The sequence below is a fragment of the Bradyrhizobium tropiciagri genome, from assembly GCF_001189845.1.
Taxonomy (GTDB): Bacteria; Pseudomonadota; Alphaproteobacteria; order Rhizobiales; family Xanthobacteraceae; genus Bradyrhizobium; species Bradyrhizobium tropiciagri.
In genome coordinates this window covers 57,672-166,847 of the sequence record NZ_LFLZ01000011.1, presented here as the reverse complement: position 1 = coordinate 166,847, position 109,176 = coordinate 57,672, and the positions used below count along the sequence as shown (strand labels likewise).

The 109,176-nt window shown below is 61.9% G+C and carries 124 protein-coding genes, 3 tRNA genes and 9 pseudogenes (1 of these 136 cut by a window edge); 87 read left to right on the top strand and 49 right to left on the bottom strand.

Annotation, left to right across the window (positions count from 1 at the left end; genetic code table 11):
• Positions 1–97: 97 nt before the first annotated feature.
• The gene (locus tag AKN84_RS12305; protein ID WP_050420959.1) at positions 98–643 is read right to left on the bottom strand and encodes a tetratricopeptide repeat protein; all 546 of its coding nucleotides are present in this window, start codon (positions 641–643) and stop codon (positions 98–100) included.
• A 284-nt stretch (positions 644–927) separates the two neighbouring features.
• On the opposite strand from AKN84_RS12305, the gene AKN84_RS12300 reads away from it, so the two are divergent.
• The 4 genes from AKN84_RS12300 to AKN84_RS12285 all read left to right on the top strand — a co-directional run bounded on the left by AKN84_RS12300 (position 928) and on the right by AKN84_RS12285 (position 3,431).
• Entirely contained in the window at positions 928–1,263 is a 336-nt protein-coding gene (locus tag AKN84_RS12300) for a His-rich protein BRANT (protein ID WP_193399647.1), read from the top strand.
• Positions 1,264–1,517: 254 nt separating this feature from the next.
• Positions 1,518–1,955: a hypothetical protein gene (locus tag AKN84_RS12295; protein WP_244485055.1), complete on the top strand. Its 438-nt coding sequence runs from the start codon at positions 1,518–1,520 to the stop codon at positions 1,953–1,955.
• A 331-nt stretch (positions 1,956–2,286) separates the two neighbouring features.
• The gene (locus tag AKN84_RS12290; RefSeq protein WP_050420957.1) at positions 2,287–3,006 is read left to right on the top strand and encodes an outer membrane protein; all 720 of its coding nucleotides are present in this window, start codon (positions 2,287–2,289) and stop codon (positions 3,004–3,006) included.
• Positions 3,007–3,191: 185 nt separating this feature from the next.
• Positions 3,192–3,431, top strand: a complete 240-nt coding sequence (locus AKN84_RS12285) for a DUF6719 family protein (protein WP_050420956.1) — start codon at positions 3,192–3,194, stop codon at positions 3,429–3,431.
• A 64-nt stretch (positions 3,432–3,495) separates the two neighbouring features.
• Here AKN84_RS12285 and AKN84_RS12280 read toward each other — a convergent pair whose 3' ends face one another.
• On the bottom strand, positions 3,496–3,747 hold the full coding sequence (locus AKN84_RS12280) for a hypothetical protein (protein WP_050420955.1): 252 nt from the start codon (positions 3,745–3,747) through the stop codon (positions 3,496–3,498).
• Between the two features lie 503 nt (positions 3,748–4,250).
• Between AKN84_RS12280 and AKN84_RS12275 the strand changes: the two genes are divergently transcribed.
• Together AKN84_RS12275 and AKN84_RS12270 are read left to right on the top strand one after the other, a co-directional pair.
• On the top strand, positions 4,251–4,619 hold the full coding sequence (locus AKN84_RS12275; RefSeq protein WP_050420954.1) for a hypothetical protein: 369 nt from the start codon (positions 4,251–4,253) through the stop codon (positions 4,617–4,619).
• Positions 4,616–5,463: pseudogene (locus tag AKN84_RS12270) on the top strand (alpha/beta fold hydrolase). Before AKN84_RS12275 ends, AKN84_RS12270 begins: the two are co-directional and overlap by 4 nt.
• A 35-nt stretch (positions 5,464–5,498) precedes the next feature.
• Here AKN84_RS12270 and AKN84_RS12265 read toward each other — a convergent pair.
• A complete protein-coding gene (locus AKN84_RS12265; RefSeq protein ID WP_050420990.1) occupies positions 5,499–5,819 on the bottom strand; it encodes a muconolactone Delta-isomerase family protein in 321 nt (106 codons plus the stop codon).
• A 338-nt stretch (positions 5,820–6,157) separates the two neighbouring features.
• Between AKN84_RS12265 and AKN84_RS12260 the strand changes: the two genes are divergently transcribed.
• A complete protein-coding gene (locus AKN84_RS12260) occupies positions 6,158–7,315 on the top strand; it encodes a DUF2652 domain-containing protein (RefSeq protein ID WP_050420953.1) in 1,158 nt (385 codons plus the stop codon).
• 33 nt (positions 7,316–7,348) lie between these two features.
• On the opposite strand, the gene AKN84_RS12255 is transcribed toward AKN84_RS12260, so the two are convergent.
• The 13 genes from AKN84_RS12255 to AKN84_RS12195 form a co-directional block, all read right to left on the bottom strand.
• The gene (locus AKN84_RS12255; RefSeq protein WP_050420952.1) at positions 7,349–7,924 is read right to left on the bottom strand and encodes a hypothetical protein; all 576 of its coding nucleotides are present in this window, start codon (positions 7,922–7,924) and stop codon (positions 7,349–7,351) included.
• Positions 7,925–8,058: 134 nt separating this feature from the next.
• Positions 8,059–8,277, bottom strand: a complete 219-nt coding sequence (locus AKN84_RS12250; protein WP_050420951.1) for a hypothetical protein — start codon at positions 8,275–8,277, stop codon at positions 8,059–8,061.
• A gap of 115 nt (positions 8,278–8,392) precedes the next feature.
• Positions 8,393–8,590: a hypothetical protein gene (locus AKN84_RS12245; RefSeq protein ID WP_050420950.1), complete on the bottom strand. Its 198-nt coding sequence runs from the start codon at positions 8,588–8,590 to the stop codon at positions 8,393–8,395.
• A gap of 57 nt (positions 8,591–8,647) precedes the next feature.
• On the bottom strand, positions 8,648–8,830 hold the full coding sequence (locus AKN84_RS12240; protein ID WP_050420949.1) for a hypothetical protein: 183 nt from the start codon (positions 8,828–8,830) through the stop codon (positions 8,648–8,650).
• Between the two features lie 53 nt (positions 8,831–8,883).
• Positions 8,884–9,072: a hypothetical protein gene (locus AKN84_RS12235; protein ID WP_050420948.1), complete on the bottom strand. Its 189-nt coding sequence runs from the start codon at positions 9,070–9,072 to the stop codon at positions 8,884–8,886.
• Between the two features lie 175 nt (positions 9,073–9,247).
• On the bottom strand, positions 9,248–9,493 hold the full coding sequence (locus AKN84_RS12230) for a hypothetical protein (RefSeq protein ID WP_050420947.1): 246 nt from the start codon (positions 9,491–9,493) through the stop codon (positions 9,248–9,250).
• A 69-nt stretch (positions 9,494–9,562) separates the two neighbouring features.
• Positions 9,563–9,796, bottom strand: coding sequence for a hypothetical protein (locus AKN84_RS12225; protein ID WP_050420946.1), 234 nt, complete (start codon positions 9,794–9,796; stop codon positions 9,563–9,565).
• A gap of 8 nt (positions 9,797–9,804) precedes the next feature.
• Positions 9,805–10,182 carry a hypothetical protein gene (locus tag AKN84_RS12220; RefSeq protein ID WP_050420945.1) on the bottom strand — a complete coding sequence of 126 codons (378 nt, stop codon included), beginning with the start codon at positions 10,180–10,182 and terminating at the stop codon, positions 9,805–9,807.
• A gap of 142 nt (positions 10,183–10,324) precedes the next feature.
• Entirely contained in the window at positions 10,325–10,528 is a 204-nt protein-coding gene (locus AKN84_RS12215; protein WP_050420944.1) for a hypothetical protein, read from the bottom strand.
• An 808-nt stretch (positions 10,529–11,336) separates the two neighbouring features.
• Complete coding sequence (locus AKN84_RS12210; RefSeq protein ID WP_050420943.1) at positions 11,337–11,519, bottom strand: hypothetical protein; 183 nt, start codon at positions 11,517–11,519, stop codon at positions 11,337–11,339.
• Positions 11,520–11,717: 198 nt separating this feature from the next.
• Complete coding sequence (locus tag AKN84_RS12205; RefSeq protein ID WP_128970697.1) at positions 11,718–12,032, bottom strand: DUF5658 family protein; 315 nt, start codon at positions 12,030–12,032, stop codon at positions 11,718–11,720.
• A gap of 167 nt (positions 12,033–12,199) precedes the next feature.
• A tRNA-Thr gene (locus AKN84_RS12200) sits at positions 12,200–12,274 on the bottom strand.
• Between the two features lie 162 nt (positions 12,275–12,436).
• Positions 12,437–12,871 carry a hypothetical protein gene (locus AKN84_RS12195; RefSeq protein ID WP_050420942.1) on the bottom strand — a complete coding sequence of 145 codons (435 nt, stop codon included), beginning with the start codon at positions 12,869–12,871 and terminating at the stop codon, positions 12,437–12,439.
• Between the two features lie 195 nt (positions 12,872–13,066).
• Between AKN84_RS12195 and AKN84_RS12190 the strand changes: the two genes are divergently transcribed.
• The 3 genes from AKN84_RS12190 (at position 13,067) to AKN84_RS12180 (ending at position 14,934) form a co-directional block, all read left to right on the top strand.
• Positions 13,067–13,759 (top strand): HoxN/HupN/NixA family nickel/cobalt transporter, encoded by a 693-nt coding sequence (locus AKN84_RS12190; protein WP_050420941.1) that lies wholly within the window; start codon positions 13,067–13,069, stop codon positions 13,757–13,759.
• 172 nt (positions 13,760–13,931) lie between these two features.
• Positions 13,932–14,405, top strand: a complete 474-nt coding sequence (locus tag AKN84_RS12185; protein ID WP_050420988.1) for a hypothetical protein — start codon at positions 13,932–13,934, stop codon at positions 14,403–14,405.
• 91 nt (positions 14,406–14,496) lie between these two features.
• Positions 14,497–14,934, top strand: a complete 438-nt coding sequence (locus AKN84_RS12180) for a hypothetical protein (protein ID WP_193399649.1) — start codon at positions 14,497–14,499, stop codon at positions 14,932–14,934.
• A 320-nt stretch (positions 14,935–15,254) separates the two neighbouring features.
• On the opposite strand, the gene rlmB is transcribed toward AKN84_RS12180, so the two are convergent.
• Entirely contained in the window at positions 15,255–16,082 is an 828-nt protein-coding gene (gene rlmB / locus AKN84_RS12175) for a 23S rRNA (guanosine(2251)-2'-O)-methyltransferase RlmB (RefSeq protein ID WP_050420940.1), read from the bottom strand.
• A gap of 194 nt (positions 16,083–16,276) precedes the next feature.
• Here rlmB and AKN84_RS12170 point away from each other — a divergent pair.
• The 3 genes from AKN84_RS12170 to AKN84_RS12160 all read left to right on the top strand — a co-directional run bounded on the left by AKN84_RS12170 (position 16,277) and on the right by AKN84_RS12160 (position 19,050).
• Positions 16,277–16,362 (top strand) — tRNA-Tyr (locus tag AKN84_RS12170).
• 388 nt (positions 16,363–16,750) lie between these two features.
• On the top strand, positions 16,751–17,824 hold the full coding sequence (locus AKN84_RS12165) for an acyltransferase family protein (RefSeq protein ID WP_050420939.1): 1,074 nt from the start codon (positions 16,751–16,753) through the stop codon (positions 17,822–17,824).
• Positions 17,825–17,973: 149 nt separating this feature from the next.
• Complete coding sequence (locus AKN84_RS12160) at positions 17,974–19,050, top strand: acyltransferase family protein (RefSeq protein WP_050420938.1); 1,077 nt, start codon at positions 17,974–17,976, stop codon at positions 19,048–19,050.
• Between the two features lie 127 nt (positions 19,051–19,177).
• Here the strand turns inward: AKN84_RS12160 and AKN84_RS12155 are convergent, their stop codons facing one another.
• A complete protein-coding gene (locus AKN84_RS12155; RefSeq protein WP_050420937.1) occupies positions 19,178–20,053 on the bottom strand; it encodes a LysR family transcriptional regulator in 876 nt (291 codons plus the stop codon).
• Between the two features lie 103 nt (positions 20,054–20,156).
• Here AKN84_RS12155 and AKN84_RS12150 point away from each other — a divergent pair, with 103 nt between their 5' ends.
• Both AKN84_RS12150 and AKN84_RS12145 read left to right on the top strand, forming a co-directional pair.
• On the top strand, positions 20,157–20,768 hold the full coding sequence (locus tag AKN84_RS12150) for a DUF1989 domain-containing protein (RefSeq protein WP_050420936.1): 612 nt from the start codon (positions 20,157–20,159) through the stop codon (positions 20,766–20,768).
• 23 nt (positions 20,769–20,791) lie between these two features.
• Positions 20,792–21,721, top strand: coding sequence for a LysR substrate-binding domain-containing protein (locus AKN84_RS12145; protein ID WP_050420935.1), 930 nt, complete (start codon positions 20,792–20,794; stop codon positions 21,719–21,721).
• Here the strand turns inward: AKN84_RS12145 and AKN84_RS12140 are convergent.
• Positions 21,702–22,586, bottom strand: a complete 885-nt coding sequence (locus AKN84_RS12140) for a polysaccharide deacetylase family protein (RefSeq protein WP_050420986.1) — start codon at positions 22,584–22,586, stop codon at positions 21,702–21,704. The two genes, AKN84_RS12145 and AKN84_RS12140, sit on opposite strands and share 20 nt — an antisense overlap.
• 35 nt (positions 22,587–22,621) lie before the next feature.
• Complete coding sequence (locus tag AKN84_RS12135; RefSeq protein WP_050420934.1) at positions 22,622–23,293, bottom strand: FMN-dependent NADH-azoreductase; 672 nt, start codon at positions 23,291–23,293, stop codon at positions 22,622–22,624.
• Positions 23,294–23,592: 299 nt separating this feature from the next.
• On the opposite strand from AKN84_RS12135, the gene AKN84_RS12130 reads away from it, so the two are divergent.
• Positions 23,593–25,053: a purine-cytosine permease family protein gene (locus AKN84_RS12130; protein ID WP_050420933.1), complete on the top strand. Its 1,461-nt coding sequence runs from the start codon at positions 23,593–23,595 to the stop codon at positions 25,051–25,053.
• Between the two features lie 19 nt (positions 25,054–25,072).
• Here AKN84_RS12130 and AKN84_RS12125 read toward each other — a convergent pair whose 3' ends face one another.
• Positions 25,073–25,996 (bottom strand): LysR family transcriptional regulator, encoded by a 924-nt coding sequence (locus tag AKN84_RS12125; RefSeq protein ID WP_050420932.1) that lies wholly within the window; start codon positions 25,994–25,996, stop codon positions 25,073–25,075.
• A gap of 121 nt (positions 25,997–26,117) precedes the next feature.
• Between AKN84_RS12125 and AKN84_RS12120 the strand changes: the two genes are divergently transcribed.
• From AKN84_RS12120 to AKN84_RS12110, 3 genes are all read left to right on the top strand, one after another.
• Positions 26,118–27,473, top strand: a complete 1,356-nt coding sequence (locus AKN84_RS12120; RefSeq protein ID WP_050420931.1) for an MFS transporter — start codon at positions 26,118–26,120, stop codon at positions 27,471–27,473.
• Positions 27,474–27,503: 30 nt separating this feature from the next.
• Positions 27,504–28,748, top strand: a complete 1,245-nt coding sequence (locus AKN84_RS12115) for a metal-dependent hydrolase family protein (protein ID WP_050420930.1) — start codon at positions 27,504–27,506, stop codon at positions 28,746–28,748.
• A gap of 162 nt (positions 28,749–28,910) precedes the next feature.
• Positions 28,911–30,107: an adenylate/guanylate cyclase domain-containing protein gene (locus tag AKN84_RS12110; RefSeq protein WP_050420929.1), complete on the top strand. Its 1,197-nt coding sequence runs from the start codon at positions 28,911–28,913 to the stop codon at positions 30,105–30,107.
• A gap of 20 nt (positions 30,108–30,127) precedes the next feature.
• On the opposite strand, the gene AKN84_RS12105 is transcribed toward AKN84_RS12110, so the two are convergent.
• Positions 30,128–31,441 carry a chloride channel protein gene (locus AKN84_RS12105; RefSeq protein ID WP_050420928.1) on the bottom strand — a complete coding sequence of 438 codons (1,314 nt, stop codon included), beginning with the start codon at positions 31,439–31,441 and terminating at the stop codon, positions 30,128–30,130.
• Positions 31,442–31,603: 162 nt separating this feature from the next.
• Positions 31,604–31,984, bottom strand: a complete 381-nt coding sequence (locus tag AKN84_RS12100; RefSeq protein ID WP_050420927.1) for an NUDIX hydrolase — start codon at positions 31,982–31,984, stop codon at positions 31,604–31,606.
• 463 nt (positions 31,985–32,447) lie between these two features.
• Here AKN84_RS12100 and AKN84_RS12095 point away from each other — a divergent pair, with 463 nt between their 5' ends.
• The 4 genes from AKN84_RS12095 to AKN84_RS12080 all read left to right on the top strand — a co-directional run bounded on the left by AKN84_RS12095 (position 32,448) and on the right by AKN84_RS12080 (position 34,854).
• Positions 32,448–32,744 (top strand): hypothetical protein, encoded by a 297-nt coding sequence (locus AKN84_RS12095; protein ID WP_050420926.1) that lies wholly within the window; start codon positions 32,448–32,450, stop codon positions 32,742–32,744.
• 155 nt (positions 32,745–32,899) lie between these two features.
• A complete protein-coding gene (locus AKN84_RS12090; RefSeq protein ID WP_050420925.1) occupies positions 32,900–33,127 on the top strand; it encodes a hypothetical protein in 228 nt (75 codons plus the stop codon).
• Between the two features lie 472 nt (positions 33,128–33,599).
• Positions 33,600–34,349 (top strand): lytic murein transglycosylase, encoded by a 750-nt coding sequence (locus AKN84_RS12085; protein ID WP_430649905.1) that lies wholly within the window; start codon positions 33,600–33,602, stop codon positions 34,347–34,349.
• A gap of 97 nt (positions 34,350–34,446) precedes the next feature.
• Entirely contained in the window at positions 34,447–34,854 is a 408-nt protein-coding gene (locus AKN84_RS12080) for a hypothetical protein (protein ID WP_050420923.1), read from the top strand.
• Between the two features lie 8 nt (positions 34,855–34,862).
• Here AKN84_RS12080 and AKN84_RS12075 read toward each other — a convergent pair whose 3' ends face one another.
• Positions 34,863–35,249 (bottom strand): YciI family protein, encoded by a 387-nt coding sequence (locus tag AKN84_RS12075; protein WP_050420922.1) that lies wholly within the window; start codon positions 35,247–35,249, stop codon positions 34,863–34,865.
• A gap of 559 nt (positions 35,250–35,808) precedes the next feature.
• On the opposite strand from AKN84_RS12075, the gene AKN84_RS12070 reads away from it, so the two are divergent.
• Positions 35,809–35,882, top strand: a tRNA-Gly gene (locus AKN84_RS12070).
• 72 nt (positions 35,883–35,954) lie between these two features.
• Here AKN84_RS12070 and AKN84_RS50655 read toward each other — a convergent pair.
• Entirely contained in the window at positions 35,955–36,374 is a 420-nt protein-coding gene (locus AKN84_RS50655; protein ID WP_430649903.1) for a hypothetical protein, read from the bottom strand.
• Between the two features lie 266 nt (positions 36,375–36,640).
• Between AKN84_RS50655 and AKN84_RS48905 the strand changes: the two are divergent.
• The 4 genes and pseudogenes from AKN84_RS48905 (at position 36,641) to AKN84_RS12035 (ending at position 41,073) form a co-directional block, all read left to right on the top strand.
• Positions 36,641–36,925 (top strand): annotated as a pseudogene (locus AKN84_RS48905) (DUF1236 domain-containing protein).
• Between the two features lie 1,500 nt (positions 36,926–38,425).
• The gene (locus AKN84_RS12045; protein ID WP_050420917.1) at positions 38,426–39,520 is read left to right on the top strand and encodes a glycosyltransferase family 4 protein; all 1,095 of its coding nucleotides are present in this window, start codon (positions 38,426–38,428) and stop codon (positions 39,518–39,520) included.
• A gap of 324 nt (positions 39,521–39,844) precedes the next feature.
• Complete coding sequence (locus AKN84_RS12040) at positions 39,845–40,201, top strand: PRC-barrel domain-containing protein (RefSeq protein ID WP_050420916.1); 357 nt, start codon at positions 39,845–39,847, stop codon at positions 40,199–40,201.
• Between the two features lie 335 nt (positions 40,202–40,536).
• On the top strand, positions 40,537–41,073 hold the full coding sequence (locus AKN84_RS12035) for an inorganic diphosphatase (protein WP_050420915.1): 537 nt from the start codon (positions 40,537–40,539) through the stop codon (positions 41,071–41,073).
• 89 nt (positions 41,074–41,162) lie between these two features.
• Here the strand turns inward: AKN84_RS12035 and AKN84_RS12030 are convergent, their stop codons facing one another.
• The 5 genes from AKN84_RS12030 to AKN84_RS45085 all read right to left on the bottom strand — a co-directional run bounded on the left by AKN84_RS12030 (position 41,163) and on the right by AKN84_RS45085 (position 44,454).
• A complete protein-coding gene (locus AKN84_RS12030) occupies positions 41,163–42,590 on the bottom strand; it encodes a TAXI family TRAP transporter solute-binding subunit (RefSeq protein WP_128970694.1) in 1,428 nt (475 codons plus the stop codon).
• Between the two features lie 365 nt (positions 42,591–42,955).
• Positions 42,956–43,237 (bottom strand): hypothetical protein, encoded by a 282-nt coding sequence (locus tag AKN84_RS12020; RefSeq protein ID WP_347337323.1) that lies wholly within the window; start codon positions 43,235–43,237, stop codon positions 42,956–42,958.
• An 81-nt stretch (positions 43,238–43,318) separates the two neighbouring features.
• Positions 43,319–43,681 carry a hypothetical protein gene (locus AKN84_RS45090; RefSeq protein ID WP_193399646.1) on the bottom strand — a complete coding sequence of 121 codons (363 nt, stop codon included), beginning with the start codon at positions 43,679–43,681 and terminating at the stop codon, positions 43,319–43,321.
• Between the two features lie 141 nt (positions 43,682–43,822).
• Positions 43,823–43,999 (bottom strand): hypothetical protein, encoded by a 177-nt coding sequence (locus tag AKN84_RS47300; RefSeq protein WP_157863285.1) that lies wholly within the window; start codon positions 43,997–43,999, stop codon positions 43,823–43,825.
• Between the two features lie 35 nt (positions 44,000–44,034).
• Positions 44,035–44,454 carry a hypothetical protein gene (locus tag AKN84_RS45085; protein ID WP_244485051.1) on the bottom strand — a complete coding sequence of 140 codons (420 nt, stop codon included), beginning with the start codon at positions 44,452–44,454 and terminating at the stop codon, positions 44,035–44,037.
• A 579-nt stretch (positions 44,455–45,033) separates the two neighbouring features.
• Here AKN84_RS45085 and AKN84_RS12010 point away from each other — a divergent pair.
• Together AKN84_RS12010 and AKN84_RS12005 are read left to right on the top strand one after the other, a co-directional pair.
• A pseudogene (locus tag AKN84_RS12010) lies at positions 45,034–46,109 on the top strand (flavodoxin family protein).
• 67 nt (positions 46,110–46,176) lie between these two features.
• A pseudogene (locus AKN84_RS12005) lies at positions 46,177–47,138 on the top strand (cation diffusion facilitator family transporter).
• Positions 47,139–47,192: 54 nt separating this feature from the next.
• Here AKN84_RS12005 and AKN84_RS12000 read toward each other — a convergent pair.
• Together AKN84_RS12000 and AKN84_RS11995 are read right to left on the bottom strand one after the other, a co-directional pair.
• On the bottom strand, positions 47,193–47,606 hold the full coding sequence (locus AKN84_RS12000; RefSeq protein ID WP_244485050.1) for a PRC-barrel domain-containing protein: 414 nt from the start codon (positions 47,604–47,606) through the stop codon (positions 47,193–47,195).
• Between the two features lie 106 nt (positions 47,607–47,712).
• Entirely contained in the window at positions 47,713–47,946 is a 234-nt protein-coding gene (locus AKN84_RS11995; RefSeq protein WP_050420912.1) for a hypothetical protein, read from the bottom strand.
• Positions 47,947–48,597: 651 nt separating this feature from the next.
• On the opposite strand from AKN84_RS11995, the gene AKN84_RS11990 reads away from it, so the two are divergent.
• From AKN84_RS11990 to AKN84_RS11975, 4 genes are read left to right on the top strand one after another with little or no spacing between them, the layout of a single operon-like run.
• The gene (locus tag AKN84_RS11990; RefSeq protein WP_050420911.1) at positions 48,598–49,212 is read left to right on the top strand and encodes a phosphatase PAP2 family protein; all 615 of its coding nucleotides are present in this window, start codon (positions 48,598–48,600) and stop codon (positions 49,210–49,212) included.
• The gene (locus AKN84_RS11985; protein ID WP_050420910.1) at positions 49,199–49,804 is read left to right on the top strand and encodes a cupin domain-containing protein; all 606 of its coding nucleotides are present in this window, start codon (positions 49,199–49,201) and stop codon (positions 49,802–49,804) included. Before AKN84_RS11990 ends, AKN84_RS11985 begins: the two co-directional genes overlap by 14 nt.
• A complete protein-coding gene (locus AKN84_RS11980; RefSeq protein WP_050420909.1) occupies positions 49,801–50,148 on the top strand; it encodes a DUF3147 family protein in 348 nt (115 codons plus the stop codon). Before AKN84_RS11985 ends, AKN84_RS11980 begins: the two co-directional genes overlap by 4 nt.
• Positions 50,145–50,621: a DUF3147 family protein gene (locus tag AKN84_RS11975; protein ID WP_050420908.1), complete on the top strand. Its 477-nt coding sequence runs from the start codon at positions 50,145–50,147 to the stop codon at positions 50,619–50,621. Before AKN84_RS11980 ends, AKN84_RS11975 begins: the two co-directional genes overlap by 4 nt.
• A gap of 19 nt (positions 50,622–50,640) precedes the next feature.
• Here AKN84_RS11975 and AKN84_RS11970 read toward each other — a convergent pair whose 3' ends face one another.
• On the bottom strand, positions 50,641–51,150 hold the full coding sequence (locus AKN84_RS11970; protein WP_128970693.1) for a YciE/YciF ferroxidase family protein: 510 nt from the start codon (positions 51,148–51,150) through the stop codon (positions 50,641–50,643).
• Positions 51,151–51,230: 80 nt separating this feature from the next.
• On the opposite strand from AKN84_RS11970, the gene AKN84_RS11965 reads away from it, so the two are divergent.
• The 3 genes and pseudogenes from AKN84_RS11965 to AKN84_RS45080 all read left to right on the top strand — a co-directional run.
• Positions 51,231–51,419: a hypothetical protein gene (locus AKN84_RS11965; protein ID WP_050420906.1), complete on the top strand. Its 189-nt coding sequence runs from the start codon at positions 51,231–51,233 to the stop codon at positions 51,417–51,419.
• A gap of 81 nt (positions 51,420–51,500) precedes the next feature.
• Complete coding sequence (locus AKN84_RS11960; RefSeq protein WP_430649902.1) at positions 51,501–52,556, top strand: ROK family protein; 1,056 nt, start codon at positions 51,501–51,503, stop codon at positions 52,554–52,556.
• 335 nt (positions 52,557–52,891) lie between these two features.
• A pseudogene (locus AKN84_RS45080) lies at positions 52,892–53,062 on the top strand (DUF3606 domain-containing protein); the annotation flags it as partial.
• A gap of 354 nt (positions 53,063–53,416) precedes the next feature.
• Here AKN84_RS45080 and AKN84_RS45075 read toward each other — a convergent pair.
• On the bottom strand, positions 53,417–53,860 hold the full coding sequence (locus tag AKN84_RS45075; RefSeq protein ID WP_347337322.1) for an inorganic diphosphatase: 444 nt from the start codon (positions 53,858–53,860) through the stop codon (positions 53,417–53,419).
• A gap of 114 nt (positions 53,861–53,974) precedes the next feature.
• Positions 53,975–54,538 (bottom strand): annotated as a pseudogene (locus tag AKN84_RS11945) (SDR family oxidoreductase); the annotation flags it as partial.
• Here AKN84_RS11945 and AKN84_RS11940 point away from each other — a divergent pair.
• The 14 genes and pseudogenes from AKN84_RS11940 (at position 54,443) to AKN84_RS48010 (ending at position 63,460) form a co-directional block, all read left to right on the top strand.
• Positions 54,443–55,516: a hypothetical protein gene (locus tag AKN84_RS11940; protein ID WP_193399650.1), complete on the top strand. Its 1,074-nt coding sequence runs from the start codon at positions 54,443–54,445 to the stop codon at positions 55,514–55,516. The pseudogene AKN84_RS11945 and the gene AKN84_RS11940 sit on opposite strands and share 96 nt — an antisense overlap.
• 659 nt (positions 55,517–56,175) lie before the next feature.
• Positions 56,176–57,024, top strand: coding sequence for a hypothetical protein (locus tag AKN84_RS11930; protein WP_050420901.1), 849 nt, complete (start codon positions 56,176–56,178; stop codon positions 57,022–57,024).
• A gap of 33 nt (positions 57,025–57,057) precedes the next feature.
• Positions 57,058–57,279 carry a hypothetical protein gene (locus tag AKN84_RS11925; RefSeq protein WP_050420900.1) on the top strand — a complete coding sequence of 74 codons (222 nt, stop codon included), beginning with the start codon at positions 57,058–57,060 and terminating at the stop codon, positions 57,277–57,279.
• Positions 57,280–57,283: 4 nt separating this feature from the next.
• Entirely contained in the window at positions 57,284–57,727 is a 444-nt protein-coding gene (locus tag AKN84_RS11920) for a hypothetical protein (RefSeq protein ID WP_244485049.1), read from the top strand.
• A gap of 174 nt (positions 57,728–57,901) precedes the next feature.
• Positions 57,902–58,399: a hypothetical protein gene (locus tag AKN84_RS11915; RefSeq protein ID WP_244485048.1), complete on the top strand. Its 498-nt coding sequence runs from the start codon at positions 57,902–57,904 to the stop codon at positions 58,397–58,399.
• Between the two features lie 2 nt (positions 58,400–58,401).
• A pseudogene (locus AKN84_RS11910) lies at positions 58,402–59,486 on the top strand (YihY/virulence factor BrkB family protein).
• A 65-nt stretch (positions 59,487–59,551) separates the two neighbouring features.
• Positions 59,552–59,755, top strand: coding sequence for a hypothetical protein (locus AKN84_RS11905; RefSeq protein WP_050420898.1), 204 nt, complete (start codon positions 59,552–59,554; stop codon positions 59,753–59,755).
• Between the two features lie 83 nt (positions 59,756–59,838).
• Positions 59,839–60,399, top strand: coding sequence for a type 1 glutamine amidotransferase domain-containing protein (locus tag AKN84_RS11900; RefSeq protein ID WP_050420897.1), 561 nt, complete (start codon positions 59,839–59,841; stop codon positions 60,397–60,399).
• A 9-nt stretch (positions 60,400–60,408) separates the two neighbouring features.
• Positions 60,409–60,738 carry a four-helix bundle copper-binding protein gene (locus AKN84_RS11895; RefSeq protein ID WP_050420896.1) on the top strand — a complete coding sequence of 110 codons (330 nt, stop codon included), beginning with the start codon at positions 60,409–60,411 and terminating at the stop codon, positions 60,736–60,738.
• A gap of 95 nt (positions 60,739–60,833) precedes the next feature.
• Positions 60,834–61,316: pseudogene (locus tag AKN84_RS11890) on the top strand (DUF2231 domain-containing protein).
• Positions 61,317–61,356: 40 nt separating this feature from the next.
• A complete protein-coding gene (locus tag AKN84_RS11885; RefSeq protein WP_430649904.1) occupies positions 61,357–62,649 on the top strand; it encodes a PQQ-dependent sugar dehydrogenase in 1,293 nt (430 codons plus the stop codon).
• A gap of 52 nt (positions 62,650–62,701) precedes the next feature.
• The gene (locus tag AKN84_RS11880; protein WP_050420894.1) at positions 62,702–63,046 is read left to right on the top strand and encodes a cupin domain-containing protein; all 345 of its coding nucleotides are present in this window, start codon (positions 62,702–62,704) and stop codon (positions 63,044–63,046) included.
• Between the two features lie 17 nt (positions 63,047–63,063).
• Complete coding sequence (locus AKN84_RS48015) at positions 63,064–63,234, top strand: hypothetical protein (protein WP_167351845.1); 171 nt, start codon at positions 63,064–63,066, stop codon at positions 63,232–63,234.
• A gap of 58 nt (positions 63,235–63,292) precedes the next feature.
• Entirely contained in the window at positions 63,293–63,460 is a 168-nt protein-coding gene (locus AKN84_RS48010; RefSeq protein ID WP_167351844.1) for a hypothetical protein, read from the top strand.
• A 25-nt stretch (positions 63,461–63,485) separates the two neighbouring features.
• Here AKN84_RS48010 and AKN84_RS47295 read toward each other — a convergent pair whose 3' ends face one another.
• From AKN84_RS47295 to AKN84_RS11865, 3 genes are all read right to left on the bottom strand, one after another.
• A complete protein-coding gene (locus AKN84_RS47295) occupies positions 63,486–63,845 on the bottom strand; it encodes a hypothetical protein (protein ID WP_050420893.1) in 360 nt (119 codons plus the stop codon).
• A 106-nt stretch (positions 63,846–63,951) separates the two neighbouring features.
• Complete coding sequence (locus AKN84_RS11870) at positions 63,952–64,488, bottom strand: DUF4142 domain-containing protein (protein WP_050420892.1); 537 nt, start codon at positions 64,486–64,488, stop codon at positions 63,952–63,954.
• Between the two features lie 11 nt (positions 64,489–64,499).
• Entirely contained in the window at positions 64,500–64,988 is a 489-nt protein-coding gene (locus AKN84_RS11865) for a YciE/YciF ferroxidase family protein (RefSeq protein ID WP_050420891.1), read from the bottom strand.
• Positions 64,989–65,164: 176 nt separating this feature from the next.
• On the opposite strand from AKN84_RS11865, the gene AKN84_RS11860 reads away from it, so the two are divergent.
• The 3 genes from AKN84_RS11860 to AKN84_RS48900 all read left to right on the top strand — a co-directional run bounded on the left by AKN84_RS11860 (position 65,165) and on the right by AKN84_RS48900 (position 66,612).
• Positions 65,165–65,368 (top strand): CsbD family protein, encoded by a 204-nt coding sequence (locus AKN84_RS11860; protein ID WP_050420890.1) that lies wholly within the window; start codon positions 65,165–65,167, stop codon positions 65,366–65,368.
• Between the two features lie 111 nt (positions 65,369–65,479).
• Positions 65,480–66,088: a cysteine hydrolase family protein gene (locus AKN84_RS11855; RefSeq protein ID WP_050420889.1), complete on the top strand. Its 609-nt coding sequence runs from the start codon at positions 65,480–65,482 to the stop codon at positions 66,086–66,088.
• A gap of 209 nt (positions 66,089–66,297) precedes the next feature.
• Complete coding sequence (locus AKN84_RS48900) at positions 66,298–66,612, top strand: gluconate 2-dehydrogenase subunit 3 family protein (protein ID WP_283805506.1); 315 nt, start codon at positions 66,298–66,300, stop codon at positions 66,610–66,612.
• A gap of 141 nt (positions 66,613–66,753) precedes the next feature.
• Here the strand turns inward: AKN84_RS48900 and AKN84_RS11850 are convergent, their stop codons facing one another.
• Positions 66,754–68,445, bottom strand: a complete 1,692-nt coding sequence (locus tag AKN84_RS11850; protein ID WP_050420888.1) for an alpha-amylase family protein — start codon at positions 68,443–68,445, stop codon at positions 66,754–66,756.
• Between the two features lie 137 nt (positions 68,446–68,582).
• On the opposite strand from AKN84_RS11850, the gene AKN84_RS45065 reads away from it, so the two are divergent.
• From AKN84_RS45065 to AKN84_RS45060, 4 genes are all read left to right on the top strand, one after another.
• A complete protein-coding gene (locus AKN84_RS45065) occupies positions 68,583–68,834 on the top strand; it encodes an ATP dependent DNA ligase (RefSeq protein WP_283805507.1) in 252 nt (83 codons plus the stop codon).
• Positions 68,835–68,960: 126 nt separating this feature from the next.
• Positions 68,961–69,161 (top strand): hypothetical protein, encoded by a 201-nt coding sequence (locus AKN84_RS11845; RefSeq protein ID WP_050420982.1) that lies wholly within the window; start codon positions 68,961–68,963, stop codon positions 69,159–69,161.
• Between the two features lie 100 nt (positions 69,162–69,261).
• Positions 69,262–69,471, top strand: coding sequence for a hypothetical protein (locus AKN84_RS11840; protein ID WP_050420887.1), 210 nt, complete (start codon positions 69,262–69,264; stop codon positions 69,469–69,471).
• A complete protein-coding gene (locus tag AKN84_RS45060) occupies positions 69,468–69,629 on the top strand; it encodes a DUF2934 domain-containing protein (protein WP_128970692.1) in 162 nt (53 codons plus the stop codon). Before AKN84_RS11840 ends, AKN84_RS45060 begins: the two co-directional genes overlap by 4 nt.
• A gap of 285 nt (positions 69,630–69,914) precedes the next feature.
• Here AKN84_RS45060 and AKN84_RS11830 read toward each other — a convergent pair whose 3' ends face one another.
• Complete coding sequence (locus AKN84_RS11830; RefSeq protein ID WP_050420885.1) at positions 69,915–70,148, bottom strand: hypothetical protein; 234 nt, start codon at positions 70,146–70,148, stop codon at positions 69,915–69,917.
• 302 nt (positions 70,149–70,450) lie between these two features.
• Between AKN84_RS11830 and AKN84_RS11825 the strand changes: the two genes are divergently transcribed.
• On the top strand, positions 70,451–71,485 hold the full coding sequence (locus AKN84_RS11825; protein ID WP_050420981.1) for a PAS domain S-box protein: 1,035 nt from the start codon (positions 70,451–70,453) through the stop codon (positions 71,483–71,485).
• A 299-nt stretch (positions 71,486–71,784) separates the two neighbouring features.
• Here AKN84_RS11825 and AKN84_RS45055 read toward each other — a convergent pair whose 3' ends face one another.
• The 3 genes from AKN84_RS45055 to AKN84_RS11810 form a co-directional block, all read right to left on the bottom strand.
• Complete coding sequence (locus AKN84_RS45055; protein ID WP_128970691.1) at positions 71,785–72,015, bottom strand: hypothetical protein; 231 nt, start codon at positions 72,013–72,015, stop codon at positions 71,785–71,787.
• Positions 72,016–73,361: 1,346 nt separating this feature from the next.
• Positions 73,362–73,523: a hypothetical protein gene (locus AKN84_RS47290; protein ID WP_157863284.1), complete on the bottom strand. Its 162-nt coding sequence runs from the start codon at positions 73,521–73,523 to the stop codon at positions 73,362–73,364.
• A gap of 941 nt (positions 73,524–74,464) precedes the next feature.
• A complete protein-coding gene (locus tag AKN84_RS11810) occupies positions 74,465–74,704 on the bottom strand; it encodes a hypothetical protein (RefSeq protein WP_244485044.1) in 240 nt (79 codons plus the stop codon).
• Positions 74,705–75,073: 369 nt separating this feature from the next.
• Here AKN84_RS11810 and AKN84_RS11805 point away from each other — a divergent pair, with 369 nt between their 5' ends.
• The gene (locus AKN84_RS11805) at positions 75,074–75,322 is read left to right on the top strand and encodes a DUF6894 family protein (RefSeq protein ID WP_050420980.1); all 249 of its coding nucleotides are present in this window, start codon (positions 75,074–75,076) and stop codon (positions 75,320–75,322) included.
• A gap of 890 nt (positions 75,323–76,212) precedes the next feature.
• On the opposite strand, the gene AKN84_RS45050 is transcribed toward AKN84_RS11805, so the two are convergent.
• Positions 76,213–76,392: a hypothetical protein gene (locus AKN84_RS45050; protein WP_244485043.1), complete on the bottom strand. Its 180-nt coding sequence runs from the start codon at positions 76,390–76,392 to the stop codon at positions 76,213–76,215.
• 399 nt (positions 76,393–76,791) lie between these two features.
• The gene (locus AKN84_RS45045) at positions 76,792–77,823 is read right to left on the bottom strand and encodes a tyrosine-type recombinase/integrase (RefSeq protein ID WP_244485042.1); all 1,032 of its coding nucleotides are present in this window, start codon (positions 77,821–77,823) and stop codon (positions 76,792–76,794) included.
• 178 nt (positions 77,824–78,001) lie between these two features.
• On the opposite strand from AKN84_RS45045, the gene AKN84_RS47745 reads away from it, so the two are divergent.
• Positions 78,002–78,340 carry a hypothetical protein gene (locus AKN84_RS47745; RefSeq protein ID WP_162240867.1) on the top strand — a complete coding sequence of 113 codons (339 nt, stop codon included), beginning with the start codon at positions 78,002–78,004 and terminating at the stop codon, positions 78,338–78,340.
• Positions 78,341–78,440: 100 nt separating this feature from the next.
• On the opposite strand, the gene AKN84_RS11790 is transcribed toward AKN84_RS47745, so the two are convergent.
• On the bottom strand, positions 78,441–79,370 hold the full coding sequence (locus AKN84_RS11790) for a helix-turn-helix domain-containing protein (RefSeq protein ID WP_050420879.1): 930 nt from the start codon (positions 79,368–79,370) through the stop codon (positions 78,441–78,443).
• Between the two features lie 518 nt (positions 79,371–79,888).
• On the opposite strand from AKN84_RS11790, the gene AKN84_RS11785 reads away from it, so the two are divergent.
• From AKN84_RS11785 to AKN84_RS11715, 15 genes are all read left to right on the top strand, one after another.
• The gene (locus tag AKN84_RS11785; protein WP_050420878.1) at positions 79,889–80,530 is read left to right on the top strand and encodes a response regulator transcription factor; all 642 of its coding nucleotides are present in this window, start codon (positions 79,889–79,891) and stop codon (positions 80,528–80,530) included.
• A 64-nt stretch (positions 80,531–80,594) separates the two neighbouring features.
• Positions 80,595–81,032 carry a response regulator transcription factor gene (locus AKN84_RS11780; protein WP_050420877.1) on the top strand — a complete coding sequence of 146 codons (438 nt, stop codon included), beginning with the start codon at positions 80,595–80,597 and terminating at the stop codon, positions 81,030–81,032.
• Positions 81,025–83,127 (top strand): PAS domain-containing sensor histidine kinase, encoded by a 2,103-nt coding sequence (locus AKN84_RS11775; RefSeq protein ID WP_050420876.1) that lies wholly within the window; start codon positions 81,025–81,027, stop codon positions 83,125–83,127. The genes AKN84_RS11780 and AKN84_RS11775 overlap by 8 nt, the downstream gene beginning before the upstream one ends.
• Before the next feature lie 233 nt (positions 83,128–83,360).
• Positions 83,361–84,311: a helix-turn-helix transcriptional regulator gene (locus AKN84_RS11770; RefSeq protein ID WP_128970690.1), complete on the top strand. Its 951-nt coding sequence runs from the start codon at positions 83,361–83,363 to the stop codon at positions 84,309–84,311.
• A gap of 226 nt (positions 84,312–84,537) precedes the next feature.
• Positions 84,538–85,395 (top strand): alpha/beta fold hydrolase, encoded by an 858-nt coding sequence (locus AKN84_RS11765; RefSeq protein ID WP_050420978.1) that lies wholly within the window; start codon positions 84,538–84,540, stop codon positions 85,393–85,395.
• 43 nt (positions 85,396–85,438) lie between these two features.
• Complete coding sequence (locus AKN84_RS11760) at positions 85,439–86,644, top strand: NAD(P)/FAD-dependent oxidoreductase (protein WP_050420875.1); 1,206 nt, start codon at positions 85,439–85,441, stop codon at positions 86,642–86,644.
• 75 nt (positions 86,645–86,719) lie between these two features.
• Entirely contained in the window at positions 86,720–87,676 is a 957-nt protein-coding gene (locus AKN84_RS11755; RefSeq protein ID WP_050420874.1) for an MBL fold metallo-hydrolase, read from the top strand.
• 83 nt (positions 87,677–87,759) lie between these two features.
• A complete protein-coding gene (locus tag AKN84_RS11750) occupies positions 87,760–88,560 on the top strand; it encodes an acetoacetate decarboxylase (protein WP_128970689.1) in 801 nt (266 codons plus the stop codon).
• Positions 88,561–88,593: 33 nt separating this feature from the next.
• On the top strand, positions 88,594–89,769 hold the full coding sequence (locus AKN84_RS11745; protein ID WP_050420873.1) for a DUF3734 domain-containing protein: 1,176 nt from the start codon (positions 88,594–88,596) through the stop codon (positions 89,767–89,769).
• 42 nt (positions 89,770–89,811) lie between these two features.
• Positions 89,812–90,594 (top strand): 3-hydroxybutyrate dehydrogenase, encoded by a 783-nt coding sequence (locus tag AKN84_RS11740; protein WP_050420872.1) that lies wholly within the window; start codon positions 89,812–89,814, stop codon positions 90,592–90,594.
• Positions 90,595–90,615: 21 nt separating this feature from the next.
• Entirely contained in the window at positions 90,616–91,362 is a 747-nt protein-coding gene (locus AKN84_RS11735) for an SDR family NAD(P)-dependent oxidoreductase (RefSeq protein ID WP_050420871.1), read from the top strand.
• A 47-nt stretch (positions 91,363–91,409) separates the two neighbouring features.
• Positions 91,410–92,888, top strand: coding sequence for a sensor histidine kinase (locus AKN84_RS11730; protein WP_050420976.1), 1,479 nt, complete (start codon positions 91,410–91,412; stop codon positions 92,886–92,888).
• Between the two features lie 2 nt (positions 92,889–92,890).
• Entirely contained in the window at positions 92,891–93,280 is a 390-nt protein-coding gene (locus tag AKN84_RS11725) for a response regulator (protein ID WP_050420870.1), read from the top strand.
• Entirely contained in the window at positions 93,277–94,527 is a 1,251-nt protein-coding gene (locus AKN84_RS11720) for an adenylate/guanylate cyclase domain-containing protein (RefSeq protein ID WP_050420869.1), read from the top strand. The genes AKN84_RS11725 and AKN84_RS11720 overlap by 4 nt, the downstream gene beginning before the upstream one ends.
• Positions 94,528–94,628: 101 nt before the next feature.
• On the top strand, positions 94,629–95,699 hold the full coding sequence (locus AKN84_RS11715; protein WP_050420868.1) for a mechanosensitive ion channel family protein: 1,071 nt from the start codon (positions 94,629–94,631) through the stop codon (positions 95,697–95,699).
• 144 nt (positions 95,700–95,843) lie between these two features.
• On the opposite strand, the gene AKN84_RS11710 is transcribed toward AKN84_RS11715, so the two are convergent.
• On the bottom strand, positions 95,844–96,758 hold the full coding sequence (locus AKN84_RS11710) for a LysR family transcriptional regulator (protein WP_050420975.1): 915 nt from the start codon (positions 96,756–96,758) through the stop codon (positions 95,844–95,846).
• Between the two features lie 350 nt (positions 96,759–97,108).
• Here AKN84_RS11710 and AKN84_RS11705 point away from each other — a divergent pair, with 350 nt between their 5' ends.
• The 5 genes from AKN84_RS11705 to AKN84_RS11685 all read left to right on the top strand — a co-directional run bounded on the left by AKN84_RS11705 (position 97,109) and on the right by AKN84_RS11685 (position 101,951).
• Positions 97,109–97,687, top strand: coding sequence for a flavin reductase family protein (locus AKN84_RS11705; protein ID WP_050420867.1), 579 nt, complete (start codon positions 97,109–97,111; stop codon positions 97,685–97,687).
• On the top strand, positions 97,684–98,088 hold the full coding sequence (locus AKN84_RS11700; RefSeq protein WP_050420866.1) for a nuclear transport factor 2 family protein: 405 nt from the start codon (positions 97,684–97,686) through the stop codon (positions 98,086–98,088). The genes AKN84_RS11705 and AKN84_RS11700 overlap by 4 nt, the downstream gene beginning before the upstream one ends.
• Positions 98,089–98,100: 12 nt before the next feature.
• The gene (locus AKN84_RS11695) at positions 98,101–99,681 is read left to right on the top strand and encodes a 4-hydroxyphenylacetate 3-hydroxylase family protein (RefSeq protein ID WP_050420865.1); all 1,581 of its coding nucleotides are present in this window, start codon (positions 98,101–98,103) and stop codon (positions 99,679–99,681) included.
• Between the two features lie 226 nt (positions 99,682–99,907).
• Positions 99,908–100,975, top strand: a complete 1,068-nt coding sequence (locus AKN84_RS11690) for a maleylacetate reductase (RefSeq protein WP_050420864.1) — start codon at positions 99,908–99,910, stop codon at positions 100,973–100,975.
• A 52-nt stretch (positions 100,976–101,027) separates the two neighbouring features.
• Positions 101,028–101,951: an intradiol ring-cleavage dioxygenase gene (locus AKN84_RS11685; protein ID WP_050420974.1), complete on the top strand. Its 924-nt coding sequence runs from the start codon at positions 101,028–101,030 to the stop codon at positions 101,949–101,951.
• Positions 101,952–102,297: 346 nt separating this feature from the next.
• Here AKN84_RS11685 and AKN84_RS45040 read toward each other — a convergent pair whose 3' ends face one another.
• A complete protein-coding gene (locus AKN84_RS45040; RefSeq protein ID WP_157863283.1) occupies positions 102,298–102,891 on the bottom strand; it encodes a hypothetical protein in 594 nt (197 codons plus the stop codon).
• A gap of 71 nt (positions 102,892–102,962) precedes the next feature.
• Here AKN84_RS45040 and AKN84_RS11680 point away from each other — a divergent pair, with 71 nt between their 5' ends.
• The 6 genes and pseudogenes from AKN84_RS11680 (at position 102,963) to AKN84_RS48005 (ending at position 108,692) form a co-directional block, all read left to right on the top strand.
• Positions 102,963–103,511: an FUSC family protein gene (locus tag AKN84_RS11680; RefSeq protein WP_128970686.1), complete on the top strand. Its 549-nt coding sequence runs from the start codon at positions 102,963–102,965 to the stop codon at positions 103,509–103,511.
• 361 nt (positions 103,512–103,872) lie between these two features.
• Positions 103,873–105,016, top strand: a pseudogene (locus AKN84_RS45035) (sensor histidine kinase); the annotation flags it as partial.
• A complete protein-coding gene (locus AKN84_RS11670; RefSeq protein WP_050420861.1) occupies positions 105,013–105,402 on the top strand; it encodes a response regulator in 390 nt (129 codons plus the stop codon). The pseudogene AKN84_RS45035 and the gene AKN84_RS11670, both read left to right, overlap by 4 nt.
• Positions 105,399–106,649 carry an adenylate/guanylate cyclase domain-containing protein gene (locus AKN84_RS11665; protein ID WP_050420860.1) on the top strand — a complete coding sequence of 417 codons (1,251 nt, stop codon included), beginning with the start codon at positions 105,399–105,401 and terminating at the stop codon, positions 106,647–106,649. Before AKN84_RS11670 ends, AKN84_RS11665 begins: the two co-directional genes overlap by 4 nt.
• A 366-nt stretch (positions 106,650–107,015) precedes the next feature.
• A complete protein-coding gene (gene hemA / locus AKN84_RS11660) occupies positions 107,016–108,248 on the top strand; it encodes a 5-aminolevulinate synthase (protein WP_050420859.1) in 1,233 nt (410 codons plus the stop codon).
• A 294-nt stretch (positions 108,249–108,542) separates the two neighbouring features.
• Positions 108,543–108,692, top strand: coding sequence for a hypothetical protein (locus tag AKN84_RS48005; protein ID WP_167351843.1), 150 nt, complete (start codon positions 108,543–108,545; stop codon positions 108,690–108,692).
• A 372-nt stretch (positions 108,693–109,064) separates the two neighbouring features.
• Here AKN84_RS48005 and pyk read toward each other — a convergent pair whose 3' ends face one another.
• Positions 109,065–109,176: the end of a pyruvate kinase gene (gene pyk / locus AKN84_RS11655; protein ID WP_050420858.1), read on the bottom strand. It continues 1,304 nt past the right edge of the window; only the last 112 of its 1,416 coding nucleotides appear in the window; its start codon lies beyond the right edge, outside the window — the gene reads right to left on this strand; the stop codon is at positions 109,065–109,067.

Sequence of the window (109,176 nt, the reverse complement as noted above, 5' to 3'; positions counted from 1 at the left end):
TCTACCCATCCTACGAAACCACCCATCCTACAGGGCAGCAAAAAGCCGGCGCGTCACGATGACTGCGCCAGCTTAATATTCTGAACGGGTCGCTTGCTTAGTAAACCAGGCCGGTGCCCGGGGGCTTCTCCAGCGCCGCGGCGAGCGAGCGATATTCGTCGCTGTTGGTGCCGGCGAGCTGGGCGATGCGGTTCAGATGGTACTGCGCCTGGTCGCGGTTGCCCTGTTCGACCTGCCAGAGGCCGTAATACTGCCAGGTGCGCACATGGGCCGGATCAGCCTTGAGCGCGCGCTCGTACCAGATCTGCGAGACCTTGTAGTCGCCGAGTTTGCGATAGGAGTAGCCGATCAAATTGGCGACGTCGGCACGGTCGTCCTGGCCGAGCGCCTTCAGCTGCTCGATCGCGACGGTATAGTCGTGCTGGTCGTAGATCGCGGCATAGGCGGCGTGGTAGCCGGCCAGGAACTTCTGATCGTCGATCGCGGAGCTCTTGTCCTTCTTCGCCTTCTTGCCCTTGCTGCCGCTGTCGGACGCCGGCGGCGAGGGATTCTCGCCGCCCGCGGCGTAGGCCGAGATGACCGGCCCGGCGGCGAGCGTCATCGAGAGCACTGCGAGGCTTAGAAACTTCGTCGTCTTGCTCATTCCTGGTTGCTCCTGATCGTTCCTTGATCGTGCTCGGTAATCCTACACCCAAGCCTGCTGAGTTGAACACCCAAGGGTGCAGAACATTCCCGGCCGATCCCACGATTGCGTGAGGCCTGCGACCGGCAAGGGCGGGCAACATGACCAAGATGTCATTCACATGAATGAATTCCGTCCATGTCCTTCAGAACGGGTTCAGTGCGCGGCCCCTAAGGTCACGTGCATTGATCGGTGAGGCCGACCATCCGGCCGGAGACCTCTCGATCCCGAAGAGGAGGACCACCATGTTGAAGACGATTTCCGCCGCGCTGCTCGCCATGTCCGTGATTGCAGCGCCCGCGCTCGCCGCCGAAACCGGCAAGACTGCTGCGCCCGCGCCGGCGACCACCACCGCCCCGGCGACGACTGCCCCGGCAACCAAGGCCGCCCCGGTCATCAAGAGCGAGCAGGTCCCGTCGAAGGTGCGTAACGCCAACGCCAAGATGCACCACAAGCACTATGCCCATCACCGCCACCACAAGCACATGGGCATGCTGAAGGTGAAGTCGCCGAAGCACGCGACCAAGCACGTTCACGCCAAGGTCGCGACCAAGCACGTCGTGCCGGCCAAGCGTGGCTGATCGAGCACGGCTGAACTGATCTCGAATCTGATCCTGGGGGCGTAGTTCGCTCCACATTGCCCCGCTGCGCCCTCCGCGACAAAGGCAAAGCCTTTGCGCAGGGATACAGAACCGGCCCGTCCGTCCATTGCTTCCCCAATGGCGGCGGGCCGGAGTGCGTCCGGGCGCCGGCTTCTGGGCCTGGTGCGCCGGAATAACCGAGTTGCGAATTCCCTTCCGCCGCCCGGCGGTTTATGAGACGCGGCCGGGGCAACATGAAACAGCTGACTTTGCGGACTTCATCACAACTGGCGGCGATCCTGCTGCTCTCGCTGCCGCTCGCTGGCTGTCTCACCAGCGACGACGGCGGTTCGACCACGTTCACCGACGATCGCGGCGTCGCCAACCAGCCGTTTCCGGACCGCTACCGCGAACAGATCGTGGCCTTCATGCGGACCTACCTGAACAATCCGGTCGGGGTCCGCGAGGCCGGCATCGGCGAGCCGGTGCAGCGCACGGTCGGCGGCCGGCTGCGTTACGTGGTCTGCCTGCGCTACAGCGCCAAGGATACCGACGGCAATTACCGCCCGGTGCGGGAGCGCGGCGTCATGTTCGTGGACGGCCGGCTCGACCGCATCCTCGACAACGCCGCCGAGGCTTGCGCCGGTGCGTCCTACGCGGCCTTTCCGGATCTGGAAAAGATGTCGCGCTAGGCATGATCCGGAAAAGTGCGAAGCGGTTTTCCGAAAGGATCATGCCCACTTCTAAGGCGCGGCTGCTTGTCGCAGGCCTGATCGAAACGTTAGCGAACTCCGATCACTTTTCGGGGAGCGCTGAACTTCACCTTAGCCGTTTGCGACTTAGATACAGCCAAAATACGGCTGCTTAACCGGTGAAAAAACCTTCTGTGCCAAGGAACAAACGGGCGTTGTTGCGACCCCGTTACAGCTCAGAAACATCACGGGTCCGGCATTGCCCCAAAGCAACCTAATTGGCGTCACGTTGTTTGGCTTAACAGCGCAGCGTTAGTAACGGGGATCAGAAATGAAGAAGTTTTTGCTCGGCACAGTCGCGCTGGCCGCCCTTGCGGGCCCGGCATTTGCGGCTGACATGCCGGCTCGCACCTATACCAAGGCCCCGCCGCCCTATACCGCACCGGCGCTCGTCTACAACTGGACCGGTTTCTATATCGGCGGCCATGTCGGCGGCGCGTTCACCGACGGCACCAACCTGATGGGCAGCGATGCGCGCTTCATGGGTGGCGTGCAGGGCGGCTTCGACTATCAGTTCGCGCCCAACTGGGTGATGGGCGTCGAGGCGCAGTACTCCTGGCTGCCCAGCTCCTCGAACAACAATGGCGTGCTGCTCCCGGGCGGGACGCTGGTGACCGGGAACACCGACCAGCTCGGTTCAGTGACCGGCCGCCTTGGCTACACCTGGGGTCCGGCGCTGCTCTACGCAAAGGGCGGTTATGCCTGGCGCGACAACAACAACATCTCGGCGACGGTCGGCGGCGTGCCGGCGGCCTTCACCACCGATGGCGGCCACAAGGACGGCTATACCGTCGGTGCCGGCCTCGAATACATGTTCGCCCCGAATTGGTCGGCGAAGGCCGAATACCAGTACTACAATTTCGGCAAGACCAACTTCACCAGCGGCCCGGCCGACCTCGTCGGCACCAGCTTCCGGAACGACGAGCATACCGTCAAGGTCGGGGTCAACTACCGCTTCGGCTGGGGCGGTCCCGTGGGCTCCCGCTACTGAGCGCGGTTTCGCTGCAACGAGATCAAAGGCCGGCCCTCGGGTCGGCCTTTTTTGTTGCCCCACGCCTTGCCCATTCAGCCGGTGTTCACGCCTGATCGTGCAATGCAAAAAATAATTCCTGCATTGCACGGAACTTTCATCGTGTTCCGCTATTATGCGATCGCCGGGCTGGTGGACAAACAAACATGCGTAGCTTTGCGTTAGGGCTGATCCTCTCTGCGGTCTCCGTGCCGTGCCTTGCCCAGACCATCCTCAAATCCGAACCCTTGGCGCTCGCGCCTTACGAGGTCGTGTTCGTGCAGGATTCGTCCTGCTCGGCCGGCAAGGTGCTCAAGGTGACGGGCGCGATCCGGGGCCTGCATCGGCGGAAGACCTGCGTGTCGCTTGCCGCCGAACAGGCCTCGCTGGCAACCGCGACGCCGTAGGGGGCAACGCGACCATCGTACCAGCACCCGGTTCGCCCATGCGCACCGGGCGATCCGCCATCCCTTAGTTCAGCCGCGGCTCCTGCCGCGCTTCCCGATCGGCATCGGCCTTGTTCTTGACCGGGTCCTCATTCGGCTCGAGCTGGCAGGGCCGGATCTCGTAATCATTGTCCAGCACCGGGCGCGGCGAAGGCGTCTCCTCCTCGGTGATGGCATCCACCACCAGGCCCGACTTCCGGGCCAGCTTCCAGACGTCAGCCTCGGTCGGATACGCCTTGCTCAGCTTGGCGTCCTGATAGAACAGCGCGTACGGCATTTGTCGTTTCCCCAATCAGCGACAACGCCAGTGGCCGTCCCGGGTTTCGGGAAGATCGCCTCGTTCCAATCACGGAACCGTGAGCTCGGACATGCGGCAAGCATCTGAAAATATGAGTCATTTCGGTCCTTTCGCCGCAGGGGCCTTGAGTCCTTAACGGGTCGTAAACCCCGGAAAAAAGAATCCCCGGGACTCTCCGGGTAGAATCGCCGGATGCTCCGGCCCATGAGAGCGATCCACCTGTCCCCCTACGAACGCGTGCAGCTCGCGCTTGCGGTTGCGCTGCTCGCGGCCTGCGCCGCGAACGTGGCGCTGGTCTGGTCCTGGCTCTAGCTTCTCCTTTACGCGGACCGGTTGCCGGCCTTGCCGGACGGGGCAGCCAGCGAAAACGCCTCCGCCACGCCTGTAGCGATTGACGGCTCAGCCATTCCTTCCATCATTGCCGCAGAACAAGCGCCCGCTGCGGTCTGCGCGGACGGGCCGCCAAGCGGGGTGGAGCAGATATGATCGAGATGCTGAAGGAACGGGTCAACGGCGACGCCGGCCTGGTGCGGCGCGGCCGCTATCTCACCACGACATTCCTGCTCGAGATCGGCAAGGCCGCCTGGCTGATCGCGATCCATGAGGGCCGGATCCTGTCGGTGACCAAGGGGCCGTTCGTGATGCCGTCGTCCTCGTTCGCGCTGCGCACCTCGGACGAGGAGTGGGACAGGTTCTGCGAGCTGAGGCCGCCGCCCGGCTCGAACGACCTGATGGCGCTGATCAAGCGCCGCGTGCTGAAGGCCGAGGGCGAGCTGCAGATCTTCATGGCGAACCTGCGCTACTTCAAGGAAGCGCTCGGCAAGCTGCGCCGCGAGGGAGCCGCCGCATGAGCGCCAAATTCGAGCCGATCATCGGCCGCTACATGCATCTCGAACTGTCCGGCCGGGCGCACCGCGTCTATGTCGAGGAGGCGGGCGAGGGCACGCCGCTGCTCTGCCTGCACACCGCGGGCGCGACGGGCGGCAATATCGCGGCCTGATGAACGATCCGCGCGTTACGCGCAACCATCGCGTCATCGCCTTCGACATGCCCTGGCACGGCAAGTCGTCGCCGCCGCAAGGCTGGCACGACGACGAGTACCAGCTCACCTCGGCGCAATACACGGCGATGATCCTCGCCGTGATCGATGCGCTCGACCTCGACAAGCCGATCGTGATCGGTTGCTCGATTGGCGGCCGGATCGCGCTGCACCTCGCGCTCGAGCATCCCGAACGCTTCCGCGCCATCATCGGCCTGCAGGCCGGCGCGCATGTCGATCCCTATTACGACCTGAATTTCCTGCACCGGCCTGACGTGCATGGCGGCGAGGTCGCGGCCGCCATCGTCTCCGGCCTTGTCGGCCCCGACGCGCCCGACAGCGAGAGGTGGGAGACGCTGTGGCACTACATGCAAAGCGGGCCCGGCGTGTTCAAGGGCGACCTCTATTTCTACAAGATCGACGGCGACATCCGCGCCCGCGTCGCCGAGATCGACACCAGGCGCTGCCCGCTGTTCCTGCTGTCAGGCGAGTACGATTATTCCTGCACGCCGGAGGAGACGCTGGCGGTGGCCAGCAGCATTGCCGGCAGCGAGGCCACCATCATGAAAGGCCTCGGCCATTTCCCGATGAGCGAGAATCCGGGCGAGTTCTTGCAGCATCTGTTGCCGGTGCTGGAGAAGATCGGCGGGCGCTAAAGCGCGTACGACGTCCAAATCGGGCACGGCCTTCCTCAAGGTTTCGGCTGCATGCCCTGCAAGAAGCGAAGCGGATTGAGCGGGCCAATCGGGATCAGCTCGAAGCTCATCATATGGGCTTTGCCCAGCGGCAGCTTTTCGAGCATCTCGTGCGCGACGGCCGGATCGGTGACGTTGATGATGAAGGCGACGCCCGGCTTTCCCTGGAGCGAATACCACTGCTCGATCTTGCCATCGAGGTAGAGCTCGACGGTTTCGCGAACTTCCTCCGGCAGGACGGCACGCACCTGCGATTGCTCAAAACCGGGATTGATGGTCCCGATCGCGAGAATTTTTGTCGTCGGCGTCGTTTTCATGACAGCTCCTTGCGCGTTTGCGGAATTGAAGCCGACAAGGCAGCCAACAACTGCCAATGCGGCGGCAGAAGCGAATTTCATGTTGTTTCCCCTCTGTGGTGTCGCTCAGGGCGATCGGGTGAACCCGTTGGCAGCGCATCGCCCACAAGACAGCCGGATCAGCCTTGAAGCGCCGCGCCGTGATGTTGACAGGCTCGCCGGGACAGGCCCGTGCGATGCCGGAATCCAGCGCGTCCGGCATCGGAAAGCAACGATAATCGTGGCCCTGGACCGCGCGGCGGGATATGACAACTGCGCATCCACGCGTATGGCGTGAACCGGTTGCGCTGGAGGTTTTGATGCTTCCGAAAGCTGAAGCGGCATATTTCGCGATTGCCGACATTTCCGGCTACACCAACTTCCTCGCCGCGGTCGAACTCGACCATGCTCAGGATATCATCGCCGATTTCATGGACGCGGTGGTCAAGGGGCTGCGCCCGCCGTTTCGCCTCGCCAAGTTCGAGGGCGACGCTGCGTTCGTCTACACCACCGCCGAGACGATCGACGGCTCGCTGCTGCAGGATGCGATCGAGGGCGCCTATTTCAAGTTTCGCCGGCGCTTGCGCGACGTTCGCCAGGCCTCGACGTGCGAGTGCAAGGCCTGCGTCGCGATGGGCGATCTCGATTTCAAGTTCGTCATCCATCACGGCGAGATGGTGAAGCAGAAGATGGGCGGCCGGGAAGAACTCGCCGGGCGCGATGTCATCCTGGTCCACCGGCTGCTCAAGAACACGGTTGGCGAGAAGGTCGGCGGACGCGCTTACGCGCTCTACAGCGATGCGGCGATCCGCGCCATGGGCGTCGATCCGGTGGCGCAGGGTCTCGTGCCGCATCAGGAAACCATCGACATCATCGGCGATGTGACGCTGTGGGTCCGCGATCTCGAAGCCGCGTGGCAGCAGCACGATGCGCAGACGAGCACGGAGGTGACGCGCGCCGACGCCTGTGCCGTGCTGGAGTTCGACATCGCCGCGCCACGGCAGGTGGTGTGGGAGTTTCTCACCGTACCCGGGCAATGGCGCAAATGGTGGGACGCCGACGACATCGTCGAGCATTCGGGCAAGGGACGCCGCGGTGTCGGCACACGGAATCATTGCGCGCACGGCAAGCATACCAATGTCGAGGAGACGCTCGACTGGCGCCCGCACGATTACTTCACGGTCGGTATCACGCTTCCGATTCCCGGCGCGCCGCGGATCGTGATGACCCGCGCCGTTCTCGATGGTCCGGACGGAACGACGCATCTGGAGCTGCGGATCGCGAAGCCGAAGCCGAAGGACAAGGCCTTCGTCGATGGTGCTGCGGGCAAATTCGCCGAACGCATGACCCAGGCGGTGGCCGGCCTGCGTTCGATGCTGGAAGGGCAGCAGCCTGCTCTCGCAGTGGAAGAGCCGGCGCTGACGCAATCGGGCGGACGCTTCCTGACCGAGCCGCTGAAGTCGGGCGCGCAGGGCTGAGAGTCGACGAACGGTTCGGAGAAGGGGCGCCAGTTATTTACCGGAGCGCGGCAGTTCGCTGTTGTCGCGGATCGCGGCGCGGACCTTGGCCATGGTCGTGGTGCAGTATTCCTCGCGCTCTTTCAGGAAGCGCTGCTGCTGCGCGCGGAAATTGGCAACCCGTTCCCGCACCTCGGACCCGAAGTCGCCGCGGATGTCGAGCTTCGGGAAATGCGGCGGCTGCTCCGGCGGCGGGACCTCGACGACCGTCACCGCCAGGGGCGACGGAGCGGGGGGCAGGCCCTCGAGCACGGTCGGCACCGGAAGCGGGGGCGGCATGACGACCCTGGGGGCCTCGGCCGCTGCAGGCCTGAGCTCCGGCGCGACCTTTGTCTCCGAGGCCGCCTTTGTCTCCAGAGGCGCCCTTGTCTCCAGAGGGGCCTTTGTCTCCAAGACTGCTTCGAAGGCTGCCTCGGTGGCGGTCGCCGGGGCGGCAGGCTGCGGGGCGGGCGTCGCGGCGGTCCGCTGGGCAGGCGCCGGCACCTCGGCGTCGGGCAGCTTGCCCTTCACCGACTGTACGAAGGCCATTGTTTGCGCGATCAGGAGATCGCGTTCTTTCATCCACTTCATGGCGCACCTTGAGCGCGCGGATTCCAGCAAAGCAACCGCGCGGAATCAAGCGCCGGCTATCATGATGGTTGACGAAGACGGCTGTTTCACAGGTGCGGTGACATAATTGTGACATTGCCGGGGCGGGAGCACCGTCAGCGCTGGCGGGGATTGGTGTTCGGGACGAACGGGGTACCGACGATCCGGACCGGCGCCTGGCGATGTGCCGGCGCTTGATTCGCAGCGGACCGGGGCGCGGTGTTGGCCGGCGCGGGTGCCGGATCGAGCAGGGCGACGATGCCGGCAGCGGCCAGGCTGAGCAGCGTGAAGCTGCCCAGAAGCAGTAAATTGCGGTTGGCCTCGCATAGCCTCATGCGGGGAAAATCGCTTGAGGGCGCATAATGTTCCGAACAAATCCTCAAGGTGCTTTCGCAGTTTGGCCGCGGCCTTGAGGAAGTGCTTCAGGGGCCGATGCTCTGGGCGCCCCGATCAGAAAGTGAGCCAGCCGAGCGGCACCAGGATCGCGGCGGTGATGGCCCCGGCAAGCGCGAGGCGGCCGATCTTGTGAAGGGTCGATATCTGCGACGGGGCGCGATGCGGTTGCCGATCCAGCCACCGGCCAAACCGCCGGATCGGCAGGCCCAGGATCGATCCGAGCAGAAAGAGGATGCCCTCGAGTGCTTCCAACCGTGTCCCTTGCGTGTGAATTTCCTGACCGCGACCCGTGAGCGGGATGGGGCAGCCTTAGTGGGCGGTCACCGCCTCGACGGGCGCCGGTTCGGCGCTCCGGGCCTCGATCAGGTCGGCGTAGCGGCCATATTCCTCGGCCATTTCGAGCAGCTTTTCGCGCACCGCGGCGTCGGTGACTTGGCGGGCCAGCCGCCGCGCCTGATCGGACTGGAAGCGGTAATGTGCTGTGTCGGACATGGTGGGCTCCTCACACATGTGTAAGGGCCATCCGGCAAAGGTTCATCAAGGCGTCATTGGAGGGTCTGGGAACGTCCGGTCAGCGCAGACGCGGCTGCGTTCCCTGCTTTGTCCTCGCGGACCTCGACTTCGAACCAGCCCATCTCCTTCAGCTCGCGTGCCTTCTTCTCGGCCGCATCTTCGCTGTCGCGCTTCAGCACGATTTGGCTGGTGCCATCCCGGGCAAGGATCAAATAGGTCATTGGCTGAGTCCCATCCCGCATTCTGCATACCCCGTTTTGGACCGCAAGGACAGAAGCAAGACGAGGGATGGGTGAAGCTACGGGGATGATCCCACGATTCCTGCCAAGGCGCAGTGCGGCGGGTGCTGCTTGCGGCCGGCCTCGGTGTGCGGGGCCGGTTCGGGAGCTGGACGCCTCAGCGCTTCACCACCACATCGATGTGGCGGTTCCTGTCGTCCCACCGGCCGCTCTGCAAGCAGCTCTGCCGGTAGCTGTCGCAGACGGCGAGATCGCCACCATGGGTGCGATTCCAGGTCTTGCAGGTCGAGGCGATGTACGAGCAGGTGCACTTGCCCGATGCGCATTGGCGCTCGACGGCAGTTTCGGCGGATGCCGCTGAAATGGTGGCGGCGAAGGCGACAAGCAGGATCAGCGATCTCATGGTAACTCCCAGGGATGAAGAAGGCCTGATCGGCGACAGGATCGAGCCGGTCGGGGCTGGTGAAGTGGTCTAACGTTGCGTGCAGACGAAGCGGGTGCCGTTCTTGGTCGTGCCGGTGGCGCGGGTACCCTTCTTCGCAACCGGATAGTTGTTGCCGGTCGAGAAGCCGGTCAGGTGGATGTAGGCGGTATCCCCGCCATCGTACGACCCCGAGACCAGTCCGGGTGCCGAGCATGTCCACCCGGCGGCGCCTGCCGGGATGCAGCCGATGGCAAGCAAGGCGACGGCCAGTGCGATCTTCATGGCCGCCTTCAGAAGCTTGAACCATTGCGGCGTCGAACGGTGACGTTGATGCCGTTCTCCGCCATGCAGCCCTTGTAGGCCATGCCCTGGGACTCGCTGGCCTTCATCGCGTTCCACTGTGCGGCGGTGACGCCGGCCTGGGCGAGGCACTTGGCCTTCACCTTGCCGGCGTCGGCCCGGCCGCCGCTGTCACGGCAGAGCCGGTAGGGGCCGGCCTTCGAGGCCGGCACCTGATAGGCGCGCCACTGTTCGAGCGTGAAGCCGTACTTCTTCATACAGGCCAGCGCCTGCGGTGAATCGTTGCGCTCCTCGGCGAGCGCCGATCCAGCGAGAACGGCCGATCCGGCGAAAATCGTCAAGGCAAAGGCAGCCGAAAGCAATTTCATGAATATCCTCTAAGATTGAAAAAATTACAATTTACATGCTTACATTGTGCCGGCAGGTGCCGTCACCGCGAACGTCAGAAAAAGCCCGATACGTTGCTGCGATTGAGCGGGCCGCAACGGCCGCGCCTGAACACCGCTATGATCACCTGGTCTTTTTCTGCTTGCCGGTACATGCCTGCAATTCGGCGTGGCGCTGGCCATTGTCCATCCCGCCTTCCGGCTTCCGCTTGTAGGAAGCCGCGCAGCACGCGGCCGAGTAGCCGAACTGGCTGGTGCACTGGACGGGGAAGGCGAAGGCGGTCGACGAATAGGCAAGCAGAAGCGCGGCAACAAAGGTGGTTCGCAAGATCTTCTCCTGAAAATTCGGCGGCTCTCCGGGGCGGGCCCGATCAGCCCTGCGCTAGTCGTGATAGAGCCGACCGGCGCACCGGAGTACGGCACATCGCAGCACGTCTTCGGCGCAACAGATTGCGGGGAGCCTTTGCTGGAAAGGCGGTGGCGGGAAGCGGCAAAGCATAAAACAAATTTCCGGCGTGCAATTGCCGCGGATCACGGTACTGACATTGTACCCAGAGGTAGAGGCACCGGAACCGTACACTGCGGGACGGATTCCACAAGGGCTCCGTCGCGATCGCCCGCCACGACGTGATGCGCGCAAGCGTGATGATGTCTCTCGTTCAATTGAGCGTCCGGCATTGGGTGATCCAACCCGCGCCTTGGGAAGCGGCCTCTGTGCTTGATTGAACGTGCCGGTGCGGAACACCGGATGAATACGGCTCCCCCTGTACGTCGTGGGCAATCAGGCGTAGCGCTTTGAGTGAATCGGAAATACGTGCTCGGCTGGCCCTCGGGACGACGCTCGGCGTGAGCCGCAAAAAACCCGGATGGAGGACTCGATGCCCAGGCATTTCGGTTTGAAGGCAACATCCGCGGCAGGACGGTCTGCATTCACGGGATCATCGCGAGATCTGCAGCAGCGGACCGCGTCGGCAGCAGCATCGAAGAACCACACTGCAGCCAGAGCACCCGCGTCAAAGCTCTCGTCGCCGTCCGCGGAGCTGCCGTTTTCTCCCGCGAGCTGGCGGGGCTGCCGTGGCCGGCGGTCCATCTCGCTGGACTGAAGATCCACGCGACGAGGCATCGCCGCCCAGTCTTCATGGCTGGGACGGGTCGTACTTTTTCTCGCGCTTCAGGTCCATGCGCTCGATGCGTTCATCGATCAGCCGATTCAGCCTCTCGTCCTGCAGCGAATCCTTCCTGAACAGCCCGCCATGCAGGCGATAGGCGATGAGCAGCAGCACGACCGCCGCACCCACGAGATAGTACGACCAGTCCATCGTCAGAACAGCGCCTGGCAGCCTCTATCGTCGCAATGCACCAAGGGTAGGGCGAGTTCGGGCGCCTTGTCCAACGCTATCCTCGGCCGCGCCTGCCGAACATGTTTCCAAATATCAACGGGATGTGATAGCCGTAACATCGAGAGTGCCGGCAAATGAGGCCCAGGCGGCGTTACCGGCGTCGAAGCGCAGGCCGGCTCAGTTGGAGCCTGCGAGGATGATCAGATTGTTGTAGACGGGCGTTGCGATGAAGGCGACCACATAGGCCATCTGGCGTTCGCTCTTGCCGCGCCACAGCATCCACATCACGAGATAGGTCAGGCCCAGCTTGGCAATCAGCCACCATTCACCCATCCATTCCTGAGTGAAGCGCATGATCGGGTTCAGTTCGCCCATTCCGCGCTGCAATATCTCGTTGGTGGTGATGAGATCCGAGTAGCCCATCAGCAGGGCTGAGACCAACAGCATTGCCTTCAGCAAAGAAGTTCTCGCCCGCAGCTGCTTTTCCGTCATCCGGTACCTGCCCGAAATCCGCGTATGGCTGGTTGTTCCACAATTTTGCGGAATGTTTTCCGTAAGCGCAAGCCTCCGCGACCTGGTTGTCCAACGCCAAGGCGTGCAGACCGCGCTGCAAACCGCCGTTCGACGGCGCGTGCGACGGGCTAGCATGGAGGGAGGGCTGGTGCCGGCTGAGGGGATTGAACCCCCGACCTTCAGTTTACAAAACTGCTGCTCTACCGCTGAGCTAAGCCGGCGACATGGGAATGATTTGCGCGCTCGCATAGCAGACTTGGCGGGCCAGAGCCAGAACCTGGGGGCCAGAACCCGGCAGCTCCGACGGCCCTTTCACTTCCACCGGCAGGCGGCAAAAAGGCGGCCCGAAGGCCGCCTGTTGCGCCGTCAACGTTACGCCTGAGCTATTGGCAGGGGTGCTGGCGGCCATCGCTGCCGCGGAACCAGGTGCCGGGGGTGCAGACAAGGCCATTCTGCCGCACATATTCCGCGCTGCCCATCGGGGCGCGGCCATAATAGTCGGGGCCGCCGAACGGGGCGGTCGCGATCGCAGCCGCCGTGCCGACCGCGCCGCCGACCACGGCGGCCGCGACGCCGGCGGGGCCGCCGTCATACCGGTTGTAGCTGCCTTGCCAGTCGCGATCCCGCCGATAGGTGCGTTGATGATAGGTGGTGCGCGTGGTGCCCGGTGCCATGGTCTGGCATCGCGCGTTCGGGTCGGCATTCGAGCAGCGCGCGGCGGTACCGATGGTCTGTTGCGCCATCGCGGGGCCGGCCAGTACCGAGGCGAGCACGGCTGCTGCGCCCAGGAGGGCGCCACGCATCTTGAGCTGTGTCATGCAAGGTCTCCTCTCGTCGTTGTGACGGGCTAATCTCGCCGCGCCGTGCCTGTTCCGACGCGGCCTTGGCCTGCGTTCAAACCAGTGTGAAGTTCCGCAACTCTCGCGCATGATGCGTTCCGGATCATTGGGATTTGACGGGAATTGCATGTACAGCGGTGTTCGATCTGATGTCGACGCTGGCGCGGGGGATTGATGTTCGGAATCTTGAGTCTTGGCTTTCTGCTCGGCATGCAGCATGCGCTGGAGCCGGATCATATCGCGGCGGTATCGAGCATCGCGGCGCGCCGCAGCCATGTCGGTGATATCGTCAAGCATGGCCTGACCTGGGGCCTCGGTCACACGCTGACGCTGTTCATCTTTGCCGGCGTGGCGATCCTGCTCGGCCGGGCGATCCCCGAAACGGTTTCGCAGCCGATCGAGACTGCGGTCGGCGTCATGCTGGTCGGTCTCGGCGCGCATGTGTGGTGGCGGCTGTGGCGCGACCGCGTGCATTTCCACAGCCATTCGCACGGCGACACCACGCACTTCCACGCCCATAGCCACGCGGGCGAGACCGGGCCGCATGTCAGTGTCGTGCACAGCCACGCGCACGGCTTCCGCTGGCGCACGCTGCTGGTCGGCCTGATGCACGGCATGGCGGGCTCGGCGGCGCTGTTGGTGCTGACGGTGTCGCAGGCGCCGAGCCCTGCGATCGGGCTAGGCTATGTCGCGCTGTTCGGCGTCGGCTCGATGATCGGCATGGGCGTGCTGTCGAGCGTGATCGCGGTGCCGCTTGCGGCCTCGGCGCGCTGGCTGACCTGGGCCAATCGCGGCCTGCAAATGGCGGTCGGCGCGGTCACGATTGCGATCGGCATCCACTCGATCATCGAGAACGCCTTCACCTGACCCTGCGCCTCGCCCGGGCGGCCGTTAACGATTTCTGATCCCGCTCGGCCGCATTGACCGGATGCCGATGCTTACGCGTTAGGCTTACCGGCAGTTTGGCCTGCGCCCTTAACCCTTCCGCCAAGCCGTTGGATTAGGCTGCAGCTGGAACAATTCGGGGCGCTGGGTGAACATGCGCGCAAGTCTTGCGCTGGCGATATTGGCTGCGACGACCTCGACGGCACTGGCCGGCGGCGGCTTCGACATCGTCGTGCCCGTGCGCCCCGGCATGACCATCATCATCAATGGCGTCGACGCGACCTACGCCGTGGTCGAGAGCGCGATGGGGCTTGCCCGCAACGACTCGCTGGTGCCGACCGTCTATGGCGGCCGACCGATCAGTCCCGAGCCGAATGTCGGCCACTATTATCCGAGCCTCGGCCGCATGCCGGGTTATGGCCGCCTTGAGATCGAGCCTCCGGCCAACCGCCGGCTGCCTCAGCCGGCCGAGAGCTATCACCAATCGTGGGGGGCGCAATCCGCGCCGCTGCCGGCGCAGTCCAACGTGCCGGTCGATCCGCCGCCGGTGATCTATGCGCCACAGTTCAATGGGCCGCGGCCGCTGCCGGGCCCGCCGATGCGGCCACCGCGACCGAGAGGCCCCTAAATCAGGAGCCCTCGGACAGAGGGCCCTTCATAGCCACCAAGAGCTACGCGACGACAACAAGACCTACAGGCAAGATTTGCAGGAGAGAGTAATGCGTCAGATGATCAAAGGACTGATTGCGGCCGTGGCCGTCATGGTGACCGCGCCCGCAATGGCGTGCGGCTTCAACCCGTGCGGCTATTCCGCGCCCGTCGTGAACTACGGCTGCGGCGGCTGTGGTGGCTACGGCTATGGTTACGGCGGCTACGGCGCGGTCGAACGGCTGCCCGACCCGGATGCCGCCTATCCCGACACGGCGCAGCAGTACTACTACGTCAACCAGGGACCGGCCTACACCGGCCCGGGCAATTGGGCGCCGCGCCCGTACTACCGCGAAGGCTATGGCCGTCCGTATTACGGTCATCGCCACTATGGCTACCGTCACTACGGTTACCGTCACTCCTACCGGCCCTACCGTCCGCACTACGGCTATCGCTACGGCTACGCGCCGCACCGCTACGGCCATCCGGTGCTGCGCCGCTACTACTGATCCGGCGATTTGTCGAAGCCAGCAACGCCCGTTCGCATGACGCGAGCGGGCGTTCTTCGTTTGACAATTGAAGTCGGGCCGCTGCTGGAAGGCGCGCCGCATCCTCCGCAAGCGACCGCCGCAGGTGCGGGCTGCCAAAATATCGAAAACAACCCCATGCAAAGGAGCTGGCGGCGGCGGCGTTCGACCGGGCGACTTGACACGTCGGGCAAATCAGGGGTAGATTTCGAATATTCCGAAATCATGCAGGCGCCGCTTCGCAAGCGCCTTCGGCCCGCAAGTGCTCCCATCAGGCGCTGCGGCCCCATCCAGATATCAAGCTAACCCATCAGGCCGAGCCGGCTGGCGCCGATATAGAGCGCGAGCGCCGCGGCGTTCGACACGTTCAGGCTCTTGATCTCGCCGGGCATGTCGAGGCGGGCGACGACGCGGCAGGTCTCGCGCGTCAATTGCCGCAGGCCCTTGCCTTCGGCGCCGAGCACCAGCGCGAGCGGTTGTTGCAGTTGAACCTTGCCGAGATCCTCCGCGCCCTCGCTGTCGAGGCCGACGGTCTGGAAGCCGTGCTCGTTCAGCTCGTTGAGCGCGCGCGCCAGATTCTGCACCGTCACCATCGGGACCAACTCGAGCGCGCCGGAGGCGGACTTCGCCAAGACGCCGGTCGCCTCCGGGCTGTGCCGGGCGGTGGTGACGATCGCCTTCACCGCAAACGCCGCGGCCGAGCGCAGGATCGCGCCGACATTGTGCGGGTCGGTGATCTGGTCGAGCACCAGCACGATGCCCTCCTGCGCCAGCGTGTCGATGCCGGGCGAGGGCAGGGGATCGGCCTCCGCCAGCAGGCCCTGATGCACGGCATCGGGGGTGAGGCGCCGGTCGAGGTCGCCGGGCCGGACGATCTCCGGAGTGACGCGGGTCGCGATGTTTTCCTCGGCGAGCCGCCGCGCCGCGTTCTCGGTGAGGTAAAGCTTGCGGATCTGCCGGTCCGGGTTGGCGAGCGCAGCCGCCACCGTGTGCCAGCCGTACAGAATCACCGGCCCGTCGGAACCGGATTCGCGTTCCCGTCGGCCCTGCGGGCGGACGAATTTCGGCCCTTTTTGGAAGGGTTTACCGCCCTTGCCTCGGAAATTGGGTCTGCGGTCGCGATCGCTCATGTGAGGCTTGTGTCACGGCTCTCGAATATTGGCAATTTAACCCCCAAATAGGCGGCCCGCTTGGTTGACTTTGGGGACCGCCTTCCCCCATAAACGCGCCCGACCGCGCACCCGCTTCGGGTCGGCCGGTTATCAGCGTCATTTCGATGACCCGGTCCGCCGCCACTCGCGCGGCCGGTCTGATGCTGTTGGACGGGGGAGTGTCCCGAGTGGCAAAGGGAGCTGACTGTAAATCAGCCGCCTCATGGCTTCGCAGGTTCGAGTCCTGCCTCCCCCACCAGCTTCGCTCGCTTCGCGAGCTACGGCTCGGCAAGCCAGCAAAACTCCATCGTAGCGAAGTGAGCGAAGGCTGCCACGCCGAAGCCCAGAGGGCGAAGGCGGGCTGTGTCCGCAAAATCCGCTCGCTTCGCGAGCTACGGCTAGGCAGGCCAGCAAAACTCCATCGCAGCGAAGTGAGGGAAGGCTGCCACGCCGAAGCCCGGAGGGCGAAGGCGGGCCGTGTCCGACGCGCACCCGCGTCCCATCCGCGCCAACATCACCACTAGCGTCATGCGCCAATTGGTTAACTGATCATCCCGAATTCCCCGTAATCGCTCTGTCTGTCCCGATACGATCCACGGTGCTAAGCATCCATCGAACGGGGTGGAGTTCAGAAATCGGGCAGGGCAATGCGGCCGGAACTACGGGCATTGACTGGGTTGCGCGGAGTGGCGGCGATGGCCGTCGCGTTTGCTCACTTTCAGCTATTTTATCCCGGCTACGCCAACGCCCCCTTCATGTGGGGCAACGCCGTCGATCTGTTTTTCGTTCTCAGCGGCTTTACGCTGTCCTACGTCTATCGCCGCGAGGACTTCCAGTTCTCGAGCTTTTTCACGGCTCGCATCGCCAGGATCTATCCGCTCTACTTTCTAACCACGGTCATCGCCGGCGCAGCCATTGTTGTGCCGCAACAGCTCAATCCAACAACCTACCCGCTCAAGGAAGCGATATCGGACTTCGTGCTTCAGGCCTTGATGCTGAACGCCTGGCCTATCGGATCCGACGTTCATTGGAACGTGACGGCGTGGTCGATATCCTCCGAATGGTTCTGTTACCTCGTACTGTTCCCGCTGTTGCTCTACCGGAAGGTGGCAAGGTCGGCAGCAATGAGGCTGCTCTGTATCGTGGTGCTGTCGGCGACCTCATACTCCATCTTCGTGCGCTACTACGATGGCAACCTCGGCACTGCCCAGATCTACCATGCGAACAGCCAATGGAGCTATTGGGTCGCTCTTCTCCGGGGGGTCTTCGGCTTCACGGCCGGCTGGGTCGTCTTCGCGTGCTACGAACGACGCGACGGGCTCTACACCTTCTGCACGCAGGCTTCGGCGTTGATTTGGTCAATCTTGATCGTCGGCGTTGTCCTGGCATACCGCGATCTCCTCAATCCGCAGGCGCTGGTGTTCATCCATCCATTCGTCGTCCTTGCCGCGACCGACCAGGGATCGGCCACGTCGCGTCTGCTGGGATCAAGGCCGCTGCATTTTCTGGGCGTGATTTCGTACTCGATCTATATGACGCATTATATCCTCTTCGTGGGATACCTTGCTGTGTTCGGTCTGCCCAATGCTTGGTCAGCCCAGACCTACGTCCTGTTGGCCTGTACAACCCTTGCCGTCTTCGCAGGCAGTTTCTTCGAGCGGCCAGCGCGCGATGTCGTCCGGAGCCTTCAACGCTTGCGCCCGGCGCAGACCAGCGCGTGACAGGCAGAGCATTCCGTTGCGGCGGACGGCTGGTTCCACTCCACCTAAAGTTTAAGTGGACACCGCAATCGCGCTAATTGTGTGGTCGCTACCAGAGGTGGTAAGCACTCGCCCTTACGCGGGAAAACCCGCGAAGCAAGGGCGCGGGAATGCGGCAGGAGCTACGGGCGTTGACCGGGCTGCGAGGGGCGGCCGCTATGGCCGTTGCTCTCGCTCATTTCAACAATGCCTTTCCCGCCAATGCCGGCGCCGCGTTCATGTGGCACAACGCCGTCGACCTGTTCTTTTGCCTCAGCGGATTCACGCTGTCCTATGTCTACAGCCGCGAGACATTCCGCTTTTCAGACTATCTGACGGCGCGCATTGCCCGCGTCTATCCGCTTTATGTGGTCTGCCTGATCTCCGCCGGCGCGCTCTACGTGTGGCCGTACTTGGTCGATCCAGTCACCTATCCCGCTGGCCGCGCTGCCCTGGACTTCGCGTTGCAACTCACCATGCTGAATGCGTGGCCGGTGATCGGTACCGGCATGCACTGGGACGCGCCGGCCTGGTCGCTCTCGGCCGAGTGGTTTTGCTATGTCGTACTATTTCCGGTGCTGCTGTTCTGGAACGCACCGTCCACGGTTGCCACCAGGTTTCTCGGCATCGTGGTTTGCTCCGCTGTCGGCTTCTGGCTGTTCGCTCGCTACTATTTTGAGGGTAGCATCGGTCTGAGCGTTCCGGAAAGCCAGCTGAGCTACTGGGTCCCGGTGGTGCGGGCAACCTGCGGATTCGTGTCGGGCTGGCTCGCCTTCGCGAGCTTCCAGCGCCGTGACGGGCTTCATGCCGTGTGCACGCGATTTTCCGGCGCGATCTGGTGCGGCGTCGGGCTCATTGTGCTGCTGGCCTATCGCGGGCTGATCAACCCGCAGATGCCGGTGTTCCTGTGGCCGTTCGTGGTGCTCGCTGGGACCGGCGAGGATTCGCTCAGTTCACGGCTGCTTGGATCGAAGCCGATGCACTTCCTCGGCGTGATTTCCTACTCGATCTATATGACGCATTTCATCATCCTGATCACGTTCATGGCGAGGTTCGGCCCGCTCGACATCTGGTCCCCGGCGATTTTCGGCCTGCTGGCCGGAACGACTGTCGCCGTGTCGATCGGTACGCATTTCGTGCTTGAGGTGCCGGCGCGCGATGCGATCCGCGGCCTGCGGCGCTTGCGTCGGGCTCCGGCAAGCACGTGAGAAGGCTCGATCAAGCGAGGCCGCGCGGTGGCATGACATCACGCGATCGTCAGTCCGCATGAGGCTGCGGCGTCTGGCCAAGACGCTCAGGACTGGCAACGATCCACGGTTGGGTGCCATCCGATGCTCACGCCCGCAGCCCGCGCCGGAGCAATCCGGCGAAGTCCTGCGCTACCTGGGAGGGCGCTTCGTGCGTGGGGGAGAGGATGGCGATCTGGTACTGGATCCTCGGCTTGAACGGGCGAACGACAAGGCCCTCGGTGAAAGGCTTGCTCACCACCGGATCGACGATACCGACGCCACGGCCCTCAGTGACGAGCTGGCATGCGGTCGAGAAGAATTCCGTCTCCGCGACGACGTTCCAGCGTGCGCCATATTCGGAGAAGGCCGACGCCAGCTGCTGGTAGATCGGATCGCCGCGGAACAACGTCACGAACGGGACGCCGTCGAGGTCATCAGGGGTGATCTGCTTCAGCTTCGCGAGCGGATGCGCGTGCGGCAGCATGCACATGCAGTCATATGAGAACACTTCCATGTGCGAGGTCGGATAATCGAGCGGCAGCTCGGCGACCGCGAGATCGAATTGCTGCGTCGAGATCAGCTCCCGGACGGTCGCGGAATTCCGCGTGATGATCTTGATCTGCAGCTCCGGCTTATTTTTCGCGAATTGCGACAGCAGCCGCGGCAGCAGGTTGATCGAGATGCTCGGATAGGCGGCGATCGCGAGGTGACCGCGCCGGCCGGACCTGATCTCGGCGGCAACGCGCGACGCGTTCTCGGCAGCCTCGAGCGCGCGCGCCGCTTCGACATAGAACAGCTTGGCCTCCGGGGTGGGTTGCAGGCGGCCGCCGCGCCGCACGAACAGGTTAAGGCCGGTCTCGTGCTCGAGGCCTGCGATCATCGTGCTGATCCCGGGCTGCGACATGCCGAGCAGTTCGGCCGCTCTCGTCATGGTGCCGTGGAGCATCAGGGCGCGGAAGCATTCAAGCTGTCTGAGGCGCATGGGACGACTATACGAATACGTTATAATGGACACAATTAATATTATTAGAATTACATGACCGGCGATGCTCCAATGGCGCGACAGAGCCTTGAGGAGACATCACATGACCGCTGCAACCGCCGATCTGACCCGCGCCCGCCTGATCCCAGCCCGCAACGGCGTGGCGGCCCGTCTGAAAGCGGGAGAAACCGTCACCGTGGTCAACACCCATGGCAAGCAGGTGGTCGACACCTGGGCCTTCAATGCCGGCGACGCCGGCGAGTTCATGTCGATGGAGCACAGCCGTGCATCGATGCTGCGGCTCATTCCCCGCGTGGGCGATACGCTGACGACCAATAGGCGCCGCGCGATCCTCACCTTCGTTGCCGACACGACGCCGGGAATCCATGACACGCTGATCGCGGCCTGCGATATTCACCGCTATCGTCAGCTCGGCGCCGCGGGCCATCACGACAATTGTACGCAGAATCTGGCGCACGCGCTGGAGGCGGTCGGTCTGCCGGCTGCGGTGACGCCGGCTCCGCTGAACCTGTTCATGAACGTGCCCGTCACCGACAATGGAGAGTTGGACTTCAAGTCGCCGGTCAGTGAGGCCGGGCAGTATGTGGCGCTGCGTGCCGAGATGGACCTGGTCATCGTGTTCTCCGCCTGTCCGCAGGACATGGTGCCGGTGAACGACATGCGGCCGACCGACGCGCATTTTCTCATCGCCTGACGCGGCCGCGCGGAGAACCGATCATGCGCAAATTGCCGCCGCTCAATGCCGTCCGCGCGTTCGAAGCCGCGGCGCGCCACGAAAGCTTCACCGCCGCCGCCAACGAACTCTGCGTCACGGTGACGGCGATCAGCCACCAGGTCCGGCAACTCGAAGCGATCCTCGGACACAAGCTGTTCGAGCGCTCCGGCCGCGCGGTCGTGTTGACCGCGGAGGGTCATGCGCTGTTCCCGATGCTGCGCGACGGCTTCGACCGCATGGCCAGCGCCTTCGCCGCGATCCGGCCGCCGGCCGACGGCGATGCGATCACGGTGTCGACCACGCGCGCCTTCGCCGAACGCTGGCTGATGCCGCGGCTCGCGCGCTTCAACGCGGCGTTTCCTCACCTCGTGGTCCACATCGATGCGACCGAAGAGGTGCGGGCGCCGGGCACTGAGGGCGTCGATCTGGCCATTCGCTACGGACGCGCCGACCGCGCCGGCGAGTCATCGGTGCTGTTCAGCGATCGCTACATTGCGGTGGCGGCAAGCGCGATCTGTCCGCCCGGTGCCCGTCCAGCCATCGACGACGTCCGTTCGCGCTCGCTGCTGGCGTTCCGCTGGAAGAACGCCGCGCTGGATTCGCCGGCGTGGTCGGCGTGGCTTGCGGAGGCCGATCATGATCCCGGCCGGCATTTTCGCATCTCCTGGTACAGCGAGGAGCCGCTGGCGTTGCACGCCGCAGAGCGCGGGCTCGGACCTTTGTTGTGCAGCGACGCGCTAGTGGACGAGCAATTGCGCGAGGGCACGCTGCGCCGGCTCGACGGTCCCGCCCTTGCAGGCTTCGCCTATCGCCTCGTGAATGCGCCGACCGCTGCCCGGCGCAAATCGGTGACGGCGTTCATCGATTGGCTGCGCGGGGAGGCCGCCGCATTTCGCGCGGCTCCCGGACCAGTCATGACACGGGCTGCGTGAAGTAGGGCAGGGCCTCGACGCGGACCTGGTAGGTGCCTGCCTTGACCAGGCCGTCGAGATGCGCCGCGATTTCCTCGAGCGATGCGAACCAGACCTTGCGCTCGGCAACGATCCGCTCGAGCCAGCGCTCCACCACGCGCCAGCGGGCGAGCCGGCCGGTCAGGAACGGGTGCCAGATCCCCATCCAGAATCCGCCGGCCTCATAGGCGGCCTCGAACTCCTCGAAGGAGGCGGCAAGGCCCTCGCTCGGCGATTTGACCGGCATCATGTAGCCGATCTCCGCGTAATGGGCGAAAGGCGGCCAATCGTCCGAACCCCAGTGCGGCGGCATCTCGTAGAGCGAGCCGCGCGCGGTGCGCATCTGGTACGGGATGTCGTCGGCCATCAGCGACGAATCGTAGACAAAGCCATGCTCGATCAGGAGGTCGATCGTGGTCTGGTTGGCATTGTAGACCGGCGCGCGGTAGCCGCGCGGCTTGCATCCGGTCATCGCGACATGAATGGCGAGGGCGCGTTCGAAGGCCTCGCGCTGCGCCGCCGACGAAATCTCCGTCGGATCTTCATGGATGTAGCCGTGATGGCCGATCTCGTGGCCATCCCTGAGGATCGCCTCGACCGCATCCGGATAGCGCTGCATGGTCCAGGCCGGCATGAAGAACGATTGCTTGAGGCCGAGGCGGCGATAGGTTTCCAGGATGCGCGGCACGCCGACGGTCGGCCCGTATCGCCCCATGGTGATCGGATAGAGCCGGTCGAAGGAATCCTTCGGCCGCGCGATGTGAATCAGGCTGTCGGCGTCGACGTCGAACGTGATCGCGCAGGCGCAGCGCGCGCCGTTCGGCCAGGGGATGGGATTCTCTATCATCGGATCATCCTCGTGCAGCCGGCAGCCCGGGCGCATCATTCCGCCGCGACATTAACAGGCCCGTCGATTCCAAGACACTGCCGGACCAGCACCGGGATTGCGGCAAAGGCGTCGGCGAGCGACCGCCGGTAGCGTTCATCGTTGAATTCCTGATAATCGACCGCGATCAGATGGCTTTCCTGCACCCCGAGATAATGGGCGCAGGTGAAGATATGGGTTTCCAGATGGTTCATGGTCTCCCGCACCCCGCCGGGGCCGAAGCCGAATTCGCCGCGCGAGCTCAGCACCACCAGCGTCTTGCCGCGCATGATCGGATCGAGCGGAAAGTCGCCGCGTGCGAGATCGAAGCTGAAGGTCTTGTCGATCCGGATCACCTTGTCGAACCATGACTTCAGCGCCGCCGGCATGCCGTAATTGTGCATCGGCGCCCCGATCACGATCACATTGGCGCGGTCGAGCTCGTTGATCAGCTCATCGGAGAGACGAAGCTCGTCGTGCTGCTCCGCCGTGCGGTCGCCGGGCGCGGTGAAGGCCGCGGCCACCCACGCCTCCGTGATGAGGGGCGGTGGATTGCGGCCGACGTCGCGCGAGATGATCTTGGCGCCGGGCTCGTGCGTGAGCCAGTGCTCGACAAACGATCTGGAGAGTTTCCGGCTGACCGAACGGTCGCCGCGCGGACTGGCATCGATATGCAGAAGTGTCGTCATCCCTGACCTCGGTTGATTGGGGGCAATGCGTCCGCTCCACAATGACCGAGCGCCGCCTGCGGCGTGATTGACGAATCCGGCAGGCGAGTTGAGAAAATCTCAACAGTGAAGCGGCGCGCCATTGTGGCGCGGTGTGCTGGCCTGGTCGCGGCCCGATTTGTTCATATCCGTAATGCAAACTTCACTCTCGATATGGCCTCAACCCGGCTTGAGGAATTCTCATTATCGTCTCATCGCCCCCTGCTGCTCAGATGCCCCATCCCGGCCCAAACCAATGCGCCGGAACAAACGGGGGAAACATGTTGCTCAAGCAGACACAGCTTCCGGCGCAGGATGAGGCCGGCTTCGATGCCCACGGAATTGAGCCGGTGCCGGCGGCGCACCGCACGTCGTCTTCATCAGATCAGTTCTGGATCTGGACCGGCGCGAACATCGCGCCGATCAACTGGGTGCTGGGCGCGCTCGGCATCCAGCTCGGCCTCAGCCTGCTGCAAACGCTTGCCATCATCGTCGTCGGCAATCTGTTCGGCGCGGCGCTGTTTGGCGCCTTCTGCCTGATGGGACACCGCACCGGCGTGCCGCAGATGGTGCTCGGCCGCCTCGCGTTCGGCCGGCGCGGCGCCTATCTGCCGGCGCTCGCGCAGGTGCTGATGCCGATGGGATGGGTTGCGATCAACACCTGGATCGTGCTGGACCTCTGCATGGCCGCGCTCGAGCGGATGGGAATCGGCGACGGCGTCGAGCTCAAATACGCGATCGCGGTGCTGGTGATGCTGTTCCAGGTCGGCATCGCGGCTTGGGGCTTCAATGCCATCAAGGTGTTCGAGCGCTACACCATGCCGGTCATTCTGCTGATCATGGCCGTCATGACCGCGCTGGCCTTCCTGCGCGTCGATATCAAATGGCAGTCCGCTGGTGTGACCGGCATGCCGGCATTCGCCGCGGCGACGCAGCTGATGACCGCAATCGGCATCGGCTGGGGCATCTCGTGGCTCACCTATGCCTCCGACTATACGCGCTTCACAAGGCCCTCGCTCGGCGCCGCCGGAGTGTCCCGGGCGACATTCCTCGGCATGTTCCTGCCCACGGTCTGGCTCGCCTTCCTGGGCGCTGCGATCGCGTCCGCCGGCGCCGGCTCCGATCCGTCGAAGCTGATCATCGCAGCATTCGGCACCATGGCGCTGCCGGTGCTGCTGGTGCTGCTCCATGGCCCGATCGCGACCAACATCGTCGTGATCTACTCGGCGGCGCTGTCGTCGCTGGCGCTCGATCTGCGGCGGCCGCGCTGGGTGATTTCGGTGGTGTCCGGCCTGATCGCCTCCGCGATCCTCTATGGCTTCCTGCAGTCGGGAGATTTCGCCCATGCCTTCGACAATTTCATGGTCGCCCTGATCGTGTGGATCAGCCCATGGGCCGGGGTCACGCTTGCCGATTTCTACCTGGTGCGACGCGGCCGCATCGACGTCGCGTCGCTCTACGAGAAGCCGGGTCGAGGTCGTGATTTCAACTGGGCCGGGCTGATCGCCTTTGCTGCCGGCTTCGTGGCGGCATGGGCGTTCCAGATGGGCACGATCAAGGCGATGCAAGGTCCGCTGGCGCTCGCGACCGGCGGGGTCGATCTGTCGTGGCTCACGGGGATCGGCGTAGCAGCGGTGAGCTATCTGGCGCTGCATCGGCTCTTTGGACGTCCGCTGGCGCGGAGCGGCGCGTTGCCGGCTGCGAACGAGGCATCGATCGAGCCCGCGCCGACATCGACCTGACGGGGCACACCTTGCCTGTTCATTCCATCCGCGCGAACAGCTCCACCAGCGTGTCGCGCAGCCAGCGCTGCGCGGGCACGGTGTCGTTGCGCTGGTGCCAGAACAGGCTGACGATGCGCGGCGGCGCCGGCAACGGCACCGGTACCGCATGGAGATGGGGTGCCTGGCGGGACTGCGCGCTGAGATCGCGCGGCAGCACCGCGATCAGGTCGGACTGCCGCACGATCTCGTAGGCTGCATTGTAGTGATTGACGATGGCGACGAGGTTGCGCGACAGCCCGCGCGAGGCGAGGAACTGATCGTAGGTCGGCGCCGTCCGGCCCGCGAGGCTGACATCGACGTGCTTGGCGTTGAGGAAGCTGCGCACGTTCAGCCGGTTCCGGTTCGCAAGCGGGTGATCGCGCCGCATGAAGCAGGCATAGTCGACCGTCCACAGCGAACGCGAACGGATCAGTCCGGGATGCTGTGCCTCGTTGACATACACGCTCAGCACGCAATCGACTCGGTTGTCCTCGAGCTGGTCGGCGATCCCGATGATGGTGTTCGGCGCGGTGCGCAGGCGCGCGGTCGGCGCCATCTCGGCAAAGCGGTTCAACAGCGCCGGCATCACCAGCGACGCCACATAGTCCGACATCGACAGGCTGAACTCGGTCTGCGCGCTGCGTGAATCGAACACCTTCTCGTCGAGCGCGCCGCGGATGCTTTCCAAGGCGCCGCCGATCGGATCCCACAATGCCACGGCCCGCTGCGTCGGGCGGATTCCGGTGCCGGATCGCACGAACAGCGGATCGCCCAGCGCGTCGCGCAGCCTCGCGAGCGCGTTGCTGACCGCGGGCTGGGTCATCGTCAGCGCGCTGGCGGCGCGGGTGACGCTGCCCTCGGTCATCAGCGCCTCGAAGACTTTGAGCAGGTTGAGGTCGAGCGTGCGGAAGGACAGGGGCAATATTCACCGTGGTGATGTACCAGATAACAATTATAAATTATTCTCATAATGCCGATTTGTCTATCATTCCCCGGCTGACCCTGCGGCGTGTGCCGATCGCGGGGCGGAGGGGGGCTATTTCATGTCGATGATTTCGGCGCGCATCGAGCGCCTGCCGTTCGCGCGTTTCCATGTGCACCTGCTGCTGATGGGCGGCCTCGGCTATCTGTTCGACGCGATGGATGCCGCGGTGCTGGCGTTCATCCTGCCGGTGCTGCGCACCGCTTGGAACCTGACCAATGTCGAGACCGGCGTGCTCGGCAGCAGCACCTTCGTCGGTTATCTCTTCGGCGCGCTGCTCGCGGGGACGCTGGGCGATCTGATCGGCCGCCGCGCCGTGATGATGTCGGCGCTGGCACTCTACAGTGTGGCCTCGCTGGTAAGCGCTGCGGTGGACAGCTGGCCGGCGTTCTTTGCCGCGCGCGTCGTCGCCGGCATGGGCACCGGCGCGGAAAGCGCGATCATCGCGCCATATCTCGCCGAGTTCGTGGCGCGGCGTTACCGCGGCGCCTTTACCGGCGCGCTCGCCGGCTTCTTCTCGTTCGGCTTCGTCGCCGCCGCCTTGCTCGGCTATTTCATCGTGCCGGCCTACGACAACGGCTGGCGTATCGTGCTCGTCATCACTGCCGTGCCGGTCGTGATGCTGCTGTGGTGGCGGAGGTCGCTGCCGGAATCGCCGCGCTGGCTGGAAAGCCGCGGCAGGGCGAAGGAAGCCGAAGTGGTGCTCGACAAGATCGAGGCTGTCTTCGCGCGCGAAGGCCGCGTGCTGCCGGCTCCGGTCCCCGAGCCCGCGCTGCCTGCCGTATCGACGGGAACGCTGCTGAGCAATTTTGCGGCGCTGCTGGCCGGCCGCCAGGCCCGCATCACCACCATGACCTGGATCATGTGGCTGTCGATCACGTTCAGCTACTATTCCTTCTTCGTCTGGATTCCGGGCCTCCTGGTGCAGAACGGCATGAGCATCACCAAGAGCTTCGGCTATTCGCTCGCGATGTATTGCGCGCAGGTGCCGGGCTATTTCACCGCCGCCTTCTTCAATGAAAAGATAGGACGGCAGGCGACGATCGCGACCTACATGCTGCTCGGCGGCGTCAGCGCGCTCGGGCTCGCCTTTGCCAAGAGCGATGGCGAGATCATGACGGCCGGCCTGCTGCTGTCGTTCTTCATGAACGGCACCTATGCGGGCGTCTATGCCTATACGGCCGAGGTGTTCCCGACATCGATCCGCACCACAGGCGCAGGCCTCGCATCCGCGATCGGCCGCATCGGTGCGATCGCAGCGCCGATCCTGGTCGGCTATCTCTATCCGAACTTCGGCTTTGCCGGCGTGTTCGGCGTCACCACATCGGTCCTCTTGATCGGCGCGCTCACCGTCGTGCTGATGGGTGTGCCGACGCGCGGCCGATCACTGGAAGAAATTGCAAGCAAGACCGCGTGACCACAGCGGCGTCCTGACAGGAGATCCTTCATGTCCACCATCCTCTTCAAGAATGCCGCGCTGCTCGATCCGCTGCGCTCCGATCTGCTCGAAGGGCACCACGTGCTGGTCGAGGATCGCCTGATCAAGGAAGTCTCCGATCGGCCGATCGACGCCTCGGCCGACCGCGTCATCGATCTCAAGGGCAAGACCCTGATGCCCGGCCTGATCGACCTGCATGTCCATGCAGTCGCGGTCGAGCTCGATCTGTCGCAGCAGGCCCGCATGGCCAACGTGCTGGTGACGCTGCGCTCGACCATGCTGTTGCGCGGCATGCTGAAGCGTGGCTTCACCACTGTCCGCGATGCCGGCGGCGCCGGCTATGCGCTGAAGCAGGCGATCGACACCGGCCTGACCGATGGACCCCGGCTGTTCGTCTCCGGCCGCGCGCTCAGCCAGACCGGCGGGCATGGCGACGGGCGTGCCCGCTCGGACTATCTGGCCGACCCGACCTGCTCCTGCTGCGTGCGGGTCGGCGCGATCGCGCGCGTCGTCGACGGCGTCGATGCGGTGCGCAAGGCGGTGCGCGAGGAGCTGCAGATGGGCGCCGACCAGATCAAGATCATGGCCTCCGGCGGCGTCGCGTCGCCGACCGATCCGATCGGCGCCTACGGTTATTCCGAGGACGAGATCCGCGCCATCGTCGCGGAAGCGAAGGCGCGTCACACCTATGTGCTGGCCCATGCCTACACCGCAGAGGCGATCGAGCGCGCGGTGCGCTGCGGCGTGCGTACCATCGAGCACGGCAATCTGGTCGATCTTCCGACCGCGCGCCTGATGGCGGAGCAGGGCGCCTATGTCGTGCCAACGCTGGTCACCTATGAGGCGCTGGCCAATGAGGGCGCGAAATACGGCCTGCCGGCGGCGAGCGTCGCCAAGGTCGCCGACGTGCGCGACGCCGGCCTGCGCTCGCTCGCGATCTATCGCGAGGCCGGGGTGAAGATGGGATTCGGCACCGACCTGCTCGGGCCATCGCAGCGCCTGCAGAGTGACGAGTTCCGGATCCGCGCCGAATTGCTGGGTGCGCAGGCGGTGATCGCCAGTGCAACCATTGTCGGCGCCGAGGTGCTCGGCATGGAAGGCAAGCTCGGCCGGATCGCGCCGCAGGCCTTCGCCGATCTGCTGGTGGTGGAAGGCAATCCGCTGCGCGATGTGTCGTGCCTGCTCGGCCAGGGCGAGCACATCCCGCTCGTCATGAAGGCCGGCAAGGCCGAGGTCGATCGGCTGGGCGGCTAGGCGCCTGAGCACGCTCGCGGGCAGAGCGCTCGTTCTCGCGTCGTCACGCGGAAGCCGGTGGCGCCGATTTAGCCGATCACATTGCTCTTGGCGGCGTTGACGCGGCCGGGCGGAAGCACGACATATCGCGTGCCGACCCCACCCGCCGCTCCGGAGCCAGCCATGAACGCGCCCAACATCGATTCCGTTACGCCGCAGTCCGACGGCGACGTTGTGAACTGGCTGACCAACCAGACCCGCGACCAGCGATTCATCGACAACATCTTCGCCGAGCTGTGCCTCCGGCTGCAGGGCGGGGGCATCCCGCTCAAGCGGGCGACGATGAATCTCTTGATCCAGCATCCGCAGTGGCTCGGGGCCCGCATCATCTGGGCCGACGGCAAGCGCGAGGCCGAGATCACGCGGGTCGACTACGATGTCCAGCAGCGATCGGAATATATCGGCAGTCCGGTCTATGAGATCCACCAGGGCGCGGACGAGGTGCGCGAGAAGCTCGAACGTGACCCGTCACAGGGCCGCAAGCACGCGCTCTTTGACGATATGCGCGCGCAAGGCCTGACCGACTATGTGGCCTGGCCGCTGCTGCATACGCTCGGCAAGCGGCATGTCGTGACCTTCGCGACCGACCGTGCCGGCGGCTTCGATGAGGCTGATATCGCCGAGCTGCGGAAGGTGATGCCGGTGCTGGCGCTGGTCAGCGAGATCCGGATGAAGAACCGCCTGGCGCGGACGCTGCTGGAGACCTATGTCGGCTCGCATGCCGGCGAGATGATCCTGGCCGGCGCGACGCGGCGGGGCAGCGGCACCACCGTGCGTGCCGCGATCATGATCTGCGACCTCAGGGATTTCACCCGGATCTCGGACTCCTGGCCGCGCGATGATGTCATCGATCTCCTCAACGACTATTTCGACGCGATGTCGGAGCCGATCGCGCGGCACGGCGGCGAAATCCTGAAATTTATCGGCGACGGGCTGCTCGCCATTTTCCCGCTCAGCGAGCCCAAGGCCTGCGCCAACCTGTTGCACGCGGTGTCCGAGGCACGGCTGGCGATGGCCGCGCTCAGCGAAAAGAACAGCATGATGGGCCGGGCGCCGATGAACTACGGCATCGGCGTTCATGTCGGCGACGTCATGTACGGCAATATCGGGTCGCGCAGCCGGCTCGACTTCACCGTGATCGGTCCTGCCGTGAACATGGCCTCGCGCCTCGAAGCGCTGACCAAGCAGTTGAAAAGGAACGTGCTGCTGTCGCGCGCATTTGCCGATCTGGTCGAGCACGATTTCGCACTCGAACATGCCGGCGAGCATGCGGTGCGCGGCTTCAGCGAGCCGATCGAGCTGTTTGCCTATAACGGCTGAAGTCTGATCGGCCGGACATCTCAGGCCGGCGTCGTCTTGTACGCCGGCGAAGCCCGGTCGATGAATCCCTTGGCGAGGGCGTGATAGACGCCTTCCTTGCAGATCAGGCGCGAGCTCGCATGCGCGATCAGGGCCGCGGCCATCAGCGGCACCACCATTGCGTGATTGTCGGTCATCTCGGTGACGATCACGAAGGCCGTAATGGGCGCCTGAACCACGCCTGCGAAGTATGAAACCATGCCGAGCAGCATGATGGCGGGCAGCGGCGCGCCGTGAAACAGCGGGGCAATGTTGGAGCCGAGCCCGGCGCCGACCGCGAGCGAGGGCGCGAAGATGCCGCCGGGCATGCCGCTGATCGAGGCGAACGTGGTGGCGAGGAATTTCCACACGCTGAAGCTCGTCGGCAATTGTGACCCGGCTTCGAGCGCGGACTTCACCTGCTGATATCCCGTGCCGTAGATCGCGCCGTCGGACGCAATCCCGCAGATCGCCGCCGCCAGTCCGCAGATCGCGGCAAAGCCGACCGGATAGCGCTTGATCGCGCGCCCGGCCGGATTGGCAAATCCGCGTGCCGTCGCGATTAGGATGCGGCTGAACACGCCGCCCGCCAGACCGCCGGCTACGCCGCAGAGCGGGATCGCGAGCCAGTCGGCGCCGTTGCGCAAGCCCGTCGCGCTGGTGCCGAAATACGTATAGTTGCCCATCAGCGCGAGCGAGGTCAGGCCCGCGGCGATCACCGCGCCGATGATCAGGCTGGAGGTTCGTGTCTCGAAGGCGCGGCTCATCTCCTCGATGCCGAACACGATTCCCGCGAGCGGCGTGTTGAAGGCTGCCGCGACACCCGCGGCCGCACCGGCGAGGATCAGGCCGGGCTGGCGGCGGGGCGAGAAGCGGCCGAGCGCAAACATGATCGACGCGCCGATCTGCACCGTCGGTCCCTCACGCCCGACCGACGCGCCACACAGCAGGCCGAACAGGGTCAGCAGGATCTTGCCGGCCGCAACGCGCAGCGAAACCAGACTTTCGCGCGCGGTCTGGTCGGTCAGATGGCGGGCGGCGATCGCCTGCGGGATGCCGCTGCCTTGCGCGTTCTGAAAGAAGCGATTGGTCAGGAAGACCGACAGCGCGAAGCCGGCGGGCGTGAGCAGCAGCGAGGCATAGCGGAAATGCGACACCAGCGCCGAAAAGGCGATCTGCGCCAAATCGGCGAGCTGCGCGAGCGCGACAGCCGCCGCACCGACCGCAATGCCGCCCAGCAGGAAGATGGCCCGGCGTTGCCAACGCGCGGAGACGATTCTGAATAGCCGCCGCTGGCGGTTGGAGGGGAAGGTCATGCTGGCGGATTCGGGCTCATGTCGTGGTCCGATACGAAACGGATCACGTCATTCCTAGCACGCGTCAATGGAGTGCGAAGCTCAAGAAATAAGCAAGATATGCCGGCGCAATCGCCAGATCGCGGCGCCGAAATCAGCGCCCCCCGTCGATCTCCGGCGCTGCTACTTTCTCGGAAACAGCCGGTCGCGGATGTAGCGCGAGGTCGCCGTCAGGCGGATTCCGCGGGGCTTCTGCCAGGCGGCGCGGTCGATCTCCTTCTTGTCGCCGATCGCCAGCCGTCCCTTGGCATTCTTGGCGATGAAGATCGCGTCGCTCATCCTGCGGCCGGAACGCTTGTTCTTGGCCGTCACTTCCTTCCAGAGGCTGAGCCGGCCGAGCTTGAGCTTCGGCAGCTCTTCCTTGATCTCGCGCTTGATGCAATCCTTCCCGGTCTCGCGCGCGCGCCTGCGGCCGCCGGGGAACATCCACAGCCCGTCAGATCGGCGTCGAACCAGAAGAACCTTGCCGCGCTTCGCGGCAACCAGCTTGGAGGACTTGGTCATGTACTGCGCAATGATCGAAACAGAATCTGACCCTATTCTAACTTGTCTACTTAGGTAGACAAGTTTTAATGGTGCATTGTTCCACAGCCATGTGTCGGCTGTTTGTCTGCGGCAGCAGCCTGCACTCGGAGCTTTGACGACGCGCATATCCGGTGAGGAGAAGGCGGCAAAATGACAGAGACCGTCGGCTGTGACGGTCTGTCGCGCCTTCGCTGCGTCTCGGTGCTTTGCGTGCGTTCGCGTGACCCCCGGCCATGTGCGTTCGTCGGTGGCGGATCTCGCTGCATCGAACATCGTCACGTTGAGTCCGTGAACATCATGATGTCAGCGGTTCCGGCAGAAGGAACGGGCCTGATCGCGTTTCGATGACACCATCCGCGACGACGGCTCCGCCGCTTGTCATCACTTGACTCGACGTTCTTGTTTTGTTCTAATTGCCCTCCACCGTGAGTAGGAGGCCGCCATGGACAACCGTATCAGCGAAATTCGCAGGCAGATCAGGGCGCTGCGCGTCAGCATGCTCGAGGCAGAGGCGATCATGCGACAGCAGATCAACCGGGACGAGGACTGCGCCTTCGTTGCCGGGGACCTCCTGAAGATGCGCCTGGTGATGAGCCGTCTGGTCGAAGAGCGGGCCGTGCTGGGCGACCGCGACCCGATCATCGTGCATGCGAGCGTTGCTCCGCGCTGCCGGGCCGCGACACCCATCTTTCTTCGCGCGGCGAAGAAAGAACTCGTCGCCGGCGAAGCGCGTGCCTGATGACGCCGTCAGGACGCAGCGGCTGCGCGCCGAGTTGCGCGCGCTCGATTCATCCGTGAACCGGCTCAGGCGTGCCGGGCGCGACAGTGCGTCTGCGCAGCTCTTGCTGTCGCGCAAGCGCGCCGAGCTGGAAGATGTGATTTGCCGGAGGAAAGATGAGAGAGCCGCTTCGGTATTTCCACGACAGCGATGATCATGCGCCCTGGATCAAGGCACTGGCCGAGGTTCGGCACAGGGCAACGCGGGAAGGCTGGTGCTATCACCACGTGCAGGCGATCATCGTCGCGATCGACCAGTATGCGGAGGCCGCACTCGGCAACCGCGAGTTCTTCCTCAACCGCCCGCAGACCGTCGGCCCATTGAGGCGAGGCGAGGTGCCTTAGCGGGTTTTCGACCGGGCGATGACACTGCGTTGTGCGGCATCTGGAATCGAGAACCATCCTCATCGTCGTCCTGGCGAAAGCCAGGACCTATTACCCCAAATCTCAATTGTTGCACGACGCCGTGGCCACGATCCCGTTCATCATCGAATTCGGTGGTTATAGGTCCTGGCTTTCGCCAGGACGACGAACCGAGAGAGCTCAGCCCACCAGGGCAGGGACGACAGTGATAGGTGTGACGCCGTCACGCGGCATCCATGCGGTAGAGCGGCTATCGGCCGGGATGGTCAACTCGCCACAGCCGACATATCGTGACGATCCGCGGCCGAATCTGAGGCGGATCGTTCATCGCCGGGTCATCTACGTCAGGCCATCGTCAGCGCCGCGCCCGCGGGGGCGGCGGCACATTTTTCGGAGGAGGTTTCGGATGATCAGGGGCTGGCAGATCGCGACGTCGGCGCTCGCCATCGTCGTGATGGTTGCAACGCTGGGCACAGAGGCGAACGCGGCGCAGTGCGGCAACGGGCCCGGCGGGTTCGAAGCCTGGAAGGAACAGTTTGCCGGCGAGGCGCGGGCCAAGGGCGTCGGCGCCACCGCGATCGACGCGCTGATGCAGGCGCATTATGCCAGCGCGACGATTGCCGCGGATCGCGGCCAGCGCAGCTTCGGCCTGTCGCTCGAGCAGTTCATGGCCAAGCGGGGGTCGGCGACCATCGTGGCGCGCGGCCGTTCGCTGAAGCAGTCGCAAGCGGCGATGTTCGCCTCGATCCAGCAGCGCTACGGCGTGCCGCCGGGACCGCTGATCGCGATCTGGGGCATGGAGAGCGGCTTCGGCAGCCAGCGCGGCAACCAGAACATGCTGTCGTCGATCGCAACCCTTGCCTATGACTGCCGGCGTCCGGAGTTCTTCACCGAGCAGCTCTATGCCGCGCTGAAGCTGATCGATCGCGGCAGCCTGTCCGGCAGCACGCGCGGTTCGATGCATGGTGAGATCGGCCAGACCCAGTTCATGCCGAAGAACGTCCTCGCCTATGGTGTCGGCAATCTCGACGTCGCCGCCAATGCGCTGGCCTCGACGGCGAATTTCCTGCGCGCCAATGGCTGGCGCGCCGGCGCCGGCTATCAGCCCGGGGAACCCAACTTCGCCGCGATCGAGGCATGGAACGCGGCAGGGGTCTATCAGAAGGCGATCGCCATCATGGGACGGCAGATCGACGGCCAATGAGCGCAGGGTCGTGAGAAGGCCGGGTTCCTTCACCGCCTGTTAACGCAACGGTGCCCAGATCGTTTGCGGAGAAACGGAGCAGGTGGAGACAGGCTCCATGCTCAAGAACGGCACCTATGCGGCGTGGTTTCGCACGTCGCTCGCTGATGGCACCGGCACCGTGCACGTCGCCGACGGCAGGCTGTGGGGCAGCGATGCCATCATGCGCTACGACGGCACCTATGAGGTCGACGGCGAGCGCTTCTCCGTCGTCCTCACCGCTACGCGGCACTCCGAAGGTCATCAGACAGTGTTCGGCACCGACGATCTCGTGGTGCGGCTCGAGGGAGTCGCGAGCGGCGCGATCGCGACCGCCACCGGCAGGGCCGACGCCGTGCCCGATCTCGCCTTCGAGGTGACGCTGATTCCGAGCCAGGACGTGACGCCCGAGCCGCCGCCGGATCTGCTGATGCCGAAGTTCGATCCGAGCAAGCTGCCGAAATTGCCGAAGCGCTCCAGCCGCTGAACAGATTGCTAGGCGTCGCTCGGGCCTGCGGTCTCCGGAAATGCCGCGCCGGGGATAAAGAGCTTCAGCGCGCGAATCTCGTAGACGGCCGACGGATTGACGCTGCGCAAGTCGCGCGCCGCGGCGATCGCCTCCGCTTCATCGGCGCAATTGATCACGTAGAAGCCGAGCAGTTGCTCCTTGGTTTCCGCGAACGGTCCATCGATCACGACGCCGTGGCCCGGCCCGCGCAGGGTGCTGGCCTTGCGGGTCTCGCCGAGCCGTGCAGCCGGGCCGAGCCGGCCCTTCAGCCGTTGATGGACCTCGCGCAGGCCAGCCATCACGGCTGCGTCCTCATCGGCATTCCACGACTTGACCTCGGCTTCGACGTGATAGGCCAGGATGGCATAAAGCATCTAGTGAACTCCTCATTTCTGATGCGGCAGGCGCTGACGCGCGATGATGTTCGAGCACGATCTATTCCGGAAAACCGCTTCGCACTTTTCCGGATCATGCTCTAGGACGTCCCGCGCCCGCCGACGCCGACATTTCATGTGTAGCGGATCGGACCGATTTTATGCTGCGACAAGGTATCCCGCAGGTCGCATGGCGCCGGCGAATCGCGCCGCTCGAACAGCAAAAAAGGCGCGGCGGAGTTGCTTCCGCCGCGCCCCCGGTTTTGATGTCTCGCTGGTCCAGGGCTGAGAGCGCCCCGATGCCAGGCTGATTGCTCAGCGCCTAGCGGGCGATCCCAGCGAGGTGACAGCGCTTGAGACAAGACACTAGATCACCTCCTTTCTTTGTTGATGGGACCAGCAATATAGGTGGCGAATCTGCCGCTGTTAAGGCCGCGATCCGGCCCGTCCGCGCCAGGAACCGGCGGAATACGCGGGCATATTGCGATGGACCTGTGCACAAGGACGCCCGCCGAGGCGGTTGAGGCGGCCGTCGGGCCGTGTTAGGGGATCGTTCGATGCGGGTGTAGCTCAATGGTAGAGCAGCAGCCTTCCAAGCTGAATACGAGGGTTCGATTCCCTTCACCCGCTCCAATGATTTCAAGTACTTATCGGGCTTGTTAATTTCCATTCCGACAAGAGCGCGGAATCCATTCCGACAAATGTTCACTTTCTGGCCGCTTGCTTGCGCCGCTTGATGCGCTTGATCTGCGCGTCCTGCTTTGCCTCGTCGTCGTGATGGAGGTAGTGCGCCATCGCCTTGCGGTGATTCCAGTTGCACGGCATGGTGCCGATCCAGCAGTGAGCCACGCCCATCGTCCCGGCCAACCGGCCGGAACGATTCCAGAAGGCCGTTGCGAGCGGCGCTGACGCCGTAATTCTCGACCTCGAGGATGCTGTTCCCTTGGTAGACAAGGAAGCGGCAAGCGAGGCGATTTGGTCGCATTGGACAAGTCTCGTCGCGACGGGAATACCGTTGGTCGTGCGCATCAACGCTGAGGGCAGCGCTTTCTGGACCGATGACCTTAGCTTCCCGGTTTTCGGGACTTGATAGAGGACGCCGACGGGTGCATTCGCAGCGACCATTGGTCGGCTCGCACTTGAGACCGGCAGCTATAGCGCGTCGGTTACAATGCTGGGGAAGTTGGCCAAGGCACTAGGCGTCGACGTCGGTGAATTGTTGAAGCGGCAGTAGGGTCCCAGACGCCAGCGCGAGCTTTCCGGAGAGGCCAAACGCCTCGGCGCTACCTACGTCATCAGACCAAGCCAAAGCCTTCCACAACTAGTCCTGCGAAGTCGAAGGAGCCAAAAGGGCGAGAACCTTGGTCGGGAAGGGCACTCAGCGAGCCTGGGTGAAAATCTCGGATGGTACAACTGGCGCCGGGCATAATGCTGCGGTTCAGATCGAGCCGGAGTATCGCACCCGAATCCACAGTTACGTGACCGAGCACAAGATTCGTCCCGTCGAAACGCAGGAAAAAATCGTTGTCGGCTCCCCAGTACCGCGCGACGTCGAGCTTGAAGCCGTGCCGGCCGATTAGGGACCGTCGCTCACGCGGTATCGCTATGTTTACTCGGGCGAGCGGGTGATGTTGGTTGATCCCGAGACCCGGACTGTCGTCCAGGAAGTCGACTGACAAATGCTTTCCGATCGACCTCATGCTATGGGGAGGCGGCCAGTTCAGCGGTCTCTCCCCGACGCCACGGCCATTACTGCGATTAGTGTGATGAGGGTTTTCCTAAGCATCGCACTCTCCCGGCTTTTAGAATGTCGCCCGATTTGAAAACCTCCCCAAGAGGAGGTCGTCCGAGGAAGGTCTCAAGCCTCCATCGACACCCCCTGGGCCGGCCATCGGCGCCTGGCGCCGACCTCGCCGGTCCCGTCAACGAGCCAGCGCTCATGGTGCCCCCCGGTCGGCCCCGCTCCGTCGTCGGCAGCCGCGTAGGAACCAGCCCTCCAGAGGCCAGTTGCTCCGCTGCGACCATGGGAGGACTGGCATGGATATGAGGGAAGCCTCTGCGATGACCGAGGCCTCCGGCCTCGTGGACGATCTGGATACCAGGCGCGCTTCCGCGACGACGCCGGGCCGAGAGGCGGAAGTGGATGCTCTCTCGTTGCCCTCGCCTTTGCGACGTTTTTCGGAGCATCTGCGAGGGATAACACTAAAGGCTCCACTGCAGTCGCTGTTCGTCGCGTTCCTCCTAGGAGTCTGGGTAGCTCGCCGGCGCTAGAAGAGCTACGAACCGCACAAGCTTGTTGCCGGGGAAGCTAGCCGGGCTTCTTGATCTTGCCTATCTCTCCTCCCTCGATGAAGGCGGCTCTGGAGGCATCGTGCGCCGGCAGCAATCTCTGCCCTCAGGGCCGCCGACTAAACCGATGACCCCATGGCGACGCATAGCGGCAGGATCGAACAAGGCGCAGGCGGTCCTCGACGAGGCCAGACGTGAGTATCAGATGAGGGGGATGAGTCGAGTCTGGGCGCGCCGCGTTCGACGATCGCAGCGGAGGAGACCCGCAGAAGGCAACCAGAAAGGGCGCGACGCAAGGCTCGAGAGCAGATCAGTGAGGGTCGACTGAGCCCAGGTATCGCGATCTCGATCGAGGGCAATGCCGCTGGGTGGACACCGAGCCGCCGAATTCAGGTCGAACGTCATCGCGATATCGAACGTTGCCGAAACGGCGCGCGTCATCGACCTTCGGGGTACTCGGGAAGAAGTAGCAACTTTCGCCGACGGATCGAGTTGCCACCGCATGATGTTTTGCTCATCGGAGCAGAAGATGGTCGATAAGAGCCCGATACGAAAAGCAGTAGATACTGCGTGGTCTATTTACCTGGCTACCCACACCGGAGTCGATTAGTCGATTCTGCGGACGACCGCCGATGCCTGCTCGAGCGTCACCTCGATGAGAAACGGGAAGCGTGTGAAGGCGATGCTGAGGAGCTCGCATGTCTTGGATTGACTTGTCTCGAGCGGCTCCCCGACGACGTATGCTGAGACGAGTTGAAGCTCTTGTCCAGCAGGTAACGGCCAGTAGTGCAGGGCCGAACCGGACATTGCTCGCCATTTCGTATCTAATATCCGCAACGATTGTGCTTGTCCTGCGATCAATTTGCGGGGCCTAGGGATCGGCACCCATGCGCATCGCCCAGCTGGCTCCCTTGGCAGAGAGCGTCCCTCCAAAGCTTTACGGTGGCACCGAGCGTGTGGTCGCGTGGTTGGTGGACGAACTGGTCGACCTGGGACATGACGTCACGCTGTTTGCGAGCGGCGATTCCCGGACACGCGGCACCCTTCATCCCGTGTGGCCGCATGCACTGCGCCTTGGCCGGAAGGGTGCCGACCCGAGCGCCGCCTGCACCCTGCTGCTGGAAGCGATCGCGAGACGGGCGAGTGACTTCGATGTGATCCACGCTCACATCGACTGGCTGCCACTCCCGCTGCTAAGTCGGCTCGGCGTACCATTTCTGACCACCGTGCATGGCCGGCTCGACCTGCCGGGACTGCACCACGTCATCCGACATTTTCCGAATGCCAGTTTCGTGTCGATTTCCCAACATCAGCGCCTTCCGCTTGCTGACGCGAACTGGAGTGGCACCGTCCAGCACGGTCTGCCGGTGAATTTACTCCGGCCGTCGTATGAAGAAGGCTCGTACCTGGCGTTTCTCGGGCGCCTCTCAGCGGAGAAGGGTCCAGAAGATGCGATCCGCATCGCACACGCTGCCGGAAAGCCGCTGCGCATCGCGGCCAAGATACCGCGCGCCGAGACTGCATACTACAAGAAGCAACTTCAGCCCCACATCGACGGTGAGAACGTTCGGCTCGTCGGCGAGGTCGATGATGCAAAGAAGCAGCCATTCCTTGCCGGCGCCGCAGCCCTGTTATTTCCGATTGACTGGCCTGAGCCCTTCGGTCTCGTGATGATTGAGGCAATGGCTTGCGGCACGCCCGTCATCGCCTATCGGTCCGGATCAGTGCCGGAGGTTATCGATGATGGCATCACCGGGTTCATCGTCGACAGCGAGGAGCAGGCTATCAGCGCGGTGAACCAACTGGGGCGGCTGGACAGACGAAAGGTGCGCGCCCGATTTGAGGAACGCTTCTCGGCGCGCCGGATGGGGCGCGATTATGAGGGACAGTACCGCAAGCTGATCGCCGCTGCCCGGGCCGGCAAAGCTGCACTGCAACCGTCGCCAACGCGAGAACAGGACCTCGGCCAGAACGCGACCTAGCCTAGGTCGTCCCGTTGCCAGCGCGCACGATGAAATTGATTCTGCGACGACCTGCTTTCCTCGCGACTGCCGCTGCTCGGGCAATAAAGGCGCCAAAGCAATCGGCCCCAGTGCCTTGCTTTCAGCTGACGTTGGGCCATGCCTCGTTTGCTTGCTTTCAGGCTTCCGGAACGCCATCCAGTCGAGCCAGCCGACCGGATCACTGCGGATCACCGATGCATGGATGATCGTCGAGATCTTTGTTGGGTGATACAGGCCTTCTAGACATTAGGAACATTCGGCCGACCGTCCCTGTTGGCTTTGGTCTAACTACTGGAGGACGACATGGCAACACAACAACGAGAGACCGGCGCCCTGATCGGCAGCGACAAGGTTGAGGGCACCGCCGTTTACGGCGCCGACAACCAGAAGATTGGTTCGATTGAACGGGTGATGATTGACAAGGTAAGCGGCAAGGTTCCTTACGCGGTGCTCGGCTTCGGCGGCTTTCTCGGCATCGGCGACGATCATTATCCTCTGCCGTGGCGAACTCTGAAGTACGATGTCAATTTGGAAGGCTATCGCACCAACGTGACCGAGCAACAGCTCAAGGGCGCGCCGAAGTACGCGAATGAGACCAGTTGGAATTGGGGGGATGCGGCCCGCACCAAGACAGTGAACGACTACTACGCCGGATACTGACCAGCCGGCTTGACGACCAAAGTGCGGCTCGGGGAGACAAGCCCGGTGTACACCGCGGATCGTCTGCCTTGGCTAGATGGGCGGACGAGCCGGCTTCGGATGGGCGTGCCACCGTTGGTCGCCCGAGCGGTCCATGGCGAATCCAAAGGTGCGGCGACGCCGAGAGCGGGGCGACCAGAACGCACAACCGGCCTAAACGCTACCGGCTGAATGTTCGCCCGAGCGCGACGCAACGCAAGCGCGCTCGGGTTTGGTTCGCTAAAAATGCTTGGAGAATTCTTGGAGCTCGCAAGTCACCTTTTTCGGTACTCTGCTTATTAAAAGAGAAGGACGCCATGCCGAATTTCTTCAACCTGCCACCCTTTACGGAAGACGGGGACGTCCATGTGGTTGTAGAAACACCTCGCGGCAGCCGCGCGAAATTCGCCTATGACCCCAAGCTTGAAAGCTTCGCGCTCAGCAAATCGTTGCTGACGGGGCTGACCTATCCCCATGACTGGGGCTTTGTGCCCTCTACCAAAGCAGACGACGGCGACCCGCTCGACATCATGGTGATTCATGACGCCGCGACCTTTCCGGGGCTTGTCGTTACGTGTCGCGCTATTGGCGTCCTCCAGATCGAACAGAAGAGCAAAAAGAAATCCGAGCGCAACGACCGTCTCTTTGCTGTGCCGTTGAACTCACACTCGGAGCGGGCTTTGCACGACATTGATGATCTAACAAAGCCAATCCGGGAGGAGCTGGAGAAGTTCTTCGTGGCGACTGACGAATTGGAGGATAAGAAGCTCAAGATCATCGGGTGGAAGGGGCCGAAGATTGCGGTGCAGACCATCAAGGATGCCGCGAAATCCTTCGCGAAGGACGGTAAATAAATTCGGTCGGCTTCGGCGCGCTGGCTTTGTGCTTTTGATGTCGCACATTCTCTGCCTGACCGATCGGTATCGGTGATCATCCTAGCCGGTCATGCTCGCGGCGTGAGGCTGTGGCGTATCGTCCCGCCGCGAGCCGGCTCCGGGGTGCCGCCCTGCAACTCGGCTCGTCTCTCCACGATGGCATGTCTCAACAATTCGAGTACCAGGCCAAAGGCCGTCAGTTCTTCCTCCTCAATCGCGCCGTCGTCATAACACTCGAGAGTTTCACTGATGATGGCATCGGCGTCTCGCTGTAGAGCCAGCAATTCCTGATTTGATTCCGCGGCCCGTGCCCTGGAGACCATGGCCAGGATTGAATGGCGATGGCTGGTGTTGTCCTCCCTATCGTCCCGATTCAAATAGCGGCGCAACCAAGCACCGGCCGAACCGATCGCGGAGAGAAGCAGAAGCGCAAACCAGAAATAATCGCCGTACCTGTCGAGGAAGGTGCGTTCGTTGCCGTCGATGACGGCCGCCGCTCCGCGATGTACCGGCAGTTCGGCATCCTTCTCGGTATCGGGCTTGGTGATGTGTGCAGCGCCAGGCACTTGCCTTGCAATTGCCTGACGGACGGCGAATAGCTGTCGGAAAAAAGCTGCCACGGTCGCTTCAGACAAAGTCTTTCGCGCCATAATCAGGTGGTTGACGCTGATTGTCTCAACCTTGTCGTCCGGCCAAGCCGGATCCGCATTGAAGACGCTGGGCGGAATTTCCTCTGATTCATAGCGAGGGTGCTTCAAGGCGATGGCTTCCGAAGCGTCGATCGGGAGAAACTTGGGCTCACCTCGGGCCCGGGCTGTCGCAGCGATGGCATCCGAGGTGATTTTACTGTCGAGCGGACCGACCGCCATGAACGCATCGATGGTCAGGTCGCGCGCCAACTCATCGATGTGGTCGGTGCTAAAGTGCGAGATCGCGACCTTGCCCGGCTCAACGCCGGAAGCGCTCAGAATGACCCGCAGCAAAGCGGCGTTCGCCGGTGTACGGCCGATCACGCCGACACGGTGCCCTGCGAGGTCGGCGATCTCCTTGATTTTCGGTGGGTGCCTTCTCTTGGGACTCTGGCCCGCAGGTCCGGAAGGCGACCAGAGCACAACGAAGTTCTTGCGCACTGTGGCAACGGTCTGCGCGTCGGCCGGCATCTCCAGGTCGCCTCGGCCGACCGCAAGGTCGACCTCGCCGGCGCCAAGCAGAGCGAGGGCGTCAGCTGCCCCATCCGTTGCGAGCGGAGATAACCTGATAGTTCTGCTTTCGCTGGCGAAGGCATCTTCCATCGCCTGAATTACTCTGTGATCGTCGCTTCCCCGCGGTCCGACCGCAATCCGGAGAACTTCCGGCTTCAGTGCATAATAGAGCGCGCCCGCTGCGGCGACAAAAACAAGAAATCCAACGGCCAAGACCAGCAGTAGCGAGTTGCTCCTTCTCCGCCATCTGCGGGCCGCGTCACTGGCTTTACTGGTATCGTTGGACGAGGACATTGCCGCCGCCAGTCAGGGATCCAAAGCACCTCATTCTTCCCAGATAAGTCGTCTTTTCGAGAATAACGTCTTAGCGGACGACTTGGTTCATGTTCGTCTCGCGTCTGAGAATTCGACTTGGCGGTCTTGTCATCTTAGTCTTGTAGCCGCGGCTTTAGGATCGGTTCTGCCGAGACTTGCCCGGCTGCGAGTGGCACTCCTGCGGCAGGAAGGGGTGCATCGGCTTGTGCCGAAAAGAGTCGGCCGAGGGAATTCGAAGGGCACGGGACGAGAACCGCTTTGCTGATTTGGAATTACGCCTCGGCATCGCTTATTTCTTCGCCCTTCAGACCGATCTCAGCGAGCAGGCAGCCGGGTTCGGTTAGTCATCCCTCAATAATGAGGCGAGCCAGGAACGCATTGCAGGCCCGTTCGGCTTCAGCGAACGTGCTGAAGGGCGATCCGGACACTTGAGCCGCCGGCATATTCAAAAAGTCAGGGCGATATGACGCAACAAAGCCCGGCTCTCCGTGCAGCCCAGGTCCACTTCGGCTCTCGTTGCAAATGACGAATGAATAGTCGTCGCTACTTGCAATCCATATCTCCAGATCGCCAGTCTCAGCGCGGCTGAAGTGCAGGGCCATTTCACCCTCCACATCGGTAGTCATGACCACCCCCTAGATCAGCGGGAGGCGCGCTCCGCCGCTAGGATCGTCGTGTTCATCTTAGCGGGGCCGTCCGCTTCGCTGCTAATAGCAAGCATACGCATTCTGGCTGGCTGTTGCGACGCAGTAGCCATAACTCGCTCGGTACGGGTAGCCGTAGCCATAGGGGTAACCATAGTCGTAACCGTATCCGTACACGGGGTAGCCATATCCGTAAGGGTAAGCATAGGCACCGGCCAAGCCGAGCCCTATCCCAAGTCCAAGAGCGGCGGCGCCAAATCCGCCTCCGCGCCAACCGCCACCACGCCAGCCGCCGCCACCAAATCCGCCGTGGAAGCCGCCGCCATGAAAGCCACCGCCGCCGAAGCCACCACGCGCAGAAGCAGCGGTCGGCGCAAACGCCGCGGTCATAACCGCGATGAGTATGATTAGGATTTTCCTAGGCATCGGACCCTCCAAGCTTTAGAAAGTCGCCCAATCTGCAAAACGCCTCACGTCCGTTTTGGTTGCTGACTACGGCCTCCGATCTCGACCAACCGCGTGACGGGGCCAACGAAATTTCGCGATATTCCAACCAGCGGATCGCCGCTAATAGGTCAGCGCCAGCAGCCGTTGCACGATCGCGCCGAGACACACTAGCACTACCAGAAGCTTCAGGAGCTGTGCTAGGCGACCGTCAGGCGCGAACCTGTCTATCACCCAAAAGCAGATCGCTCCCACAACCACGATGATCAAAACACCGATGAGAAGTGAAATAGCAGCCATTTGTCATCCCTCGATCTCTGATGGCTTCGCTCAGCTCATTTCCGGCGGTCGCGCCGCACCTTCTGGAATTCCTCTGGTCCCTTGACCAGTTGGCGTTTGCGGTCGGCTTGCTCGTCCGCGCTAACGGCGCTGTCCGCCAACTTATCGATAGCTTCGCTGGCCATATCGCGAGCTCGTTGGCGTCGGCTTTCACTTTTGGGGCCCGGCGAGATTGGCAAGGCCAGCGCGATCTCAACCAACCTGCGGACGGCTGTAGCAAGCTTAGGGTTGTCCGGCTGATGCTGTGCCCAAGTTCGGATTCCGACTTGCAATGATTCCGGCATTCGAACGCCGACAAGTGGCGCTGTGCCGGTGGCTGGCCTGCCGCGTGATATTTTACGATTATCTTTTGTTGGCTTTGCCATGAATAAAAGATTATCATAAAAGCAAGCCGAGGGGAAGATTGCAGTTTCCACCAACCCAGGCCACGAAGAAGTAGCATCCAAATGACCCCGGCTGATCGCGTGCTTAGCCACGAACAAACGCGTCCGCAATTCTGGAGGGGCATTCGGCGCTCATGGCGCCGTTAGATTGTCCCCGGTGTCTCGGCTGGCGCACACATGGCCTGTTTGCGTTCGGTCCAAGCGCGCTGATCACGCCCGGTCTGAAAGTCTGTCTCGGTTCGTGTTGGCAGCTGCCATGCCCATGGGCCTTCAAACGCTGCTCCGGCCTTCTCGAACGTGTCGGCCGAGCGGCTGAAGGACTGTTCGGGATCGCAGCCGGATAGAACCGCATTTCGAGCCCACCGATCGACGTGGTTCGGCACGCCAGTGCGCATCCCGATCGAGCCGACACAGACATCGTCATATAGATATCCCATCTCTCGCGGGCTGCGTCTCGGTTGCGGCGGCGGGTGACGCTTCAGTCCGGTGCGAGTTCCTATCATGGTGTCGATTGACGTTGCGGGTCCCACGAAGCGCCATCGCCCCACCGCCCAGGAACTGGAGACGAGAACATCGGTTGGTCAAACTACGCCGATGTATCAAGGAGACAGCATGACGGAACCTAATGTCCGCAAGGGGATGCCGCCCGTCAAGCTGCCGCGTGAAGAGTTCGAGCGCCGCTACAGGAGCCAATTCGTCGATCCGGCTTTCGCGCAGCTTCAGCACCAGCTCGATGCCATCGTCGGCGCCGCCTGGGATGCCTATAGCCACTCGCGCAAATCGCCGGCGACGCGGAAGGCGGGCGCGGGCTTTGCCGATCCCGATTACGATCTCGCTGTCGACTGGCTCGCCGCCCGCGCCGCCGTCATCGAAGCGCGGCGGCGCCATGACGATGCTGGTGCGGTGCCGCGCATCCTCATCATCAACGGCTCGGCCCGCAGCGAGCACACCTGTCCCGGCGAGATGTCCAAGAGCTGGCGCATGGTCAAGCTCGCCGAACCTGTTTTCGTCGAGATGGGACTTGCCGTGGACATTCTCGATCTGTCCCGGCTCGCCTCGGAGTTCGGCAAGAACATCCGTCCCTGCAAGTCCTGCGTCGCCACTGCCATGCCGCTGTGCCACTGGCCCTGTAGCTGCTATCCGAACTACTCGCTTGGCCAGACCGACGACTGGATGAACGAGATCTATCCACTCTGGCTCGCCGCCCATGGCATCCTAATCGTAACACCGGTGAACTGGTATCACGTGCCGGGCGGCCTCAAGGCGATGATGGATCGCCTGGTCTGCGCCGACGGCGGCAATCCGGATCCGACCTCGACTCACGGCAAGAAAGCCGATGAAGCCAAGGCCCTCGAACTAAAGGGCTGGTCGTATCCGCGCCATCTCGCCGGCCGGCATTTCGGCCTGATCGTTCACGGCGACAGTGTCGGCGCCGAGGGCGTGCGCCGAACCCTGTCCGATTGGTTGACCGACATGCACTTGATTTCGGCGGCCGCTTCGGCGAGCTGGATGGGTATGTCGGCTACATGGAGGAATATGCCATGTCGCATCGCGAGCTGGATAAAGACCGCGAATTTCAGCAGGAGGTGCTGAACACGGCGCGCGCGTTGGGCCGCGCCGTGAAGCTTGCCCGACAGGGGCGGCTTGAGGATCCCGGGGCGGGGATATCTGATCCGGTTCAGAAATGAGGGCTTCCGGGACGATCGATTTGCGACAGCCGCGGATTGGTCCGACGATGCGAACATTCGGGTGAACATGGCGACGGAAGGATCATCGAAGACCATCGTCTATGCCGCGCTTGCCGGCAACATTCTCGTTGCGGCTACCAAGATCGGAGCCGCAGCCTGGACAGGAAGCTCGGCGATGATGAGCGAGGCCGTGCATTCTGTGGTCGATAGCACCAATGAGGTGCTGCTACTCTATGGCTACCATCGCGCGAGTCGTCCGCCGGATGAATCCCACCCGCTCGGCTATGGGCGCGAGCTGTATTTCTGGAGCTTCATCGTCGCGCTGCTGATTTTCTCGCTCGGCGCCGGCGTCTCGCTTTATCAGGGCGTCATCCATGTTACCGCGCCCGAGCCAATCGAGGATCCCGTTGTCAGCTTCGTCGTGCTCGGACTGTTGTTCCTTTTCGAAGCCGCCTCGTGGCTTTTTGCTCTGCGCCGCTTCCGGTCGGAGCATGCGCGGTTCGGCTGGTACGAGGCCTTCGTCCGCAGCAAGGACCCTCCCGCCTTCATGGTGCTGCTGGAAGACAGCGCCGCGTTGATAGGCATCGTGATTGCGGCTGCCACGACTGCGGCGGCGGTGCTGGTGGCACAGCCGGTCTGGGACGCGTCGGCTCGATCCTGATCGGGATTTTGCTCGGCGTCGCGTCCATCGGGCTCGCCAGGGAGAGCAAGAGCCTCCTGATTGGTGAGCCCGCCCATTCCGAGTTGTCACGCTCCATCCTCGACATCGCGCGACAGTCGCCCGGCGTGCTTCGGGTCAACGGGCTCCTGACCACGCAATTATCGCCGGCCGAGGTTGTCGCGGCGCTGAGCGTCGAGTTCGCGAACGACAAGCGTGCCGACGATATCGAGCACTGCGTCGTTTCGATCGAAAATGAGATCCGCAGACAACATCCGAGCGTCGCGGCTTTGTTCATTAAGCCCCAGACCAGCGCGAGGTATCATGCCGTTCGAGCGAGGCGGCGGAAGCGGCGCACGGCGAGGGCCTAAATTTCTTCTCGGGAGGGGTGGACGCGGAAGCTCCTGCCGACGCCCGTCTCCTCGTCAGCGAGGAGACGGGATTTCAGTACTACTTACTTTCGGGCTTCCAGGTGGTGCTCGCCCGATCGTATTTGAAACCTGGCGCAGCTTTAGGCTGTCCTTGGTTTCGTCGAGCGTGAGCCACCATTTGTCGTCCTTCTTTTGGGATTTGACGGCCGTGTACGGCACGATCACGTCCTTCTCACCGGCGCCAAGAAAGCCGCCGACGCCGATGACCAAGCCGGTCACTTTGCCGGACTTGTCGACAAGCACGTCGTCGATCGTCCCGATCTTGGATTCCTTCGGGTCATAGACGTTCTGCTTGTAATAGTTGCCTATAGTCCAGCTCTCCGTCGGAGCGGAGGGCATAGTGTTGGCGGCATGCGCGGCGGAGGCAATCGCCGCAGCCATAATGCAGCCGATAGCAAACTTCTTCATGAAAGAACTCCTCGTCTTTAGTCCAGATGACCGATCAGCTAGATGCCACCGCTCATGGCAATTACTGGCACGGCCCAGAGAATGATGGATGGCATGCCAGCACTCTTCAGTCGGAAGTGCAGACCTTCACGCTCTTCATGCCGGTCTCGGCCTCGGAGCGCGTCTTGTAGACGGTGCCTGACGGACTGACGACGGTGGTCGTCGTGTCGGTCGGCTTCTTGTCGACGATCGTGCATTTCTTCGTCTTCACGTCCTGCACGACGTAGAATTCGTCAGCTGCAAGTACCGGCGTGACGAAAGCGGCAAGCAACGATGCCGCGACAATCGCTTTAACGTTCATATTTTCTCCTCCAATAGCCGTACCAATCGGCGGAGGTGGAACGAAAGAAAATGGCAACGGTTCCTAACTATGAACCGGCACGCGACGCAGACCGTGCCAAAAGCGGGCGCGCCCGGGCGCTGCGGGCCTGACCGCTCAGCGGCATACGTTAGTCAGTTGCGCGATCTTCGCGGCGCCAGCCGCTAGCTACGAGCTGTCGCACTTTACGGTCACCCGGCACCAGGCAGCGAGCGTCAGCCCGAACGTCATCGCTTATCAAACGTTGCCGAGCAGCGGAGGGTCCTATTCGACCTTCGATGCCAAGACAGTCGGAGTATGAACGCGCCCAACGGCCGTTCCATGCAAACCGCGAGCGCCTGAAGGCGGAGCGGCTAGCTCGCGAAGCTACGTCGAACCGCGAAGCCGGACGGAAGCGGAGGACGTGAGAGAGGGTTCGTATTCGCAAGGCCGGGCTCACTTTCGGGCAGATGTCGCCGATCGAATCCACACAGGCGGCCGCAATCGGCTTTCGTCCTCGGGTAGCTGACGATCAACGAGGCGGCATGCGACCGAAGACATTGATGGGTAGCGAATCCAGCCTGTCGGAAGGCATCATAGATGAACCGATGCCGCCGTGACGCGTTGGAAGGTATCTAATTTGGTTCCTAGACGATGCGAACCGTAGCCAGAAGTCGAAGCAGCCGCTTCCCGATCACCGTCAGACCGACCGGGACAGATATCGCGGTCGCAGACGTCATTGCCCGTAATACCAAACCAGTTCCTGAAATGATCGCCCGGGGCCTGACTTGGGGCGCCGACGAAAAAGTGCTTCTGTTTCTGGTCGCGGCCGGATGGCTCGTCTCCCGCCGCGGCAGCGCCGCCCAGCGTCGGGCGGGAGATCATGCGCTGCTCGTCACGGTCGCTGCTTCCCTTTTACCGCACCTCATGAAGTCGCTGTTCGACCAAAGGCGCCCCGATCGGGTCATGGTGCTCAGCCACCTGCGTGGAGTTCGGTTTTCCGGCAAGCGCGACGACGCCTTTCCGTCCGGCCACGCGCTGCACATGGGCGCGCTGGCGTCGGCGGCAGGCAACTTGCCCACACGATCACGAAGAGCGATCCGAGCATTCGCGATCGGACTTTCGCTGACGCGCATAGTCGTCTTGGCCCATTGGGCGAGCGACGTCCTCGCAGGATTCGCGTTGGGAGCAATTCTGGAGCGGTTCATGCGTCTATGGACCGGCTATCCGGCCGAAGCTTCGAACGAGGACAAGCATGCCGATTCTTGAAGACCTGAAGGGATACGCGGAGCGCGCCACCGGCCTGAGACGACCAGGCAAGCGCAATGCCGCAAACCTTGCAAGGAATCGAATGCCCCATACTGTTCGATTCAAGGACGATGGTCTCGTCCCCAATCACCCCCGATGGCCGCTGATCATTTATCGAGGCGCTGTCGATCTCGACGAACGCCACGATCCGGCGGCCGTGATCGAGGACCTGTTCGAAGCCAACCGGTGGGGCGACAGCTGGCGCAACGGCATTTACGACTACGTGCATTACCACTCCAGGATCCATGAGGTGCTCGGGATCGCGCGCGGAAAAGGACGCGTCCGCTTTGGCGGCATCAAGGGCCGGATCTTCACGATGAAGGCCGGCGACGTCGCTGTCCTGCCGGCCGGCACGGGCCACCAATGCCTGTCGGCAGATGATGACTTCCTTGTCGTCGGCGCGTACCCGCCGGCCGGAGTGTACGATGAATGCAGAACCGTCGAAGATTACCCGCGAGCCGTGAAGACCATTCCGAAGGTGCCGCGACCGCGCAAGGATCCGATCTACGGGTCGGGGGGACCTCTGGCGAAACTCTGGAAGCGACCAAAATGACCGAATACGTGGTGCGATTCATCGTCGGCGGCGCCGTTGTATCGGCCTTTGCGATGCTTGGAGACATGCTGCGACCGAAGAGCTTCGCCGGGCTGTTCGGCGCCGCGCCATCCGTCGCGCTTGCGACGCTCGGAATCGCGATCTATCAGCATGGCGCCGCCTATGCCGGCTCGCAAAGTCTCTCGATGATGGCGGGCGCGATTGCGCTGGCGGTCTACAGCGTCGTGGTCTGTCACCTTCTCGTCCGCGCGCGCATGCAGGCGCTGCCCGCCACAGCTCTGTCGCTCGTCGTCTGGCTGACCGCGGCCTTCGGCCTGTGGAGCCTCGCCGGAGCACAGACGTGACGACGCCGATCCGCTTATCGACCTCGTCGCTGAAGCAGGGCCGTTGGTCCGAATATCTGATCCGCTTCGTGCTCGGCGGCGCCGCGACGGTGTTCACCGGTTTCATCAGCAGCCGTTACGGTGCCCCTATGGGCGGCCTCTTTCTCGCGCTTCCCGCCATTTTTTGCGCCAGCGCCACGCTAATTGAGAAGCACGAAGTCCGCCACAAGCGGGAGGCAGGCCTTGACGGCGAGCGGCGCGGGCAAGGCGCGGCTGCGCTGGATGCGGCGGGCGCCGCCCTCGGCGCGCTCGGCATGCTGACGTTCGCGGCCGTGTTCTGGGTGGTGGTCGAAAGGAACGTGGCTGGCGCGTTCATCGGGGCGTCGCTGGCGTGGCTGCTGGTCTCGGTCGCGGCATGGTTCGTGCGGCGCAAGATGCGCTTCGTGCGTCGAGCCGGACGAACCGCCGGCCCCGCGATTCCGCGAAGCCGCTAGGACGGCTCGGGTGACCGCCTCAAGCCGATGCCTTGGCATTGACTCCCTTGCGCAGCGCCACCGTGTTCAGCTTGGTGTTTGCGGCCTTCTCCTCGTTCAGGTTGGTCGTGAGGAAGCGCACGATCTCTTCGTGGCCGAGCTGCTCGGCCCATGCGATCAGCGTCCCGTACCGGCATATTTCATAGTGCTCCACGGCGTGCGCGGCCGCAACAAGCGCGGCATCCAGCACGGCCTTGTCTTCGATCTCGCTGGCGGTTTCGTCCGCCTCTTCGATGATGCCGTCGATTGCCGGGCACTTCGCGCCGCTTGGCTGCTTGCCGAGTTTGGCGAAAACCTTGTCGAGCCGCTCGACCTGGTTTTTGGTCTCTTCGAGATGGTTCTTCAGGCCCGTTGCGAGATCCCGGTTCGTGGCCTTGTTGATCATTTTTGGCAACGATTTGAGGATCTGTTGCTCCGCGTAGTAGACGTCCTCCAGACCGTGGATGAGCAGATCCTCCATCGATTTGATGTCTTTGGTGAAGATATCAATTCGCCTTTGGCAATCGATGGCATTGGAACGCCGCCGTCTGACCGTCGTTCCTCTCTATTCGCCGGACAGGAAACGCCGAAATGACGAATGACCACTTCGCCAAGCTGCTTGGAAAGGCCGCGATGGACGTGTGGGGCAGTATGCCGCGCGACATCCAGGAGGCCATTTTCGAGCTGGCCAAGAAGGGGCGTACGACGGAGCGCGAGGACCTTGCGCGCCTGCTGCACGATCGTCACCCGCGCACATTGCACCCGGCGAAACCCGGCTGAGGAATTGAGGATTTGGCGGCGCCTGTTAACCGGACGGGCGCAAGTGACTTATTCGAGGTTTTCAGGATGACAGAGGAAACGATGGGCACCACCGGCATCGCTGGCCACGGAGCCTCGCACCTGCCTTTGGTGGAGATCGACAGCTTCAACATCGAGCTAAAGGATGAGGACGGATTTCTTGGAGACCGCGCCAGCCAGAGCACCTTCCGGGAGATCTTGGACAAGTGGCGGAAGCCGCTGCGCAAGACCGGTGAGGACCCGTTCGGGAAGGAGCCTTCCGAGAGCATCAGCAAGAAGGTGCTCGACTCCATACTAGTCGGCGACGACACCGAAGCGTCTGCGGTCGTGCATAGCGTTGTTGAGGATTTCGCCCACGAACTCGCGCACGTGACCCGACGGTTCCTCAAATCGAAGGCGTGGGAGAAGACCGAACGGATCGTCCTGGGTGGTGGCTTCCGCGACAGCCGGCTCGGTGAGCTCGCGATCGCCCGTACCGAAATCATCCTCAAGTCGGAGGACTTCAAAATCGAAATGATCCCGATTCGCCATCATCCGGATGAGGCCGGGCTGATCGGAGCGCTGCACCTTGCTCCGTCCTGGATATTCGACGGCCACGACTCGATTCTGGCCGTCGACATCGGTGGAAAGAACATCCGCTGCGGTGTCGCGGAAACGCGCCGGAGGAAGTCCCCGGACTTCTCCAAGGCCGCTGTTTGGAAATCCGCGTTCTGGCGTCATGCCGATGACGAGCCGAGCCGCGAGGGGGCAGTCAAACGCCTGATCAAGATGCTCAAGGACCTGGTTAGCGAGGCGGAGGACGAAGGGCTCAAACTCGCGCCGTTCATCGGCATCGCCTGTCCCGGCGTCATCAAGAGCGACGGCTCGATCGAGAAAGGTGCGCAGAACTTGCCAGGCAACTGGGAGAGCAGCAAGTTCAACCTGCCTGCCAGCCTGGTTGAGGCCATCCCGCAAATCCGCGACCACGATACTACCATCGTCATGCACAATGACGGCGTCGTGCAGGGATTGTCCGAGGTGCCCTTCATGCAGGACGTGAAGCGTTGGGCCGTTCTGACGGTCGGCACCGGTCTCGGCAATGCCCGCTTCACCAACCGCAATGGCAAAGTTGGGCGGTAAGTCATTCCCAGCTTCCATCAGCACCGCACGCCGTTGAGATCTTGAGGCGGAATAACCGAAGTTCGCTGGTCAGATCACCCACCACGCCAGCACCACGGTTCACTCAACCAGCGTGGACAGGGAATCGCGCGAACGCGACCCGTGTCGCAGCCGGGCGGGGCGTCAGGAAGGCCGACGAGCATTCCAGTTTGCTTGCCTGCTTCGAAGCGGGTGATTTTGTCACGACTACGTCGTCGGCTTGTTGGGCGGCGCTTGCCAGCATCCTGGGGCCGCCCATGCGATGACAGGGAACATCGCGAGTTTGCGGGCGTTTCTTCCCGCGAGGAGAAGCTGTCGTGGGCAATCTGACCAAGAAAGAGCAACCCGACCGTTCGCATATTAATATGCATCGAGCCATTGAAGTTAAATACTGGACCCACGCCCTTGGCGTGTCGGAGGAAGAACTTCGACAGGCCGTTGATAAGGTCGGCAATTCGGCGGCCGTCGTACGCAAAGAGCTCGGAATCGAGTGGAGCGATGAGATGTCTCGCGAGACTGAGGAGCTGGCAAGTAAAGCCGCGGAATGCGCGAGAGAAGCGCGCCATCAAGCCGCGCTTTTGCCGGATGGTCCAGTTCGCGATGCACTACTGGAAAAAGCCAAGCAGTACGAAGCCCAGATTCCCGCCGACGCTACGTATACGACCGTTATCAGCGACCAGCGCGATTAGCGAGGAACACGGATGCGGTCCCTGGCGTTGCCCGTTTTTCATGAGGAGAAACGAAACTGGGACGAGGAGTTTTGCTTTGGCTTTTGGGCGTGCCGATTCCGGTGATCATCTTGCTATGGTTGGTCTTCGGCCATTGATTTGCCGGCATTTCTGCTAGTGCAGCGCCCCGAAAGGCGTTCCGGCCCCGACGACCTCTTCCGAGTAGCTAGCAGCCGGGCGTGGAGGGAGGCTGCCAACGCGCGCGAAGCCGTGGGCACACCATGCAGATCGTACCGATAGTCGTTTGATCGCTCTAACGGCCCCGCCAGGCCCGCGCCATCCCAGAAACTTCAGCTCGCCCGAAAGAACTGCTCGAGCTCCTCCACGGCGCGGCAGATGCCTTATATCCTTGAGGTTCGTCTCGAGTGGCGAACGATCCGGCGCGGCAAAGGCGCGATCGATCCGTTCCTTTCTGCCCTTGCGCGTTTGAAGGATTTCGAGAATTCCGATCGGCCGGCACGGGAGCACGACGCCGGGATATGTCTGCGAATCGTGGATGATGAGGACATCCAGTGGATCGCCGTTGTCGGCCTTTTTGTCGAGGGAACGAAACCCCAATCATAGGGATAGGTGAGCCCAGCCATGAGCGGCTTCGCAAGCGTGAACGCCTTCAGATCCGTATCGAACTCCAATTTGCAGGTGCTTCCGCGGGGGGCCGCTATGTTCAACGTCCTAGATGAACGGCTTTCCGCCGGTAACTGCGACCGTTGTCCCTGACGTATAGCTCGAGCGGGGATCGGCCAGCATGACATAGGCCGTCGCAAGCTCGGCGGGCTGGCCGGCCCGCTTCAGCGGAACCTGCTTGCCAAAATGCCTCACTGACTCGCCCGGCAATGTCGATGGGATCAGTGGGGTCCAGATCGGCCCCGGAGCGACGGCATTCACGCGAATGCCCTTCTCGGCCAGCATCTGCGCAAGTCCTCCGGTAAAATTCTGGATCGCGCCCTTGGTCGTGGCATAGGCGAGCAGAATCGGATTCGGCATGTCCGAATTGATCGACGCCGTGTTGATGATCACGCTGCCTGACCGCATATGCGGCACGGCTGCCTTTACTAAGTAGAACATCGCGTGGATATTGACGTCGAAGGTCAGCCGCCATTCCTCGTCGGAGATATCAACAATATCCTGGAAACTGGCCTGGTGAGCGGCGTTGTTCACGAGGATGTCCAATCCCCCGAAATTCTCGACTGCGCGTTCGATCACGGCACGGCATTGCTCGGGGCTGCGAAGATCCCCCGCGGATGCGAAACCATCTACACCTCTTCGGGCATGGCCTCCATCTCGGCGCTGCTCTTGGCATCCTCTCATGTGTTCGATCGAGCGGTTATCGTGGTTCTGCCTGGGACACACGGTGAAACTTTGGAGTTCATCAAGGCATACGCCCCCCACTTAAGGATCATCACGGCCGAGGGAGCATTGGATGAGCCCGTCTCTCGCTTGCGAGCACCCCGACTCCTGCTTCTCGATTCCTGCGCGACCGCGAAGAATTTCGAAGCCTGCCTGCGATCATGTTGGGAAGAGTTCCACCTTCTGATATTCGCCACCACTTGCTTTTCTGGCGGATCTGGCCGGATCAGGCGGGTCTTACGACGGGAACGGAAATCCGAGGTGCCAACGGCCATGATCCGAAGCCATACCAAGCTTGATTCGCTCGGGGCGGAATATGGACGGTTGGGGTCCACGGCCTTCATGCATCTAAAGAACGATTCAAGGGGCCGCTCGCAGCTTGGGAAGCTGCCGGACGAGATGCGGAATGCGGTCAGGCTCCTCGGAGGCGCCGCGTTACCGGCTCACTTCCCGCCCTTTGTTGGAAGCTCGGATTATCGGTCGCTGACCAGCAGGCGACTGGCTGCCATCCTTCGCAATGGACGCCGCACTGCTCGTTTTTTTCGAGACGCGCTCGGCGGGCTCACCGGCGAACTGAACTTCGCCCATGGACTTTATGTCACGCTGAAGTGCAGCCATCGGCTGGATGAAGAAGCGGCGAGGAAAGCGGCCTCAGAGATGAGCGCAGATCTCGGTCAAGCCGGCTTTCCGATACGTCACGCCGGAAGCTTTGGCTTCGACTTCGCCGCGGCAGAATGGTTTCACGACGCAGCGACCGGCGAGTTCAGCGTCCGCATATCGGTCCCGGATCTACCTACGGCGCTTTGGGACGAACAAACTTGCGCGATAGCTCGATGGTGGGCCGATTACAACAGCCCTCGGTCCTGATAATGGGCTGGCCAGTCGCTCTTGGGAGCCAAGGTCTGAGGAATGGTCTGAGGGGACCACCGCCAGCTCGATATCCTGGAGCCCATCGACATCGCGGTGGCAATCGGCTTCGATCCCTTACAGCCGATTAGCGCCCTCCGGTCCGAATAGCGGACCAATGTGCAGCGCTCCGGCAAGCCGGCGTCACAGCAAGAATCGCGAAAGCAATTGCCGAACTCCGCGGCAAAATACGGCTGTCGCACCGCAACGCCGCCAAGCGATGCGTCACGCTAAAGCCTTGCAGCGCGGGCGGATCGCCGCCGGTCAGGACGAGCGCAAACCGTGGAGCTGAGCAGACATTGCGGGCGCTGGACGTTCGTCGCGATAGCCGCGGAGGGCGTCGCTTCGGTGGAGCCCTTCTTTGTTGACCGAACGCTCTATCGCAGTTGGTCAAAGCGAATTGAACTTCTTGTTCTGACCGCATGAAGCGGCGATGCCGATGGCTGATTCTCATCTCCGCACGGCGTCCGCTCGTCCGCATAGGAACTTTACCGTCGCGGCCAGATTGTCAGAACGAAGTCGAGCGGAGGAGGCTTGCATGAACCAGCTGATTTATCTGGTGGGGCTGATCGTAGTCATTCTCGCCATACTGTCGTTCTTCGGACTGCGGTAGGCGCGCCATGGAAAACGAGCGAGGGCTTGCCGTGTCCGCCGACCGCAGGACCGGCCTTCGGATGCAATGGAGCCCGGTGTTTGCCGGCGCGCTGGTCGCAACGGCACTATCGGCGATCCTTATCGGCTTTGGCGCGGCAGTCGGATTGGGCGTGAGTTCGAGCTCGCCGTCATGGCGTGACGCATCGGCTGCGCTCGCGCTGCTGTCCGGGCTGTATCTGGTCCTGCAGGCGCTGGTCAGCTTCGGCGTCGGCGGCTATATCGCCGGCCGCGCGCATCGCATCATCGGTGCGACACCGTCCGACATGATCGAGGGCAGCGATGGACTGCATGGCCTGACGGCCTGGGCGATCGCAGTCATTCTGGGGGCGGCAATCGTGGCGCTGGTCGGCCTGTCGGCCGCGCGCCCGGTGGTCCAGAACCGCCCGTCCGCGACAGCCGCCGAGCCGCTGTTGAGCAGCGAGCTCGACCACCTGTACCGGTCGGCACGGCGTCCCGCCAATATCGACGTCAGCTATGAGCGCGCGGAAGCAGGCCGCATTCTGTTGACCAGCTCCAGCCACAGCGGCGTCAGCGCAGAGGATCACAGCTATCTGATCCAGCAGGTCGCCGCCGCGACCGGGCTGGCTGCTGGCGAGGCCGAGAAGCGCGTCGACAGCGTCATCGGCGATGCCCGAACCGCCATCCAGCGGTCGCGACGCAGCGCGGTGATCCTGGCGTTCTCGGTTGCGGCGGCGCTGCTGTTCGGCGCGGTCGCCGCCTGGGCCGCGGCCTGCGCAGGCGGCCGGCACCGCGACGGCGCGACGCTGCCAGAGTGGATGGGCGGCAGGCCAACCACGGCCGTGCCGGTGGTCTGACGCAGTTGTGGATGTCCTTCTAGGGAGACAATCATGGCGACAATCCTGGTCATGGATCACACTGGTGACACGAGGCAGCATTTCGATCCCACCGACAGCGAGCAACTGGCCTGGGCCAACGCGCGTTTCAATGAGCTGGTGTCGGACGGCTACACCGCTGCAATACGAGGATCGACCGGGGAGGCCAACCTCGTCCGGGCGCTGGATCCGACCGCCGAGGAGACGCTGTTCTATCCCAGACTGGTCGGCGGCTGACGCCATGCCGGCCCGTTTGCGCGAAGTGTCCCTGTCGGCCGCGCTTAAGCGCGCTGCCGGGACGCTGCGCGTTACCCTGACCGCGATCTGGGATCGCTGGAAGGCCTATGAAAGAGTCGAGGCACGCGGAATCGCGCTGATGTCCGCATGGCTGTCGACAGAGCAGCGGGCGCAGTTCGAAAAGTACAGACGCTTCGACGTCATCGGCTCCGAATCCGGCAAGCGGTACCGGATCTGCTACGGGACATCCACCAATGTCTACGAGATCGACGGCAGCGATCGCGTGGTGATTGGCTGGTGCTTCCGGCCCGTCGGCTGCCTGGCGGCCGGCGACGTGATGCTTGCCCAGAAGATCGCGCTGGAAACCAACGAGCGCGCGACACTCATGGTCGCGAAGCCATTCCCGAGCTTCCTGCCGCCACGCGCAAATCTGCCTCCGGTCAGTTAGGCGTTCGATCCGCACACCGGTCACATTCGAGCGCGATTCTCCGAGGCAGACGGCTTGCGGCCGCCACCTGCTCACCAACGCCGGCGCTGTCCGACCCGAGCCGTCACGCGCGGCCGGTAGGGAACGTCGATCATCCTGCCGGGTTGTCGGATGCCGGCTGCAATGGATATCGCCATGAGCGCCAAAACCCGTTCGTCTGTGCTGAGCCTGATCTTCCGCTCTTACCTTGCGGACCTGCAGCAATGGATCGGGCAGATGGTGACCGGCTACGCGCTGACATGCAGCTTCATGCTGATCGGTGCGGTATCGCTCGTGATCGCGATGGGGGTTGGGGTTGCAGCGGCTTTCCACGCTATCGAGGTGCGTTACGACATCTGGATCGCCTACGCCGTGATCGGGGGCGCCTTTCTGCTCCTCGGGTTCGCAGGATTGATCGTGGGCCGCGCGCTGCTCGCGCGTCCTGCGCCGTCCGTGCCGCTGCCAAGCCGGCAGGCCGACATGCTCAAACGTGCCATCGCGGTGCCCGTCGCGGCTCGCCTGATCGCCACCTCACAGACCGGAGCGAGCGCCGATGCCACGACCCAGGCACTGGCCGCCGGCGCTGCCGTCCTGCTGGTCGGCTGGTTCGCCGCATCACGTTTCAGGCGTCGGCCGGACGCCGTCCAGGACTAGCGATGGCGCCGCGCTCCAGTTGGTCGAACGACCTGATGCTCGCTGGAGCGACAGCGCTGGCAACGCTGGCGGTCTATCGATACGTGTGCCGCGCGGAAACGCCGGTCGCACGGGAGCGGGGCCTCGAGCCCGCGTTGGCTGAAACGCAGGATCGTGGCCGGCTGGCTGAGACGCGCTGCAGATTCCGGCCGCCGGCTGGAAGGACATTCTGCTGCGAACCTATCAGCAGATCGACGAGGACCGGCTGCTCGCGACTGCCGCCGGCGTCGTGTTCTACGGCCTGCTGGCGATTTTCCCGGCCATCACCGCGCTGGTCTCGAGCTACGGTCTGTTTGCCGATCCGTCGACGATCTCATCCAATCTGCGGAGCCTCGCACTGATGCTGCCGGAAGGCTCATTCGCCATCGTCCAGGACCAGATCGCTCGCGTGCTCGCGAAGGGCACCTCGACGCTTGGGCTGACCTTTGTGATCGGTCTGCTGATCGCGATCTGGAGCGCCAATGCGGGCATGAAGGCGGTGTTCGATGCGCTCAACGTCGTCTATGAGGAGAAGGAGAAACGCGGCTTCATCAAGCTCAATCTGATGTCGCTCTCCTTCACGATCGCAGCCCTTATGTCGATCATGCTGATGGTCGGCGCGGTGGTCGTCGTGCCACTTCTGCTGCAGCAGGTTGGACTGGGCACACGGGCCGAACTCATCGTCCGGTTCGGGCGGTGGCCGATCCTGATGCTCCTGCTGCTCACCGGGCTCGCCGTGCTTTACCGCTATGGCCCCAGCCGAACCGAGCCGCGCTGGCAGTGGCTCAGCGTCGGCGCCGTCGCGGCAGCCGTGCTGTGGTTGATCGGCTCTTCGCTGCTCTCCTGGTACCTTGCGAATTTCGGCAATTACAGCGCGACCTACGGCTCGCTCGGCGCGGCCATCGGCCTGATGACCTGGATGTGGATGTCCGCCATCATCGTGCTGTGCGGGGCGGAGCTGAACTCGGAGATCGAGCATCAGACCGCGATCGATTCGACAGAGGGCCGCCGCAAGCCGCTCGGCGCGCGCGGCGCCAGAATGGCCGATACGATCGGCGAGGCGCCTTAGTCAGGCCGCTGCGCCGCATCAGCAAATTGCGTAGGAACCAACGCCATGACCGGGGTTTAGCCAGAATGGTTCAGATCAGCGTGCTGGAAAAACCGATCGAGCGCATCAAGGAAACCTGCGAGCTGATGGGCATCGCGGACAAGTTCGATCGCGCGCTTCCGGAGCTGGAGACCTTCCTTGAGGAGGAGGTCGCGCAGGGCGAGGTGAGCGAGTCGAAGCTGACCTTCGATGGGCTCTGCTACCTGCGACGGTTGTTGACGGCGGCGTGATGTCTGCCAGGCGGCGCGCCGGGTGACCGCGGCCGTAATGCGCCGATCCAGAACCTTTCAAGCAAGCGCTAATGGAGCCGTCCATGGATTTGAAAGGCAAGAAGATCGCGATCCTCGCAACGAACGGTTTTGAGCAGTCGGAGCTCGAGGTGCCGCGTGATCACTTGAAGAAGGCCGGTGCCACGGTCGATGTGGTGTCGCTTGCCGCGGGCGAGATCAAGGGGTGGGACAAGAAGGATTGGGGGCGCCCGGTCAAGGTCGACAAGACACTCGATCAGGCTACTGCCGGCGATTATGACGCGATCGTGCTGCCCGGCGGGCAGATCAATCCGGACCTGCTGCGGGTCGAGCCCAAGGCGTTGAAGTTCATCAAGGTTATTTTCGACGCCAAGAAGACCGTCGCCGCGGTCTGCCATGCGCCCTGGCTCCTGATCGAAACCGGGATCGCCAGGGGTCGCAAGATGACTTCATACAAGTCGATCAAGACCGATGTCATGAATGCCGGCGCGGCCGGGCAGGATGCCGAGGTTGTCGTGGATCAGGGTGTCGTGACGTCACGAAATCCCGGTGATCTCGAAGCCTTCAGCGCCAAGATCATCGAGGAGGTGAAGGAGGGGCGGCGTCTCAAGCGAAGCGCTGCGTGAGGTACGGTCATGGCATTCTCGGAGGAAATGAACCGATGCGTCGAGACCTGTCTGTCCTGCTACAGGACCTGTCTCGGCACCGCGATGAATCATTGCCTGGTCACCGGCGGCAAGCATGTCGAGCCAAAGCATTTTCGCCTGATGATGGCTTGCGCGGAGATCTGCCGGACCGCGGCTCACTTCATGTTGATCAACACCCCTCATCACAAGCATACCTGCCGCGAATGCGCGGAGATCTGCAGCGAATGCGCCAAGGATTGCGAGCGTGTCGGCGGCATGGACGAGTGCGTGGCGATGTGCCGGGCGTGCGCGGAATCCTGCCGGAAGATGGCGGCCTGACCGCCGGCGTTTTTCTCGCAGAGATCGCGTCAGCCGGTCGCACTTAGGAACATCGATCCGAAGGTGCCGTTGACGGCGTTTCGGAGGCCCGTCAAATGCAAGAGGTCGTCACAGTCACCGCGCATCCGGTCAATCCGGCCTCGACGGCGAGGCGTGGCACGCACCCCATCCATCCGATGCTGGTGCCGTTTCCGATTGCCTGCTTTGTCGGCGCGCTGGTGACGGATATCGCCTATTGGGCGACGGCCGAGATGCAATGGGCCAACTTTTCGGCCTGGCTGCTGTTTGCGGGGCTGATCATGGGCTGCCTTGCCGCGATCGCCGGCCTGATCGACTTCTTGAGCAGCCGTCTGATCCGCGGCCTGCCGTATGCCTAGTTGCACCTGGTCGGCAACGTGATCGTGATGCTGCTCGCGCTGTTCAATGCCTTCATCCACAGCCGTGACGCCTGGACCTCGGTAGTGCCCACCGGGCTGGTGCTGTCGGCATTGACGGTTCTCGTCATGTTGTGCACCGGCTGGCTCGGCTGGGCGATGGTCTATCGATATCGGGTCGGAGTAGCCGGCGATGCGGATTGATCTGACACACAAGACCCCCGGTAAGCTCGCGGTAGGGCTAATGGCTGCGCTGTGCGTGGCCGGCTGCAGCAAGGAGACCGCGCCGGACCCCAAGACCCAGATCGGTGCGCGCCCCGATTTGCCGGCGCTGGAGCAATATCTGGTGCCGCCCATGCACGTCGCCTCCGTGGTCGGATGGAAGCAGGGCGAGAAACCCAGGGTGCCGGACACGCTGCAGATCAATGCGCTCGCCACCGGCCTGCAGCATCCGCGATCCCTCTATGTGCTTCCCAACGGCGATATCCTGGTCGTCGAATCCAAGGCGCCCGGGACCGAGCCGATCAAGCGGCCAAAGGACTTCATCATGAAATGGGTGGAGTCGTGGGCGACTTCCGGCAGCGATACCGGCGAAAGCAATCGCATCACGCTGCTGCGCGATGCGGACGGTGACGGCAAGCCCGAGACGCAGAGCATCTTCCTCGACCATCTCCATTCGCCGTTCGGCGTCGCGCTGGTCGGCAACGATCTGTATGTCGCGAACACCGATGCAATCGTCCGGTACCCCTATCATGAGGGCGAGACCAAGATCAGCGAACCGGGACAGACCCTGACCCAGCTTCCGGGCGGGCCGATCGATCATCACTGGACCAAGAGCCTGGTGGCAAGCCCCGACGGCGCGCTGCTCTATGTCGGCGTCGGCTCCAACAGCAACATCACCGAGAATGGTATCGAGGCGGAGAAGAACCGCGCAGCCATCCTCGAGGTTGACCGCGCCACCGGCCGCTCGCGTATCTTCGCCAGCGGGCTGCGCAGTCCGAACGGCCTGACCTTCGAGCCGCAAAGCCATGCGTTGTGGACGGTCGTCAACGAACGCGACGAGATCGGCCCCAACCTCGTGCCCGACTATCTGACGTCGGTAAAGGATGGCGGCTTCTACGGCTGGCCCTACAGCTATTTCGGCAAGAACGTCGATCCGCGCGTGCAGCCGCCGCGACCGGACCTGGTCGCGAAAGCCACGGTCCCCGACTATGCGTTGAGTTCGCACGTCGCGCCGCTGGGGCTCGCTTTCTACACCGGCGACAAGCTGCCGCCGTCCTATCGCGGTGGTGCCTTCATCGGCGAGCACGGCAGTTGGAACCGGCCGCAGCTCAACGGCTACAAGGTCGTCTATGTGCCGTTTGCCGACGGCCATCCGAACGGACCCACGCAGGACGTCGTGACCGGATTTCTGAGCGACGATGAAAAGTCCCGCGGCAGGCCGGTGGGATTGGCGATCGACAAGTCGGGTGCGCTGCTGATCGCCGACGATGTCGGCAACACGGTGTGGCGTGTGACCGCCTCCGGCCGGCTCTGACAATCCGTTGGCGTTTCCACCCGCGCGCACAAGCAATTAATTGGAGAACACCATGAGCGACAGCTCGATCAAGAAAGTATCTATCAGCACGTCCCCGAAGGGCGAGATGGGCCAGACCTACCTCGTGTCGGGCAAACGCGTTGCGATGCGGCTCTGGGATCGCGAACAGCCGCAACCAGGTGTTACCGATCGGCGCGACTACGAGACGGTCAGATATGTCATCGGTGGTGCGGCCGAATTGACCCTGGAAGGGCAGACCATCCGTCTGCAGCCGGGCGATTCCTGGCTGGTTCCCGCGGGGGCGGAGCACCGCTATCGCATTCTCGAGCCGTTCACGGCGGTCGAAGCCACTGCGCCACCGGCGCAGGTGCACGGCCGCGACAAGGTTCACTCGTAGAGGCTGACAGTGTCGACATGCTCGAGGAAGAGCTCAGGGAAGCGATCATCGGCGAATTCAAGCGGCAGGCCGCCAACCGGCCGGATGCGCTCCGCGTGCAGGATGGCGGCGAGTTGGCGGTCAGCGGCAAGATCGATCTGGACGCGCTGGTCATGGTGATCGCGGGCTCTGTCGCGGTCGGTCCCTGACGGCGGTGGCTTAGGAACCCATCGCTAGGTCTGCGCTTCTGTTCCTGAGGAGATCGATATGAAACGAAAGCCAAAACCTGTGACGCAGGATTCCGGCCGCTCGAGCGACTGGGGTTCACATGCGCAAACCGACAAGCCCTGGAAGGGCAACGCCGAGAAGGAGCAACGCTCCGGCGACGACAAGAAGCCCGACCTGGAAAAGTGGCATGAGTCGAACACGCAATAATCGGCGAGCAACGGATGGCTGCCTTTCACTTCGCGATCGTCAACGATAAGCGTGTCATCGACCAGACGGGCCAGCCGGTCGACGATCGAGACCAGGCTATTGCGATAGCAAAACGCCTCGCCATCGACCTAGCCGAGACCCGGCAGGCGGAGCCGTGAAATCGGGTCGGGTAGCTAGAGTTGCGCGTGCTGGGTCGTCGGCCGACCGCATAGATCAGCGTCAGGGTGATCTGCGAGAAGCCAAAGGCCTTCTGATAGATCAGGTACAGCGGCGTGATCAGGGTGCTGAGGCCGAAGGCTGTGGCAACCAGCATCCCCACCGCTGCGAGCGCAGCAGTATTCCGAAATTCCAGCGGATGGGTGCGCAGGGCGGCGAAGTGCGCCATTCGAATTGCCTCATGACGCCGGAATAGCGGGGCAATCCGTGATCGGAGCGTTCGTTCCAGGCGACGTCGCCGGCAACCGGATCGGTCGGCTGCCGGCGGTCGATGGCTACTTGTGGTTCTTGTCGAGGTCCTGCGCCATTGCGAGATGGTGCATAAGCGCGAGCAGGGTCTTATCAGCCCAGTCCTTGAGCTTCGGATCCTCGCCGCCCTTGGCGTAGCGCTCGAACACCGAGACCGCGTCCTTGTGGGCGCTGACCTGCATCGGATCGTATTCGCTGGCGAAATCGTCTACCTTGGTGTTGCGCAGCACGTCGAGCTTCTTCTGGGAGCTCTCGTCGAGGCCATTCGGCAACGCAGCCTTCATCTCGCCGGTGACCATCTCCTTCAATTCAGTGGAGGTCTTGGTGTGGTCGGTCACCATCTGATCGGCGAATTTCTTCTCCGCGGCATTGCCTTTCTGCTGGGCGATCTTGGCCGCCTCGATCTCCAGCATGTCGCTGGTTGCGGCTTCCTTGACGAAGTCTTCGGTCTTCGGCGCGACGCCAAGCACTGAATTAACGCCGGTCTTCTCACCCACGGACTGGGCCAGTGCCGGAGAAATCACCCCGCAGGCGATCGCGATCACCAGAATGGTTCGCTTCATCACGTATCTCCTCAGGCTGCCTCGGCATTGATAGCGCTGACCGCGAGCTTGGTCAGGGTCTCGTCGGTCTTCTTCTCCTCGGCCAATGTTTGGTCGATGAGCTTGACGGCGTCCTTCATGCTGAGCCGGGCCGCCCAGGCCTTCAATGTGCCGTAACGGGCGATCTCGTAGTGCTCGACCGCCTGGGCCGCCGATAGCAGGCCCGCGTCGAGCGCCGGCGTGCCGGCGTACTCCTCCATGATCTCCTTGCCTTCGTCGATGATCCCCTCGATGGCATCGCATTTCTTGCCGCGCGCCGGCTTGCCCATCAGATCGAAGATCTGCTCGAGCCGCTCGATCTGGCCTTCGGTTTCGTCGTGATGCTTTTCAAAGGCTGCTCGCAGATCGTCGGAGCCAGCGGCCTTGGCCATCCGTGGCAACGTCTTGAGGATCTGCTTTTCGGCGTAGTAGATGTCCTTGAGGGTATCGAGGAAGAGGGCGCTGAGGTCTTTCTCCGGCATGGGCTGGCTCCGTAACTGCGGGTTGATACGCACCCACAACCTGCTTTCGGGCGCCTCGTTCCTATCTGCGTTGGCGCGTCGGTGATCGGCGATTGCGTGGCTTTGCCGCAAGGCCCTCAAGGAACGAAGTGTCGGCGCAGCCGTTGGAGGGGCTCATCTTTCAACGGAGAACCGCGATGGATTGGAATCGTGTCGAAGGCAACTGGAAGCAGATGAAGGGCAAGGTCAAGGAGCAGTGGGGCAAGCTGACCGACGACGACCTCGACGTCATCGCCGGCAAGCAGGACCAGCTCGAAGGCCGTCTCCAGCAGCGCTACGGCTATGCCAAGGATCAGGCCGCAAAAGAAGTCAACGACTGGTACGGTCGCCAGAAGTGGTGACCATACGCACCTCAGGCCTCGCCTCGGCGAGGCCTTTTTGCTTGCGCCGCGCCTGAGCCGGATCGTGAGCCGATTCGCGGCTGTTGATGCCGGTACAAGCAGGTCGGAGCGATGGGACAGCTTCTCAGTCCACCTGGTTTCCATGCGGTGCATCTCTGCGTCGACATGCAGCGGCTATTCGAGCCGGGGGCGCCTTGGGCTACGCCGTGGATGGACCGCGTGCTGCCGCGCATGGTTGAGCTGGCGCGGCACGCCCCTGAGCGCACCGTCTTCACCCGCTTTATTCCACCGCGCTCAAAGTACGACGCGCGCGGGATATGGCGGCCCTATTACGAGAAATGGGAATGCGTAACCCGTGAGCGGCTTGATCCCGGGTTGATCGAGCTGGTGCCCCCGCTCGCCGCCTTTGTGCCGCCGGCGGCCATTATCGACCGTCAGATCTACAACGCATTCGGCAATGGGCGCCTGCAAGCCCATCTGGACGCACATGGAGTGGATACGATCATCGTCTCGGGCGGCGAAACCGATGTTTGCGTGCTCGCCACCGTGCTGGCGGCGATCGACATAGGATACCGGGTCATCATGGCAGAGGACGCGCTTTGCAGTTCTTCAGATCAGAGCCATGACGCGCTGTTGCAGCTTTACGCCCAACGGTTCAGCATTCAAATCGAGGTCGCGTCCACAGCCGACATCCTTCGGATGTGGAGCCTCAACGACTGATGCGGATGCAATCGGTGGAACTTGGAATCCGCATAGTCCGAAGGCATCTTCACGTAACAGCCGCAGCATAGGAACCAGCGAACGGCGCTCACGTTGCCGGAAAATGGCGCGATAGGCCTTTCCATGCGGCGTCGATCATTCCTGCTTTCGCTTGCAGCCTCCTTGGTAAGCACGACCTCGCTGAGCCGGGTGCGCTGATCCACGACCGCGTGCCGTGGGCGCCACACCTGAATTCGGCGCCGGAGATCGAACGCCTGGGTCGATGGCAATTCTTCACCGCTGACGAGGCGCGGGCGATGGAAGCGATCGTCGACCGGATCATCCCGCCCGATCCCGAGACACCGGGCGGCAAGGAAGCCGGTTGCGCCGTGTTCATCGATCGGCAGCTCAGGGGCGGCTATGGCGCCATACACGCTCGGTCCCTACATCAAGGGCGCCAAGGAACAGGGGCCGTAATCGCAGCTCTCGCCATGAGTTGTTTCTCCGTCCGGACCAGACCACCTTCACGTTCCGCAACAAGGTGAGCCAGACAGCGCTGCCGATCCGCAGCTGGGGCGCGTTCATGCCGCCCAATGGGGTCGGGGGCGGTGGCGTGCACTGGAATGCGAAGGCGTCCTCGACCTGCGCGCCAACGAGGGCGTGATCCTGGGGCCGCTTCAGGACGACTAACGTGCTGTGCGCGGCTCGTTGGTGTCAATGTCGCTGCGCTTGAGCAGGTAGTCGAGCCCGCCGACCCGGTACCAGCGATAGCCGTAGGCCTCGATCAGGAGCTTGTGACGCCCGGCATCGTCGGCGCGGCTGTGATCCTCGGTCAGGAGGTTCACGAGAAGATTGCCGGCGTCGTCAGGCAGCCCGACATTGAACGAGACCTCGAGCGGCTTTTCCGCGAAATTATGCACGAACAATACCGAGTTGTTACGCCAGTCGTAACGAATGACCAGTACGGCAGGATTTCGGGTACTAACAACCTTGAAGTCTCCCCAGCCGATCTCGGGGACTTCCTTGCGCATACGGATAATGCGCTCGGTCCAGTTCAGCATCGAATTCGGATCGCGGCGCTGCTTGGCTGCGTTGACGTGTTCATAGCCATAGGGACCCTCGTCGATCACAGGCACACATGGCCGATCGCTCTCGGTAAAGCCGCCGTGCGGCTCGGTCGACCATTGCATCGGCGTGCGTGCGCAAGTGCGCTCCGGCAAGTCGAGATTATCGCCCATGCCGAGCTCATCGCCGTAGCGGATTACGGGCGTGCCGGGAAGCGTGCACATCAGACTGTAAGCGAGCTCCAGGCGCCGCCTGTCGCCGCCCAGCATGGGCGCAAGGCGCCGACGGATGCCGCGGTCGTAGAGTTGCATGCTCTTGTCCGGACCGAATGCCTTGAAGACCGTCTCGCGCTGCGCCTTGGTGAGGCGGCCGAGGTCGAGCTCGTCGTGATTGCGCAAGAACAGGCCCCATTGCGCGGTCGCGGGCCGTGGCTTGGTCGCCGTCAGTGCCTTCGCCAGCGGTTTTGTGTCGGCCGATGCCAGCGCGTAAAACAGATGTTGATTGACGTGGAAGTTGAACATCATCTGCATGCGGTCGCCGTCGCGCCCGAAATACTCCATATCCGTCTCGGGCGGCACGTTGGCTTCGGCGAGGATGATCGCGTTGCCCTGACGCCATTGCAGGAATTCGCGAAACGATCGCAGCATGTCATATTGCTCGACCGGCTTGCGCACCGATGTGCCCTTGGTCGCGATCACGAAAGGCACGGCGTCCATGCGGAAGCCCGAGACGCCGAGCTGGATCCAGAACCCCATGATCTTGAGGATCTCGGCCTGCACGTGCGGGTTCGATGTGTTGAGGTCCGGCTGGAAATCGTAGAAGCGATGAAAGTACCAGGCGCCCGCCTGCTTGTCGCGCGTCCAGGTCGTTTTCTGAACGCCGGGAAACACCATGCCCGTGTTGGCGTTGGCCGGCTTGCTGTCCGACCAGACATACCAGTCGCGGAAGGGCGAGTCCTTCGAGCTCCGTGCCGACTTGAACCAGGCGTGTTGATCCGAGGTGTGATTGACGACGAGGTCAATGATCACGCGAATGCCGCGTTGCTGGCAGCCATGGGTGAATTCGACAAAATCGCCCAGCGTGCCGTAGCGCGGGTCGACGCCGTAATAGTCCGAAATGTCGTAGCCGCCGTCTCTGTTGGGCGAAGTCTGAAATGGCATCAACCAGATCGTGGTGATGCCGAGCCCGTCCAGGTAATCCAGACGCCGCAGCAGGCCGTTGAAATCGCCGACTCCATCGCCGTTGGCATCCATGTAGGTGCCAACGGACAGGCAATAGATCACGCCATTCTTGTACCAGAGGTCGTCGATCACGAGGCTATATCCTCTTCGGCGAGGGCCGGAAGATAAGCGGCGAGCCGGCGACGGGTTCCTGCCCAGAGCGTCATCCCGCAAGCTGCGGGACGACACTCCAGGCAAGGAAGTAGCGTCGCCTTGAGGGCACAGGCTCCATCGGTACACTTGCCGCGCATAACCTGGTCTACATGGGCAAGGTCGGGACGGGCTGGAATCGAACGACATCCAGCAAAATCCGCAAAGCACTAGACAGCATAGTTAGTCCAAAGAGCAAATTGAGTAAGCCGCTCAGGAAATCGAAGGCAACGTGGGTTGAGCCTGTTTTTACAGCGGAAATCGAATACCGCGACATAACGTCCGAGGGCTTGCTGCGCGCGAGCTCGTCAAGGGAAATTTCAAGAAAGTAACATACGTTGTAGAAAGTATCGTGTACCGATATTACGTTTTATCCATCATCGTGCGGCCAAGGGTAACTTCCGGTGATGAGAACGCCCATCACAGCGCTCCCGCCATACACAAGCAGGGAGCACGCCATGAAGAAACGGCGTCGGTTCAAACAAACAGAAACGCTTCAGGAGCGGCTCAGGAAGTTCGCGGCCGATAGCCGTGAACAAGCCAGTCAGATGCCGCCAGGTGCTGAGCGAGACCAGCTCGTGAAGAAGGCCCGGCAGGCTGATACGGCAGCCCACCTTGGTGAGTGGATGAGTTCACCGGGACTACAGTCGCCGAAATAGGGCTTGGAGGAATCTCCTCCCTCCAGGTTCTCAGGGCCCCCGTATCCGGCGGGGGCCCTTTGCTTTAGGAACGGCGCCTTTTAAGCCGCGTTCTAAACTCATGAGTGAAGTACATATCCTCGTGGAAGAGTCTGTGCAGATCGCTTGGGATTTCCTCGAACGCTCTGGCGAGATCATCAACGGCTACGAGACCAGCCAATTTCTTGTGAGTATTGTTGGCCGAATGGCTCTCGCTGGGGAACGACGCAAGCTGATGTTGGCGAACCGCGCCATCGACTTCTATCGGGCGACCAGGCGAGAGGCCGCATGAACAAACGCATTGACGAGGCCGTTGCCGCCCGCGCCTACGAGCTATGGGAGAAAGCGGGAAAACCGGAAGGACGAGACCAAGAGTTTTGGCACTTGGCCGAGCAGGATCTATTGAACGAGGATAAGTCCTCGCCGCTGCGGACCCCCGACACGCTGTGATCAACCCCAACTGCCCCGTTTGCCATGGTCTCGGCTGGGTGTGCGAAAGCCATCCGCACCTGGCCTGGACTGCCGACCCCGGCGGATACCGATGCGGCGCCGGCATGCCCTGCGCTTGCAATCGGTCGGACGAGATTGACGCGGGCATCGAGGCGCCTGATGTTGGCCACGTGGTGGACAGCGAGGCACCGAACAAGCATTAGCGGCTTGCGCCCGAGACGCCATCCGTTCTTCCATCAAACCATTCAATAGCTTGAACCCCCATCACTCAGCGGCTTTATCCGGTCAGCTGATCTTGTGCACGTCTCCAGGCTGAAGATTGAGTTCCTCGAGCAGTTTCTGCTGCTCTGACGTCACGCTGATATCCAGAACTTCGGCAGTCCAACCTTCCGGAACGGAAGCGAGTATCAACGTAATCGCTTGACGCGGCTTGGCGCGCGCAATCCAGATTTGCGTCGCCCTTGTGTCGTCTGCAGACACTTCGACGACCGTGAACTTGTTGCCGAACGACTCTGCCATGCCCTCCAATTCGGAGGCCCGACGCTGGTTGCTATCATCTTCAAGATAAATGTACTTAGCCGGGCTAGGCTCCTCGCGCAGAAATCCTTAACGATTCGAAAGCCTTGATGTTTTGACAAATGTCCAGAGCGCCTTCGTCGGATAAACCCTAATTGATGCCTCACCGTCCTTCGCAGATGCGCGCCGCACGGACTTGCCCGAAGTTGGGCGCAGACCGGAGTGTCAACTGAGTTTAAACCGGAGCTGTCACCCGAGCCATCGCAGCCTGTGTGTTTGGTGCTATGATTAGGGCACCAACGGCAGTGCAGCATCTTTTGGGGATTCTTTTGGCGTCTAAAAACAAGTCGGGACTTCAACCACAGCCTCTTGTCAGCGAGCGGCCTCTGGAACGCGCCGAGCGCTTGGCCAATCTGCTGGCCTCCATAGTTGAGACCAGCGACGACGCGATTATAAGCAAGAATCTAGATGGCATCATTACAAGCTGGAATAAGGCAGCCGAGCGCATCTTCGGATATGCGGCAACCGAGGCGATTGGGCAGCCCATTACACTCCTGATCCCGGAGGATCGGCTCAGCGAAGAACGGGAGATTCTAACCCGAATCCGACGAGGTGAGCGCATCGACCATTTTGAGACCGTCCGGCGCCGTCGGGATGGCAGCTCAATTGTCGTTTCGCTGACTGTTTCTCCTGTCAAAGATGCCCACGGCAACATAGTCGGCGCATCAAAGATCGCCAGAGATATCACCCAGCAGAAACGCAATCAGGAGCATATTAGCATTTTGGCGCGCGAGGCGGAGCACCGAAGCAAGAACATCCTCTCAAACGTACAGGCAATCATCAATCTTTCTCAATCCGATACCGCGGAGGGTCTGAAGGAAGCAATCAGCGGGCGCATCCAAGCGATGGCAAATGTTCATTCGCTGTTTGTTGAGACGCGGTGGATAGGAGCCGAAGTCTCGGCGATCGCCAAGCAAGAGTTTGCTCCTTATCTCGAAGAGGGTGACGAGAAGCGGATTGTGATGGACGGTTTGCAAACCATGTTAGAGCCCGCCGCTGCGCAGGCGATCGCGGTGGTTCTGCATGAACTCGCTACCAATGCCACAAAATATGGAGCGCTATCTATCGCGAGTGGACGGATAGAATTGGCCTGGTCGCAGACCGAGGATAGACGGTTGACGCTCCGCTGGACTGAAATGGGCGGACCGCGGATAAATGCGCCTCGGCGCAAGGGATTTGGTAGCCGCCTCATCGAAGGAACGATCAGCCCGCTTGGCGGGAAGGTGCTCTTCGAGTGGCGCGCGGAGGGGCTCGTTTGCGAAATCGTCCTTCCGACATGAAATCCAATCGAACTGGGCTTCCTGCTCTCACCTGACGCTGCGGCAGCTCATCATGCTTAAGCCGATTTGCGGCCTGGCAAAGCCACACACCTGATGCGAAAGCAGATGGCGAGCGATACACTTCGGCGGCTTAGGTTGTCATCCGCGAGGAGAGCGCTGTCGCTTGGTTGCTAGGCCGCGCGCCTCAGGTGTTTGCGCGAAGTACACGCGCGGTCGTTGAAGGGCCGCCCAAAGTCGCACTCGATGGCGACCGGTGTTGCGGAGCCCGTCGGCTCATGACCCATCGCCAGTGCATGCGCTCACCAATCGAATCGTACCAAATATCGCTGCTTCAGCCTGTTTGTGGTGGCTGTTGCAGCTTCGTGGATGCGGTCGTTGTCGGCGCCATCACGAACGACCGCCACGAGGGTCCAGTCCGTGTCGGTCGGTTCAATTTCGATATGGCAGACGTATTCTCCGCCGGGCAGGCTGCGGATTTCTCGCAACGCGATGAGCTCAAGGTCCTTGGGGCATATCATCGTTATGGGCACCGGAGTGCTCCTGGCCTTCCAGCGCAGAGTCAACGCGCACCGTGCGGTGCCGTTCCTAGGCTGACGGCCGAGCGCGAAATGGGGTCGTCCGATGCCCCCAAAACAATAGCACGCCATTCTGAAGGTCGCCATCAGGCGTGCGATCGTCGTCTTAGATGCGCTCGGCGACAGCAAGATGCGATGACTGAACGTCTCGCAGGTCTGGAGCGGGGCAACCGAGGATGCGACGCTAGCTTACGGCTACAATGAAAGCCATGTCCGATCGTGCCAACCGCTCGAGAGATCGCCCAGGCCGAGATCGTCGCCGATTGGCCGGCGTGGCTCGGGCACCCCACGATGGCCGGAGCGGGCGCCGCGGTTGGCGGCGTCGGCTGGATGAAGGACGATGGCAGCATAAGGCGGCTCGCTTCGAGGGGCGCCGATGATCGATCCTGCCGACTACACCAAGCCTGTTCGCGATCTTCTGCGGAAGCGCGAGTATGCCGCGGTCTATGTGTGGCGCCCTCGGCGGTCGGGATCCCCCTACGGAGATGAGCCGGGTCGGGCAGACGCGAACGCTGCATCCCCGCTTAGGATCGAGCACGCTTTGAAGAATCGGACCTCTCGTCCGGAATGCATGCACTTCGGACAGGTCTTCTCTTTCGGAGCGTTGTCGGGCATTGGATCGGCCTCTCATTTCGACGACTAAGCCAGCCGAATGTTCTCCGAGTTTAATGAGGCATGTCCTCTCGCTGGAGATCTGGCTGTTGACCTGCGGGCGCGATCCGGCTGCAACAAAATTGGTACAGAACGTGATACGCTTAAGCGCCAAAACTCACCTGCGTTATTTTCGGAACATATATTTCCGGGTTTCATCGCCAAACGGGCAGGTGATTTTCATTTCCTAGTTTTTCAGCCCTAGCACGGTCCCGCTGGCTACGATGCTCCAGCGGTTGCCGTTGAATCTGGAGGCTCCAGCCACAGTCCCCTCGCTGGAGCCTTTTCTTTGCGGAACGAGGGGCGACCAGCGCGGTTGAAGTCTCGCTCTAACGAGGAGTGGGACAAAGGTGGCTTCAGCGCGTTTCCAAGGCGGTGGGGCCGACTTCTTTTTGCGAGTCCGCAACAGAACGCCGACCGCTTAAAACACTTGCGGTCGGCGTTGACTCTAGCCCCAGGAAGGAAGGTGCAAAATCCTGACGCTATGAGGACGCGGAAGCGGGTCGAAGGTTCATGCCCAACAGCATCGCTGAGTGGGTAGCTCGAAGGGATTACGCAAACAGGTCTTTGCTGACCGGCAGCATCCGCACGAACGTCCCGCTCTCGTGGTACTCTAGCCAGCAGTGATCTTTCGCGTACTGGAGGCCGACTTAGTATTCGTCCAGCGTCGCCGTTCCTGGTGGATCATCGGGCAGTTGATCTTCGCGATCGATCGGCAAATGATTGAAACGGATGCGCCGCAAAAGATGGGCACCTGAAGAAATCGAACGCCTGAAATCTATGGTCGCTGCCTGAGTCAGCGCGAACCGCATCGCAGTTGTGCTGAAGCGTCCTCTCAACTCCATTTTCGGCCGCGCCCGCGGCCTTGGCCTTCGCCTCCCGACAATGACCGAAGAACGGAAACGAGTGAGGACCTTGCTTAAGCAGGACGATCCGCACCATCGTTAGCAATCAGCACGAGACCACCTTCGTTAGGAACGACGCCACGTGGCCTGGCTTGGATTCTGCGCATGGTCCGGCCCCGGGGCCATCGGCGTTTCTTTCCAGACTTGAGCGGCTCCAGCCCTGACAGACTGGAGCCGTTTCTTTGGGCCGTTTCAATTTACACACCGAAAACGATTATCAGCAGCAGGATGGTAATCGCGATCGAGACCGATCCAACGACGATATGGACTGTGTCTGGGGTTCCACGCTCTGTTCGTTCGAGTGCCCGCTCCTACGCCTGTCTCCGTGGTCCGGTACCGGCTTGGCGCCGAAGGACGCCGGATCGTCGGCGATGTAGTCGAACACCTCGCCGTGGCGGAGATTCAGCTTCTCATGGATCAGGGCCCAATGCGCACCATCGGGCAGGTCCAGCGCGTCGACCTCCCAGATGACCTCGCGTACACGTTCCTTGGACGGGCGGCCCATCCCCGCATGATCGGCGGCTTCTTGAAATCACAAATGTGAATCGGCCGATCTATTCACTTAGGTTAATTGTCTGGCTCAGCTTTGATTCGATCATCCCGGCACCGGGTAGGGCGATTTCATTTAAGGACATCCTTTTTAGGCCCGGGGGGCTCGCCCAATTAGCGACAGCGGCGGCTCGGCGACCTCGGAATGGAAACGGCCTCAGCACCACCTCCAAGGGTGCTGGCCGTTTCTCTTTTGGTTATGCTCCAAGGAACCAAACGGCTGAGCACTGGTTTTGGTGTGAGGTAATTATGGCACTCGGCCTCGGCGCGGTTGACCGCGCTGAGGCCATTTCTGGATATCAGGAGCGCCTTTTGCCGATCTCAGTTCGCTGGTTCGACAGCAACTCCGCTAAATTCTCAGCTTGTTCTTTGGTCAGCTTCTCTGCGAAGGGACCGTCTTTCCGTATTTGAGCTGGACCTTTGAGTTCGCTGTCGTAGACCATCCAATCAGTGCTTCCTCTTCGAACGAGAAACCGGCCTCGCATCGGGCGTCCAATAAGTTCCATTGCAATCACCATCTGTAAAAACCAGCCCAGCAAGCGGCCCCAACCTGGGGGCCGCCAACCCGGGTGCTACGGGTTTTCTTCTGGCAGTCGGGGGGCTCTTGCTGACCAGAAGCGTCAATTAGATGCTTCCGTCCCCTCGATGGTTCCTCGCATGCCGCACGCATTTAGGATCTGCCGGTGAGTCATCCTCACGAATGTCCCACTCTCGTGGGACTCGAGCCAGCCCTAGTCCTTAGCGTACTCGAAGCCGGGCCGAACACTCGGCCGGTCTCGCCTTGTCCTCCTAAAGCATCGGATCTGATCTTCTCGTGCTGGTCGAGATAAGCCACTCGCCATTTCAAAACAGACCTGGGAACGCACCCCGCCTTTTTGCTTTGGGCTTTTCGGAAGAGCGAGTGTCTGATGCCCAGATACTATTTCGACCTCAAAGATAGCCACGGAATTACGGTCGACGAGGAAGGCATGGAACTCCGAGACTTTGAGGCCGCGCAGAATGAAGCCGGGCGAGCTTTAGGGAGTATGGCCCGGGATGCCGCGTCCTCGGTCATCCGCAGCGGGATCGAACAGATGGAAATCGGTGTCCGCGACGAAGCTGGCCCGCTGATGGCCGTTCGCTTTCTGTTTGAGGTCAGCCGGGACAGGAAGCGCTAACGACCGGCGGCTCTAAGTCCAGTCTCAGTTAGGACACTCGCGCTGTAGAACTAGGGCACCGTTGCCATCCGCTATGCGAGAAAGTTGGAGAGCGCGCAGTATCGAAGCTGCCGACAATAAGAAGATCGGCGGATCAAATGATGGCCCAGCACCGGCCTCTAGGCCCCCAGAGGTGCTGGTGTCGTTTCCTTTGGCGCGGTTAGGAACGAACGTGGCCGAAGCTTGTTTGTCTGACGAATGCGGCAATCATCAGCCCCCCGAACCGCATTCGGACAGTATGAACGGAAGGCCCACGGCCCCAGCGTTTTCCCCAACGCTGGGGCATTTTCGTTCGTGGAACAATTCACAATTATCGCAGTTTAAGATTCGGTACGACGAGGAGTGGGACTAACATATCGGCCTCAGTGCTCTCCCCGGGGGCACTGGGGCCGGTTATCTGAGGCGAGACCGCCCGTGTTCAGACAGGATCACTGGGACGCAGTGGACTATAGCTTCCTTGGCCTTGCCGGCGCTTCGTTCATCGCACTCATCATTAGCATCGGATGGCTGTTGATGGGCTGATGGACTTCCGGCAGCAGTCTAGCTCGCGAGAGGTAAGCTCAACAATTAAGTTTGGGTCTGCGGAGGCTGCGGCCTGATTTCCGGCGGGCAGAGCGCGAGATTGGCGGGCGAGGGGAGTGATGGAGTGTCCTGCCAAGAGTGGCAACGCGCGGCTAACGGAAATACGTGAGTCCTCCCGCCACGACCGCTAGGACGAAGGCCAAAACGGCAGCCGCAACGATCCAGGGCATGTCGCGGCGTTCTGGTGGGGTCATCGGAAAATCCTTGTGCACTACGGATGCAGAAGCGAAAGCAGCCGTTGACGGTGCTGCTCGCGGTCGAGCTGATTTTTACGCATCGCCTCCAGCTCGGCTTGCGCCCTCGGAGTGTCTTCTTTCCGCCGCTTCAATTCGAATAAATTTCCGCCGCTTCAATTCGAATAAAAGCGCCTCGAGGTCCGCAAGACGCTTTTCGCCTTCAACCACATCGAGCTCTTGTCGCAGCTCGTCCATGATCGCGTCTTTGTACATTGTCTAATTCGTGCGCCTTACCATAACGCTTTCCGACCGGACGCGCTCCACTCTTGGCTTCCCGGGCCAAGCGCTCCGCTTCAGCCTTTCGCTGTTTTCGTGGAATGCTTTTTGCGCTTTGGCGTGGTCACTCAATGCTTCCTTCGCTTCCGCCTTCCGCGCCTACAGGCGATCTCCTCCGCTCTCGCATATTGATCATTGCCGAACCTCATCTTCGGGCTCGACTTGTTCAACGCCCGGGACTGTTGTTTGATCCTACGAGGCTCCTTTGGTCTTAGGTTAGGCGAACAGGTCTTTGCCGCGATTTGCCGCTTCCGACTAAGGGGGCCGAAAAGCGCCGTCCCTTCGTAAGTCCCAGATAGGAGCAACCGACCCCGCCCCCTCGCCGGCTAGCTTGAACTAGGAATGAACCCCGGCTGCCCCGTGGAAGAAATCCGGACGAGAGCCGGCGCCGGCACGCCCCGGCTTTTGGGCTGGTAAGGCCGCGACGTGTTCTGCCCAGCGTTCGAGCGCCTCGCGCAATCTCGGCCGCGTACGGCGCGCGGTTATATACACCAGCAACGCCCGCCCGGTGGCCGCTGACGTGGTTTGGATCGCCTCCACGATGTGTGGCAACACGCCAAGCCGGTCGGCCATCACAGTGGACGCCGATCTGCGAAGATCGTGAACGGTCCAATGGGGTAGGGGTTCGCCCAAGGCTTCCGCAATGCGCGCATCAAGTGCCGACTTCGACTTTGACCAGCCGGAGAATCCGCGATGCGGGTCACCGCTGCGTCGGGGTCCGTCACCAAAGTGGAAGTCTCGGCCATCTCGGCGGAGTGGGACTAGGGCCAAGGCGGCGGGAACCAATGGCAGCAAGTGCTCGCCATGGTTCTTGGTTCGGGTGGCTGGCAGCGTGCAGAGTCCCGAATTAGTATCAAGCTCGGCCCATTGCATACTGCCTACTTCATCACGACGTAGGGCTGTGAGTAGCAACAGGCGCACGATGCGTCCGTAATCGTCATCGCCACAGGCCTGCCAAATGGCTGATAGCTCCGTCTCCGTGAGGACCCGTTCGCGGCTTCTCGACTGCGCGGGTCGATTGGTGCCGAGAACCGGGTACGCGGCAATGTCGAGGCCCTCGCGTATTGCCCAGTTGAACATTGAGGACAGGACTGTCCGAGCGCGGGCCGCTGAGACCGCTCCGTGAACTGAGACGATGTCAGCGATACGAGCCGAGATATGACGGCGGGTGATTTGGAAAACCGAGACCGGATGCAGGGGTTTCCAGCTGACCAACAAGTAGCGTTCGACTTCCGAATAGGTTCGGGGCTTCAGCCTTTCTTCATTCGGGAGATATTGATCCGCGATTACCGAAAGTGTGTCGGCCGCCTGCAGGCGTGCCTTGGCTTTCTCGTCCGCGGGGTCTCTGCCGTTGGCAACAAGGCCCAAGAGCCGCTTGGCTTCCTTGCGTGCCAGCTCGGGTGTCCACGCGCGCCGTGAGGACCGATCGTGACGAAGCGCTGCCGACCGCGCTATGTAGTGCCGCGCGGTGTCGGGTCGAAGGGGCGCCACGGCAAAGCAGCGCGAGCGCCGCCAACAGCCCGATGCCGATGATCATGTGGAGGGCGTGGATCGCAGTCGCGATGAAGTAGAAAATGAAGAACAGCTGGACGCCGTTGGCGAGGTCCCCTGTGAAGCGGAAATCGATGCCCGGCACGAGATGTTCCTCGTACTCCCCGTGATACTCGATGCCCTTCAGCGCGATGAAGGCAAGCCCGAGGCAGATCGCGGCGGCAAGCAGCCCAGCGGTCAACCTGCGCGTTTCCGCCGCGAAGATCTCGACCGCCCAGGCGACCAGGAAGCTGGAGGTGAGCAGGATCGCGGTGTTCGCCGTTCCGATCACGATCTCGGTGTGCCGGCTCCCCGTGGCAAAGCCCTGCGGATAGGCGTGCCGGGGGCGTCTTAATAGGAATTGGTGCTGCTCGCCGGGATTATCGTCATGAGGGTCGGCCTAGCCATGCATACGTTGCGTTGTGTAGGTCGCAGACCGTCTTGCGTAACCCGGATTACCCGTCACTTTCCGACGCGCCTCGCACTCCTCGGCGCCATGCTCCCGGACTGACGCCGACCATTGCTGAAAATACCCTCGTAAAGTGGCTCTGATTGGCGAACCCAGCCGATTTCGCAACCTCGGACAGCGGCAGATCGCGGATGGTCATCAACTGCTCGGCCGTCTTCACCCGCCGGCGAAGTAGCCATCTATGCGGCGGCAGGCCAGTGGAGATTCGGAACGCCCGCGAGAAATGATCGACCGAAAGATCAAACTCAGCTGCGATCTGCCGTAAAGGAGTTTTTCCGGCGAGATCGGCATCGAGCATATCGCAAGCGCGGTCTAACTGCCACGGAGCGAGGCCGCCGCGGATCGTCTTGGCGCGACGCCGAAGGCCACCGTAGGTTTGAGCGACGTGCGCAGTAAGTGCGTGCAACATGTGGTCGACGAAAAGCTGGTTGGTCTCGTCCGCTCGACGCAAAGCTTCAACGAGCGACGCGCCGAGATTACGGACGACTGCGTCGTCGTGGCCTATACCGGGCGCATAGGCAAGCTCGCCAATGCGCGGTGCGCCGGCCTGCCTCGCAATGTCGTCAAGGGCTGAGCGCGGAAGATAGAAAAAGAGGGAGTGAAACGGCTTGTCGATGACATAGCGCGGATCTCGCTTCAAATCGTAGAGATAGGTCGCGCCGGCGTGGACATTCGTCTTGGTAACGCATCGGCCCCGCTCCCAGCACTCGCAGTCCGGATAATCACGAAATTTGAGGCTGACGAGGTAGGCGTCTTCTGAGGGCAGCGAACCGGAAAGGCTCGGCACCGGGTTGTCATTTCGGGTTTCGGTCACCGCCAGCTCGGAACTGCGCAGCGTACGTGCAATCAGCGAAGGTGCGTTCTTCGCCTGCAGGGGTCGTCCGAGCCTCGATCCGTAGACGCCGGCCTGTGCCATTTGAGTTGATCCGGAAGGTTAGACCGCAGGCGCTGATCGCCCTGCGAATTTTGCGGTGCATTATCGGAAATAGGCAAGCGGCTGTCCACGGCGACCCGGCGATGCGCAACTTTTCGTGAGGGCAAATCGTCGCGCAATTCGTAACGGATTCCGAAGCAATTTCAATAGGGTTGACCCAATCAACTGCCGCTAGGAACTTGGGGTGGAATCGGAGCGCAGGTCGCCACTATTCGCAAGCACACGTGATCCCGTGACCCGTGGTCGCACGGTCCTCGTTTGGCACGGAATGAGGCAAGACATGACGGCTTTGGGAAAGACGCGGGCGCCCTGCGAGCCCTAGAAACAAGCCGCAGAAGCCAAGTGACCGTGACGGCCGTGTCATGACATGGACCTTTACGGGCATTTGCCGAAGAAGCAGCGAAAGACCGCGGGGTAGAAGCGATCAGGAGGCCACGCAAATGCTTAGGGCAACCGTATCCACGGGCTCGCAGCCTTCATCGCACCTAGCGCGCTTACCTATGACTCTCAATACCAAAACTGCAGACCGCCCACTTGCTTTGATCGTAGACGACGATGAGGAGATCCGGTCGGCGCTTCGGGAGCTTTTGCTGTCGGTCGGCATCGACGCGTGCTGCTTTGGCTCGACGCAGGAATTGTTGCGCGCCGATCTTCCGGAGCGCCCCGGCTGCCTGATTCTCGATGTTCGCATGCCGGGAACAAGCGGGCTAGATCTGCAACAGCGTCTGGCATTGAACGGCAACACGAAACCGATCATTTTCCTCACGGGTCATGGCGATATCGCCATGACCGTCCAGGCAATGAAGGCGGGAGCCGTCGACTTCCTGACGAAGCCAGTCAGAGACCAGACGCTCCTCGACGCCGTCGCGGCGGCGATCGAGAAGGATGTCTCGCAAAGAGCCGCGGCCAGGCGCATAGCGCAACACGCCGCCCGCTTCGCAACGCTGACACCGCGCGAACGTGAAGTCCTGGGCGAGGTAGCAAGGGGCCGCCTCAACAAGCAGATCGCCTTTGATCTCGGCATCAGCGAGATCACTGTGAAATTGCATCGCGGCAACGCGACGAGAAAGCTGCAAGCAACGTCCGTCGGAGACTTGATCCGGATTTGGGAAGCACTTCCCGCGGAACTTCGCGGGAGGTAGCTACCCAGCCTACACCAAGGAATAGGTACAACCCGATCAACAATGGGCAGATGGTCGCCGGGCCATGCCAGCGAAAGACATCTGTTTGTCCAAAACACCCTTAGTTGCCATCGTAGATGACGACCAAGCTGTACGAGAGGCTCTTTGCGATCTCCTCCTGGTCCTCGACGTTGCGTGTCGCTCGTTTGATCGGGCGGAGGCTTTCATGGCCGAATTTGTGCCGGGCCGCTTCGATTGCCTGATCACGGATGTGAGCATGCCCGGCCGGAGCGGGCTCGAACTACAAGAGCGATTACGGGAGCTGGGCTCGTCAATGCCGGTCATTTTTGTCACCGCCGACACAAGTCCGGCGACAGAGGCTCGCGCACTGAGGGGCGGTGCCTATGCCTGCCTGACCAAGCCGGTCAATGATGAGGTGCTCTTTCATCTCCTGCAGAACGCAATGAACTGCGCAGGCCGCTCGCGACGCAACGAGCGACGGGATCCAACATCAGATGACTAATCTCGCCCGACAGATATCGCAAGGCGGCCAGCCGAATCTCGTTGCCTCTGCTCTCGGCACGGAACTGGCTGACCTTGTGTCCGAAAGCATCATCGTCAGCAACCTGCACGGTGTGATCCAGTACTGGAATGCCGCATCGGAAATCCTGTATGGCTGGCCCTCCATGGCGATGGTGGGTCGACGCATGGCAGAGATCGGCTCGCGCGGCCACTCCGGTATCGATCACATCGAGATACTGCTGCGCGAAGGTCGATGGGAGGGTCTCGTCTTTCGGCGTAGCCTGGCCGGAGTCGAGATTGCGGCGGCCGTACGGCAGGTGGTGCGACGAGACGCAACCGGCGCGGTCCTTGACATCGTTGAGTGTGGCCGAAATGCAGGACCACTAACCGAAGCAGCATACCTGCGCATGGATGCCGAGTTGCAGGGATCTCTGGCCGCTGCTTGGGAGCTTGATGCCTCGCCGGCCCGGCCCCTGCTCGATGCAATCGCGAAGCACAGGCGCCGCGGAGCCGCTATCGACCTTGATCAGCATCCGGACTGGGTCAACGGACTGCTTACCGCCACTCGAATTCTGGCTGTCAATGATCGAGCGGTTCGCATGTTCGGGGCACATGCAGGGCACGAGCAGATGATCGGTCAACCAATCGGTACGTTCTGGCCGGCTGAAAGCCGCTCAATCCTGGCCGGACTAATCGAAGACGTTGCCACAGGCCGCTCGCGCCTCGAGATCCGCAGAATGGTCCTGAGCGGCGCGATACGCAACCCCATCATCAGGGCCTGGCATTCTGCGGACCCGAAGCCGCCGGGCACCGTGCTTGTTACGATCAACGGCGCGATCGATGATGACCGCACGTCCTGGGAGTTGCAGGCGAGCGAGGGTCGATATCGCAAGCTCATTCAGTATCTACCGACGGCTCTCTGGCAGGTCGACTCCCGGCGCGCGGGCGAGGTCTTCGACGATCTGAAGGCGAAGGGTGTTCGCGATATTGCTGCCTATCTGGCGACACACCCTGATCTTATCGAGCACGCCAAGGACGTCGTTCGTGTGACGGACGTCAACCACGATGCAGTCTCACTGTTTCGGGCACACAATCCCGCCGACCTAATCAAACCGGTTCGATACCTGTTTGCCGCCGTCCCGGGGCTCGCCGAGCGGGTCATGGTGGCTCACTTTGAAGGTCGACGCAATCTCATAGAGGAGACCAGGATCCGTGCATTCGACGGTTCGCTCATCGATGTCCTGTTCACGGTCACATATCCTGTGCCCCCCGAGCAACTCGACAACACCTTCATCACCATCCAGGACATCAGTGAGCGCTTGAACGCCGAACGGCAACTTCGGAAACTGCAAGCTGATTTCGCGCATGCTGGCCGCATCGCAACTCTTGGGGAGCTCGGAGCTTCGATCGCGCATGAGATCAATCAGCCGCTTACGGCCATCGTGACCAATGGTGAGGCAAGCTTGAGGTGGCTGGCGCGCGCAGATCAAAACATCGAAAAGGTCACCCAGCTCACGTCCCGAATCGTGGCGAATGCGCGGCGCGCGAGCGACATCATTCATCGCATACGAGGCATGGCGGCGAAGCATGAACCAGAGAAGCGGCTCATGGATATCAATGACGTCGCGAAAGAAGCGCTGTTATTCATTCGCCACGACATTGAATCAAAATCAATTGCCTTGTCGACGACGTTTGCATCTGGGCTTCCCCAGGTGATTGGTGACCGGATTCAGCTGCAGCAGGTGATTATCAATCTGCTCGTCAACAGCGTCCAGGCCATCGTGCACTCCGGTCAACCGACACGTCGAATCGACGTCCAGACATCGGTCACCCAAGAAGGCTCGGTCGGCTTCTCCGTCTTGGACAATGGGCCGGGTATCGCCACCGGAGACCTCGGGCGCATCTTCGACAGCTTCTTCAGCACCAAGGATGCAGGAATTGGCATCGGCCTCGCGATCTGCCAGTCGATCATTAGGGCGCACGGAGGCAGCATTTTGGGCGCGAATCGTCCAAATGGCGGCGCGCATTTTCGCTTCACGCTTCCGGTGCCGGCGACTGCCGGTACCGATTCCAGCGTTGTCGCGCTCACTCGGTAAGCGCGCCAACGTTCGCAATGAGCGCCTGCGTTTGCAAGGAATAGCGCCCGCGATGGGGACAATCTCTCCCGAACTATACCGAGGTATAGGTCGACCTATCCGCTGAACCAGCGCGACCAGACCCGCTGCACGATGCCCTCGTACAGCGCTCGCCGCCATGATCGCAGCACACGGAAGCGATGCATCCGCAGACGCGCGGAACGAACGCTCTTCCCCAATGCGAGTGGAAGTTCATGAGCAAGCCCATCTTGCGCGCTCCCCTGGACAATGCGCCCGGCGTGACGCAGGCACATAGGAGTGACCCGCCGGTCGGTGAGCGGCGCCCCGCCAATGAAGAGATGGCACGCGTGCTCAGGACCAAGCCCTTTCGCGTTGCTTTGGAACCATCCAGCGGCACGATTGCATACTGGAAGCACGAGCCAGTACACGACATCGTCAAGCCGATGGTCGATCACGTCATCATGACCTACCCGACCGGCGTACAACGGCTCGAGCGGCGCACCGGACGATCAGTTGCGATCGGAACGGCTCGTCCCGGCGTCGTGACGCTCATTCCGGCTGGTTCGACCTCTCGGTGGGATATTCACCGGCCGATGCACGTCCTTCAGCTCTATCTTCCGCACGCAACACTCTCGCGCGTTGCCGACGAAGCCGACGTGGCCGCGCCCGCCGATCTTCTGGAGCGGACAGTACACTCGGATCCCGTTACTTCCCGGTTACTGATGAGTGCAGTGGATGTACTGGAAGGACACGCGACGCTGCACGCATTGTTCAGGCAGCAATTGATGGACCTTCTGGCAACACGCCTCTTGGCAGCACATGCTGGCTCGTCGATCACGGTTCGGCCAACTCTGGGCGGTCTGTCGCCGAATGTCCTGCGCCGCGCCATCGAGCGCTTGCGCTCCGATAGCGATGCGGACGTTTCCCTTGGAGCACTCGCTTCAGAGGCCGGCCTCTCGCGCTTCCATTTTTGCCGTGCCTTCAAGGAGAGCACAGGCCTTTCGCCTCATGCCTGGCTGCGCCAGCGACTGCTCGAGCAGGCCATGGAGATGCTGCGCGACACCGACGCATCGGTCGTCGCGGTCGCGGAAGCCCTTGGCTACGGCTCTCAGACCGCGTTCGCCGCGGCATTCAAACGTTTGACCGGCGAAACACCGACCAATTGGCGGCGCAACATGCGTTAGCAGCAATCGCGCTGCAATCGGCGCAATCGCTCTCGGGCAGTGGTCCCCGAGATCCCTTAGATAGCGGTAAGAGATCTGACGATACGGAGCCCAACAGATGATTTCCAAAAAGACGTTCAGCGGCCTCGCCACGTCGCGTCGAAACTTGCTGGCGAGCACGCTCATTTGCGCGACATCGCTGACCGTTCGCCCGTCTTCGGCGATTGGCAAGGAAAGGGACCATTCGATGTCGGCCACACAAGGAAGCGATCCCGCGACCTCTGTGACGACCAAGGACGGCGTGCAAATATTCTACAAAGATTGGGGGGCGAAGTCCGCCCAGCCGATCGTCTTTCATCACGGTTGGCCGCTCAGTTCTGACGATTGGGACGCGCAGATGCTGTTCTTCGTCGGCAAGGGCTATCGAGTCATTGCGCATGACCGGCGAGGTCATGGCCGCTCGAGTCAAGTGAGCGATGGCCATGACATGGATCGCTATGCAGCCGACGTTGCGACTGTCGTCGAGCATCTCGATCTTCGTAATGCCATTCACGTTGGTCATTCCACGGGCGGCGGCGAAGCAGCGCGCTACGTCGCACGCCACGGCAGGAACCGGGTGGCCAAACTGGTCCTGATCGGGGGCGTGCCTCCCTTGATGTTGAAGACGGAAGCCAATCCGGCGGGCGTGCCCATTGAGGTGCTTGACGGATTGCGCAAGCAGCTCGCAGTGAACAGAGCACAGTTCTATCTCGAATTCGCGAGTGGCCCGTTCTATGGCTACAATCGCCCAGGTGCACAGGCGTCCCCGGCGGTGATCTGGAATTGGTGGCGCCAAGCAATGATGGGTAACGCCAAGGCGCAATACGATGGCATCAAAGCCTTCTCGGAAACCGACTTCACCGAGGATCTGAAGAACATCGACGTCCCCACGCTTGTCCTGCATGGCGGCGACGATCAGATCGTCCCCGTTGGCGATTCTGCAACCTTGTCGGCGAAGCTTCTGAAACGAAGCACTTTGAAAATTTACGACCTGCTACCGCACGGTCTGTGTACGACGCATCCCGATCTCATCAACGCCGATTTGCTCAAATTCGTGAGCGCCTAGCTCGGCGTCTTCATCGAAGCGGATCAACCCAAGGAGTAATCAAATGCGACTCGTCATCATTGGCGCCGGATTCGCCGGCATGTATGCCGCTCTCTCTGCGGCCCGGCTACGCGACATCCAGGGCGTTCCGCCCGAGGCGTTCGAAATTGCGTTGGTTTCACCGGAGCCGACGCTGGTGATTCGACCGCGGCTCTATGAGCCGAAACCGGAGACCCTGACAGCTTCGCTCCTGGATGTGCTGAAGGCCGTTGACGTTGCCTACGTGAAAGGTAGCGCCGAGTCGATCGATACCAAGTCCCAAGTGGTAGACATCGTTGCGGCCAAGGGTGCGAAGCGGAGACTCACCTATGACCGATTGATTGTCGCCACTGGCAGCCGGCTGTTCCGTCCCAGCATCCCTGGGCTCGCTGAACACGGCTTCAGCGTCGACCAGCTCGACGACGCAATCGCCCTCGACCGGCATTTGCATCATTTGGCGGGGTGGCCGGTGTCACAGATGCGCGACACGGTTGTCGTGGCCGGCGGCGGATTCACTGGCATCGAAGTCGCGACAGAAATGCCCGCGCGGCTTCGTGAGATCCTCGGCAAGGATGCCAAGCCGCGTGTCGTCATCGTCGAACGAAACAGTTCGATCGCCCCCGACATGGGCGAAGGTCCTCGTCCTATCATCGAAGCTGCGCTGTATAAGCTGGGGGTGGAGACTCGGCTCGGCGTTGGCGTCACCGCGCTCGACAAGTCCGGCGTCACGCTTTCCAGCGGAGAACATATTGACAGCGGCACCGTGATCTGGGCGGCCGGCATGCGCGCCGCTCCGCTAACCGCACAGATTCCAGCAGAGCGAGACAACTTTGGACGCCTGCTCGTCGATCCCGACTTGCGCGTGCTGTCGGTGGCTGGCGTTTTTGCGACCGGTGATGCCGCGAGAGCGGCATGCGACCAGGTTGGCAACTACGCGCTGATGTCCTGCCAACATGCCACGCGGATGGGCGCATTCGCCGGCAACAATGCGGCCGCCGAGCTGCTCGGCGTTCCGACCAAACGGTACCACCAAAAGGCCTACGTCACCTGCCTCGATCTGGGAAAAGCCGGCGCGCTGTTCACGCGAGGCTGGGAACGCAAGGTCGAAATGGTTGGCGACGAAGCCAAGAAGACCAAGAGGGATATCAATACCGTCTGGATCTATCCGCCGCGAGCGGAGCGTGCCGCTGCTCTTGCGTCCGCTGATCCGGAGCGCGTGACTGATCTCTGAACGCCTCACAAGCATTGACCCGCTTTCTGCGCGGGAAGCACGAGCCGCTCAGGACGAGCGCTGAAATTCTCGAAGATGGATCGGATGATCCGCAATACTCAACAGGAGACAACCATGAGCTTAGACACTGCCGCACGCTCCGTTAGATCGAAGCCCGACGAACTGGTACCATCGCGCTACGCGCTGAAAATCGGCGACATCGATGTTATGGTGATCAGCGACGGCGTGCTGCCGCTGCCGTCCAAGATGCTGGCGCACAACGCCGACCCGGCCGTCCGTGCCGCCTGGTTGGACGATATGTTTCTGCCGCCGGACGCGTTCGACTGGGCGCTGAACGTGGTCGTGGTACGCAGCGGCGCGCAGACGATTTTGATCGACGCGGGTCTCGGACTGGACCCGGATCTGCACCTGCCGCGGGCCGGGCAGTTGGTCAAGCGACTCGAAGCCGCCGGCATCGATCTGGCATCGGTGACCGACGTGGTGCTGACCCACATGCACATGGACCATGTCGGCGGCTTGCTGGTCGAGGGCGTGAAGGACCGGCTGCGGCCGGACCTGCGGATCCACGTGGCAGCCGCGGAGGTCAAATTCTGGGAGGCGCCCGACTTCTCCCGCGTCTCCATGCCGCCAGGATTCCCGGACGCGCTTCGGGCCACCGCAAAGCGGTTCGCGAACGAGTACCACAACCAGCTGCGGACGTTCGAAGATGAGCACGAAGTTGCGCCGGGCGTCGTAGTCCGCCGCACCGGTGGCCACACTCCCGGACACAGCGTGGTTCGCGTGGCATCCGGCGGCGACCAGCTGACGTTCGCCGGCGACCTCGTCTTCGCCGTCGGGTTCGAGCACCCGGATTGGCACAACGGCTTCGAGCACGATCCCGAGGAAGCCGCTCGCGTCCGGATCGAACTTTTGCGCGAACTGGCGGTGAACCGCGAACTGCTGGTGGCTACGCACATGCCGTTCCCGTCGGTCGGTCATGTCGCAGTCGCCGGCGACGCGTTTCGTTGGGTGCCGGTTTTCTGGGACTACTGACCGCGCGTTGAGTCAAATCCGAAGCAGGGGCGGGTGCTGACAAGCGCGACGCGCCCGCCACTGACAAACTTGGAGCTTACCCCGTGAAACACGAGACCGTGCGCGCATCGTCGTTCGCGATGCCGCTAAGCAGTCCGGCCTTTCCTCCCGGTCCTTACCGCTTCGTCGACCGCGAGTATTTCATCATCCAGTACCGCACCGATCCCGAAGCGCTGCGCCGCGTGGTGCCGGAACCGCTGGAGGTCACCGAACCGGTGGTGAACTACGAGTTCATCCGCATGCCGGATTCCACCGGTTTCGGCGACTACACCGAGAGCGGCCAGGTCATTCCGGTATGCTACAGGGGCCAGTTGGGCGGCTTCACCCATCAGATGTTCCTGAACGACCATCCGCCGATTGCGGGCGGGCGCGAGCTATGGGGGTTTCCCAAGAAATTGGCGCAACCGAAGCTCGAGGTCGAAATCGATACGCTGGTTGGCACTTTGAACTATGGCTCAGTCCGCATTGCTACCGGCACCATGGGCTACAAGCACCGCACGCTCGATACCGCGGCGGAAGCCCGGAAGCTCGCAGCCCCCAATTTCCTTCTCAAGATCATTCCGCATGTCGATGGCGCGCCGCGCATCTGCGAGCTGGTGCGCTTCCACCTCGAGGACATCACCGTGAAGGGCGCTTGGACCGGGCCCGCTGCCCTGGATCTGTACTCGCACGCCCTGGCACCCGTCGCCGAGTTGCCGGTGCTGCAGGTTCTGTCGGCCAAGCACCTCGTCGTGGACTTGACGCTCGGGCTCGGCGGCGTGGTCCATGACTATCTTGCCACCGACCAGGGAACTCCGCGCTGCGGCTCGGTCTCTGACGTCCTGATCGAAGCAAATGCCGGCTGACCGAAATCAGCCCTACATCCGGAGCTCCAGAAAATGCTGAACGTCATGCGCGGGAAAATCGATCCGGCGCCGCAGCCGGCCAAGCCGTTGCCATATGATGTCGTGGCCCTGGTGCTGCAGGGTGGCGGCGCGCTTGGTGCCTATCAAGCAGGCGTTTACGAAGGCCTGCACGAAGCTGGCATACGGCCGAACTGGTTGGCTGGCATTTCGATCGGCGCGCTGAACGCCGCCATTATTGCCGGCTCGTCCGAGGCCGAGCGAATCGAACGGCTACGCAAGTTCTGGGAGAGCATCTGCGCGGCGGCGGTGGAATGGCCGGTTGGCGAAGGGCTTGCCAATGCGATGCCGTTCGCCTTCGATCTCCGCTCAGCGCACAATGCCCTGGCGGCCCTCAAGGCCCTCCTCCAGGGGCAACCCGGCTTTTTCAAGCCACGCTTCCCGCCACCGTTCCTGTCGCCCTTCTCGGGCAACGCGGCGACGAGTTTCTACGATACCTCACCATTGCAGCAGACGTTGGAGCGGCTTGTCGACTTTGATCGGCTAAACGCGGGGGAGGTGCGCGTCAGCGTTGGCGCGGTCAACGTCCGTACAGGCAACCTGACTTATTTCGACACCGCTGAACGCCGGCTCGGACCGCAGCATTTCATGGCATCCGGTGCCCTGCCGCCGGGTTTCCCTGCGGTCGAGGTCGACGGCGAGCCCTATTGGGACGGCGGCGTCGTTTCGAACACGCCTTTATCCCGAGTGCTGTCGAGCGAGCCGCGAGACACGCTGACCTTCCAGGTCGATCTTTGGTCGGCGCGGGGCCGCGTGCCGAATGACCTGATGGAGGTGTCGAGCCGCCAGAAGGACATTCAGTATTCCAGCCGCACACGCGCCATCACGGACCAGGCGCTACGGATGCAGAAGATGCGTCAGGCGCTGCAGCGAGTGCTCGAAATGTTGCCGGATGGCGCGAAGCAGGATCCGGAAATCCGCGCCATCGCGGACATGGCTCGCCATCGGTCCTGCAACATCATCCATCTGATCTACCAGTCCAAGACCTACGAGCGCCATTCAAAGGATTACGAATTCGGGTTGAGCGCGATGCGGGCGCATTGGCAGAGCGGTCTGGAGGATATCCGCCGTACGTTAGCCGATCCGCGGCGGCTCGACCCGCCTGCTCCCGAACTCGGCATTGTCACGCACGATATCCACCGCCGTGACTGATCTCGCCGAAAATCTTATCCCAAACCATCGAAAGGAAGTCCCATGTTGAAGGGCAGGGTAGCCGTCGTCACCGGATCGACCAGCGGTATTGGGCTCGGTATCGCTAAGGAGTTGGCCAAGCTCCGGGCTGACATCGTTTTGAATGGCTTTGGCGATGCCAGCGAAATCGAGGCGATCCGAGGCGGCATCGAACGCGAGCATGGTGTGCGCGCCGTTTACGATGGCGCCGATATGTCGAAGGAGGAGGCCGTGCGCGGATTGATCGCAGCGACGGTCGAGAAATTCGGCCGGCTCGACATCCTCGTCAACAATGCCGGCATCCAGTTCACTGCGCCGGTCGAAGAATTCCCAATCAGCAGGTGGAACATGATCTTGGCGATTAATCTGTCGGCCGCGTTCCACGGCATTGCGGCGGCTGTCCCCCAGATGAAGAAGCAGTGCTGGGGGCGGATCGTCAACATTGCCTCCGCGCACGGCCTCGTCGCTTCGACGCACAAAGCCGCCTACGTCGCGGCCAAGCACGGTCTGGTCGGCTTGACCAAAGTGGTCGGCCTGGAGACTGCCGGGAGCGGGGTCACATGCAATGCGGTCTGTCCGGGCTGGGTGCGAACGCCCCTGGTCGACAAGCAGATTGATGACATCGCCGCGCAAAGAGGCATCAGCCGGACCGAAGCAGCCAGAACACTCCTGGCCGAGAAGCAACCATCCCTCGAATTTGTTTCTCCGGCGCAGCTTGGCGGCACTGTCGCTTTTCTATGTTCGTCCGCCGCTGACCAGATCACCGGAACCGCGATCTCGGTTGATGGCGGCTGGACCGCCCAGTAACCGCAGAGGAGCGAGATCAATATGCATAACGAAGAAAAAGTTATTGTCCTGACCGGCGGCACTTCAGGAATTGGGCGAGCGGCGGCGATCCGCCTTGCCAATCAGGGCGACAAGGTGCTCGTGACCGGCCGCCGGGCGGGTCCCCTGGACGAGACGATTGCGGAGCATCCGAACATCGCGGGTATCGTTGCGGATGCGGCCTCGACTGATGATGCCAGGCGTACAATTGCCAAGGCGATGGATCTCTGGGGCAGAATAGACGCCTTGGTCAACACGCCGCGCCGCGCAATCCTTCCATTGGCCGATACCACGGCCGATCGGATCATGGATATCTTCTCGGTTAATGTGCTAGGTCCCAGCCTGCTCGCCTCCGCTGCCCTTCCGCACCTGAAGGCGAGGCGCGGCACCATCATCAATGTGTCGAGCACGTTTGGTCATCGGCCCGCGGCCGGACTGTCTCATTATGCAGCGAGCAAGGCGGCGCTGGAGCACCTGACCCGCTGTTGGGCGCTGGAGCTTGCGCCATTCGGCATACGGGTGAACGCCGTCGCCGCTGGGCCAACGGAGTCCGGCGCCCTCACCGGCATGATGGGGCTGACCCAGGAACAGGCCGCCGCGGTCAAGGAACAGGAGCGTGCACGCATCCCGCTCGGGCGGCGCGGCGTTCCGCACGATGTCGCAGAATGGATTGTCCGGCTTGCCGGCTCAGCCTCGGAATGGATGACCGGCCAAGTGGTCGCCATCGACGGCGGCCTGGGGTTGGCCTAGTCGCGATCAGGGTGTGGGCGCTGAATCCGAAAATGATGATCAGCACAATGGATGCCGACCTGAGGAACAGGGTCGATGAGCTCGAACGACGACTGCAAAGCGGAGTGACCGAGAATGCCCGTCTGCAGGGCGAACTCGCTATCGCGTTGGAGCGGCAGACCGTCACGGCAGGAATCCTCAATGTCATCGCCAGTTCACCAACTGACGTGCAGCCGGTATTCGACGTCATTTCTGAAAGCGCGAGGCGGTTGCTTGCCGGCCAAACGGCGCTCGTGACACGTGTCGTCGGCGACATGCTTCATTTGGCGGCATGCACGGCGGGAAGCGTGGCCGGTGATGAGGAGATACGAATCTCATTCCCCGCGCCGCTCACGTCCTCCGGCATCCACAGCCGGGTCGCACTCACGTCGACGATCGCATTTCGCTCCGATATCGAGGCCGAACCGGGTGTTCATCCGGCGATCAGGAGCATGGCACGCGCGAGGGGATATCGAAGCATCGTGGTCGTGCCCATGCTCCGAAAAGGCGTGGCGATCGGCACAATCGGCGTTTCGCGCGTCGAACCCGGAACCTTCACGGACAGCCAGATCAACCTTCTCAAGACGTTCGCCGATCAGGCCGTGATCGCGATCGAGAACGCACGGTTGTTCGAAGAAGTAGAGGCCCGCACGAAGGAACTCGCCAGATCCCTCGACGATCTACGCGCGGCCCAGGACCGCCTGGTGCAGACCGAAAAGCTCATATCGCTGGGTCAGCTCACTGCTGGCATTGCGCACGAGATCAAGAACCCGCTCAACTTCGTCAACAATTTCGCCGCGCTCTCGGTCGAGCTGACCGGCGAGTTGAACGAGGTTCTTGCTCCGGTCATGCTCGCGGATGACATCCGCGACGAAGTCGAAGAACTGAGAGGGCTGCTAACAGACAATCTTCAGAAGATCGTGCAGCATGGCAAGCGCGCCGACTCCATCGTCAAGAACATGCTCCTCCATTCGCGTGGTGGCGGCGGCGAGCATCGGCCTGCCGACGTCAGTGCGCTGGTCGAGGAGAGCCTCAATCTTGCCTACCATGGCGCGCGCACCGAGAGACCACAGTTCAACGTCACCCTCAGGCGCGAGTTCGATCCGGACACCGGGATTGCCGACGTGTTCCCGCAGGAGATTACGCGGGTGCTGCTGAACGTCATCTCCAATGGCTTCTATGCCGTGGCGAAGCGCTGTGAGCACGGTGATCCCGGATTTGAACCCGCGCTCAGCGCCGTCACGCATGATCGCGGCGAATACGTCGAAATCCGCATCCACGACAATGGCGTCGGTATTCCGCCCGAGGTGAAGGAGAAGATGTTCAATCCGTTCTTCACGACCAAGCCGCCGGGCGAGGGAACGGGCCTCGGCCTTTCCATGAGCCACGACATCATCGTGAAGCAACATGGCGGCAGGATCGATGTCGAGACTGAGCCCGGAGAATTCACCGAGTTCACCATCCTGCTGCCGCGCAACATCGGTCTTTCTCGCAGTATCGGGGGCTGACTATGACTGTATCGGTTCTTGTGGTGGATGACGAACCCGATCTGGAGGTTCTGTTTCGCCAGCAATTTCGACGCGAGCTTCGCGCCCAGCGCTTTGTGATGGACTTTGCCGGATCGGCAGCGCAGGCCCTTAACCGCATCTCCGATACCGACGAGCAAACGCTGATCCTCATTCTCTCCGACATCAATATGCCCGGGATGAGCGGGCTGGAGATGCTGCCGCAGCTTCGCGCTCGGCGGCCCGACGTTCCGGTGATCATGATCACGGCGTACGGTGATGCCGAAACGCGCAAGACGGCACTTGAGCGGGGCGCGCTGGCCCTGTTGACCAAGCCGATCGACTTTGGCCAGGTCCGTCAGGCGATCCAGGAAAGACTGGAACTGGCCGCATGACCGCCACCGTTCTTGTAGTCGATGACGAGCCGGATCTGGAGGCGCTCATCCTCCGGAGATTTCGCCGGCAGATTCGCGAGCGGCAGGTAGCCTTCATGTTCGCGCGCGACGGTCTTGAGGCGTTGCAATCGATCGAGCAGCATCCGCATGTCGATCTCGTGGTCTTGGACATCAACATGCCGCGCATGGACGGTCTTTCGCTGTTGGCGAAACTGCAGGAGCGAGAGGACAGAAAGCTGGCGATTGTCGTCTCGGCGTACGGCGATATGAGCAACATACGGACCGCAATGAATCGTGGCGCGTTCGACTTCCTGACCAAGCCCATCGATTTCGCCGACCTGGAATCCACGATCCACAAGACCATCCGTCACATCGAGGTCTTGCGCGAAGCGCGCCGGCGCCAAGCGGACGCGGAGCGCGCTCATGCGTCGCTGTCCAGATATTTCTCGCCTGAGCTCGCTAAGCGCCTTGCTGCGGTGGATGGCGACGATGGAATGCAGGTCCACTGGCGCGACATTGCGGTGATTTTCACCGATATTACGGGGTTCACCTCACTCGTCGAGACGGCCGATTCGAATGTGCTGACAGATCTGCTCAACGAATACGTCGGTGGACTGACGGATGTCGTCTTCGCCTATGAGGGGACGGTGGCGAAGGTGATCGGCGACGCCATTCAGGTCCTGTTCAATGCACCCGGCGACCAGATCGATTACGCCACCCGTGCGATCGCGTGCGCGCAGGCGCTCGATCGACGGGCCGAAACATTTCGGGAGCGCTGGAAAGAGAGGGGCGTTGACTTCGGTGTCACGCGGATAGGCGTACATGCCGGGCCTGCACTGGTCGGCAATTTCGGCGGCGGCCGTTACTTTGACTACACAGCCTACGGGGACACAGTTAACACTGCCGCCAGACTGGAGGCGGCGAACAAGACATTGGGCACGCGAATTTGCGTCAGCGACTCGATCGCGTGTAAGGCCCGGGAGTTCAGGGGGCGGCCGATCGGAGATCTTGTTCTGCGGGGACGAAGTGAGGCGCTACGCGCCCACGAGCCCTTATCAGCTGCGGAGAGTTATGGGTTGGCCGCGACACAGTATGCAACTGCGTTTAACAAGTTGGAGGCAAATGACACCGATGTGGTGCCAGCCTTCGCAGCACTGGTCGGTCTCAACGCTGACGACCCGCTGGCGAATTTTCATCTGAAGCGGCTCCTCAACGGGGCCAAGGGTGTTCGAATGCATGTGGGCTGATTGATCACGCCACCGGGACGTGGACTCATTGATGCGTAGCTTCACCTGAGCCTAAGGCCGTTCCACCGATTGCAACCGATCGCTATTGCTGAGTCACAACCATGCTAAACGAAGATCACATGATGCCGCTTGTTCTGACCAACATCCTCGGAATTGCGGGTATCGTCGTTTGGCATGTTCAGGGGAGCAACCGTCCGACAGGCCGACTGATCGCCCAGATTCTGTTCTTTATCGGCATGAGTCTCGTGCTCTATCTGGGCGGCATCTCTCCGCACCGCGTCGATGGCGCTCACTTGCGGGGTCTCGGCGCGTTACTCTCCATATCGGCCCGGATCCTGTGGTGGACCCATCTCGCATGGGCCATTATTGGCCTGGTCCACATCTATATGCTGTTCAATCGCCGGCCACGGGAAGCGCATCTTATGCAGGACATGGCCGTCGGTGTCATCTATCTCGGTGTGGCGCTGTCGATCATTGGCTTTGTGTTTGGTGTCCCGGTCGGCACGCTGGTCGCGACCTCAGGCGTTGTCGCCATCATTTTCGGCCTCGCGCTGCAAAATACCCTTGGTGATGTCTTCTCAGGGATCGCGCTGACGCTGGGGAGGGCCTATGCCATAGGCGACTGGATCCAGTTGAAGGACGGCACGGAAGGCCGCGTCGTTGAGACCAACTGGCGCTCCACCAATCTCCTTACCGGAGGGTACAATGTCGTCGTTGTGCCGAACAGCATCCTGGCAAGACAGGGTGTCACCAATCTCAGCCGCCCCGACGAGACGCACCAGATCACGTTGACCGTACGCATTGCCACCACGACGCCAAACTTCGTCGAGCAAGTCATGCGATCGGTTCTGGAAGCCAGCACGCGGATCGTCCAGAACCCGTCGCCGATTGTCGCCCTGAATTCGATTGACGCAGCTGCGATCGAAGTCGAGTTGTTGTTCCGTGTGGAGAGTCCCGTCGGCTGGACGGCGGCCCGCAACGAAGTCATCGACCTCCTTTATAGCCAATGCAAAGCAAACGGTCTTTCGTTGGCCACCCCGGCCGAAAGCCTTGTCTTCGGCTCGGCCGCGATCAGCGACGAACATTCTGCCACGGCAATCGAGTTGCCTTCATCCGCGCGGGATGAGACCCCCGCGAACGTATCGATCGAGAGCGCCGCATGTTTCCTTTGAAAGGATTTGCACGAGATCGCGACAACCTGACGCTGCGCGGTTACTCGTGCCAAGCTTCGGCCCGCCCATATGATCCGTGCGACAACCCCCTAGTGGACATGAAGCTCGAGGTGGCCGTCCGACCGGTTGCCGATATCGATCGCGCTAAACGAGGGCGGCGGCTACATCGCGGAGTCGATTGCGCAGCCATGCGTGTGCGGGGTCATTGGTATGGCGAGGATGCCAATACATGGCTTCGTGGATGTCGGGCAAGGCAATGGGGGGCTCGAATAATTTGAGCTTCGAGCAGGAATGCAGCGCCCGGGCCTCGCGCTCCAGTACGAGACTGATGAGCGGGGTACCTTCGATGAGAAACGGCACCAGCAGAAAGCTCTCGACCGTGATTTGAATACGCCGCTGGATACCCATCTCGGAAAGCCGTTGATCGGCCAAGTTTAGCTGCCGATCCATACCGATGCCATAAACGAGATGCGGCAGTTTCAGGAACTGCTCGTGGGTCAAGCAATCCTTCGCGATGTGCGGATGCTGGGCGTCGGCAGCGCATAACCAGCGGTCGCTGAGTAGAGGCGTCGACGGGTATCCGGCGTCGCCAAACAGTTCGCTGGGTTCGATCACGAGGTCGGCCTGGCCGGTCTGCAACATGCGCCCCGGGTCGCGGGCGCGCGGCAGGAGATGAACGGTCACATTGGGCGCTTCGGTGGCGAGCGCACGTACCAACGGCGTCAACAATACCAGAACGGCGTAGTCCGAAGCACTTATCGAAAAGCTACGCGTATTTTCGGCAGGATCGAAATGCGCCTTCTTCGAAAGCGTTTGCTCGATGCGCTCCAGCGTCTCCCGCACCGGAACGATGAGCTCTTCGGCGTTTCGCGTCAGCTCCAACCCTCGACCGAAGCGAACCAGAAGCGGATCGTCGAACAGCTCGCGGAGACGCGACAGAGCCGCGCTCATCGCAGATTGCGTAAGGCCAATGCGCTCGCCGGCACGACTGACGTTTCGTTCCGTCAGCAGTGCATCGAGTACGACTAGCAGATTGAGGTCGACGCTGCGAAGGTTCAAAGCCCTGCTCCCGTTGACCGGCAAGTGACACAATACAGGAGTGTGCACGTTTCGACCGAACAAAATCAACCTGATTTGATGGTTTCGGAAGCCCGCGGCCGGATGCAAAGAGCGAGTCATAATCCATACGATCGATGTTAGACATCCACTGCATCGATAGTTGGGCGCGGCGCCGCGGTCGCCATGGTTCGATCGCGTGCAAAACGCAGCATTCGCGTAGATATTTGAAATCACAAATATCGATTGGACGCGTTGCAGTTCTCCCGAATAGCCTCGCGACATTGCCAACATCGCGCACTGTCCTCCGAGCGGGCAGGAAATAGCGCGAGACTGCGATGGGAGGCTGTACGATGAGACATCATTTGGAGACGGGCGTCAGTACGCACGCTGCGCTTTGGGAACTCGCTTCCGGTCCGCGGCCCGATGCTTTCCGCGCGGTGATGCGTCGGGTAGTGGGAGGCGTCGCCGTTGTGGGCACGCTTCGGGAAGAACGGCCGTGGGGAATGACGGTGAGCGCGTACACGCCCGTCTGCATGGAGCCACCGACTCTTCTGGTCTGCATCAACGCGAAGACGGTCACGGCGGCGGACATCGAGAGAGACCGGAAGTTCTCGCTCAATCTGCTCAGTGAAGCTCAAGCCGGACTCTGTCAACGTTGCGCACAGCCCGGCGCGTCGAAGTACCTCGACAGCGATGTCCTGCCCGCGGACGAACTCCCCGTGCCATCTTTTACGCCCGTGTTGCGTGAGGCGATCGCAACGTTCGATTGCGACGCCTCCGAAATCCGACGGATAGGGACCCATGTCGTCGTGATCGGTGCGATCCGCACGATCTTGGCGCCTACGTCGCTTCGTCCCCTGCTGTACGGGCAGGGCCGTTACTTGAAGACGGTCGCGTTCGACCTCGCACCCGCAGGGGCGTCGGCATGAGTATCGAGAAGGTCGTCGAACGATTCTACGAAGCCCACAACGCCAGCGATGCCGCAGCGGTCGCAGCTCTTTACGCGCCCGACGCCAGTCACGAAGAGATTGCGCAATGCAAGGTCAAACAAGGTCCGAAGGAAATAGCTTCAGGCCTGGAGCGCTTCTTCGGCTGGTTTCCCGACGCTTCCTGGACACCGGAACGGCGTGCCGTCGGTGCGAACGGCGTCGCCATGATGAGCTACCTCCTGAAGGCCACGCTCAAGAGCCAGATGGGACCGATCGCGCCGCACGAACAGGCGATTTCGCTTCGCGGCGTGCATTTGTTGGTAATCCGCGACGGCCTCATCCACCGGAGCGAGGACTACTGGGATGCAGATACTTTTCAACGTCAACTCACCCATGTCTAACGGAGAATAGAAATGAGAAGCGGGAAGGAATACCTGGAGTCGCTCCGCGACGGCCGGAAAGTCTATGTCGGAGGCGAACAGATCGAGGATGTCACGACTCACCCTGCGACTAAGGGCTATGCCCAAGCCATCGCCGGATATTACGATCTCCACCTCGATCCGAAGAACCAGGAAATTGCGACCTTCATCGACAAGGACGGTAAGCGCCAGTCGATGCATTGGTTCCTACCGCGCAGCAAAGCGGACGTCGTCAAGCGCCGGCAATACTGCGACTTCCTTTGCCGTCATTTCAAGGGCGGTATCTTCACCAGGCCACCTGCTGGCATGAACGTCGTGATGTTTACCCAGGTGGACGATCAGAAGCCCTGGTCGGAAAACTCCCGCTTCTCCGGAAAGAAGCGCGATCTCTCCGGCAACATCCAACGGCAGTGGGAAGAAGTGACTTCGCAGGATCTGGCGATCTCGCCGATGTTCCTCGACGTGCAGTTCGATCGCGGCCGCGACAATGCGATGGCCGAGACGCCGATGCTCAAGATCATCGAAGAGCGCGATGACGGCATCCTGGTGCGAGGCTGGAAGGCGATCGGCACCTCCGTTCCGTTCGTCAACCACCTCCTCATTGGAAACCTCTGGCGGCCCGGTCAGACACCCGAGCAGACCGTTTACGCGCTGGTACCGATCGCCACGAAGGGCATCTCGGTCGTCGCCCGTAAATCGAACGCTCAGCCGGATGCCGATCCGTACGATCGTCCCTTGGCCACGATCGGAGACGAATTGGATGCGATGGTGTACTTCGACGATGTCCTGATTCCCTGGGACCGCGTCCAACACGTAGGTAATCCCGATCATGCCAAGTGGTATCCGCAGCGGCAGTTCGACTGGGTGCATCTCGAGACGCAGATCCGGCATTGCGTCCACGCCGAACTGATGGTTGGTCTCGCGCTGCTCCTAACGCAATCGCTGGGTACCAGCACCAATCCGGTCGTCCAGGCCCAGCTCGCCGAACTCATCCGCTTCCGCGAGACGTGCCGTGCATTCATGATCGCCGCCGAAGAAACCGGCTTCGCGACGCCCGGCGGTCTTTTCAAGCCGAACAACATCTACATCGACTTCGGCCGTGCCTATTATCTTGAAAACCAGAACAAGATGGTCAACTTGCTCATCGATTTCTGCGGCCGCGGCGTCGTGATCCAACCGTCGAGAAAAGAGCTGGAGGACCCCTACATCGGTCCGAAGCTTTCCGAGGCTTTGCGCGGTGCCGAGATCAGCGCGTACGACCGCATCAAGATCTTCCGTCAGATCAGCGAGCGGTTCCTGACCGAATGGGGCAACAGGCACGAGATGTTTGAGAAGTTCAATGGAACGCCGCTCTACCTCATCAATCTGCTCACGATGCAGCGTACGGAGTACCAGGTGGACGGTCCATTGACCGAGTTGGCGCGGCAGGTTCTCGGCTTCGGCGATACGGCAGAACTCGGCAAGCGGGCCGCCGAGGCGCAGAAGAACTCGCACTACGCCAATGTGCGCTTCCAACCCGAATACGCCAAGGCGCAGGACCAGCGCGACGGTTATATGTCGACGGCCGCCGAGTAGAAAACATCCTGAAGCGCTCGGGCGAAAGCCCGAGCGTCGAGGGCTCTCTTCAATGAAGAGGCCGGCAGGTGGCAGCGTCCCGCCATCGACCGACCCCTCACACTTCGGACTTGAATCTACTCGATACGGATTTGCAAGGCGCCGCGGTAACCGCTGCGATGTCCTCGAACCTGAGCGAGCCACGGATCGGGCTGCCAACTGACGATCTCATAAGAACAGTGCTGGCATGATCGGATCATTCACGTACGAAAGTCTTCCGTGTCGCGTTGTCTTCGGTAGCGGCACGCTGGGTACCGTCAAAGCCGAGGTCAGACGCCTCGGTGGCAAACGAGCTCTGGTGTTGACCAGTTCGCAACAGATGATGCAGGGCGTCTCGCTCGCGGACGAGCTTGGATCGCTCTGTGCCGGAATATTCTCCGACGCCACGATGCATACGCCGGTCGAGGTGACAGAGCGGGCATTGACCGCGCTGAGGACGTGCCAGGCGGATTGTGTCATTTCGCTCGGCGGCGGATCGACCATCGGCCTCGGCAAGGCGTTAGCGTTGCGCACCGGCATCAATCAGCTCTGCATTCCCACCACTTATGCAGGCTCCGAAATGACTCCGATTCTCGGAGAAACCCGCGATGGACGGACGACAACCGTACGCAGTTCGGCCGTGCTGCCGGAAACGGTTATCTACGACGTCGACCTGACGATGACCTTACCTGCTAGGCTTGCCGCAACTTCGGGCATCAATGCGATCGCCCATGCCGCGGAGGCGCTCTTTGCTCAAGAGGCGAATCCCGTAATCTCGCTGATGGCGGAAGAGGGCATCCGTGCCCTTGCACATGCGCTTTCCGTGATTGCCGTCACAAGCGGCGATAACGACGCGCGCACCGAAGCACTCTACGGCGCATGGTTTTGCGGGGTCTGTCTCGGTACCGTCGGAATGGCACTGCATCACAAGCTTTGTCACGTGCTCGGTGGTCGGTTCGATCTTCCGCATTCGGAAATGCACGCCATCGTTCTCCCGCACGCGCCGGCCTATAATGCGGCGGCAGCCCCCGACGCCGCGGCTCGCATCGCCAAGGCAGTAGACGCGAACAACGTAGCCACCGGGTTATTCGATCTAAGCCGGCGACTAGGCACGAAGCGCGGGTTGCGCGAAATCGGTATGCCGGAAGATGGTATCGACCGTGCGGCGGACCTTGCGATGGTCGACGCCTATTGGAATCCCCGTTCTCTCGAGCGCGACGCAATCCGAGACCTTATCGCGCGCGCTTGGGCAGGCGAGCCGCCTGCCGTACCTTAGGAGACGATGGTCTCTTCCGTCAAACAAAACGAACTCAACCCACGGAGTGATAGTGCGCAACTTCAACGAAGATACGATCACTGATGCGGTGCTCGAGCGACTGCAGGGCGCAACGAATGCCCGCATTCGGGAGATCAGCGAGGCCCTGGTGCGACACCTCCATGCGTTTGTACGCGAGGTGCGTCCCACCCAAAAGGAATGGGAATACGGCATCGACTTCCTCACGAGGACCGGTCAAATGTGCGACGACAAACGTCAGGAGTTTATTCTGCTCTCGGATACTCTGGGCGTCTCGATGCTGGTCGACGCGATCAATTTTTCTTCGGTGCCCGGCGCGACGGAAAGCACGGTGCTCGGCCCGTTCTTCGTTCAGGACGCTCCAGAAGGGAAATTGGGGGAGGACATCTCCAACGGCGTCGAAGGCGATCCGCTTTTCGTCACGGGCTCGGTCTCGACCGTCGACGGTCTCCCCCTTGCCGGCGCATCGGTCGATGTCTGGCATTCCGACGATGATGGTAATTACGACGTGCAGCATCTCGGTGAGATCGGAGGGCTGGCAATGAGGGCCCGCTTCCGCACCGACGCCAGCGGTCGATTTAATTTTTGGTCGATCAAGCCGGCAGCCTATCCGATACCGCACGACGGCCCAGTCGGCGAAATGCTAAAGGCACAGGGCCGGCATCCTTGGCGGCCGGCACACGTGCATTTCATGATTTCCGCCCCGGGCTTCGAGCAGTTAGTGACGCACATCTTCGTCGCAGGCGACCAGTACCTCGATTCCGATGTCGTCTTCGGCGTGAAGGACGATCTGGTCCGGGAATTCGTGCTTCGTAATCCCGGCGAGGAAGGAGACGGTCGGGCCACCAATAGAAAGTACTACTACCTGAACCACAATTTCGGTCTGAAGAGGGCTGCGAAAAGCTCACAGTCCTTGGAGTCAACGAAGGTCTCGAGAATTCCCGGCGCACAAACCTGAGTGCGTTCGCCGCTCAGCTCTCTCGACCGTACCGTCGAGCGGCCTACTCACTGTTGGGCTGCCAAGATGAGAGTAGGCGCCACGTAGGGCTCAGGGCGCCCGGCGAGACTGGCGGGCCATCGTCCGATCCCTGTTGCCGGCACGCGTAGCCCATTCCGACAAAGCAAAATTCTCTAATGATCTCAATAGCCCGAAAGGCTGCAAAATATCGGAATAGCGCCAGAAAGCATTGCCGAAATTCGAAGACTTCCAAGCTGAATACGAGGGTTCGATTCCCTTCACCCGCTCCAATGATTTCAATGAGTTAGTGCGTCGGGAGAGCTTTGTTCTGACAAGCTGCGCTTTCTCATTCTGACAAACGTTCGCTTTTCCCTCTCGCTTGTGTTGCTCGGCGCTTGATGCGTTTCATTTGCGCATCCTGCTTGGCCTCGTCGCCGTGCAGATAGCGGGCCGTCGCCGCAGTCGAGGACCACTTGTGCATTCCGGCTTTTACGTTGTTGGGGCGCGCATCTTGGAAAGATCGACTTGCTTCCCGTACATCCCCCAATCGATCTCGGGAATCTCTTGGATGGCGACATACGCAGGTACATTTCCTGCGCTGATCGCAGCGTGTCTTTCGGAGGATGGCCGTGCCTTCCTCGATCAGCCGCTTCCTGGCAGGATCGTCAAGGCCTCCTTTAATTGCGTTGATCAGGAGAGCGATGATCGGACGTGACGCGACTTCTCCGCCACTAAAGACAGCGCTGGGCTCGTGTTCGACGAAGAATACCCAAACCCCCGACCGAATTTCCTGCGTGTCGGCAAGGCGCTCGCAGGCTATTCCGAGGTCGGTCAGTTCCGCAGCTACTCGCGCGCGGGCGTGAGCTGTGAAGACTTCCCTGGCAGAGTGAACAAACATCTTGGGCACTCTAGTCCTCCGTGCAGCCAGCTTGCTTTTCATCGCGGCTCCTCGCCCCAGAGCAGCGAGGAGCTCGTGCAACCAAGAAGTGTACGCCAAGAGGAGTCGCTGCCTTGAAGAAGCTCACGCTTTGGGACATAATCTATGCCTCAAATATGGCCGTTGCCTGCGCGCTCTCCTATGTCCTGGCAACTGCGCTGCTCGGCCAGTTCGCCGATCAGGCCAACACCTTGTTGGGAGGAATGTGGGCTGCGGTTGCAACGATCTTCGTCTTCCGCGAGACACGCGAAAAGAGCTTCTCGGCGGGATGCTCGCGGCTGATCGCGACTTGTGTGAGCCTCGCATTGTGCTTCATTTACGTTGCACTGTTCCGCGTCAACGCGTTGGGCATAGGTCTCACAATTGGCGCCGGCACCCTCGTTGTGATGATGCTTGGATGGCGGGACGATATCGTGACGACAGGCATTACGAGTGCCGTCGTCCTGGTGGTGGCAGCGCTCGACCCTCAGCATGCCCTGGCCGAGCCTCCGCTTCGTCTACTGGATACGGTTGTGGGAGTGGCCGTTGGTGTGCTGCTCAAATGGTGCGCGTCCTACGCGGTAGCCCGGGCCGGACTTGTGTCGGCGTCTGGTGAGCCGGTTGGCTCGGCCACCGGCAAATGAGTGGATGGCGATCACTTGCGGATCCGGGTTGATGGAGCGACTGGTGAAAATAGGGACTGCAAGCGGGGCGCAACAGCCACTTCCCGATTCTCTTGAACGGCAGCTGAGAGAAGCGCTCGAGCGCGAGGCGGCAACTGCCGAGATATTGAGGGTCATCGCGCGGTCGCCGACAGGTTTTGGATCCATTTTTGCGGCGATCGCAGAAAGGTCCAACAAGCTCGTCGGCGGATTGTCTACCGCGGTGCTTCAGCTGATTGATGACACGTTGCATCTTGCCGCGTTTACCCGGCGGAGCGAGGAGGCGGATGCGGTCCTCCATAAAGTGTTTCCCGTGAAGCTATCAGAAATCGACTGGTATGAGAGGACGATCCGGGAGGCCCGGCCGGTTCAGATCGAGGATTGCGAAGTGGGGTTCGCACCTTATCCTGGCCTGTTGGAGCTCTCGCGCAAGCGCGGATTCCGAAGCGTTGCCCTGATACCGCTCTTTCGCGATTCCGGGAGCATAGGCATCATCAGCGTGGACTCGCGCGGAGGCGGGCGTATTCAGGGAAGAACACGTTCGCTTGTTGCAAACCTTCGCGGATCAGGCGGTTATTGCGGTCGAGAACGCCCGGCTATTCAACGAAGTGCAGACCAGGACAGCCGAGCTTGCGCAATCACTTGAGGATCTGCGCGTTGCCCAGGATCGTCTGGTGCAGACCGAAAAGCTTGCTTCCCTCGGCCAGCTTACCGCGGGGATAGCCCACGAAATCAAGAACCCGCTTAATTTCGTTAACAACTTCTCGGCGCTGTCGGTTGAGTTGATCGACGAACTCAATGATGTCTTGAAGCAACCGACTGTCGCCGAGGCGGTTCGCACCGAGGTCGATGAGTTGACCGGTCGTCTCAGGCAGAACCTGGCGAAGGTGGTGCAGCATGGCGAGCGAGCCGACTCGATCGTCAGGAACATGCTCCTGCATTCGCGCGAAAGCTCGGACGAGCGGCGGTCGAGTGACGTCAATGCGCTGGTTGGGGAGAGTCTCAACCTTGCCTATCACGGTGCTCGAGCGGGTAAGCCCGATTTCAACATTACATTGAAGCAGGAGTTTGACTCTGAAGCGGGCTCGGTCGAACTTTATCCGCAGGAGATCGTTCGAGCGCTGCTGAACCTGATTTCCAACGGCTTTTATGCCGCGACCCAGCGTAAGATCGAAGCGGACGACGAAAGCTTTGAACCGCTTCTGAGCGCGGCTACCCGGCATCTTGGCGCGGCCGTGCAAATACGCATTCGGGATAACGGTGCCGGTATCCCGCCCGACGTGCGAGAGAAGATGTTCAATCCCTTCTTCACGACCAAGCCGACAGGGCAGGGGACGGGGCTTGGGCTTTCGATCTGTCACGATGTTATCGTGAAGCAGCACGGGGGCAGTATCGATGTTGTCACCGAGCCGGGTGTATTCACCGAATTCATCGTCACGCTGCCACGCGCTGGAGCAACCCAAAGCCGGACGGGGAGAGAGCATTGAGCGTCTACATTCTCGTAGTCGATGATGAACCCGATGTCGAGGTCCTGTTCCGCGGGCAGTTCCGACGTGACCTCCGTTCCGGGCGATTCCGGATGGAATTCGCCACGTCGGCGTTGGGGGCTCTAAGGCGTGCCGTCGAGATCCGCGACGGATCGCTGATCCTGCTCCTCTCGGACATCAACATGCCTGGCATGAGCGGACTCGAGCTGTTGTCGGTGGTTCGCGCGAAGCGACCCGATGTGCCGGTCATCATGATCACCGCTTACGGTGACGCTGAAACACGCAGGAAGGCGATCGAACGTGGCGCCGAGGGATTCTTGACCAAGCCGATCGACTTCACGCTTCTGCGCCGGGAAATCGATATGAGGCTCGAGCACGCAGCATGACGGCGACCATCCTGGTGGTAGACGATGAGGCTGACCTTCGGGACCTGATACTGCAGAAGTTTCGCAGGCAGGTTCGCGAGGGCGCAGTCGGCTTCATGTTTGCTCGTGACGGGATCGAGGCGCTCCAATTACTGGAACGAAATCCTGGTGTCGATCTGGTGCTCCTGGATATCAGTATGCCGAGGATGGATGGGCTTACGCTTCCGCAAAAGCTGCAGGAGGCGCATGACAAGAAGTGGACGGTCGTCATCTCCGCCTATGGTGACATGGGTACGATTCGCATCGCCATGAATCGCGGCGCGTTCGACTTTTTGACCAAGCCGATCGATTTCACCGATCTGGAAATGACCATCGACAAGACGCTCCGCCATGTTGAGATGATGCGGGAATACCGTCAGCGCCAGATCCAGGCTGAACGAGCGCACGCGTCATTGTGCCGGTACTTCTCGCCGCAACTGGCAAGCCGACTTGCAGGCAACGAGGAAACCGCGGGCATGGAAGTGCACCGTCGTGACGTTGCGGCCATGTTCACTGATGTCACCAGCTTCACCTCGATGGTCGAAAGTATTGCGCCGGAACTGCTGGCTGGACTGCTCAACGAATACATGGCCGGGATGACTGGAATCGTCTTCGCGCACGAAGGCACCGTGGCAAAAGTCATGGGTGATGGAATACACATTCTGTTCAATGCGCCGGGAGACCAGCCGGATTACGCGACGCGCGCGGTCGCCTGCGCTCATAGCCTCGATACATGGGCCTGCGAGTTCCGGGAGCGCTGGAGAGCAAGGGGTGTGAACTTCGGTGGCACCCGGATCGGTGTGCACGCCGGCCCTGTGCTGGTCGGGAATTTCGGGGGCCGCGGGTTTTTCGACTATGCCGCGTATGGCGACACCATCAATACCGCGGCGCGCCTCGAGGCAGCCAACAAGCTTCTCGGAACGCGCATCTGCGTCAGCGCTGCCGTCGCCGAACGAGCAGTGAATTTTCAAGGGCGTCCGGTCGGCGAAGTGATCTTGCGCGGTCGTAGCGAACCACTGCGCGCCTTTGAGCCGTTGGCGACTGGAACGCTGAAAGCGTCGGCCACGGCCGAGTATGCCGCGGCGTTTGCAAAGCTCGAGGCCGGCGACCCGGCGGCCATGCCGGCCTTCGCCGCACTTGTCGGACTTCATGCCGATGATCCACTGGCCGGTTTTCACCTGAAAAGATTGCTCAATGGCGGCACGGGCGTCCGCATGCATTTGGAGTAGTCGGTCCCCGGAAAACAGGGTGGCAGGGCACTGGGTTGGATCAGATCGCTTTTGTCGCGAATATGGTCGATGCGCCGGGCTATGCGCACGCTGCGATTTGCTGAGATTTAGATTGCTTTACTCGCGCCAACGCTCCCTGTCGCATACTGATTAATTGGCATCACCGGATGTAGACGACACTCCCGAGTACTTGGCGGCCGGCGTTGATCCCTTCGCCATGGTTCGCCGACGGCCGGTCCTTCCCTCCCGGGGACCGGCCGCCCCTCTGCAGTTTGATGAAATGACCGCGCTGGATCGAAGGGACAATGGCCTTTCATCGCGGGTTGGTCCGATCGTTGGGTGCGGAATTGAAGGAGGTTTCAAATCATGACCTATGATCACTTCTTTGCCTCCGCACTCGCTCGCCTGCATAGCGAACGGCGCTACCGCGTGTTTGCCGATCTCGAGCGCATTGCCGGGCGTTTTCCGCATGCGATATGGCACTCTCCCGACGGCACGCGCCCGGTCGTGATCTGGTGCTCGAACGATTACCTTGGCATGGGTCAGCATCCAAAGGTGATCGGCGCAATGGTCGAAACTGCGACCCGGATGGGCGCAGGCGCGGGCGGCACCCGCAACATTTCCGGCACCAATCATCCGCTAGTCGAACTGGAGCGGGAGCTCGCGGATCTGCACGGCAAGGAAGCGGCGCTGGTGTTCACCTCCGGGTACGTGTCCAACGAGACCGGTATCGCGACGATCGCCAAGCTGCTTCCGAACTGCCTCATCCTCTCCGACGCCTGGAACCACAATTCGATGATCGAGGGCGTGCAGCGCGCCGGCGTGGAAAAGAAGATCTGGTGTCACAACGACGTCAGTCACCTCGAAGATTTGCTGGCAGCTGCGGCACCCGATCGCCCGAAGCTGATCGTATTCGAGGCCCTCTACTCGATGGACGGCGATGTCGCGCCGGTGAACCGCATCTGCGATCTCGCGGAGCGCTACGGCGCCATGACCTATATCGACGAGGTCCATTCGGCCGGCATGTACGGTCCCGCCGGCGCCGGCATCGCTGCGCGGGAAGGGGCCCTGGATCGCATCGACGTGGTCGAGGGGACACTGGCGAAGGCGTTCGGCTGCCTCGGCGGCTACATCGCGGCAAGTGCCGGCGTCATTGATGCAGTACGCTCTTATGCACCGAGGTTTATTTTCACGACCGCGCTGCCGCCGGCGATCTGCGCCGCCGCGACCGCGGCAATCCGGCACCTCAAGACGTCACAATGGGAGCGCGACCGTCATCAGGACCGCGCGGCGCGGGTCAAGGGTGTGCTTAACGCCGTCGGCCTTCCGGTGATGCCCAGCGAGACACACATTGTGCCTGTCATGGTCGGCGATCCCGTGAAGTGCAAGGAAGCCAGCGATCTCCTGCTCGCCGAACATGGCATCTACGTCCAGCCGATCAACTATCCGACCGTCCCGCGCGGCACCGAGCGGTTGCGCATCACGCCGACGCCTTATCACGATGATGTACTGATTGACGGGCTCGCCGAAGCGCTGGTCGATACCTGGGAACGTCTGGGATTGCCGCTGCTGCAGCGCTACGCAGTTGCAGCAGAATGAGTGCCGGTGCTTGGCGGGCCAGGACGCCGGCAATTCATCGTCCATCGACACGGTGATGCTGCGAGTGGTCCTGGTGCGATCAAAATTATGTAGAAATTTCAATAATATACGAGTTCGTTGGTTGTTCTGAATGGCGCTCCAGTGTTTTCAATCACTTGCGGCACGGTCTCGACACCATTCGGGCTGCTGCTGCCTCGGGCAAAATCCGCGCCTTGGTTCGCGCCGCGCGGCATCCGGATTGAACTCGGCCGAAGATAGGGGCGACAAACTACCGGTAGACTGGAGGACAACGACATGCCCGACTGGATTCTCGCGCCGATTTGTGTGGCCGCACTGGGCGGCTTTATCTGGTTCGCATTTCGACAGGGGTTCAAGGTCACGCCCGACGAGAACAACCGCGACCATCCGACTTTGCCGCTTGGGCCGGACGGGTCGTGGCGCTAAGGGCGGTGTGAGATCGTCATGGGGCCGAAGGCGCCGAGGATGGGTATCCATGGCGTCGTTTGCGGTCGGCGATCCTACACCCTTTGGAGTATGCCGATCGTCACGTGAACTTTCTGGCCCGATGTGTAGACCTAATCGCTACCGGGATTTTGCATTTCCTTCCTGGGGCTAGAGCCGACGCCGTCCGCATGCATTTTAAGCGGGCGGTGTTGTGCTGATCTGAACCACCGCCCCGTCGCAGCATCCCGCTCCCGCGCGCGGAGGCGGCCCTTGAAGCGAATACCCACGAGCGAAGCGATCATCACCGTCGCCTTGTTGGTGATCTTCGCGCTCGTGATCTGGTATGGCGCAATGCCCTGAGCCGCCGCCCCGTCAGGGGAGCGAGACGACTCGCAGATTGTTGGTGCTTCCTGCCTGCCCGAAGGGAATGCCGGCGACGACGACCAGCAGGTCGCGGCTTGACGCAAACTGCTCGTCCCGCGCG

Bases quoted from the DNA above. Each gene is read 5' to 3' on its own strand.
- AKN84_RS12250 (WP_050420951.1), bottom strand. From the start codon at position 8,277: ATGAGGCTATGCGAGGCCAACCGCAATTTACTGCTTCTGGGCAGCTTC.
- AKN84_RS12295 (WP_244485055.1), top strand. From the start codon at position 1,518: ATGAAACAGCTGACTTTGCGGACTTCATCACAACTGGCGGCGATCCTG.
- AKN84_RS12235 (WP_050420948.1), bottom strand. From the start codon at position 9,072: ATGACCTATTTGATCCTTGCCCGGGATGGCACCAGCCAAATCGTGCTG.
- rlmB (WP_050420940.1), bottom strand. From the start codon at position 16,082: ATGAGCGATCGCGACCGCAGACCCAATTTCCGAGGCAAGGGCGGTAAA.
- AKN84_RS11720 (WP_050420869.1), top strand. From the start codon at position 93,277: ATGACCGCCACCGTTCTTGTAGTCGATGACGAGCCGGATCTGGAGGCG.
- AKN84_RS11760 (WP_050420875.1), top strand. From the start codon at position 85,439: ATGCGACTCGTCATCATTGGCGCCGGATTCGCCGGCATGTATGCCGCT.
- AKN84_RS12100 (WP_050420927.1), bottom strand. From the start codon at position 31,984: ATGACCAAGTCCTCCAAGCTGGTTGCCGCGAAGCGCGGCAAGGTTCTT.
- AKN84_RS11990 (WP_050420911.1), top strand. From the start codon at position 48,598: ATGCGAACCGTAGCCAGAAGTCGAAGCAGCCGCTTCCCGATCACCGTC.
- AKN84_RS11740 (WP_050420872.1), top strand. From the start codon at position 89,812: ATGTTGAAGGGCAGGGTAGCCGTCGTCACCGGATCGACCAGCGGTATT.
- AKN84_RS48010 (WP_167351844.1), top strand. From the start codon at position 63,293: ATGAAACGAAAGCCAAAACCTGTGACGCAGGATTCCGGCCGCTCGAGC.
- AKN84_RS12265 (WP_050420990.1), bottom strand. From the start codon at position 5,819: ATGAAAACGACGCCGACGACAAAAATTCTCGCGATCGGGACCATCAAT.
- AKN84_RS12140 (WP_050420986.1), bottom strand. From the start codon at position 22,586: ATGATAGAGAATCCCATCCCCTGGCCGAACGGCGCGCGCTGCGCCTGC.
- AKN84_RS11840 (WP_050420887.1), top strand. From the start codon at position 69,262: ATGAGTGAAGTACATATCCTCGTGGAAGAGTCTGTGCAGATCGCTTGG.
- AKN84_RS11980 (WP_050420909.1), top strand. From the start codon at position 49,801: ATGACCGAATACGTGGTGCGATTCATCGTCGGCGGCGCCGTTGTATCG.
- AKN84_RS11925 (WP_050420900.1), top strand. From the start codon at position 57,058: ATGGCGACAATCCTGGTCATGGATCACACTGGTGACACGAGGCAGCAT.
- AKN84_RS50655 (WP_430649903.1), bottom strand. From the start codon at position 36,374: ATGGTCGCTGCGAATGCACCCGTCGGCGTCCTCTATCAAGTCCCGAAA.
- AKN84_RS12030 (WP_128970694.1), bottom strand. From the start codon at position 42,590: ATGTCCTCGTCCAACGATACCAGTAAAGCCAGTGACGCGGCCCGCAGA.
- AKN84_RS12220 (WP_050420945.1), bottom strand. From the start codon at position 10,182: ATGAAATTGCTTTCGGCTGCCTTTGCCTTGACGATTTTCGCCGGATCG.
- AKN84_RS12285 (WP_050420956.1), top strand. From the start codon at position 3,192: ATGCGTAGCTTTGCGTTAGGGCTGATCCTCTCTGCGGTCTCCGTGCCG.
- AKN84_RS48005 (WP_167351843.1), top strand. From the start codon at position 108,543: ATGCCCGACTGGATTCTCGCGCCGATTTGTGTGGCCGCACTGGGCGGC.
- AKN84_RS12260 (WP_050420953.1), top strand. From the start codon at position 6,158: ATGCTTCCGAAAGCTGAAGCGGCATATTTCGCGATTGCCGACATTTCC.
- AKN84_RS11885 (WP_430649904.1), top strand. From the start codon at position 61,357: ATGGCTGCGCTGTGCGTGGCCGGCTGCAGCAAGGAGACCGCGCCGGAC.
- AKN84_RS45090 (WP_193399646.1), bottom strand. From the start codon at position 43,681: ATGCCTAGGAAAATCCTAATCATACTCATCGCGGTTATGACCGCGGCG.
- AKN84_RS11695 (WP_050420865.1), top strand. From the start codon at position 98,101: ATGAGAAGCGGGAAGGAATACCTGGAGTCGCTCCGCGACGGCCGGAAA.
- AKN84_RS48015 (WP_167351845.1), top strand. From the start codon at position 63,064: ATGCTCGAGGAAGAGCTCAGGGAAGCGATCATCGGCGAATTCAAGCGG.
- AKN84_RS12095 (WP_050420926.1), top strand. From the start codon at position 32,448: ATGGACAACCGTATCAGCGAAATTCGCAGGCAGATCAGGGCGCTGCGC.
- AKN84_RS11725 (WP_050420870.1), top strand. From the start codon at position 92,891: ATGACTGTATCGGTTCTTGTGGTGGATGACGAACCCGATCTGGAGGTT.
- AKN84_RS12080 (WP_050420923.1), top strand. From the start codon at position 34,447: ATGCTCAAGAACGGCACCTATGCGGCGTGGTTTCGCACGTCGCTCGCT.
- AKN84_RS11700 (WP_050420866.1), top strand. From the start codon at position 97,684: ATGAGTATCGAGAAGGTCGTCGAACGATTCTACGAAGCCCACAACGCC.
- AKN84_RS12105 (WP_050420928.1), bottom strand. From the start codon at position 31,441: ATGACCTTCCCCTCCAACCGCCAGCGGCGGCTATTCAGAATCGTCTCC.
- AKN84_RS12110 (WP_050420929.1), top strand. From the start codon at position 28,911: ATGAACGCGCCCAACATCGATTCCGTTACGCCGCAGTCCGACGGCGAC.
- AKN84_RS11715 (WP_050420868.1), top strand. From the start codon at position 94,629: ATGCTAAACGAAGATCACATGATGCCGCTTGTTCTGACCAACATCCTC.
- AKN84_RS11790 (WP_050420879.1), bottom strand. From the start codon at position 79,370: ATGGCACAGGCCGGCGTCTACGGATCGAGGCTCGGACGACCCCTGCAG.
- AKN84_RS11775 (WP_050420876.1), top strand. From the start codon at position 81,025: ATGACTAATCTCGCCCGACAGATATCGCAAGGCGGCCAGCCGAATCTC.
- AKN84_RS12160 (WP_050420938.1), top strand. From the start codon at position 17,974: ATGCGGCAGGAGCTACGGGCGTTGACCGGGCTGCGAGGGGCGGCCGCT.
- AKN84_RS11780 (WP_050420877.1), top strand. From the start codon at position 80,595: ATGCCAGCGAAAGACATCTGTTTGTCCAAAACACCCTTAGTTGCCATC.
- AKN84_RS12085 (WP_430649905.1), top strand. From the start codon at position 33,600: ATGGTTGCAACGCTGGGCACAGAGGCGAACGCGGCGCAGTGCGGCAAC.
- AKN84_RS12190 (WP_050420941.1), top strand. From the start codon at position 13,067: ATGTTCGGAATCTTGAGTCTTGGCTTTCTGCTCGGCATGCAGCATGCG.
- AKN84_RS12195 (WP_050420942.1), bottom strand. From the start codon at position 12,871: ATGACACAGCTCAAGATGCGTGGCGCCCTCCTGGGCGCAGCAGCCGTG.
- AKN84_RS11745 (WP_050420873.1), top strand. From the start codon at position 88,594: ATGCTGAACGTCATGCGCGGGAAAATCGATCCGGCGCCGCAGCCGGCC.
- AKN84_RS11830 (WP_050420885.1), bottom strand. From the start codon at position 70,148: ATGGCAGAGTCGTTCGGCAACAAGTTCACGGTCGTCGAAGTGTCTGCA.
- AKN84_RS11765 (WP_050420978.1), top strand. From the start codon at position 84,538: ATGTCGGCCACACAAGGAAGCGATCCCGCGACCTCTGTGACGACCAAG.
- AKN84_RS12040 (WP_050420916.1), top strand. From the start codon at position 39,845: ATGGCAACACAACAACGAGAGACCGGCGCCCTGATCGGCAGCGACAAG.
- AKN84_RS45060 (WP_128970692.1), top strand. From the start codon at position 69,468: ATGAACAAACGCATTGACGAGGCCGTTGCCGCCCGCGCCTACGAGCTA.
- AKN84_RS45050 (WP_244485043.1), bottom strand. From the start codon at position 76,392: ATGTACAAAGACGCGATCATGGACGAGCTGCGACAAGAGCTCGATGTG.
- AKN84_RS12300 (WP_193399647.1), top strand. From the start codon at position 928: ATGTTGAAGACGATTTCCGCCGCGCTGCTCGCCATGTCCGTGATTGCA.
- AKN84_RS11870 (WP_050420892.1), bottom strand. From the start codon at position 64,488: ATGAAGCGAACCATTCTGGTGATCGCGATCGCCTGCGGGGTGATTTCT.
- AKN84_RS12185 (WP_050420988.1), top strand. From the start codon at position 13,932: ATGCGCGCAAGTCTTGCGCTGGCGATATTGGCTGCGACGACCTCGACG.
- AKN84_RS12090 (WP_050420925.1), top strand. From the start codon at position 32,900: ATGAGAGAGCCGCTTCGGTATTTCCACGACAGCGATGATCATGCGCCC.
- AKN84_RS11960 (WP_430649902.1), top strand. From the start codon at position 51,501: ATGGGCACCACCGGCATCGCTGGCCACGGAGCCTCGCACCTGCCTTTG.
- AKN84_RS12305 (WP_050420959.1), bottom strand. From the start codon at position 643: ATGAGCAAGACGACGAAGTTTCTAAGCCTCGCAGTGCTCTCGATGACG.
- AKN84_RS11860 (WP_050420890.1), top strand. From the start codon at position 65,165: ATGGATTGGAATCGTGTCGAAGGCAACTGGAAGCAGATGAAGGGCAAG.
- hemA (WP_050420859.1), top strand. From the start codon at position 107,016: ATGACCTATGATCACTTCTTTGCCTCCGCACTCGCTCGCCTGCATAGC.
- AKN84_RS12035 (WP_050420915.1), top strand. From the start codon at position 40,537: ATGCCGAATTTCTTCAACCTGCCACCCTTTACGGAAGACGGGGACGTC.
- AKN84_RS11785 (WP_050420878.1), top strand. From the start codon at position 79,889: ATGACTCTCAATACCAAAACTGCAGACCGCCCACTTGCTTTGATCGTA.
- AKN84_RS11995 (WP_050420912.1), bottom strand. From the start codon at position 47,946: ATGAACGTTAAAGCGATTGTCGCGGCATCGTTGCTTGCCGCTTTCGTC.
- AKN84_RS11915 (WP_244485048.1), top strand. From the start codon at position 57,902: ATGAGCGCCAAAACCCGTTCGTCTGTGCTGAGCCTGATCTTCCGCTCT.
- AKN84_RS12020 (WP_347337323.1), bottom strand. From the start codon at position 43,237: ATGACTACCGATGTGGAGGGTGAAATGGCCCTGCACTTCAGCCGCGCT.
- AKN84_RS11755 (WP_050420874.1), top strand. From the start codon at position 86,720: ATGGATCGGATGATCCGCAATACTCAACAGGAGACAACCATGAGCTTA.
- AKN84_RS11735 (WP_050420871.1), top strand. From the start codon at position 90,616: ATGCATAACGAAGAAAAAGTTATTGTCCTGACCGGCGGCACTTCAGGA.
- AKN84_RS11965 (WP_050420906.1), top strand. From the start codon at position 51,231: ATGACGAATGACCACTTCGCCAAGCTGCTTGGAAAGGCCGCGATGGAC.
- AKN84_RS11705 (WP_050420867.1), top strand. From the start codon at position 97,109: ATGAGACATCATTTGGAGACGGGCGTCAGTACGCACGCTGCGCTTTGG.
- AKN84_RS11730 (WP_050420976.1), top strand. From the start codon at position 91,410: ATGGATGCCGACCTGAGGAACAGGGTCGATGAGCTCGAACGACGACTG.
- AKN84_RS47295 (WP_050420893.1), bottom strand. From the start codon at position 63,845: ATGGCGCACTTCGCCGCCCTGCGCACCCATCCGCTGGAATTTCGGAAT.
- AKN84_RS11920 (WP_244485049.1), top strand. From the start codon at position 57,284: ATGCCGGCCCGTTTGCGCGAAGTGTCCCTGTCGGCCGCGCTTAAGCGC.
- AKN84_RS11880 (WP_050420894.1), top strand. From the start codon at position 62,702: ATGAGCGACAGCTCGATCAAGAAAGTATCTATCAGCACGTCCCCGAAG.
- AKN84_RS47300 (WP_157863285.1), bottom strand. From the start codon at position 43,999: ATGGCTGCTATTTCACTTCTCATCGGTGTTTTGATCATCGTGGTTGTG.
- AKN84_RS11805 (WP_050420980.1), top strand. From the start codon at position 75,074: ATGCCCAGATACTATTTCGACCTCAAAGATAGCCACGGAATTACGGTC.
- AKN84_RS45040 (WP_157863283.1), bottom strand. From the start codon at position 102,891: ATGAAAAGCAAGCTGGCTGCACGGAGGACTAGAGTGCCCAAGATGTTT.
- AKN84_RS12240 (WP_050420949.1), bottom strand. From the start codon at position 8,830: ATGTCCGACACAGCACATTACCGCTTCCAGTCCGATCAGGCGCGGCGG.
- AKN84_RS12045 (WP_050420917.1), top strand. From the start codon at position 38,426: ATGCGCATCGCCCAGCTGGCTCCCTTGGCAGAGAGCGTCCCTCCAAAG.
- AKN84_RS12225 (WP_050420946.1), bottom strand. From the start codon at position 9,796: ATGAAGATCGCACTGGCCGTCGCCTTGCTTGCCATCGGCTGCATCCCG.
- AKN84_RS47290 (WP_157863284.1), bottom strand. From the start codon at position 73,523: ATGCGGTTCGCGCTGACTCAGGCAGCGACCATAGATTTCAGGCGTTCG.
- AKN84_RS11855 (WP_050420889.1), top strand. From the start codon at position 65,480: ATGGGACAGCTTCTCAGTCCACCTGGTTTCCATGCGGTGCATCTCTGC.
- AKN84_RS11985 (WP_050420910.1), top strand. From the start codon at position 49,199: ATGCCGATTCTTGAAGACCTGAAGGGATACGCGGAGCGCGCCACCGGC.
- AKN84_RS12120 (WP_050420931.1), top strand. From the start codon at position 26,118: ATGTCGATGATTTCGGCGCGCATCGAGCGCCTGCCGTTCGCGCGTTTC.
- AKN84_RS12115 (WP_050420930.1), top strand. From the start codon at position 27,504: ATGTCCACCATCCTCTTCAAGAATGCCGCGCTGCTCGATCCGCTGCGC.
- AKN84_RS12075 (WP_050420922.1), bottom strand. From the start codon at position 35,249: ATGCTTTATGCCATCCTGGCCTATCACGTCGAAGCCGAGGTCAAGTCG.
- AKN84_RS11665 (WP_050420860.1), top strand. From the start codon at position 105,399: ATGACGGCGACCATCCTGGTGGTAGACGATGAGGCTGACCTTCGGGAC.
- AKN84_RS11905 (WP_050420898.1), top strand. From the start codon at position 59,552: ATGGTTCAGATCAGCGTGCTGGAAAAACCGATCGAGCGCATCAAGGAA.
- AKN84_RS12210 (WP_050420943.1), bottom strand. From the start codon at position 11,519: ATGGACTGGTCGTACTATCTCGTGGGTGCGGCGGTCGTGCTGCTGCTC.
- AKN84_RS12135 (WP_050420934.1), bottom strand. From the start codon at position 23,293: ATGACGACACTTCTGCATATCGATGCCAGTCCGCGCGGCGACCGTTCG.
- AKN84_RS12230 (WP_050420947.1), bottom strand. From the start codon at position 9,493: ATGAGATCGCTGATCCTGCTTGTCGCCTTCGCCGCCACCATTTCAGCG.
- AKN84_RS12255 (WP_050420952.1), bottom strand. From the start codon at position 7,924: ATGAAGTGGATGAAAGAACGCGATCTCCTGATCGCGCAAACAATGGCC.
- AKN84_RS11845 (WP_050420982.1), top strand. From the start codon at position 68,961: ATGAAGAAACGGCGTCGGTTCAAACAAACAGAAACGCTTCAGGAGCGG.
- AKN84_RS12205 (WP_128970697.1), bottom strand. From the start codon at position 12,032: ATGACGGAAAAGCAGCTGCGGGCGAGAACTTCTTTGCTGAAGGCAATG.
- AKN84_RS12155 (WP_050420937.1), bottom strand. From the start codon at position 20,053: ATGCGCCTCAGACAGCTTGAATGCTTCCGCGCCCTGATGCTCCACGGC.
- AKN84_RS11770 (WP_128970690.1), top strand. From the start codon at position 83,361: ATGAGCAAGCCCATCTTGCGCGCTCCCCTGGACAATGCGCCCGGCGTG.
- AKN84_RS12165 (WP_050420939.1), top strand. From the start codon at position 16,751: ATGCGGCCGGAACTACGGGCATTGACTGGGTTGCGCGGAGTGGCGGCG.
- AKN84_RS12180 (WP_193399649.1), top strand. From the start codon at position 14,497: ATGCGTCAGATGATCAAAGGACTGATTGCGGCCGTGGCCGTCATGGTG.
- AKN84_RS12280 (WP_050420955.1), bottom strand. From the start codon at position 3,747: ATGCCGTACGCGCTGTTCTATCAGGACGCCAAGCTGAGCAAGGCGTAT.
- AKN84_RS12145 (WP_050420935.1), top strand. From the start codon at position 20,792: ATGCGCAAATTGCCGCCGCTCAATGCCGTCCGCGCGTTCGAAGCCGCG.
- AKN84_RS11900 (WP_050420897.1), top strand. From the start codon at position 59,839: ATGGATTTGAAAGGCAAGAAGATCGCGATCCTCGCAACGAACGGTTTT.
- AKN84_RS12290 (WP_050420957.1), top strand. From the start codon at position 2,287: ATGAAGAAGTTTTTGCTCGGCACAGTCGCGCTGGCCGCCCTTGCGGGC.
- AKN84_RS11895 (WP_050420896.1), top strand. From the start codon at position 60,409: ATGGCATTCTCGGAGGAAATGAACCGATGCGTCGAGACCTGTCTGTCC.
- AKN84_RS12000 (WP_244485050.1), bottom strand. From the start codon at position 47,606: ATGAAGAAGTTTGCTATCGGCTGCATTATGGCTGCGGCGATTGCCTCC.
- AKN84_RS11930 (WP_050420901.1), top strand. From the start codon at position 56,176: ATGGAAAACGAGCGAGGGCTTGCCGTGTCCGCCGACCGCAGGACCGGC.
- AKN84_RS11865 (WP_050420891.1), bottom strand. From the start codon at position 64,988: ATGCCGGAGAAAGACCTCAGCGCCCTCTTCCTCGATACCCTCAAGGAC.
- AKN84_RS11690 (WP_050420864.1), top strand. From the start codon at position 99,908: ATGATCGGATCATTCACGTACGAAAGTCTTCCGTGTCGCGTTGTCTTC.
- AKN84_RS12275 (WP_050420954.1), top strand. From the start codon at position 4,251: ATGATCGAGATGCTGAAGGAACGGGTCAACGGCGACGCCGGCCTGGTG.
- AKN84_RS12150 (WP_050420936.1), top strand. From the start codon at position 20,157: ATGACCGCTGCAACCGCCGATCTGACCCGCGCCCGCCTGATCCCAGCC.
- AKN84_RS12130 (WP_050420933.1), top strand. From the start codon at position 23,593: ATGTTGCTCAAGCAGACACAGCTTCCGGCGCAGGATGAGGCCGGCTTC.